This is a genomic window from Amycolatopsis rifamycinica, from assembly GCF_000695625.1.
Classification (GTDB): domain Bacteria; phylum Actinomycetota; class Actinomycetes; order Mycobacteriales; family Pseudonocardiaceae; genus Amycolatopsis; species Amycolatopsis rifamycinica.
On sequence record NZ_JMQI01000035.1, the window covers coordinates 1 to 113,475 of the forward strand.

At 72.3% G+C, this 113,475-nt stretch carries 105 protein-coding genes, 2 rRNA genes and 2 pseudogenes (1 of these 109 only partly in view); 61 read left to right on the forward strand and 48 right to left on the reverse strand.

The window, feature by feature from the left end; genetic code table 11:
• Positions 1-354: ribosomal RNA gene (locus DV20_RS17385) — 23S ribosomal RNA — on the forward strand; the annotation flags it as partial.
• Between the two features lie 56 nt (positions 355-410).
• Positions 411-527: ribosomal RNA gene (gene rrf, locus DV20_RS17390) — 5S ribosomal RNA — on the forward strand.
• A 438-nt stretch (positions 528-965) separates the two neighbouring features.
• Here the strand turns inward: rrf and DV20_RS17395 are convergent.
• From DV20_RS17395 to DV20_RS17420, 6 genes are all read right to left on the reverse strand, one after another.
• Positions 966-2,177 carry a L,D-transpeptidase gene (locus tag DV20_RS17395; protein ID WP_200876450.1) on the reverse strand — a complete coding sequence of 404 codons (1,212 nt, stop codon included), beginning with the start codon at positions 2,175-2,177 and terminating at the stop codon, positions 966-968.
• A gap of 103 nt (positions 2,178-2,280) precedes the next feature.
• Entirely contained in the window at positions 2,281-3,150 is an 870-nt protein-coding gene (locus tag DV20_RS17400; protein ID WP_043781493.1) for a patatin-like phospholipase family protein, read from the reverse strand.
• Positions 3,151-3,167: 17 nt separating this feature from the next.
• Positions 3,168-3,815 (reverse strand): DedA family protein, encoded by a 648-nt coding sequence (locus tag DV20_RS17405; protein WP_043781494.1) that lies wholly within the window; start codon positions 3,813-3,815, stop codon positions 3,168-3,170.
• A gap of 44 nt (positions 3,816-3,859) precedes the next feature.
• Entirely contained in the window at positions 3,860-4,861 is a 1,002-nt protein-coding gene (gene lipA / locus DV20_RS17410) for a lipoyl synthase (RefSeq protein WP_043781495.1), read from the reverse strand.
• A gap of 25 nt (positions 4,862-4,886) precedes the next feature.
• Positions 4,887-5,837: an oxidoreductase gene (locus DV20_RS17415; protein WP_043781496.1), complete on the reverse strand. Its 951-nt coding sequence runs from the start codon at positions 5,835-5,837 to the stop codon at positions 4,887-4,889.
• An 18-nt stretch (positions 5,838-5,855) separates the two neighbouring features.
• Positions 5,856-6,377: a hypothetical protein gene (locus tag DV20_RS17420; RefSeq protein ID WP_043781497.1), complete on the reverse strand. Its 522-nt coding sequence runs from the start codon at positions 6,375-6,377 to the stop codon at positions 5,856-5,858.
• A 131-nt stretch (positions 6,378-6,508) separates the two neighbouring features.
• Here DV20_RS17420 and DV20_RS17425 point away from each other — a divergent pair, with 131 nt between their 5' ends.
• Together DV20_RS17425 and DV20_RS17430 are read left to right on the forward strand one after the other, a co-directional pair.
• Positions 6,509-7,120, forward strand: a complete 612-nt coding sequence (locus DV20_RS17425) for a TetR/AcrR family transcriptional regulator (RefSeq protein WP_043781499.1) — start codon at positions 6,509-6,511, stop codon at positions 7,118-7,120.
• A gap of 4 nt (positions 7,121-7,124) precedes the next feature.
• Positions 7,125-8,060: an LLM class F420-dependent oxidoreductase gene (locus DV20_RS17430; RefSeq protein ID WP_043781500.1), complete on the forward strand. Its 936-nt coding sequence runs from the start codon at positions 7,125-7,127 to the stop codon at positions 8,058-8,060.
• A gap of 95 nt (positions 8,061-8,155) precedes the next feature.
• On the opposite strand, the gene lipB is transcribed toward DV20_RS17430, so the two are convergent.
• The 5 genes from lipB to lpdA all read right to left on the reverse strand — a co-directional run bounded on the left by lipB (position 8,156) and on the right by lpdA (position 13,724).
• On the reverse strand, positions 8,156-8,899 hold the full coding sequence (gene lipB, locus DV20_RS17435) for a lipoyl(octanoyl) transferase LipB (protein WP_043781501.1): 744 nt from the start codon (positions 8,897-8,899) through the stop codon (positions 8,156-8,158).
• The gene (locus DV20_RS17440; protein WP_043781503.1) at positions 8,896-9,519 is read right to left on the reverse strand and encodes a phosphatase PAP2 family protein; all 624 of its coding nucleotides are present in this window, start codon (positions 9,517-9,519) and stop codon (positions 8,896-8,898) included. Before DV20_RS17440 ends, lipB begins: the two co-directional genes overlap by 4 nt.
• A complete protein-coding gene (locus tag DV20_RS17445) occupies positions 9,516-10,391 on the reverse strand; it encodes a TIGR01777 family oxidoreductase (protein WP_043781504.1) in 876 nt (291 codons plus the stop codon). The genes DV20_RS17440 and DV20_RS17445 overlap by 4 nt, the downstream gene beginning before the upstream one ends.
• A gap of 98 nt (positions 10,392-10,489) precedes the next feature.
• Complete coding sequence (gene sucB / locus DV20_RS17450; protein WP_043781505.1) at positions 10,490-12,295, reverse strand: 2-oxoglutarate dehydrogenase, E2 component, dihydrolipoamide succinyltransferase; 1,806 nt, start codon at positions 12,293-12,295, stop codon at positions 10,490-10,492.
• Between the two features lie 55 nt (positions 12,296-12,350).
• Positions 12,351-13,724: a dihydrolipoyl dehydrogenase gene (gene lpdA, locus DV20_RS17455; RefSeq protein WP_043781507.1), complete on the reverse strand. Its 1,374-nt coding sequence runs from the start codon at positions 13,722-13,724 to the stop codon at positions 12,351-12,353.
• 182 nt (positions 13,725-13,906) lie between these two features.
• Here lpdA and DV20_RS17460 point away from each other — a divergent pair, with 182 nt between their 5' ends.
• Positions 13,907-14,251, forward strand: a complete 345-nt coding sequence (locus tag DV20_RS17460) for a hypothetical protein (protein ID WP_043781508.1) — start codon at positions 13,907-13,909, stop codon at positions 14,249-14,251.
• A 2-nt stretch (positions 14,252-14,253) separates the two neighbouring features.
• On the opposite strand, the pseudogene DV20_RS17465 reads toward DV20_RS17460, so the two are convergent.
• From DV20_RS17465 to DV20_RS17485, 5 genes and pseudogenes are all read right to left on the reverse strand, one after another.
• Positions 14,254-14,705: pseudogene (locus DV20_RS17465) on the reverse strand (GNAT family N-acetyltransferase).
• A gap of 10 nt (positions 14,706-14,715) precedes the next feature.
• Positions 14,716-15,696: an SMI1/KNR4 family protein gene (locus DV20_RS17470; RefSeq protein ID WP_043781510.1), complete on the reverse strand. Its 981-nt coding sequence runs from the start codon at positions 15,694-15,696 to the stop codon at positions 14,716-14,718.
• Positions 15,697-15,706: 10 nt separating this feature from the next.
• Complete coding sequence (locus tag DV20_RS17475) at positions 15,707-16,681, reverse strand: TAXI family TRAP transporter solute-binding subunit (protein ID WP_043781511.1); 975 nt, start codon at positions 16,679-16,681, stop codon at positions 15,707-15,709.
• Entirely contained in the window at positions 16,678-18,642 is a 1,965-nt protein-coding gene (locus DV20_RS17480) for a TRAP transporter permease (protein ID WP_043781513.1), read from the reverse strand. The genes DV20_RS17475 and DV20_RS17480 overlap by 4 nt, the downstream gene beginning before the upstream one ends.
• Before the next feature lie 102 nt (positions 18,643-18,744).
• A complete protein-coding gene (locus DV20_RS17485; RefSeq protein WP_043781514.1) occupies positions 18,745-20,244 on the reverse strand; it encodes a leucyl aminopeptidase in 1,500 nt (499 codons plus the stop codon).
• Positions 20,245-20,353: 109 nt separating this feature from the next.
• Between DV20_RS17485 and DV20_RS17490 the strand changes: the two genes are divergently transcribed.
• Both DV20_RS17490 and DV20_RS17495 read left to right on the forward strand, forming a co-directional pair.
• Positions 20,354-21,199, forward strand: coding sequence for a hypothetical protein (locus DV20_RS17490; RefSeq protein ID WP_043781516.1), 846 nt, complete (start codon positions 20,354-20,356; stop codon positions 21,197-21,199).
• Positions 21,192-21,854 carry a DUF402 domain-containing protein gene (locus DV20_RS17495; RefSeq protein WP_200876451.1) on the forward strand — a complete coding sequence of 221 codons (663 nt, stop codon included), beginning with the start codon at positions 21,192-21,194 and terminating at the stop codon, positions 21,852-21,854. Before DV20_RS17490 ends, DV20_RS17495 begins: the two co-directional genes overlap by 8 nt.
• On the opposite strand, the gene DV20_RS17500 is transcribed toward DV20_RS17495, so the two are convergent.
• Positions 21,811-22,110, reverse strand: coding sequence for a hypothetical protein (locus tag DV20_RS17500; protein WP_043781520.1), 300 nt, complete (start codon positions 22,108-22,110; stop codon positions 21,811-21,813). The two genes, DV20_RS17495 and DV20_RS17500, sit on opposite strands and share 44 nt — an antisense overlap.
• A 96-nt stretch (positions 22,111-22,206) precedes the next feature.
• Here DV20_RS17500 and DV20_RS17505 point away from each other — a divergent pair, with 96 nt between their 5' ends.
• A complete protein-coding gene (locus tag DV20_RS17505; RefSeq protein WP_043781521.1) occupies positions 22,207-23,310 on the forward strand; it encodes a branched-chain amino acid aminotransferase in 1,104 nt (367 codons plus the stop codon).
• A 49-nt stretch (positions 23,311-23,359) separates the two neighbouring features.
• Here DV20_RS17505 and cobT read toward each other — a convergent pair whose 3' ends face one another.
• Positions 23,360-24,436 carry a nicotinate-nucleotide--dimethylbenzimidazole phosphoribosyltransferase gene (gene cobT, locus DV20_RS17510; protein WP_043781522.1) on the reverse strand — a complete coding sequence of 359 codons (1,077 nt, stop codon included), beginning with the start codon at positions 24,434-24,436 and terminating at the stop codon, positions 23,360-23,362.
• A gap of 321 nt (positions 24,437-24,757) precedes the next feature.
• Here cobT and DV20_RS17515 point away from each other — a divergent pair, with 321 nt between their 5' ends.
• A complete protein-coding gene (locus DV20_RS17515) occupies positions 24,758-25,435 on the forward strand; it encodes an IspD/TarI family cytidylyltransferase (protein WP_043781525.1) in 678 nt (225 codons plus the stop codon).
• Here DV20_RS17515 and DV20_RS17520 read toward each other — a convergent pair.
• Positions 25,432-25,881: a hypothetical protein gene (locus tag DV20_RS17520; RefSeq protein ID WP_043781526.1), complete on the reverse strand. Its 450-nt coding sequence runs from the start codon at positions 25,879-25,881 to the stop codon at positions 25,432-25,434. The two genes, DV20_RS17515 and DV20_RS17520, sit on opposite strands and share 4 nt — an antisense overlap.
• Before the next feature lie 139 nt (positions 25,882-26,020).
• Here DV20_RS17520 and DV20_RS17525 point away from each other — a divergent pair, with 139 nt between their 5' ends.
• From DV20_RS17525 to DV20_RS17535, 3 genes are read left to right on the forward strand one after another with little or no spacing between them, the layout of a single operon-like run.
• Positions 26,021-26,770 carry a GntR family transcriptional regulator gene (locus DV20_RS17525; protein WP_043781527.1) on the forward strand — a complete coding sequence of 250 codons (750 nt, stop codon included), beginning with the start codon at positions 26,021-26,023 and terminating at the stop codon, positions 26,768-26,770.
• Positions 26,767-27,609, forward strand: a complete 843-nt coding sequence (locus DV20_RS17530) for a phosphoribosylaminoimidazolesuccinocarboxamide synthase (protein WP_043781528.1) — start codon at positions 26,767-26,769, stop codon at positions 27,607-27,609. The genes DV20_RS17525 and DV20_RS17530 overlap by 4 nt, the downstream gene beginning before the upstream one ends.
• Positions 27,602-27,814: a hypothetical protein gene (locus tag DV20_RS17535; RefSeq protein WP_043781530.1), complete on the forward strand. Its 213-nt coding sequence runs from the start codon at positions 27,602-27,604 to the stop codon at positions 27,812-27,814. The genes DV20_RS17530 and DV20_RS17535 overlap by 8 nt, the downstream gene beginning before the upstream one ends.
• Before the next feature lie 17 nt (positions 27,815-27,831).
• Here the strand turns inward: DV20_RS17535 and DV20_RS17540 are convergent, their stop codons facing one another.
• Complete coding sequence (locus DV20_RS17540) at positions 27,832-28,821, reverse strand: aldo/keto reductase family protein (RefSeq protein WP_043781531.1); 990 nt, start codon at positions 28,819-28,821, stop codon at positions 27,832-27,834.
• Between the two features lie 134 nt (positions 28,822-28,955).
• Complete coding sequence (locus DV20_RS17545; RefSeq protein ID WP_043781533.1) at positions 28,956-29,603, reverse strand: DUF3043 domain-containing protein; 648 nt, start codon at positions 29,601-29,603, stop codon at positions 28,956-28,958.
• Between the two features lie 147 nt (positions 29,604-29,750).
• On the opposite strand from DV20_RS17545, the gene DV20_RS17550 reads away from it, so the two are divergent.
• Positions 29,751-30,128: a HesB/IscA family protein gene (locus tag DV20_RS17550; protein WP_043781535.1), complete on the forward strand. Its 378-nt coding sequence runs from the start codon at positions 29,751-29,753 to the stop codon at positions 30,126-30,128.
• Positions 30,129-30,194: 66 nt separating this feature from the next.
• On the opposite strand, the gene DV20_RS45885 is transcribed toward DV20_RS17550, so the two are convergent.
• Positions 30,195-30,365: a hypothetical protein gene (locus tag DV20_RS45885; protein ID WP_167344382.1), complete on the reverse strand. Its 171-nt coding sequence runs from the start codon at positions 30,363-30,365 to the stop codon at positions 30,195-30,197.
• Positions 30,366-30,513: 148 nt separating this feature from the next.
• Between DV20_RS45885 and DV20_RS17555 the strand changes: the two genes are divergently transcribed.
• A complete protein-coding gene (locus DV20_RS17555; RefSeq protein ID WP_084093528.1) occupies positions 30,514-31,506 on the forward strand; it encodes a carbohydrate kinase family protein in 993 nt (330 codons plus the stop codon).
• Between the two features lie 54 nt (positions 31,507-31,560).
• On the opposite strand, the gene asnB is transcribed toward DV20_RS17555, so the two are convergent.
• The gene (asnB, locus tag DV20_RS17560; protein ID WP_043781538.1) at positions 31,561-33,495 is read right to left on the reverse strand and encodes an asparagine synthase (glutamine-hydrolyzing); all 1,935 of its coding nucleotides are present in this window, start codon (positions 33,493-33,495) and stop codon (positions 31,561-31,563) included.
• A 185-nt stretch (positions 33,496-33,680) separates the two neighbouring features.
• Here asnB and ctaC point away from each other — a divergent pair, with 185 nt between their 5' ends.
• Positions 33,681-34,625 (forward strand): aa3-type cytochrome oxidase subunit II, encoded by a 945-nt coding sequence (ctaC, locus tag DV20_RS17565; protein ID WP_043781539.1) that lies wholly within the window; start codon positions 33,681-33,683, stop codon positions 34,623-34,625.
• A 32-nt stretch (positions 34,626-34,657) separates the two neighbouring features.
• Positions 34,658-35,077, forward strand: coding sequence for a cytochrome c oxidase subunit 4 (locus DV20_RS17570; RefSeq protein WP_043781541.1), 420 nt, complete (start codon positions 34,658-34,660; stop codon positions 35,075-35,077).
• A gap of 55 nt (positions 35,078-35,132) precedes the next feature.
• On the opposite strand, the gene DV20_RS17575 is transcribed toward DV20_RS17570, so the two are convergent.
• Positions 35,133-36,092, reverse strand: a complete 960-nt coding sequence (locus DV20_RS17575) for a GlxA family transcriptional regulator (protein ID WP_043781542.1) — start codon at positions 36,090-36,092, stop codon at positions 35,133-35,135.
• 83 nt (positions 36,093-36,175) lie between these two features.
• Between DV20_RS17575 and DV20_RS17580 the strand changes: the two genes are divergently transcribed.
• Positions 36,176-37,090, forward strand: coding sequence for a DMT family transporter (locus DV20_RS17580; RefSeq protein ID WP_043781662.1), 915 nt, complete (start codon positions 36,176-36,178; stop codon positions 37,088-37,090).
• On the opposite strand, the gene trpD is transcribed toward DV20_RS17580, so the two are convergent.
• The 3 genes from trpD to DV20_RS17595 form a co-directional block, all read right to left on the reverse strand.
• Positions 37,083-38,117: an anthranilate phosphoribosyltransferase gene (gene trpD, locus DV20_RS17585; RefSeq protein ID WP_043781546.1), complete on the reverse strand. Its 1,035-nt coding sequence runs from the start codon at positions 38,115-38,117 to the stop codon at positions 37,083-37,085. The genes DV20_RS17580 and trpD overlap by 8 nt on opposite strands.
• A gap of 5 nt (positions 38,118-38,122) precedes the next feature.
• Positions 38,123-38,533, reverse strand: a complete 411-nt coding sequence (locus tag DV20_RS17590) for a response regulator (RefSeq protein WP_043781548.1) — start codon at positions 38,531-38,533, stop codon at positions 38,123-38,125.
• Between the two features lie 64 nt (positions 38,534-38,597).
• Positions 38,598-39,011, reverse strand: a complete 414-nt coding sequence (locus tag DV20_RS17595; RefSeq protein ID WP_043781549.1) for a hypothetical protein — start codon at positions 39,009-39,011, stop codon at positions 38,598-38,600.
• A gap of 95 nt (positions 39,012-39,106) precedes the next feature.
• Between DV20_RS17595 and ctaE the strand changes: the two genes are divergently transcribed.
• The 4 genes from ctaE to qcrB all read left to right on the forward strand — a co-directional run bounded on the left by ctaE (position 39,107) and on the right by qcrB (position 43,455).
• Positions 39,107-39,733, forward strand: a complete 627-nt coding sequence (gene ctaE / locus DV20_RS17600; RefSeq protein WP_043781552.1) for an aa3-type cytochrome oxidase subunit III — start codon at positions 39,107-39,109, stop codon at positions 39,731-39,733.
• 61 nt (positions 39,734-39,794) lie between these two features.
• Positions 39,795-40,613, forward strand: a complete 819-nt coding sequence (qcrC, locus tag DV20_RS17605; RefSeq protein ID WP_043781554.1) for a cytochrome bc1 complex diheme cytochrome c subunit — start codon at positions 39,795-39,797, stop codon at positions 40,611-40,613.
• A complete protein-coding gene (gene qcrA, locus DV20_RS17610) occupies positions 40,610-41,776 on the forward strand; it encodes a cytochrome bc1 complex Rieske iron-sulfur subunit (protein WP_043781555.1) in 1,167 nt (388 codons plus the stop codon). The genes qcrC and qcrA overlap by 4 nt, the downstream gene beginning before the upstream one ends.
• Positions 41,773-43,455 carry a cytochrome bc1 complex cytochrome b subunit gene (qcrB, locus tag DV20_RS17615; protein ID WP_043781557.1) on the forward strand — a complete coding sequence of 561 codons (1,683 nt, stop codon included), beginning with the start codon at positions 41,773-41,775 and terminating at the stop codon, positions 43,453-43,455. Before qcrA ends, qcrB begins: the two co-directional genes overlap by 4 nt.
• Positions 43,456-43,633: 178 nt before the next feature.
• Here qcrB and DV20_RS17620 read toward each other — a convergent pair whose 3' ends face one another.
• Together DV20_RS17620 and DV20_RS17625 are read right to left on the reverse strand one after the other, a co-directional pair.
• Positions 43,634-43,915, reverse strand: a complete 282-nt coding sequence (locus tag DV20_RS17620) for an Lrp/AsnC family transcriptional regulator (RefSeq protein ID WP_043781558.1) — start codon at positions 43,913-43,915, stop codon at positions 43,634-43,636.
• Positions 43,916-44,372: 457 nt separating this feature from the next.
• On the reverse strand, positions 44,373-46,076 hold the full coding sequence (locus DV20_RS17625) for a DEDD exonuclease domain-containing protein (RefSeq protein ID WP_043781560.1): 1,704 nt from the start codon (positions 46,074-46,076) through the stop codon (positions 44,373-44,375).
• A 97-nt stretch (positions 46,077-46,173) separates the two neighbouring features.
• Here DV20_RS17625 and DV20_RS17630 point away from each other — a divergent pair, with 97 nt between their 5' ends.
• From DV20_RS17630 to DV20_RS17645, 4 genes are all read left to right on the forward strand, one after another.
• On the forward strand, positions 46,174-47,571 hold the full coding sequence (locus tag DV20_RS17630; protein ID WP_043781563.1) for an NYN domain-containing protein: 1,398 nt from the start codon (positions 46,174-46,176) through the stop codon (positions 47,569-47,571).
• Positions 47,572-47,638: 67 nt separating this feature from the next.
• Positions 47,639-47,896: a hypothetical protein gene (locus DV20_RS17635; protein WP_043781565.1), complete on the forward strand. Its 258-nt coding sequence runs from the start codon at positions 47,639-47,641 to the stop codon at positions 47,894-47,896.
• Between the two features lie 444 nt (positions 47,897-48,340).
• Positions 48,341-49,396, forward strand: coding sequence for a C40 family peptidase (locus tag DV20_RS17640; protein WP_235190864.1), 1,056 nt, complete (start codon positions 48,341-48,343; stop codon positions 49,394-49,396).
• 81 nt (positions 49,397-49,477) lie between these two features.
• Positions 49,478-50,635: a glycosyltransferase family 4 protein gene (locus DV20_RS17645; RefSeq protein WP_200876452.1), complete on the forward strand. Its 1,158-nt coding sequence runs from the start codon at positions 49,478-49,480 to the stop codon at positions 50,633-50,635.
• A gap of 13 nt (positions 50,636-50,648) precedes the next feature.
• Here DV20_RS17645 and DV20_RS17650 read toward each other — a convergent pair whose 3' ends face one another.
• Positions 50,649-51,263, reverse strand: a complete 615-nt coding sequence (locus DV20_RS17650; protein WP_043781567.1) for a nucleoside/nucleotide kinase family protein — start codon at positions 51,261-51,263, stop codon at positions 50,649-50,651.
• Between the two features lie 63 nt (positions 51,264-51,326).
• Here DV20_RS17650 and DV20_RS17655 point away from each other — a divergent pair, with 63 nt between their 5' ends.
• The 11 genes from DV20_RS17655 to DV20_RS17700 all read left to right on the forward strand — a co-directional run bounded on the left by DV20_RS17655 (position 51,327) and on the right by DV20_RS17700 (position 64,632).
• Entirely contained in the window at positions 51,327-51,740 is a 414-nt protein-coding gene (locus DV20_RS17655; protein WP_200876453.1) for an SRPBCC family protein, read from the forward strand.
• A gap of 22 nt (positions 51,741-51,762) precedes the next feature.
• Positions 51,763-52,974: a cytochrome P450 family protein gene (locus tag DV20_RS17660; protein WP_043781572.1), complete on the forward strand. Its 1,212-nt coding sequence runs from the start codon at positions 51,763-51,765 to the stop codon at positions 52,972-52,974.
• A gap of 71 nt (positions 52,975-53,045) precedes the next feature.
• Positions 53,046-54,326 (forward strand): adenosylmethionine--8-amino-7-oxononanoate transaminase, encoded by a 1,281-nt coding sequence (locus tag DV20_RS17665; protein ID WP_043781573.1) that lies wholly within the window; start codon positions 53,046-53,048, stop codon positions 54,324-54,326.
• Positions 54,327-54,534: 208 nt separating this feature from the next.
• Positions 54,535-56,769 (forward strand): bifunctional SulP family inorganic anion transporter/carbonic anhydrase, encoded by a 2,235-nt coding sequence (locus DV20_RS17670; RefSeq protein ID WP_043781576.1) that lies wholly within the window; start codon positions 54,535-54,537, stop codon positions 56,767-56,769.
• Between the two features lie 223 nt (positions 56,770-56,992).
• A complete protein-coding gene (locus tag DV20_RS17675) occupies positions 56,993-59,167 on the forward strand; it encodes a SulP family inorganic anion transporter (protein WP_043781578.1) in 2,175 nt (724 codons plus the stop codon).
• 107 nt (positions 59,168-59,274) lie between these two features.
• Complete coding sequence (locus DV20_RS17680; RefSeq protein ID WP_043781579.1) at positions 59,275-60,714, forward strand: alpha/beta hydrolase; 1,440 nt, start codon at positions 59,275-59,277, stop codon at positions 60,712-60,714.
• Between the two features lie 49 nt (positions 60,715-60,763).
• Entirely contained in the window at positions 60,764-61,483 is a 720-nt protein-coding gene (bioD, locus tag DV20_RS17685; RefSeq protein WP_200876457.1) for a dethiobiotin synthase, read from the forward strand.
• A gap of 162 nt (positions 61,484-61,645) precedes the next feature.
• Positions 61,646-62,635: a biotin synthase BioB gene (bioB, locus tag DV20_RS17690; RefSeq protein ID WP_043781581.1), complete on the forward strand. Its 990-nt coding sequence runs from the start codon at positions 61,646-61,648 to the stop codon at positions 62,633-62,635.
• Positions 62,622-62,828 (forward strand): biotin synthase auxiliary protein BsaP, encoded by a 207-nt coding sequence (bsaP, locus tag DV20_RS44055; protein WP_084093532.1) that lies wholly within the window; start codon positions 62,622-62,624, stop codon positions 62,826-62,828. Before bioB ends, bsaP begins: the two co-directional genes overlap by 14 nt.
• Before the next feature lie 123 nt (positions 62,829-62,951).
• Complete coding sequence (locus tag DV20_RS17695) at positions 62,952-63,548, forward strand: DUF2567 domain-containing protein (protein ID WP_043781584.1); 597 nt, start codon at positions 62,952-62,954, stop codon at positions 63,546-63,548.
• Positions 63,549-63,597: 49 nt separating this feature from the next.
• Positions 63,598-64,632 carry a M48 family metallopeptidase gene (locus DV20_RS17700; protein WP_043781587.1) on the forward strand — a complete coding sequence of 345 codons (1,035 nt, stop codon included), beginning with the start codon at positions 63,598-63,600 and terminating at the stop codon, positions 64,630-64,632.
• A gap of 48 nt (positions 64,633-64,680) precedes the next feature.
• Here DV20_RS17700 and DV20_RS17705 read toward each other — a convergent pair whose 3' ends face one another.
• Complete coding sequence (locus tag DV20_RS17705) at positions 64,681-65,049, reverse strand: VOC family protein (RefSeq protein ID WP_043781588.1); 369 nt, start codon at positions 65,047-65,049, stop codon at positions 64,681-64,683.
• 62 nt (positions 65,050-65,111) lie between these two features.
• Here DV20_RS17705 and DV20_RS17710 point away from each other — a divergent pair, with 62 nt between their 5' ends.
• On the forward strand, positions 65,112-65,552 hold the full coding sequence (locus DV20_RS17710; protein ID WP_043781590.1) for a MarR family winged helix-turn-helix transcriptional regulator: 441 nt from the start codon (positions 65,112-65,114) through the stop codon (positions 65,550-65,552).
• Between the two features lie 6 nt (positions 65,553-65,558).
• Here the strand turns inward: DV20_RS17710 and DV20_RS17715 are convergent, their stop codons facing one another.
• The gene (locus DV20_RS17715; protein ID WP_043781593.1) at positions 65,559-66,275 is read right to left on the reverse strand and encodes an LON peptidase substrate-binding domain-containing protein; all 717 of its coding nucleotides are present in this window, start codon (positions 66,273-66,275) and stop codon (positions 65,559-65,561) included.
• Between the two features lie 40 nt (positions 66,276-66,315).
• Complete coding sequence (locus DV20_RS17720) at positions 66,316-66,948, reverse strand: NUDIX hydrolase (protein ID WP_043781595.1); 633 nt, start codon at positions 66,946-66,948, stop codon at positions 66,316-66,318.
• 112 nt (positions 66,949-67,060) lie between these two features.
• On the opposite strand from DV20_RS17720, the gene nadA reads away from it, so the two are divergent.
• The 4 genes from nadA (at position 67,061) to DV20_RS17740 (ending at position 71,829) form a co-directional block, all read left to right on the forward strand.
• Entirely contained in the window at positions 67,061-68,071 is a 1,011-nt protein-coding gene (gene nadA / locus DV20_RS17725) for a quinolinate synthase NadA (protein ID WP_043781598.1), read from the forward strand.
• Entirely contained in the window at positions 68,068-69,711 is a 1,644-nt protein-coding gene (locus DV20_RS17730) for an L-aspartate oxidase (protein ID WP_200876454.1), read from the forward strand. Before nadA ends, DV20_RS17730 begins: the two co-directional genes overlap by 4 nt.
• Entirely contained in the window at positions 69,708-70,601 is an 894-nt protein-coding gene (nadC, locus tag DV20_RS17735; RefSeq protein ID WP_043781602.1) for a carboxylating nicotinate-nucleotide diphosphorylase, read from the forward strand. The genes DV20_RS17730 and nadC overlap by 4 nt, the downstream gene beginning before the upstream one ends.
• A gap of 88 nt (positions 70,602-70,689) precedes the next feature.
• A complete protein-coding gene (locus DV20_RS17740; RefSeq protein ID WP_043781605.1) occupies positions 70,690-71,829 on the forward strand; it encodes a S8 family serine peptidase in 1,140 nt (379 codons plus the stop codon).
• A 207-nt stretch (positions 71,830-72,036) separates the two neighbouring features.
• Here the strand turns inward: DV20_RS17740 and DV20_RS17745 are convergent, their stop codons facing one another.
• The 6 genes from DV20_RS17745 to DV20_RS17770 form a co-directional block, all read right to left on the reverse strand.
• Positions 72,037-72,390, reverse strand: a complete 354-nt coding sequence (locus DV20_RS17745; RefSeq protein WP_043781607.1) for a hypothetical protein — start codon at positions 72,388-72,390, stop codon at positions 72,037-72,039.
• Positions 72,387-73,658, reverse strand: coding sequence for an alpha/beta hydrolase (locus tag DV20_RS17750; protein ID WP_043781609.1), 1,272 nt, complete (start codon positions 73,656-73,658; stop codon positions 72,387-72,389). Before DV20_RS17750 ends, DV20_RS17745 begins: the two co-directional genes overlap by 4 nt.
• A 57-nt stretch (positions 73,659-73,715) precedes the next feature.
• Positions 73,716-75,029, reverse strand: coding sequence for a WXG100 family type VII secretion target (locus DV20_RS17755; protein ID WP_043781612.1), 1,314 nt, complete (start codon positions 75,027-75,029; stop codon positions 73,716-73,718).
• Positions 75,026-75,412 (reverse strand): hypothetical protein, encoded by a 387-nt coding sequence (locus DV20_RS17760; RefSeq protein ID WP_043781615.1) that lies wholly within the window; start codon positions 75,410-75,412, stop codon positions 75,026-75,028. Before DV20_RS17760 ends, DV20_RS17755 begins: the two co-directional genes overlap by 4 nt.
• A 103-nt stretch (positions 75,413-75,515) precedes the next feature.
• Entirely contained in the window at positions 75,516-75,818 is a 303-nt protein-coding gene (locus DV20_RS17765) for a hypothetical protein (protein ID WP_003057455.1), read from the reverse strand.
• Positions 75,819-75,836: 18 nt separating this feature from the next.
• On the reverse strand, positions 75,837-76,181 hold the full coding sequence (locus DV20_RS17770; RefSeq protein WP_152603733.1) for a WXG100 family type VII secretion target: 345 nt from the start codon (positions 76,179-76,181) through the stop codon (positions 75,837-75,839).
• Between the two features lie 230 nt (positions 76,182-76,411).
• On the opposite strand from DV20_RS17770, the gene DV20_RS17775 reads away from it, so the two are divergent.
• Positions 76,412-77,818, forward strand: coding sequence for a class I adenylate-forming enzyme family protein (locus DV20_RS17775; protein WP_084093534.1), 1,407 nt, complete (start codon positions 76,412-76,414; stop codon positions 77,816-77,818).
• Here DV20_RS17775 and DV20_RS46610 read toward each other — a convergent pair whose 3' ends face one another.
• From DV20_RS46610 to DV20_RS17805, 6 genes are all read right to left on the reverse strand, one after another.
• A complete protein-coding gene (locus DV20_RS46610) occupies positions 77,819-78,028 on the reverse strand; it encodes a YdeI/OmpD-associated family protein (protein ID WP_084093535.1) in 210 nt (69 codons plus the stop codon).
• Between the two features lie 115 nt (positions 78,029-78,143).
• Positions 78,144-78,848 carry a S1 family peptidase gene (locus DV20_RS17785; protein ID WP_043781622.1) on the reverse strand — a complete coding sequence of 235 codons (705 nt, stop codon included), beginning with the start codon at positions 78,846-78,848 and terminating at the stop codon, positions 78,144-78,146.
• Positions 78,849-78,986: 138 nt separating this feature from the next.
• The gene (locus DV20_RS17790; RefSeq protein WP_043781624.1) at positions 78,987-80,918 is read right to left on the reverse strand and encodes an FG-GAP-like repeat-containing protein; all 1,932 of its coding nucleotides are present in this window, start codon (positions 80,916-80,918) and stop codon (positions 78,987-78,989) included.
• A 27-nt stretch (positions 80,919-80,945) separates the two neighbouring features.
• The gene (locus tag DV20_RS17795; protein WP_051736031.1) at positions 80,946-82,493 is read right to left on the reverse strand and encodes a tachylectin-related carbohydrate-binding protein; all 1,548 of its coding nucleotides are present in this window, start codon (positions 82,491-82,493) and stop codon (positions 80,946-80,948) included.
• A 61-nt stretch (positions 82,494-82,554) separates the two neighbouring features.
• Positions 82,555-84,564 carry an FG-GAP-like repeat-containing protein gene (locus tag DV20_RS43130; protein ID WP_063607814.1) on the reverse strand — a complete coding sequence of 670 codons (2,010 nt, stop codon included), beginning with the start codon at positions 84,562-84,564 and terminating at the stop codon, positions 82,555-82,557.
• 552 nt (positions 84,565-85,116) lie between these two features.
• Positions 85,117-85,554, reverse strand: a complete 438-nt coding sequence (locus DV20_RS17805; RefSeq protein ID WP_051736033.1) for a hypothetical protein — start codon at positions 85,552-85,554, stop codon at positions 85,117-85,119.
• A gap of 480 nt (positions 85,555-86,034) precedes the next feature.
• Between DV20_RS17805 and DV20_RS17810 the strand changes: the two genes are divergently transcribed.
• The 9 genes from DV20_RS17810 (at position 86,035) to DV20_RS17850 (ending at position 97,531) form a co-directional block, all read left to right on the forward strand.
• Complete coding sequence (locus DV20_RS17810) at positions 86,035-89,958, forward strand: polymorphic toxin-type HINT domain-containing protein (protein WP_051736034.1); 3,924 nt, start codon at positions 86,035-86,037, stop codon at positions 89,956-89,958.
• Positions 89,955-90,257, forward strand: a complete 303-nt coding sequence (locus DV20_RS17815; protein ID WP_152603734.1) for a hypothetical protein — start codon at positions 89,955-89,957, stop codon at positions 90,255-90,257. The genes DV20_RS17810 and DV20_RS17815 overlap by 4 nt, the downstream gene beginning before the upstream one ends.
• Positions 90,258-90,460: 203 nt before the next feature.
• Entirely contained in the window at positions 90,461-94,147 is a 3,687-nt protein-coding gene (locus DV20_RS17820; protein WP_160169737.1) for an ALF repeat-containing protein, read from the forward strand.
• On the forward strand, positions 94,148-94,507 hold the full coding sequence (locus DV20_RS17825; protein WP_043781628.1) for a DUF6086 family protein: 360 nt from the start codon (positions 94,148-94,150) through the stop codon (positions 94,505-94,507).
• Between the two features lie 205 nt (positions 94,508-94,712).
• On the forward strand, positions 94,713-95,108 hold the full coding sequence (locus DV20_RS17830; RefSeq protein ID WP_043781632.1) for a hypothetical protein: 396 nt from the start codon (positions 94,713-94,715) through the stop codon (positions 95,106-95,108).
• Positions 95,108-95,677, forward strand: coding sequence for a hypothetical protein (locus tag DV20_RS17835; RefSeq protein WP_043781635.1), 570 nt, complete (start codon positions 95,108-95,110; stop codon positions 95,675-95,677). The genes DV20_RS17830 and DV20_RS17835 overlap by 1 nt, the downstream gene beginning before the upstream one ends.
• A gap of 110 nt (positions 95,678-95,787) precedes the next feature.
• Entirely contained in the window at positions 95,788-96,117 is a 330-nt protein-coding gene (locus DV20_RS17840; RefSeq protein ID WP_043781637.1) for an ALF repeat-containing protein, read from the forward strand.
• Positions 96,118-96,215: 98 nt separating this feature from the next.
• Positions 96,216-96,842: a septum formation family protein gene (locus DV20_RS17845; RefSeq protein WP_235190865.1), complete on the forward strand. Its 627-nt coding sequence runs from the start codon at positions 96,216-96,218 to the stop codon at positions 96,840-96,842.
• Positions 96,839-97,531, forward strand: a complete 693-nt coding sequence (locus DV20_RS17850; RefSeq protein WP_051736037.1) for a hypothetical protein — start codon at positions 96,839-96,841, stop codon at positions 97,529-97,531. The genes DV20_RS17845 and DV20_RS17850 overlap by 4 nt, the downstream gene beginning before the upstream one ends.
• On the opposite strand, the pseudogene DV20_RS44065 reads toward DV20_RS17850, so the two are convergent.
• Both DV20_RS44065 and DV20_RS17855 read right to left on the reverse strand, forming a co-directional pair.
• Positions 97,528-98,371: pseudogene (locus tag DV20_RS44065) on the reverse strand (IS481 family transposase). The gene DV20_RS17850 and the pseudogene DV20_RS44065 sit on opposite strands and share 4 nt — an antisense overlap.
• 120 nt (positions 98,372-98,491) lie before the next feature.
• On the reverse strand, positions 98,492-102,418 hold the full coding sequence (locus tag DV20_RS17855; RefSeq protein WP_043781640.1) for a type VII secretion protein EccC: 3,927 nt from the start codon (positions 102,416-102,418) through the stop codon (positions 98,492-98,494).
• 142 nt (positions 102,419-102,560) lie between these two features.
• On the opposite strand from DV20_RS17855, the gene DV20_RS17860 reads away from it, so the two are divergent.
• The 7 genes from DV20_RS17860 (at position 102,561) to DV20_RS17890 (ending at position 109,358) form a co-directional block, all read left to right on the forward strand.
• Complete coding sequence (locus tag DV20_RS17860) at positions 102,561-103,331, forward strand: WXG100 family type VII secretion target (RefSeq protein WP_043781643.1); 771 nt, start codon at positions 102,561-102,563, stop codon at positions 103,329-103,331.
• A gap of 47 nt (positions 103,332-103,378) precedes the next feature.
• Entirely contained in the window at positions 103,379-104,407 is a 1,029-nt protein-coding gene (locus tag DV20_RS17865; RefSeq protein ID WP_043781644.1) for a WXG100 family type VII secretion target, read from the forward strand.
• Between the two features lie 3 nt (positions 104,408-104,410).
• The gene (locus DV20_RS17870) at positions 104,411-105,772 is read left to right on the forward strand and encodes a WXG100 family type VII secretion target (protein ID WP_043781645.1); all 1,362 of its coding nucleotides are present in this window, start codon (positions 104,411-104,413) and stop codon (positions 105,770-105,772) included.
• The gene (locus DV20_RS17875) at positions 105,772-106,242 is read left to right on the forward strand and encodes a DEAD/DEAH box helicase family protein (RefSeq protein ID WP_200876455.1); all 471 of its coding nucleotides are present in this window, start codon (positions 105,772-105,774) and stop codon (positions 106,240-106,242) included. Before DV20_RS17870 ends, DV20_RS17875 begins: the two co-directional genes overlap by 1 nt.
• Entirely contained in the window at positions 106,239-106,559 is a 321-nt protein-coding gene (locus DV20_RS17880; protein WP_043781649.1) for a YbaB/EbfC family nucleoid-associated protein, read from the forward strand. Before DV20_RS17875 ends, DV20_RS17880 begins: the two co-directional genes overlap by 4 nt.
• A 37-nt stretch (positions 106,560-106,596) precedes the next feature.
• Entirely contained in the window at positions 106,597-107,967 is a 1,371-nt protein-coding gene (gene eccD, locus DV20_RS17885) for a type VII secretion integral membrane protein EccD (protein WP_043781650.1), read from the forward strand.
• A 119-nt stretch (positions 107,968-108,086) separates the two neighbouring features.
• Complete coding sequence (locus DV20_RS17890; RefSeq protein ID WP_043781651.1) at positions 108,087-109,358, forward strand: glycoside hydrolase; 1,272 nt, start codon at positions 108,087-108,089, stop codon at positions 109,356-109,358.
• A 181-nt stretch (positions 109,359-109,539) separates the two neighbouring features.
• On the opposite strand, the gene DV20_RS17895 is transcribed toward DV20_RS17890, so the two are convergent.
• Positions 109,540-110,583: a type VII secretion protein EccE gene (locus DV20_RS17895; protein WP_043781653.1), complete on the reverse strand. Its 1,044-nt coding sequence runs from the start codon at positions 110,581-110,583 to the stop codon at positions 109,540-109,542.
• Between the two features lie 141 nt (positions 110,584-110,724).
• Here DV20_RS17895 and eccB point away from each other — a divergent pair, with 141 nt between their 5' ends.
• The 3 genes in view from eccB to DV20_RS17910 are tightly spaced (at most 11 nt apart) and all read left to right on the forward strand, a layout consistent with a single transcriptional unit that may run on beyond the window.
• Positions 110,725-112,146, forward strand: a complete 1,422-nt coding sequence (gene eccB, locus DV20_RS17900; protein WP_043781654.1) for a type VII secretion protein EccB — start codon at positions 110,725-110,727, stop codon at positions 112,144-112,146.
• 11 nt (positions 112,147-112,157) lie between these two features.
• Complete coding sequence (locus DV20_RS17905; protein WP_235190866.1) at positions 112,158-112,853, forward strand: response regulator transcription factor; 696 nt, start codon at positions 112,158-112,160, stop codon at positions 112,851-112,853.
• Positions 112,850-113,475, forward strand: partial view of a response regulator gene (locus DV20_RS17910; protein WP_043781657.1) — the 5' portion only. Its footprint extends 4 nt past the window's final position; only the first 626 of its 630 coding nucleotides appear in the window; it begins with the start codon at positions 112,850-112,852; its stop codon lies off the right edge, out of view. Before DV20_RS17905 ends, DV20_RS17910 begins: the two co-directional genes overlap by 4 nt.

Consider the following 113,475-nt stretch of genomic DNA (forward strand, 5'->3'; position numbering starts at 1 on the left):
GGCTGTTCGCCCATTAAAGCGGCACGCGAGCTGGGTTTAGAACGTCGTGAGACAGTTCGGTCCCTATCCGCCGCGCGCGTAGGATACTTGAGGAAGGCTGTCCCTAGTACGAGAGGACCGGGACGGACGAACCTCTGGTGTGCCAGTTGTTCTGCCAAGGGCATGGCTGGTTGGCCACGTTCGGAAGGGATAACCGCTGAAGGCATCTAAGCGGGAAGCCTGTTCCAAGATGAGGTATCCCACCCCTTTGTGGGTTAAGGCCCCCAACAGACCATTGGGTTGATAGGCCAGAAATGGAAGCACAGTAATGTGTTGTCGAGTTGACTGGTACTAATAGGCCGAGGACTTGCCTACAAAGATGTTACGCATCCACTCTACGGTTCTGAAACACCACGCGTGTTTCACAGTGTTTCGGTGGTTATAGCGTCAGGGAAACGCCCGGTCCCATTCCGAACCCGGAAGCTAAGCCTGACAGCGCCGATGGTACTGCAACCGAAGGGTTGTGGGAGAGTAGGACACCGCCGAACTTACTTTGAGAAAAGGGCCTGGGCCCGGTAGAGACCAACAGTCTCCCGGCCCAGGCCCTTTCTCCATTCCCGGCCCCGGCCGTGTCGACCCCCCAATCACACGTGTCGACCTCCTGATCACGCCGGCCGACCGTTCCGGCGTGTTGTGTCGTCCGTCTGGGTACGCGTGTCGTCCATCGGGACACGCGTGTCGTCCGTTCCGGTACGGGTCGCCGGCGACCCGGCCTGGAACTCACGTGATCAGAAGGTCAACTCCCGTGACTGGAGAGTCGACTCCCGTGATTGAAGGGACGACACGCGTGCCTGGGTGGACGACACGCGTACTTAGGCGGACGACACGGGGTGGGGGCGGGTGAGGCATGAAGGGGGGGTCAGGAGCGGAGCTCCTGACCCCCCCTTGCCTGGTAGGCCGGTAGGTGAGTGGCGGGAAGGTGACGGTTACTTGATGGCCGAGCCGGCTTGCCAGTCGGGCCAGGACTTGGACCAGTCGCCGTACAGGTCCCAGACCGGGAGCTGGGGGCCGCCCGAGTTGGTCACCTCCACGACGTCGCCCAGGCCCATGTTCTGGAAGAACCACTGGGCGTTCGCGTCGTTCAGGTTGATGCACCCGTGCGACACGTTCGAACTGCCCTGCTGGCCCACGCTGTTCGGGTTCTCGTGGACGAACTCGCCGTCGTTGGAAATGCGTTCCGACCACTTTTCGTTCGAGCGGTACGCCTTCGGATCCGGCGGGCAGACGCCGTAGGTGCAGGAATCCATCGTGTAATTGGCCTGCTTGTCCGAAATCACGTGCGCGCCCAGGTGGGTCGGCGTGGCGTCCTTGCCCATCGAAATCGGCATCGACTTCACCATCTGGCCGTTGTGGAAGATCTGCATCTGCTCGGTGTTCCCGTCCGCCTTCGCGATCCAGGAATCGTGGACCTTGTACGTTTCCGTGCGGTCCTCCGCGCCGAACACGCCGCCGCCGAAGTCGACGCCGTAGATCTTCGCCGTCACCTTCAGCGTTGTGCCGGCCTTCCAGTACTCCTTCGGCCGGTAGTGGACGTTCGAGTCGTCGATCCAGTACCAGCCGCCCTCCTGCTTCGGGGTCGACTCGACCGTCAGGGCCTTCTCGACCGCCGCCTTGTTCTTGACGGCGACTTTGCCGAAGCTGAACACGATCGGCTGGCCGACGCCGACGCCCGTGCTCGCCACCGCGGATGGCGCCGGGATCAAATTGGCGTTCGCCTGCTTCTTCGGCGACAGCGTCGTGATCTGGTTGGCCTGCTCGACCGGCTTCCCGTTGCTGCCCTGCGCGTGCGCGACGATCTTGTACGTCGCGCCGTAGCCGAGCGGCTCGGTGGACGTCCAGCTCGACCCGTCCGCCGCCAGCTTGCCGGCGACCGTCTTCCCCTTGGCCGGGTTGGTCACCGTGACGTCGAGGAGTTTCCCGTTGGCCGCCTTGACGACGATCGGCATCGCCGGGTTCACCGCCGTGCCGCCGGCGGGCTCGAACGTGACCGCGACCGGCGTGTCGGACGGCGCGGCCGAGCCCGACGCCGGGTCCCCGCCGGCGGGCGAACCACCGTCGTCACCGGACGAACAGGCGGAAAGCAGCAGTGCTCCGGCGAGGATTCCGGCCACCGAAAGTAAAATCTTCTTGGGGAGCATATTGTCTCTTTTTGGGAATTGGGATCGGCGGGCATTCGTCATCAAAACTACGCGATAGCGATGACGTTCTTGCCGTCGGATCGGTGCATCCGCGTGACGTGGATCACGTAATGACGAGGCCGGGTGCGCCGTAAAGTCCCGGCCCGTTCACCGAGATCGAGCCGAGGAACTCGCGCGCCGCCGAATACGCCTCGTCCGCCAGTGCTTCCGTGTGCCCGAAATCCAGCGGGTTCACCCGGACCGGCGCGGGCCCCGGCAGGTACAGCACCGGCACCCGCGCCGCCGCCACCGGCGCCTCCAGCACGGCCTGGTTCCGCATGCTGATCATCGCGGTGAACATCATCACCTCGGCGAACGTCCGCGGCGCGCCCGGCAGCTTCCCGGGGAACGCGCAGTCGAGCACCACCAGGGACTCCGCCCCCATCGCGAGGGCCTGCCGCATCGGCACGTTCGCGACGAGCCCGCCGTCGTACAGCAGCCGCCCGTCGTGCTCCACCGGCGGGAAGATCCCCGGGATCGCGCAGCTCGCCAGCAGTGGCTCGAGCAGGCGCCCGGACCGGATCAGCAACGGCTCGGCCGTGTCGACCTGGGTGGTGACGACGCCCAGCGGCAGCGGCAGGTCCTCGAAGCGCGTCGAAGCGCCGAGGTGGTCGGCGATGATCCCGGCCAGGCCGGTGTTGGGGAACAGGTGCGTCTTGCTCTGCGTCAGCGTCCGGACGCGGCTGAGCACGCCACCGGGGAACGCCTCGGCCCGCGTCATGTGCGCCCAGATGTCGTGCAGCCCGGCGAGCGCGTCGGTGCCGGAGCGGGCCAGGACGGCGGCGTTGAGCGAACCGACCGACGTGCCGGTCACGATGTCCGGCGTCAGCCCGGCCTCGGTCAGGGCGCGCAGCATGCCGACCTGCATGGCGCCGAGGCTGCCGCCCCCGCCGAGGACGAAGCCGATCGGCCGGGGGAGATCCGCGAGACTCATGCCGCCGAATGTAGTACTCAGGGCACGCGTTCGGGCTCTCGCTCGGGCGTGGCCGCCGCCTTGCGCTTCTTCAGCCGCAGCAGGAAGAACACGGCCACCGCGGCGAGCACGGCGACCACGATCAGGCCGCCGGTGTTCAGGACGCCTTCGATGCGCTTGGCGGCTTCGCCCAGCGCCGCGCCGATGCTGATGTGGGCCAGCGACCAGCAGAACGCGCCCGCCGCGGCGGCCGGCAGGAACTTGCGGAACGGCAGTCCGGAAGTTCCGGCCGCGGCCGGCGTCAGGGTCCGGATCACCGGCAGGAACCGGGCGAAGAACACCGCCCAGGCGCCCCGGCGCTCGAGGACGCCGGTGGCCTTGTCCCAGGCCTCCAGGCCGTACTTGCGGATCAGCTTGGTCTCACGCAGGCGGGGCCCGAAACGGCGGCCGATGACGTAGCCGAGCGCGTCGCCGGCCGTCGCGCAGAGGGTGACGACCAGCCACAGGACCAGGAACCGCGGGACGGTGTTCGCCGTCGTCGCGGCGACGAGCAGCCCGGATTCGCCGGGCGCCACGAAGCCCAGCCCGATCGTGCACTCGGCGAACACCAGGCCGCCGGTCGCGGCGACGAGCCCCGGTTCCGGGAGTCCTTGCAACCAGCTGAGGAGGTCCGAAACCAGGGCCATGCCGCCACTTTACCGATCCTTTAAGGATGGTGGGGTGACGTGGGTCACCGAGCCAGGAGCGACGCGGCTTCCTGCGCGGCGGGGCCTTCGGCCGCCAGGTGCTGCAGGTTCTCGGGCAGTACCTCGCCCCGGTGGGCCTTGGTCTGGGCGTAGAGCCGCCCCGCGCGGTACGAGGAGCGCACCAGCGGCCCGGCCATGACGCCGGCGAAGCCCATCGCCTCGGCCGCCTTCGAGTGCTCGACGAACTCCTCCGGCTTCACCCACCGGTCCACCGGGTGGTGCCGGGCAGAGGGACGCAGGTACTGCGTAATCGTCAAGATCTCACAGCCCGCATCGACCAGATCCCGCATCGCCGGAGCCACCTCGTCCGGCGTTTCACCCATGCCGAGGATCAGGTTCGACTTGGTCACCAAACCGGCCTCACGCGCCTTCGTGATGACCTCCAGCGAACGCGCATACCGGAACCCGGGACGGATCCGCTTGAAAATCCGCGGCACCGTCTCCACGTTGTGCGCCAGCACCTCCGGCCGCGACCCGAACACCTCCGCCAGCTGGTCCGGATCCGCGTTGAAGTCCGGGATCAGCAACTCCACACCTGTACCGGGATTCAAGTCGTGGATCTGCCGGACGGTCTCCGCGTAGAGCCAGGCACCGCCATCGGGCAGGTCATCCCGGGCCACACCGGTGACCGTCGAATACCGCAATCCCATGGCCTGTACCGACTCCGCGACCTTCCGCGGCTCGGTACGGTCCAGCTCGGCCGGCTTCCCGGTATCGATCTGGCAGAAGTCACAACGCCGGGTGCATTGGTCGCCGCCGATGAGGAATGTGGCTTCGCGGTCTTCCCAGCACTCGTAGATGTTCGGACAACCGGCCTCTTCGCACACCGTGTGCAAACCCTCGCGGCGAACCAGACCCTTGAGCTCGGTGAACTCCGGACCCATCCGCACCCGCGTCTTGATCCACGACGGCTTCTTCTCGATCGGCGTCTCACTGTTGCGAACCTCGAGACGCAGCAGCTTCCGGCCTTCAGGCGCAGCACTCACGCCCTCAACCGTACGCCCGTCCGGGTTAAGCGGGATCCGGGGTGACGCCGGTCAGCTTCGCGGTGACATCCCACAACGCCGCCCCCAGCGGCTCGCTGCGCGCGGCCGCCAGGGGGTGCGTCTTGACCGGGTTGCCGCGCAGGCCGCCGAGGCCGCCCGGGACGATGTAATCGCCGCCTTCGACGCCGTCCGTCGTGGCCGCGTACAGCTGCGGCAGCGCGCCCTGGCGGACGTTCTGCGCGAACAGGATCTCGCCGATCTTGTGGCCGCCGGCGATGACCGACCGGACCACCGGGTTGGTGTACGACCGCGCCATGCCGCTGCCGAGGCCGGTCGCGGTGTAGCCGGGGTGGGCGGCGACGCTGACGACGTCGTCGCCGGCCGCGCGCAGCCGCCGGTCGAGTTCGATGGCGAACACCTGGTTCGCCAGCTTCGACTGCCCGTACGCGGTCGCCGGGTTGTAGCGGCGGTGCTCGGCGTTGGGGTCTTCGACGTCGATCCGGGCGCCGACGGCGGCCAGGCTCGACAGCGCGACGACGCGGGCGTGCCGTCCGCCGCGCAGGGCGGGCAGCAGCAGCCAGGTCAGCGCCGCGTGCCCGAGGTGGTTGGTGCCGAACTGCAGCTCGAAGCCGTCGGCGGTGCGGCCGCGGGCGGTGGCCATCACGCCCGCGTTGTTGACCAGCACGTCGAGGGTGTCGCCGGTGCGTTCCCGCACCGTCGCGGCGGCCGCGCGCACCGACGCGAGTTCGCTCAGGTCCAGTGGGACGAGCTCGGGTTCGGCGCCCGCGGCGGCCGCTTTCACGAGATCGAGTGCCTTCGCGCCGCGTTCGGCGGAGCGGCAGGCGAGGAGCACGCGGGCCCCCTTGCCCGCGAGCACCTCGGCGGTGCGCAGCCCCAGACCGGAGTTCGCCCCGGTGACCAGGACGGTCCGGCCACTCTGGTCGGCGATGTCGGCTTCGGTCCAGCGCTGGGTCATGCGCTTACTTAACTCCGTTTACGCGCTGGGCGCGAGCAACCGGCGAAGGTGTCCGAACACCGGACGGCGACGCGCGGACTCATCGCGGTTCGCGCGCAGCAGCGCCTCGAAGGCGCGGCCCACCTTGACGATCTCGCCGGCGGGCTCGCGCGGGTCGGCCAGCCCGGCCGTGACGGCGAGCATCCGCAGCTCACCCTCGTGCATCCGGCGCAGCGACGCGTGCCGCTCGTAGGCGCCGTCGAGGACCGCGCGCAGGTCGGCGTGCTCGTCGACGGCGGCGCGCCAGGCGCGGGTGACGGCGTCGACGTGGTCGCCGAGGCCGTCGGCGTCGTCCGGGTCGGCGACCTCGGAGCGCAGGCGGCCGCTCAGCGTGCGCGTCCACTGGTACTGCAGGGCGGTGAGGACGTTCTCCTCGGTGCCGAAGTACTCCTCGGCGCCGGGTACCTCCTCGAGCGGCAGCGGCTCGCCCGGGTTCCGGGCGGCCAGGCGGACAGTGGCTTCGAGAATTTCCTGACGTCGGTAGAAGTCGGTCCAGCTCATCGTGTGGCTCCCCTTCCGTGGCCCGGGTCATACCGCGGGTCTGCGGCATACTCCCGGTACGGACCTGACGCGCCGAACATACCATGAGTATGGAGAGCTGTTTCCGGCGTAAAGTTGTGAAGGTGGCGACAATGAGGTCCAGACGACTCGACTACTCCGAGTCGACGCGGTCCGCGCTGGTCGACAGCGCGGTCGAACTGATCACCAAACGCGGTTACGCGGGGACCTCGCTCGACGAGGTCGCCAAACGCGCCCGGGTGACCAAAGGCGCCCTGTACCACCACTTCAGCGGCAAGCAGGCGTTGTTCGAAGCCGCGTTCGACCAGGTCGAGAGCCTCGTCTACGACCGGCTGGACAAGATCATGACCGGCGAGGGCACCCCGTGGGAGCGCGCGCTCGCCGGGCTCAACGCGTTCCTCCGCGCCTGCCTCGACCCCGCCTACCAGCGGATCGCCATCCACGAGGCGCCGGTCGTGATGGGCTGGGAGCGCTGGCGCGAGGCCGAGGAGCGGTGCAGCTTCGGGCTGGTGCGGTCCGGCCTGCAGTCGCTGATCGACGCGGGCGAGGTCGAGCCGGTGCCGGTCGACGTCACCGCGCGGCTGCTGTTCGGCGCCCTGTCGAGCGCGGCGACCGAAATCGCCAGTTCGCCCGATCCGAAGAAGGTCAGCGCCGAGATCGAAGATGTGATCGTCCGCATGCTGGTCCGGCTGAGGCGCACGGAGCCCGACGTCTCTATAGGCTGACGTCGTGGACTTGAGGATCTTCACCGAGCCCCAGCAAGGGGCCAGCTACGACGACCTGCTGCGCGTCGCCAAGGCGACCGAAGCCGCCGGGTACGACGCCTTCTTCCGCAGCGACCACTACCTGAAGATGGGCTCGGCCGACGGCCTGCCCGGCCCGACCGACGCGTGGATCACCCTCGCCGGCCTGGCCAGGGAGACCAGCCGGATCCGGCTGGGCACGCTCGTCACCGCGGCGACGTTCCGCCACCCGGGACCGCTGGCCATCTCGGTGGCGCAGGTCGACCGGATGTCCGGCGGCCGCGTCGAGTTCGGTCTCGGCGCCGGCTGGTACGACGCCGAGCACGAGGCGTACGGCCTGACGCTGCCGCCGCTGAAGGAGCGCTTCGACCGCTACGCCGAGCAGCTCGAGATCGTCACCGGCCTGTGGAAGACGCCGGCGGGCTCGACGTACTCGTTCGACGGCCAGTACTACAAGCTGACCGACTCGCCGGCGCTGCCGAAGCCGGCGCAGTCCCCGGCCCCGCCGGTGATCATCGGCGGCGGCGGCAAGAAGCGCACGCCGGCGCTGGCCGCGCGGTTCGCCGACGAGTTCAACCTGCCGTTCACCGACGCCGAGACGGCGGCGGCCCAGTTCGCCCGCGTCGAGGCCGCGGCGGCGGAGATCGGCCGCGACCCGAAGGAGATCCTGCGCTCGGTGGCGCTGGTGATCGCGGTCGGGCGGTCCGATGCGGAGGTCGCCCAGCGGGCTTCGGTCATCGGGCGCGACGTCGACGACCTGCGGGCCAACGGCCTGGCCGGGACGCCGGCGGAGGTCGTGGACCGAATCGGACAGTGGCGGGAGAAGACCGGGGTCACGCGGGTCTACCTGCAGCTGCTGGACCTGGCGGATCTGGACCAGCTCGACCTGATCGCCGCCGAAGTGGCGCCGCAGCTGGACTGAGCAGCCCCCGGTTTCCACGCTGGCGGAGGGGACCGACAGTTCCGGACCGCGAAAGCAGGGCCGGCCTCCTGTTGTCCACAGGAGGCCGGCCGCTTTCAGTTCTGCAGGGCGAACGTCACGCCCGCTGCCTCGGGGGCCTTCGGGCGGGGGAGCCAGCGGTCCTCGCTCACCGGGAGCTCACCTTCGAGGGCCGCCAAGACGGCGTCGCGGGCCAAGGGGAGTACCGCCTCCACCGTCACGTCCCGCTGGAGCTCGTACGACAGTGACGTCACGCCCGCGTCGCGGATGCCGCAGGGGACGATGTTGTCGAACGCCGTCAGGTCCGCGTTGCAGTTGAGCTCGAAGCCGTGCATCGTCACGCCGCGCTGGACGCGGATGCCGATGGCCGCGATCTTGCGCTCGATGCCGCGGTCGTCGGCCGGGATCCAGACGCCGCTGCGGCCCTCGACCCGGCCGCTGGCCACGCCGAGCTGGTCGCACACGTGGATCAGCGCCTCCTCCAGGCGCCGCACGTAGTGGACCACGTCGATCGGGTCGGCGAGCTTCACGATCGGGTAGCCGACCAGCTGGCCCGGGCCGTGCCAGGTGATCTTGCCGCCGCGGTCGACGTCGATCACCGGGGTGCCGTCCGCGGGGCGGTCGGCCGGCTCGGTGCGCTTGCCCGCCGTGTACACCGACGGGTGCTGCAGCAGGAGCATCGTGTCCGGCGCGGTGCCGTCCGCCCGGGCCGTCAAGGAGCTCCGCTGGAGCTCCCAGGCTTCGGTGTAGTCGATCGTGCCGAGCTCGCGAACGTCGACGGGCTCGGTGCTGGCGCGGCAGGAAGTGCGGGAAGAACTCACCCGTCGAGGCTACGCCCGTCACCCGGGGGAAGCAGCCGCAAGGCGCACGCCGAGAGCAGCCCGACACCGGCCACCGCCAGCACTGCGCCGATCGTGTCCGTCACCCAGTGCACGCCGAGCACGACGCGGCAGGCCGCCGACAGCACCACCGCCACCGCGACGGCCGCCGCCACGCGCCGGAGGATCCGCGGCCACAGCCACGCGCACAGCAGGAGCAGGACGAAGCCGGTGCTCGCCACCGACACCACGTGCCCGCTCGGGTAGCTCAGGTCCGGGTAGTCGCGCGGGCGTTCGCGCAGGAAGACCGGCTTGGCCGTCAGGCTGGTCAGCCGGCACAGCACCAGCACGACGGCGAGCCGCACGCACAACCCCGTGTGCTGCCGGTGCCGCAGCGCCAGTGCGAGCAGCGCCACGCCGAGCACGTACGGGAGCACCGGGCCGAGGATGTCGCTGCCGATCGCCGCCACCCGCCCGAGCGGCTGCGTGTAGACGCCGTGGAGCGCGTTCGCCACCTGGGCGTCGAGGGCCAGCGGGTGGCGGGCGACGCCGAGCCCGAGCGCGACGAAGGCCGCCACCAGCGCGAAACCGACGACGAGCCAGCGTTTCAGCGGGACGGTCATGCCGCGGCGAGCGCGCTGTCCACGGTGCGGTGGCGGAACTCGTACCCGGACCGCTCCAGCACCGCCGGGACGGCCCGCTGCCCGAACAGCGCCATCTCCGCACCGGCCTGGCCGAGCACGGCCTTGAGCGCGATCCCGGGCACCCACCACGGCGCGGGCCGGTGCAGCGCACGGCCGACGGCGCGGGTGAACTCGGCGTTCGTCACCGGCGCCGGCCCGGTCAGGTTCACCGGCCCGGACACGTCGTCGTGCGTGAGGACGTGGACGATCGCGCCGACTTCGTCCTCCAGCGCGATCCACGGCATGTACTGGCGGCCGTCGCCGAGCCGCCCGCCCAGGCACAGGGCGAACAGCGGGCGCAGCGTGCCGTACAGCCCGCCCTTCGCCGACAGGACCAGCCCCGTCCGGATCCGCACGACCCGCGCGTCCCCGGCACCCGCCGTCGCCGCTTCCCACGCTTCGCAGAGCTCGGCGAGGAAACCCCGGCCGCGCGGCGCGGTCTCGTCCACAGTGGACTCGCGCGTGTGGCCGTAGTACCCGACGGCGGACGCGTTGACCAGCACGCCGACGCCGTGTTCGGCGACGGCTTCGGCGAGTACCTCGGTCGGTTCGACCCGGCTGTCGGTGAGCTGCTGCTTGCGCATCGCGCTCCACCGCCCGGGGAACAGCGGCTGCCCACCGAGGTTCACGACGGCGTCGACACCCTCGAAGGCGCCGCTCGCGATGGTGCCCGACGGCGGGTCCCAGCGGAATTCGCCGCCTTCGCGCGCCTCACGCCGCACCAGGCGGCGGACCTCGTGGCCTCCGCGCCGCAGGCGGTCGCCCAACGCCGACCCGATCAAGCCGCTCGCTCCGGCGATGAGTACTCGCATGCTTCGATCGTTGCGCATCCGCTGCGGGTCCGCACGTCCGGCCCGGATGCGGCGAAGGCCGCCACGGGGATCCCGTGGCGGCCTTCGCCGGAGGTGACTCAGAGACCGAGTTCGCTCTCGAAGTTGCCCTCTTCCAGGCGCTGCTTGATCGTCGTCAGGAAGCGGCCCGCGTCGGCCCCGTCCACCAGGCGGTGGTCGTAGGTCAGCGGCAGGTACGCCATCGACCGGATGGCGATCGTGTCGTTGCCGTCGGCGTCCGCGATGACCACCGGGCGCTTGACGACCGCGCCGGTGCCGAGGATGCCCGACTGCGGCTGCACGATGATCGGCGTGTCGAACAGCGCGCCGACGCTGCCGATGTTCGTGATCGAGAACGTGCCGCCCGACAGCTCGTCCGGCTTGATCTGGCCCGCCCGCGCGCGGCCCGCCAGGTCGGCGATCCGGTGCGCGAGACCGGCCAGGCTCAGCTCGCCCGCGTCGTGGATCACGACCGAGAGCAGCCCGCGCTCGGTGTCCACCGCGATGCCCAGGTGCACGGCGCCGTGGTAGGTGATCTCCTTCGTGTCCTCGTTGTAGGACGCGTTGACGTTCGGGTGCTGCTTGAGCGCCTCGACCGTGGCCTTCGCGAAGAACGGCAGGAACGTCAGGTTGACGCCCTCGCGCTCCTTGAAGCCCGCCTTCGCCCGCTGGCGCAGCTTGGCGATCTTCGTGACGTCGACCTCCTGGACCTGCGTGAGCTGCGCGGCGATCTGCAGCGACTCGCGGGTCTTGGTGGCCGTGATCTGGCGGATCCGGCTGGCCTTCTGCACCGTGCCGCGCAGCGCGGCGAGCTCCGGCGACACCGCGGCCGCGGGACGCGCGGCCGGCGCCGACGGGGCAGCGGCGGCGGCCGGGGCGGCGGCGGCCGGCGGGGCAGCCTGCTGCTTCTGCTTCTCCTCGGCCGCGGCCAGGACGTCCTGCTTGCGGATCCGGCCGCCGACACCGCTGCCGGTCAGCGTCGAAAGGTCGATGCCGTGCTCCGACGCCAGCTTGCGGACCAGCGGCGTGACGTACGGGCCGTCCGCCGAACCCTCCTTCGCTGCGGCGGCCGGGGCCGACTGCGTGGCGGCCGAGGCCGGGGCGGCCTGCGGCTTCGGTTCCGGCTTGGGCTCGGGCTTGGCCTCCTGGACCGGCTCGGGCTTCGGCTCCGGCTCCGGCTTGGATTCCGGCTTGGGTTCCGGCTTCGGCTCGGGCTTCGGCTCGGGCTTGGCCTCCGGCTCCGGCTCGGACTCGGCCTTCGGCGCCGCACCGGCGTCCCCGATCACGGCCAGGACGCCGCCGACCTCGACGGTCTCGTCCTCGCCCGCGCGGATCTCCAGCACCGTGCCGGCCACCGGCGACGGCACCTCGGTGTCGACCTTGTCGGTGGAGATCTCGAGCAGCGGCTCGTCGACCTCGACCGAGTCGCCGACCGCCTTCAGCCAGCGGGTGACGGTGCCCTCGGTGACGCTTTCGCCCAGCTCGGGCAGCTTCACCTCGGTGCCTTCGCCGCCGGACGCCGGCGCGGTGTCCGGCTTGCTCGGCGCGCTGTCGGCGGCCTGCGGCTCGGGCTCGGACGACTGCTCCGGCTCCGGCTCGGACTTCTGCTCCTCCTGCGCGGGGGCGGAGGACTCGGGGACGCCGCCGGACCCGTCGTCGATGACGGCGAGCTCGCCGCCGACCTCGACGGTCTCGTCCTCCTGGGCGCTGATCTTCACGACCGTGCCCGCCACCGGGGAAGGGACCTCGGTGTCGACCTTGTCGGTCGAGATCTCGAGCAACGGCTCGTCGACCTCGACGGTGTCGCCCTCCTGCTTAAGCCACCGGGTGACGGTGCCTTCGGTGACGCTCTCCCCGAGCTCCGGCAATGTGACGGAGTAGGCCATCGTTCGCTGACTCCTCTTCCAAGTTCTGCGTGGTCTGGGTTCTGCTGGTGGGACGTCAGCTGTGCACGTGCAGCGGCTTCCCCGCGAGGGCGAGGAACGCTTCACCGAGGGCCTCGGTCTGGGTGGGGTGCGCGTGGATCAGCGGGGCGACGTCCTCGGGGAACGCCTCCCAGCTGTAGATCAGCTGCGCTTCGCCGATCAGCTCGCCGACGCGGTCGCCGACCATGTGGACACCGACGACCGGGCCGTCCGGGGCCTTGACCAGCTTGACCCCGCCGGAGGTCTTGAGGATCTGGCTCTTGCCGTTGCCGCCCAGGTCGTAGGTGAACGTCGTGACGTCCGAGCCGTACTTGTCCTTGGCCTGCGACTCGGTCAGCCCGACCGACGCGACCTCCGGGTGCGAGTAGGTGACCCGCGGGATGCCGCTCTCGTCGATCACGCGCGGGCTGAGCCCGGCGATCTCCTCGGCGACGAAGATGCCCTGCTGGAAGCCGCGGTGCGCGAGCTGCAGGCCGGGGACGATGTCGCCGACGGCGTAGACGTTCGGCAGGTTGGTGCGCAGCCGCTCGTCGGTGAGGACGAAGCCGCGCTCGATCTTGACGCCGGCCTCCTCGTAGCCGTGGCCGGCCGAGTTCGGCCCGCGGCCGACGGCGACCAGCAGCAGGTCGGCCTCGATGGTCTCGCCGGATTCCAGCGAGACGCTCACGCCGTTGTCGTCCTGCTTCGCGCCGGTGAACTTCACGCCGGTCTTGAAGGCGATCTTGCGGCGGCGGAACGCGCGCTCGAGCTGCTTGGACGCGAACTCGTCCTCGTTCGGGACCAGCCGCGGCAGGGCTTCGACGATGGTGACGTCGACGCCGAAGGAGGCCCAGACGCTGGCGAACTCGACGCCGATGACGCCGCCGCCGAGGACCACGACCTTCTTGGGGACGTAGTCGAGGGTGAGGGCCTGCTCGCTGGCGATGATGCGGCCGCCGAGCTCCAGGCCGGGCAGCGTGCGCGAGTAGGAGCCGGTGGCGAGGATGACGTTCTTGCCGGTGTAGCGGGTGCCGTCCACCTCGACGGTCGTGCCGCCGACGAACGTGCCCGCGCCCTCGACGAGGTTCACCTTGTGCGCCTTGGCCAGGCCCTGCAGGCCCTTGTACAGGCGGGCGATGATCCCGTCCTTGTACTTGTTGACCCCGGCGATGTCGATGCCCTCGAAGACGGCCTTGACGCCGACCGCCTCGGCGTCACGGGTCTCGTCGGCGACCTCGGCGGCGTGCAGCAGGGCCTTGGTCGGGATGCAGCCCCGGTGGAGGCACGTCCCGCCCAGCTTGTCCTTCTCGATCAGCGTGACGGAAAGGCCCAGCTCGGCCGCGCGGAACGCCGCGGCGTAGCCGCCCGATCCGCCTCCCAGGATCACGAGGTCGGCGGAGGTGTCGGTCACTTCATTAACTCCTCGGCAAGCAGTGGGGTGATGCTCTGTCGACGCGCGCGCCCGGTATAACCGCGCGCGCGACATCCGCCATCTTGTCACTACGCCGGACGGGGCTGCGACCTAGCCGGGTGTGCGACGCCGACCACACGCGGACATCGGGATAATGAGTGGGGTAGGTCTCGGGAGGAGAGGTGGTCGAGGTGGGGCTCTTCGACTCGCTGCGCAGGCGGGCCAAGGGGGGACAGCGGGCCGGCACGCTGCGGAAAGCCAGTTCCGAGGACACCCATCACCTCGACGAGTGGGCGGCCACGCGGCGGGGTGTCGAGGCTTTCGTCGAGCCGAAGACCAACGTCACGGACACCACTGTGGTGTTGATCGCCCACGACGGCGAATGGACCCGGCGCCGCATCGGCAGCCTGGAGGCCGCGCAGCAGTTCGGCCACCGCCGGTCGATCCCGGTGTACGAGGTCGCCCGCGTCGGCTACCCGAAGCGGATGCGCGAGTACACCGAGCGGAAGAAGCGCGGGCAGGTCTAGGCCTAGAGCTCGATCCGGCCCACCACCTCGCCGTGGTGGGCCTGGCCGGTGGGGCGGAAGCCCAGCTTGAGGTAGAAGTCCTCCGGGCCGTCGTCGGCCGGGAGCCACAGCACCGTCGCGGCCTTTCGCCCCGCCGCCGGGCCTCGTCGAGGACGGTCTCGACGGCGAACCGGCCGTAGCCGAGGCCCTGGACGCAGGCGCCGACGTTGAGCCGCCAGATCCCGCAGCGGAAGAAGTCGAGAACGGCGTCCGGGTCGAAGCGGCCCATGACGAAGGCGACGGGCTCGCCGTCGCCCATGATCAAGCGCGGCCAGGCGATCTCCGGCTGGGCGTAGGCCTCGGCGAGCGAGACGGCGACGGGAGCGACGAACTTCTTCTGGTGCGGCTGGACGGCCAGCTGGCACGCGGCGGCGACGTTCTCGGGGGTGATCTTCTCCACGGTGAGGGTGGTCACCCGGTCCAAGCTAGCCTGCCTGGGCCAGCAGCGCGGCGTGCCGGACCAGCGCCGCCCGGAAGGACGCATGGACCGTCGTGCCCAGGACCGGGTCGACCTCGACCACGTGTCCCGCCGAAAGCAGCAGCACCGCCGGCTCCGACAGGACCACCACGCCGCCCTTGGCGCGCAGGTCCGCCGTGCCGAGCAGGCGCGGGAAGACGACGTCCGCGGGCAGGCCGTCGCAGGTGCGCAGGAACTCGCGGTGGTCGGCTGGCAGCTCGACGCCCAGCCGCAGCTCCGCCGAGCGGATCGCCGGCTCCGACGCCGGCGGCGGGAGCGAGCCCGCCGTGCCGGTCGCGGTGTCGTGACCGCGCAGGCGCACGATCTCCGCGATCAGCTCCGGCCAGGTCCCCAGCTCCGGCGGGTACCGCTCGTGCAGCGCCGCGATCAGCGCGCCCGCGCACGCCGGCGCCCAGTCGCGCAGGCCGAGCGGGTCCGCGCCCGCCACCAGCGCCGGGGCCAGCGCGCGGGTGGCCGCCGGGGTGGCGACGTCCGGGCGCGGCCCGGCCAGCGTGGCCCAGAGTCCGAGGTCGCCGTCGGCCAGCGCGGTCCGGACGCGATCGGGGCGGGCCGGCGCCACGTGCTTGACCACCTCGGCGACCGGCCCCGGCGGGAGCACGCCGTCGAGGTCGGAGACCGGCCGCCGCAACGACGCCGTGTGGGCGCGCTCCTCCGCGTCGAGGTCGAGCGGGGGCAGGCCCTCGGCCCAGCCCGGCCGCCCGCCGCGCGCCTCGAACAGCATCGCCCACGCCCTGGCCCGCACCGGGTCGGCGGCCAGCGCGGTCACCGGCCGTTCGGTCCGGGCCAGCCACTGCGTGACCAGCCGGTCGGCTTCGTCGAGTGCACCGGAGACCGCGAGCAGCAAGGCCGCGTACCCCACCTGGTCGTCGACGCGCGCCTCCGGTGCCGTCAGGACGTCGCGGACCGCCGCTTCGAGGTAGTCCTGCACCTCACCGACCCTAGCCCAGGGCTTGCCTGGCGCCCGGGTGCAGCGGCACCGGGTCGGTCTGCGTCGCCAGCTGCCGCGAGATCTCCTTCGCCGCCGGATGCACCTTCGCCAGCTCCGCCTGCTTGTCGAAGATCAGCTTCGTGATCGCGCACGCGTTGCCCGCCGGGAAGTCTTCGCGCACCAGCAGCAGGTTGGGCACCACGACCGTCGGCACGTCCGCGGGCTGCCCGTAGGCCGCGGCCGGGATCACGGCCTGGTCGTAGACCGGGTTGACCTGCTTCAGCTTCGGCAGCAACGGCGTGATGTCGAGGAACTTCACCTGGCCCTTCATGGCCGTGGTGATGTCGGTGATCTGCGCGGTCGGCAGCCCGCCGGACCAGACGAGCCCGTCCAGGGTGCCCGCCTTCATGCCGTCCGCCGTCTTGGCCAGGTCGAGCCGCTGCGCCTGGACGTCGGTGTCGGGCTTGAGGCCCGCCGCCTGCAGGAGGCGGTTCGCGATGACCTCGGTGCCGGACTTCGGCGAGCCCGTCGAGATCCGCTTGCCCTTCATGTCCGCGACGCTGTCGATCCCGGCGTCCGTGCGCACCAGCACCTGCGTCGAGTTCGGGTAGATCCGGGACAGGGCCTGGATCTTCTGCGGCTTGCCGTCGAACGAGCCCTTGCCGTCGACCGCGTCCGCCGCGGTGTCGGCCAGCGAGAACGCGACGTCGTAGTTGCCCGCCACGAGCTGCTGGATGTTCTGCACCGACGCCCCGGTTTCCGAGGCCGTCGCCCGCAGCTTCGTGCTGTTGCTGATCAGCTGGGCCAGCCCGCCGCCCAGCACGTAGTACACGCCGCCGCTGTTGCCGGTGGCGATGGTGATGCGGCCTTCGCCCGCTTCGCAGGACTGCGTCCCGCCGGGGGCGGCCTGGTCGGTCTGCTGCTTGCCGCCGCAGCCGGTGACGGCCAGAGCGAGCACCGCGAAGGCGGCGACTGCGCGTTTCATGCTGTCCTCCTCTTGATCACGGCGTGGGTGAGCAGCGCGGCGGCACCGCAGGCGGCGCCGATCGCGATCGGGACCGGCTCGAGGTAGAGCAGGCACAGGGCGGCGGGGACGAACAGCAGCCGCACCGGCGTGCTGACCGGTCCGAAGAGCCAGCCGCCGGTGACCACGGCCAGCGCGGCGACGGCGAGCGCGGACACCGCCGTCACCCACAGCACGGTGAGCACGTCGGACTCCAGCAGCAGCGCGGCGCCGTTGTCGGTCAGCACGAAGGCGATCGGCACCAGGAACGCCGGGAGCGTGTACTTCCAGCACTGCCACATGGTGCCGAGCACCGAGCCGCCGGTGATGGCCGCCGACGCGACCGCGGCGAGCGCCGTCGGCGGGGTGACCTCGGACAGCACGGCGTAGTAGAAGATGAACATCGCCCGCTCGGCGTCGGCGACGCCGAGCGTCTCCAGCGCGGGACCGATCACGACCCAGGCGATGATGAAACTCGCGGTGACCGGCACGGCCAGGCCCAGCACGCCGACCGCGATCGCCGAGAGCAGCACGGTCAGGACGAGGATCAGCGTGCCGTTGTCGGTGAGCGCGCCGGCCAGTTCCACCAGCGCGTCGGCGAGTTCGAGGCCCAGCCCGGTCTTGGTGATGGTCGAGGTGATCACCCCGGCCGCCGCGCACACCGCGATCACCGGCAGCGCGCCGCGCACGCCCGCCGACAGCGCGTCGACCATGTCCTTCGCCCAGCCCTTGAGGTCGTGGCGCCGGGCGATCAGCGCGAAGAGCGCGGCCACGCCGGTGGCGTAGACGACCGCGGCGAACGGGGGGATGTCCAGGGCGAGGAACACGACGATGATCGCCAGCGACAGGAAGTGATAACCTCCGCGCCGCAACAACTTCCCCGGATCGTCGTGCGGCACGTCGACGGCTTCGGCCCGGAAGCGCCGGGCGTCGGCCTCCATCGCGAAGACGATGCCGAGGTAGTACAGCAGCGTCGGGACGGTCGCCCAGATCAGCACCTTCAGGTACGACGTCTGCAGGTACTCGGCGATGATGAACGCCGCGGCACCCAGCGTCGGCGGCGAGAGGATCGCCCCGATGCCGGACGCGGCGAGCAGTCCGCCTGCGTTTTCCTTCGGGTAGCGGGCTTTCCGCAGGATCGGCCAGGTGATCGAGCCGAGGCTGACCGCGGTCGCGGTGCCCGAACCCGACACCGTGCCGAGCAGGAAGCCCGAGAGCACGGTGGTGCGGCCGGGTGCGGTCCGCGACTTCCGGAACGCGGCGAAGGAGATGTCCACGAAGAACTGGCCGGCGCCCGAGGCGTTGAGCACCGCGCCGTAGAGGGTGAACAGCACGATGTAGCTCGCCGCGACGTCCAGCGGAGTGCCGTAGAACCCGCTGGCGTCGTTGAAGAGTGCGTTGACGATCTGGCTGAAGTCGATGCCCGCGTGGGCGATGCCCCAGTTCTGCGGGAGGAAACCCCCGTAGTAGGCGTAGGCCAGGAAGAGCAGGCAGACGATCGGCAGCACCAGCCCGGTGGTGCGGCGGGTGGCTTCGAGGACCAGCACCAGCAGCAGCGCGCCGGCCACGATGTCGAGCGGCGACAGGATGCCCTGGCGGTTCAGGAACTCGTCGTAGCCGACGAGCACCGGGTAGAGGCCGGCGGCGAGGGCGGCCACCGCCAGCGCCCAGTCGGTCCAGCCCGGATCGTCGCGGCCGCGCAGCCGCGGGCGGTAGCAGAGGAACACCAGCGGCAGCGTCACGCCGAGGAACAGCACGAGGAAGAACTGGTTGCCCTTGGCGAAGGGGAAGAACACCTGCTTGAGCACCAGGATCGCGACCGCGAGGGCGACGAAGTAGACGACGCGGTCGGGAACGCGGGACAGGGTGCGCGCCGGGCGTTCCTCGTCGTGCTCGGCGGCGATCTCGGCGGGGGAGTCGCGTTCCACCGGCTCGGTCGTCACCCGGCAACGGTACGGTGTCGCGGATCACATCGAAAGGGATCTTCCGGCGGAAAACGCCGGAGGGGCCCCCGCCGTGGCGGGAGCCCCTCCGGGGGAACGCGGTCAGCCGTTGGCGGCGATGTCCGCCAGCACCGCGGCGATCGAGCGGACCGGGACGCCGGTGCCGCCCTTGCCGGTGTAGCCCCACGGCGAACCCGTGTTGAACGACGGGCCCGCGATGTCGATGTGGACCCAGTCGAGGCCGTCGGCGACGAACTCGCGCAGGAAGATCCCGGCGGCGAGCATGCCGCCCCAGCGGTGGCCGGTCACGTTGGCCAGGTCGGCCAGCCGCGAGTCGAGGTCGGCGCGCAGTTCCTCCGGCAGCGGCATGGCCCAGCCGTTCTCGCCGGTCGCCTGCATGATCGCGGCAACGCGGTCGCGGAAGTCCTCCGAGCCCATCACGCCGGCGGTGCGGTTGCCGAGCGCGACGACCTGGGCGCCGGTCAGCGTCGAGGTCTCGATGAGGTAGTCCGGGTTCTCCTCGGCCGCGCGCACCATGGCGTCGACCAGGACCAGCCGGCCCTCGGCGTCGGTGTTGAGGACCTCGACGGTCTTGCCGCCGTACATGGTCAGCACGTCACCCGGGCGGTAGGACGTCCCGGACGGGAGGTTCTCCGCCAGCGGGATGTGCGCGACGACCTCGAGCGGGTACTTCAGCTTCGCGGCCAGGACGACCGACGCGAGCACGCCGGCCGCGCCGGACATGTCCGAGGTCATCTGGTCCATGTTCGCGGCGGGCTTGAGCGAGATGCCGCCCGAGTCGAACGTGATGCCCTTGCCCACCAGGGCGACCTTCTTGGCGGCCTTGGCCGGCTTGTACCCGACGCGCACCAGCCGCGGCGGGCGGGACGAGCCGCCGCCGACGCCGAGGATGCCGCCGAAGCCCTTGCGCTTGAGGGCCTTCTCGTCGAGGACCTCGAACTCGAGGCCGTTGTCCTCGGCCAGCTTCTTCGCGCGGTCGGCGAAGGAGGCCGGGTAGAGGTCGTTCGGCGGGGTGTTGATCAGGTCGCGGGCGACGATGACGGCCTCGGCGATGGCGCCGGCCGCCTTCAGCGTCGCCTTGTGCTCGCGGGCGGTGCCGCCGGCCGGGCTCGCGAAGTCGGCCTTCGCCAGCGGGGCGTCGCCCTTCTCCGAGCGGTAGGCGGTGAAGACGTAGGAGCCGAGGATCGTGCCCTCGACGGCGGCCTGCAGGTCGAGCTCGGACAGCGTGACGAAGGCGCGGTCCGTGCCGGCCAGCGCGCGGCCGGCGGCGCCCGCGGCGCGGCGGACCTGCTCCGGGGTGACGTCGACGGCCGCCTTGCCCAGGCCGACGGCGAGCACGACGCCGGCGGGGAGCTTGCCCAGCGTCGGGACCTTGACGACCTCTTCGGCCTTGCCGCTCGCGCCGAGCGTGGCCAGCAGGCCGGCGAGCCGGCCGTCGAAGGCGGCGTCCACGGCGGCGGCGCCGGCGGCGAGCACGGGACCGTCCGCACCCTGCAGAGTGCCGATGACGACGACGTCGGCGCGCGTTTTGGCCAGTGCCTCCCCGGTGTTGTCGGACAGGGCGAGCTTAGGCACGGTCACTTCTGGCTCCTCGCGCGTTCTCGGGGCACCGGGCACCGGCCCGGTCGGGATCGTGAGCCATGCTAATGACGACCCGGACCACGGGTGAACACCGGGAGAGGGAGGCCGCGTGCGGCTGGGCGGTGGGCTGCTGGTCGTGCTGGCGGCCGGGGCGGCGGGCGCGGGCTGGTGGCTGCTCGCCGGGCTGGTGCTCGCGGCGATCGCGGCCGGCGTGACGGCACGGGTGCCGGAACCGGGGGACTCCCTGGTCGAGCGGGTCGTGGCAGCGGTCGCGCGGCTGTCGGAGGTGACGGTCTACGCGATCGCGTTCGGCGCCTACGTCTTCCCGGAACACCGGGCGGCGGCGGCCGCGGCGTTCGTCGTGGTGGTGACCGGCGCGGGGTTCGCCGGGCTGAAGATCCCGGCGTTCGCCGTGCGTGTCGCCGGTGGCCTGCTGCTGGTCGCGGGGCTCGTGCTGGTCGCGGTGTGCCTGGCCGTGCCGCCGGTGGGAACGGCGGACGGCCTGCGGCCCCCGGACTTCGCGGGCGTGCTCTTCGTGGCCGTGCTGGCGCTGCCGTTCCTGCGCCCCGCGGGACGCGACAAGGCGGGGCCGCGCGTCCTGCTGCTCGGCGTGGTCGCCCTGCTGGCCGGCTTCGCCGCGCTCTACCAGCTCGGCGCGGTGCGGCTGGGACTTTCGCTCACTTCGCTGCGCGACCTGCTCTCCGCCGCCGACGCGGACGCGCTGCAACCGGTGCTCACGGTCGTCGCCGCGGTCGCCACCGTGGTGCCCGCGCTCGCCGCCGGGACCGAGGTCCGGGCGCGGGCCGGCGTGCCGGGGCTCGCCGGGCTCGCCGCCGCCGCGGCGGCCGCGTACCTGCTGCCGGCGCTGCCCGTGCTTCTGGTCGCGGGGCTGGCGACCGTGTTCGAGCTGCTACTGGGCGTACGCGCCCGCAGGTACAGTGGAACCCGTGAGTGATCGACGCTGGCGGCCGGGGGAGACCGTGGTCGAGCGGTTCCACCGCCCCGACGGCTCGATCGGCCAGATCCACCCGCTGCGCGTCCTCGAAGACGACGGCCGCGTCCTGCTCGCCTGGCTGCCGGCGGGCACGCCGATCGTCGGCAGCAGGCTCGCCGACGGCCGCCTGATGCGGGACGCCCCGCTCGAGCAGCGGTTCCGCATCCCCCGGGTGCCGGTCGCGGACTCCTGGCACGGCGCGTCGACGCTGCGCCGGATCCCCGAGGACGAGTGGTCGTCGGTCTGGTGGTTCTTCGACCTCGAAGGCCGGTTCAAGAACTGGTACGTCAACCTCGAGATCCCGCTGGGCCGCACGCCGGGCGCGGTCGACCGGATCGACGGCGTGCTCGACGTCGTCGTCGAGCGCGACGGCAGCTGGCGCTGGGACGACGAGGACGAAGCCGAGGCCGCGCTGGAAGTCGGCCGGCTCACGCTCGATCAGTTCGACCGGCTGCGCGCCGAAGGCGAGCGGATCGGCGCGCTGGCCGAACGCGGTGCCTACCCGTTCGACGGAACCGGCACCGACTTCCGCCCGGACGCCGGCTGGCCGGCGCCGGAGCTGCCGGCGGAGCTCAGCCCGCGGTCAGGAGGAGGATCAGCGCCAGCACGGCGTTGACGACCGCGAGGATGACCACCGACTTCGTCGGGAGCACCTTCGGGAACGCCTTGCCGTGGATCTTCCGCCACCACACGACGCCGAAGACGCCGCCGACCAGGCCGAGGAAGCCGCCGAACCCGCTGTCCAGCACGGCCCAGCCGACCATGCCGAGCAGGCCGACGCCGAAGGTCAGCAGCACCGCGGCGACGAAGGTCTTGATGTCGGCGCCGGTGGTCTTGGGCCGGGGGACCGGCTCAGTGGAGTGGTAGGTCACGGCGTCATCCTAGAGCGGTCACGCCGCGGGCGCGGAGAACCGGGAACAGATGGACATCCGACTAACGCGCGTCCGAGCAAGCGGTATCGTCTAGCCATGACGACCACGACACAGTTCGCCCATGCCCCGCACCCGAGTCCTGCGAGCGCGGACCGTGTCGCGGAGGTACTCGCCGCCCCCGGGTTCGGGGTGTACTTCACCGATCACATGGTCACCGTCAAGTGGTCGAAGGCCGAAGGCTGGCACGAGGCCCAGGTCGGCCCCTACGCCCCGTTCACCCTCGACCCGGCGACGTCGGTGCTGCACTACGGCCAGGCCATCTTCGAGGGGCTCAAGGCCTACCGCCAGCCGGACGGCTCGATCGCGTCGTTCCGCCCGGACGCCAACGCCGCCCGGTTCCGCCAGTCGGCCGAGCGGCTCGCCATGCCGCAGCTGCCGGAGGAGGTCTTCGTCGAGTCGCTGCGGGAGCTCATCGCCGTCGACGGCCGGTGGGTGCCCACCCGCCAGGGTGATTCCCTGTACCTGCGGCCGTTCATGATCTCGACGTCCACCGGCCTCGGCGTCAACAGCCCGGCCGCGGACTACGTGTACACGGTCATCGCCTCGCCGGCCGGGTCGTACTTCTCCGGTGGCGTGAAGCCGGTCAGCGTCTGGCTGTCCACCGAGTACGTCCGGGCCGCGCCCGGCGGCACCGGCGCGGCCAAGTGCGCCGGCAACTACGCGGCGTCGTTCGTGGCGCAGGCGCAGGCCGTCGAGAAGGGCTGCGACCAGGTCGTGTGGCTCGACGCGGTGGAGCGGCGCTGGGTCGAGGAGATGGGCGGGATGAACCTGTTCTTCGTCTTCGGCTCCGGCGAGAACGCCCGGGTGGTGACCCCGGAGCTGACCGGGTCGCTGCTGCCCGGCGTCACCCGCAAGTCGTTGCTGCAGCTGGCTTCGCGGCTCGGGTACAAGATCGAGGAGCGCCGGATCTCCACCGACGAGTGGGAGAAGGCGGCGGCCTCGGGTGAGCTGACCGAGACGTTCGCCTGCGGCACCGCGGCGGTCATCACCCCGGTCGGCCACGTGAAGCACGCCGGCGGCGAGTTCACGATCGCCGACGGGCAGCCCGGCACCCTCACCATGAAGCTGCGCGAAGAGCTGACCGGCATCCAGGAGGGCACCCGCCCCGACCCGGACCACTGGATGGTCAAGCTCGGCTGAGCGGTTTTCCGAAGCGGCCCCCGGTGCGCCGGGGGCCGCTTTCGTCCGGTCAGGAGGCGGGGGCGGGGGTGAGCGGGCCGGAGACGCCGGCCTGCTCGTGGGTGGCCGTCTCGGCGAGGACGCGCGCGGCCATCATCAGCAGCGGCAGGGCCGTGACGGCGCCGGTGCCTTCGCCGAGCCGGACGTCCAGTTCCAGCAGCGGGCCCAGGTCCAGGTGCTCCAGGGCGAGGGCGTGGGCAGGCTCGGCCGTCCGCTGGCCCGCGACCCACCAGCGGCGGGCGCCCGGAGCGAGGTCCTCCGCGACGAGTGCGGCCGCGCAGGCGACCAGGCCGTCCAGGACCACCGGCGTCCGCCGGACCGCGGCCTGGGCGAGGAACCCGGCCATCGCGGCGATGTCCGCGCCGGCGGTGGTGCGCAGCAGGTCGACCGGGTCGGCCAGGGCCGCGCGGGCCCGGCGCAGGGCGTCGCGCACGGCGGCGGCCTTGCGCATCCACGCGGCGTCGTCGATGCCGGAGCCGCGGCCGACGACGGCCACCGGCTCGCTCCCGGTCAGCGCCGCCACCAGCACCGAAGCCGGCGTGCTGTTGCCGATCCCGAGGTCGCCGGGGATGAGCAGGTCGGCGCCGCCGTCGACCTCGGCGTCGGCGATCGCGATCCCGGCGCGGATCGCGGCCTTGGCCTCGTCGGCGGTCAAGGCGTCTTCGACGTCGATGGAGCCGGAGCCGCGGCGGACCTTGAACTCGCCGATCGCGCGGGTCGCCGGAGCTTCGGTGTCGACGGCCAGGTCGACCACGCGCACGCTCGCCCCCGCGGCGGCGGCCAGGACGTTGATCGCGGCGCCGCCGGTCAGCATGGTGCCCAGCAGCTGCGCGGTGACCTCGGCGGGATAGGCGGAGACGCCCTTGGCGGCGATGCCGTGATCCCCGGCGAAGACGACGACCCGCGGCCGCGTGAACGGCCGCGGCGGCGACTGCCCCTGGCAGGCGGCGATCCAGACGCCCAGCTCCTCGAGCCGCCCCAGCGACCCGGCCGGCTTGACGAGCTTGTCGTGCAACGCGATCGCGGCGGACCGGGCGTGCTCGTCGGGCGGGGCGATCTCGGGGAACTCGATGTTTTCCGGCTCCACACCAGGCCCTTTCTGTGGCACGGCAACGCTGTGGCCAACCTACCGGGAGGGCCGGTGGCCGGTCGCGCGGCGGGGTGGGGGCGGGCGACCGGCGGCGTCCGCGGGCTCCGGGCCCGGCCGCGCTTCCGGCACCCCGGCTGGGCCTACGTCCCGCTCGACCCGACGTTCCCGCGGGACCGGCGCGCCCGCCAGGTCACGGCGGCTCCGCCCGGGTCGCCCGGGTCGTCCGGGCCGGGGAGGACGGGAAGACACCGCACCGCTGCCCGGGCCGGATCCGGACGCACTGCACGTGCTTCCGGCGGCCCAGTAGTCTCGCGGCTCGTGGAGACGACGGCGGCCGCGGTGGTGCTGGCCAGTGGCGCGGGAACCCGCGTCGGCGCGAAGCTGAACAAGGTCTACCTGCCCCTGGCCGGGCGGCGGGTGGTGGCGTGGTCGCTGGACGCCTTCCGCGCGGTGCCCGGCATCGGCGTGCTGGTGCTCGTCATCCGGCCGCAGGACCGGGAACTCGCCGACGAGGTGGCCGGCGACGGCGTCGAGATCGTGCCCGGCGGCGACACCCGGCAGGCCTCCGAACTGAACGCGCTGCGCCACCTCGCGCCGCGAATCAGAGGCGGCCGGGTCGACGCCGTGCTGCTGCACGACGCGGCCCGGCCGCTGGTCCACCCCGAACTGGTCGGTGCGGTGTTGGCCCGGACACGCGAGGACGGGGGGGCTGTGCCGGGCCTGGCCGCGGACGACGTCGTCGAGGTGGATGCCGGGCACCTGGTCGCCCAGGTGCCCGGCGCGATCCGCGTCCAGACGCCTCAGGGCTTCCGGGCCGGACCGCTGCTCGAGGCCTACGAGAAGGCCGAGCGCGAAGGCTTCGTGGGTACGGACACTTCCTCGTGCATGGAGCGGTTCTCCTCCCTGCCGATCCGGTGGGTCCCGGGGGCTCCCGAGAACCTCAAGATCACCTATCCCCACGACCTCGTCGTCGCGGAGCGGTTGCTCGCCCGCTAGGCGCACGCGGGCGGGCCGCCGCCGTCATCCCCTTCCCGGGTCATTCCGGTCGGCCGGATGGTCACGTCGTGGCGCAGTTCCGGCGGGATCCGGCAGTCCGGCTGTGGCCGGAGCGCCTGCAGCGGGGCGCCCGGGGTGCCGGGCTCCGCCAGGGTGAGCACCGCCCGCAGCGTCCAGACCGGGGTGGCGTGGTACTGCCAGGTGACGACCCGCGGGCTGAACACGTCCGTGCCCGGGAAGGTCGGCACGCGGTAGGCGCTGGCCCGGTGCTCGTCGCGGAGGATGAGGACGTCCGCGCAGGTGGGCCAGCGGTATACCGCCGCGTAGATCTCCGGCGCCTCTCGGCCGCCGAACAGGTGCAGCACCCATTTGCGGCGCCGGAGTTCCTCGAGGAGTTCCTCGAGGCCCTGGCCGCTGGATCCGGAGTGCGGTGTGGGCGGGGACACACTTTCGAGGGTAACTTGCGCACTAGTGCACCGTCCAGTGCGTGTACTAGTACACCTGGGTGGTTCTGAACAGGCCTTTGTGGGACACCCCCCGGCGTGCTAGAACACTTGTGCGTGTTGTCCGGCGTGAGGAGCCGCTTTGCCCACCCTCGATCGCCCTGAGCCGCCGTACCTGCAGATCGCCGGCCGGATTCGTGACGACATCCTGTCCGGCCGGCTGCAGGAGGGCGACGCGGTGCCGTCCGCCCGCGAGATAGCGCGCACCTGGACCGTCGCCATGGCGACGGCGACCAAGGTGCTGGCCACGCTGCGCTCGCAGGGCCTCGTGCGGCCCGTGCGCGGCGTCGGCACGGTCGTCGACCGCGGCGGTCTGCACCGCACGGCCCGCGACCGCGCCGCGGCCTCGGCGCGGACGGGCCGGATCTACCCGCCGGGCCACTACGCGGTGATCCGCTCGGCCGGCCTGGAGCCGGCGTCCGAGCGCGCCGCCGCCGCCCTCGGCCTGGACGAGGGCGCCCCGGTGATCCGGCGGCGGCGTACCACCTACGGCCCCGACTCGCGGCCGCTGTCGACGTCGACGTCGTGGTTCGACGGCGCGCTGTCGGCGAAGGCCCCGGCCTTGCTGGTCGCGGAGCGGATCCCGGAGGGCACCGCGGCCCACGCGGCCGCCCGGCTCGGCACGAAGATCGCGACGACGCAGGAACGGCACGCGGCGGGCCGCGCGGACGAGGAGGAGGCGGCCGAGCTGGGGCTGCCCGCCGGTTCGCCGGTGCTGCTGGGCCGGAGCACCTTCCTGGCGGCCGACGGGACGGTCGTCGAGTACGGTGAGTCCGCCGCCCTGCCCGACCACTGGGTTTTCCACGAGTACACGACTGAGGACGGCGAATGAAGCACATCCACCAGGGCAAGGTCCGCGACCTGTACGAACTCGACGGCGGGGACATCCTGCTCGTCGCGTCCGACCGCGTCTCGGTCTACGACGTGGCGCTGCCGACGCCGATCCCGGACAAGGGCAAGCTGCTCAACCAGCTGTCGGCCTGGTGGTTCGAGCGGATGGCCGACGTCGTCCCGAACCACGTCGTGTCGACCACCGACGTGCCGGCGGAGTTCGCCGGGCGCGCGATGCGCTGCAAGCCGCTGAAGATGGTCAAGGTCGAGTGCATCGCGCGCGGCTACCTGGCCGGCCTGGGCCTGCGCGAGTACCAGCGGGACGGGAAAATCTCCGGCGTCGCGCTGCCGCCGGGCCTGGTCGAGGGCGACAAGCTGCCGGAGCCGATCTTCACGCCGACGACGAAGGAGTCCGACACCGGGCACGACGAGTTCATGACCTTCGACGAGGTCCTGAACGAAATCGGCGAGGACACCGCGAAGCGGCTCCGCGAGCTGACGCTGGAGATCTACACGAAGGGCGCCGAACACGCGGCGAAGCAGGGCGTGATCATCGCGGACACGAAGCTCGAGTTCGGCTTCGACGCCGACGGCACGCTGACCCTGGGCGACGAGGTCCTGACGTCGGACTCGTCGCGCTTCTGGCCGGCCGACGAGTGGGAGCCGGGCCGGCCGCAGCACGCGTTCGACAAGCAGTTCGTGCGCGACTGGTCGCGTTCGACGGGCTGGGACCAGACCCCGCCCGGGCCGGAGATCCCCGCGGACATCGTCGAGCAGACGCGGCAGCGCTACACCGAGGTCTACGAGCGGATCACCGGGAAGACCTGGGTCCGTGGGTGAGTACGACCCGTACCGCCTGATCGACGACGTCGAGAGCCTGCTGGTCTCGCGCGGTCTCACGCCTTCGCGCGTCCCCGGACGCGGCGGCGACCGGCTGGCGGGGGCGAGCCGGCTCCTGCGCGGGTTCGGCCTGGAGCCCCGGATGGCCCCCGAGGACGCGTTCGACCTCGGGGTGCCGTTCCAGGGCCGGATCAACCAGGACTAGGGCCTTTTCGTCAGGGACTAGGGGCTCTTCGTCAGGCCGGCGTCACGCTCGACGACGTCGCCGAGGACGTCGTCGATGGCCTTGAGGAGGTCGGCGTCGAGCTTCTTGCCGGCGGCCTTGACGTTCTCGTGCACCTGCTCGGGCCGCGAGGCGCCGATGATCGCGGAGGCGACGTTCGGGTTCTGCAGCACCCACGCGACGGCCAGCTGGGCGAGGCTGAGACCGGCCTGCTCGGCCAGCGGTTCGAGGTCGGCGACGCGCTTGAGCACGTTCTCGTCGAGGAAGCGGGCGACCATGTCGGCGCCGCCCTTTTCGTCGGTGGCCCGCGAGCCTTCGGGGTAGGCCTGTCCGGGCTTGTACTTGCCGGTGAGCACGCCCTGCGCGATCGGCGACCAGACGATCTGGCTCAGGCCTTCGCGCTCGGAGGTCGGGATGACCTGCTCCTCGATGACGCGCCAGAGCATGTTGTACTGCGGCTGGTTCGACACGAGGGGGATGTGCAGCTCACGGGCGAGGGCGGCGCCGCGGGAGATCTGCTCGGCGGTCCACTCCGAGACGCCGACGTAGAGCACCTTGCCCTGGCGGACGAGGTCGGCGAAGGCCACCATCGTCTCTTCGAGCGGGGTGTGCCGGTCGAAGCGGTGCGCCTGGTAGAGGTCGACGTAGTCGGTGCCGAGCCGCTTCAGGCTGGCGTGCGCCGACTCCATGATGTGCTTGCGGGACAGGCCCTTGTCGTTGGGACCCTTGGGACCCGTGGGCCAGAAGACCTTGGTGAAGATCTCGAGGCTTTCCCGCCGCTGCCCCTTGAGGCCGCGCCCGAGCACGGACTCGGCGGCGGTGTTGGCGTAGGCGTCGGCGGTGTCGAAGGTGGTGATGCCGACGTCGAGGGCGGCCTGGATGCAGGCGCGGGCCTGGTCTTCCTCGACCTGGGAACCGTGGGTGAGCCAGTTCCCGTACGAGATCTCACTGACGTTGAGGCCACTGCGGCCGAGACGACGAAACTCCATGGCGCGAGCTTAGGCGGTAATCGTTTACTTTGCTAACGACCTGGCGTGACTTCGGCCTCGCGGGGCGGTGGCTCGGGGCGTGGACGGCAAGAAGCCGGGTCGAGCGTCGCTCGACCCGGCTTCTCGAAACCAGCTCAGTCGGGGATCGGGTCGCCCGGCTTCAGCCGGGGCTTCGGCATCCGCAGGCGCCGGATCTGGGAGGCGCGGACGAACGCGTACCAGCCGATCGACCGGCCGTTCACCGGTTCCTTCGGGAACTTCTCCCGGACCAGCTTCGCGATCTTCCGGCCGTTGACGAAGCCCTCGATCGCCATCACCAGCAGCATCGCCGTGCACAGCAGCGTGATGTACGACTGCACCTGGGGCAGCGGCACCAGCAGCGCCAGGAACACCACGATCGCCAGCGGCATGAACAGGCCGAGCAGGTTGCGCCGGCTGTCGACGAGGTCGCGGACGTACCGCTTGACCGGCCCGCGGTCGCGGGGGAGCAGGGCCTTGTCGTCGCCGCGCATCATCGCGTCGCGGCGGGCCTTGGCCGCCGCGCGGCGGTCTTCCTTGCTCTGGGGGTTCGCCTTGCGCAGCTCTTTGTTGCGCTTCATCGCCTCACGCATCGTCGTGGGCGGTGGTGCCACCGGGCCACGGCGCTTCGCCTCCGCCTCGCGGCGCTTCGGCGTAGCCTTGCCCTTACCGGGCGTGTACGCCTTGCCGGCGACGTCGACGGCTTCGGCCGTCTCCGGCTCTTCGGCGGCGGTGTCTGTGGTGCTTCGGCGCAGGAACCTCACCTCACCAGGGTATTGCAGGCGTCACGCCGCCGGTAACCAGGTCGATCCATGTGCGACCATGGTGGGGGAACAGATCGGACGCTCCGGGTGTTGAACACGTCAGCACGAGGAGTATCCGTAGCGAGTTCGACTTTATGAGGGAGTGCCATGACGACCGCTGAGCACGCCGGCGCGACGCAGGCCGAGACCGCCGAGGAGACCCACGGCGTCACGTTGACCGCCGCCGCGGCCGCCAAGGCGAAGGCCCTGCTCGAGCAGGAGGGCCGCGACGACATGCACCTGCGCATCGCCGTCCAGCCCGGTGGCTGCGCGGGCCTGCGCTACCAGCTGTTCTTCGACGAGCGCACGCTCGACGGCGACCTGTTCCGCGACTTCGACGGCATGAAGGTCGCCGTCGACCGGATGAGCGCGCCGTACGTGTCGGAAGCCGTCATCGACTTCGTGGACACGATCGAGAAGCAGGGCTTCACGATCGACAACCCGAACGCCACCGGCTCCTGCGCCTGCGGCGATTCGTTCCACTGAGACACCGCACACGAGAAGGCCCCGTCTCCCCGGAGGGAGGCGGGGCCTTCTCGCGTGCTGCGGATCTCAGACGTAGGCGTCGAGCTCGGCCACCTGGGCGTGGCACGCTTCGTCGACCTGCCACGGCTCGGCCGTGACGGGGGACAGCGGGAGGCGTTCGGCCTGGAGCGTCGCCGGGATGAAGGCGCAGTCGGCGATCAGCTCGGACAGGGTCTCGGGTTCGGTGACAGCGTTCACGATTCGTAACGCTATTGATCCGCTCTCGACTGGAGAAGGAGTACCAGCCGGTAGTGTCGGCTGGGCACGCGCGAACTACCCGGATGGGTCATGACCCGGGGGTAACTTCGCGCCTTTTGCCGTGAGGCCGAGCACAAAGGAGCAGCCGGTGGCAGAAAAGGCCAGGATCGCGGTGTCCGGCAGTATCGCGACCGACCACCTCATGCACTTCCCGGGCAGGTTCGCCGAGCAGCTGGTCGCCGAGCAGCTGCACCGCGTCTCGCTGAGCTTCCTCGCCGACGACCTCGTGGTCCGGCGCGGCGGCATCGGCGCGAACATCGCCTTCGGTCTCGGGGTGCTCGGCGTCCAGCCGGTCCTCGTGGGCGCCGTCGGCGCCGACTTCGCCGACTACCGCTCCTGGCTGGAGCGGCACGGCGTGGACACCTCGGGCGTGCACGTGTCCGAGGTCGCGCACACCGCGCGGTTCGTCTGCACCACCGACGAAGACCTCTGCCAGATCGCGACGTTCTACGCCGGCGCGATGGCCGAGTCCCGCAACATCGAGCTGCAGCCGATCGCCGAGCGCGCCGGCGCGCTCAGCCTGGTGCTGATCAGCCCGGACGACCCCGAGGGCATGATCCGCCACGCCGCGGAGTGCCGGCAGCGCGGGTACGCCTTCGCCGTCGACCCGTCGCAGCAGCTGGCCCGGATGAGCGGTGAGCAGGCGCGCGAGTTCGTCGCCGGCGCGAAGTACCTGTTCAGCAACGACTACGAGTGGGAGCTGCTGCTCCAGAAGACCGGCTGGACCGAGGCCGACGTCCTCGACCAGGTCGGCCTGCGGATCACGACGCTGGGGGAGAAGGGCGTCGAGATCGTCGGCAAGGACGGCGTCGCCCTGCAGATCGGCGCGGTCCCGGAGCGCGTGAAGGCCGACCCGACGGGCGTCGGCGACGGCTTCCGCGCGGGCTTCCTGGCCGCCCTCGACGGCGGTCTCGGCGTCGAGCGCGCCGCCCAGCTCGGCTCCCTGATCGCGGTGCTGGTCCTGGAGACGGTCGGCACGCAGGAGTGGACGTTCGACCGCGCGGAGGCGCTGGCCCGCATCGGCGAGGCCTTCGGCCCGGACGCGGCCGAGGAGATCTCGGCGGTCCTGCCCGCGGCCTGAGCCCGGCGCGAAAAGGCCCCGCACCGAGCCGGTGCGGGGCCTTTCACGCGAGCGTCAGAGCTTGACCGGGTACACCGGCTCCGGGATCTCCGGCTTGATCCGGTGCTCGACGAAGATGCCGTGCCACAGCATGAACACGATCAGCGCCCACAGCTGGCGGCTGCGGTCCAGCTGGCCCGCCTTGTGCTCCTCGAGCAGCGCCAGGATCGCCTTCTTGTCCAGCAGCTCTTCGGTCTTCGAGTCCGAGATGATCCCGCGCGCCCAGTCGTACATCTCGTGGCGCAGCCACAGCCGGATCGGGACCGGGAAGCCGAGCTTGCGGCGGTTGAGCACGTGCGCCGGGATGATCTTGGCCAGCGCCTGGCGCAGCGCGTACTTCGTCGTCCCGTGGGCGAGCTTCTGGTCCAGCGGGATCGACGCCGCGACCTTGAACACCTCGGCGTCGAGGAACGGCACCCGCAGTTCCAGCGAGTTCGCCATGGTCACCTTGTCGGCCTTGACCAGGATGTCGCCGCGCAGCCAGGTGTAGAGGTCCACGTGCTGCATGCGGGCCACCGGGTCCCAGCCGCGCGAGACGTCGTACCAAGGCGCCGTGACGTCCTTGAACCCGACGCCTTCCTGGTAGGTGCGAAGGACGTTGCGCAGCTGGTCGTCGCGGAAGTTGCGGGCGTTGCCGTAGTAGCGGTCCTCCAGCGGCAGCGCGCCGCGGCGCAGCAGGTCCTTGCCGCGGGTGCCCTCGGGGATCTTCGTCGAGACCTTGCCGATCAGCTTCCGCATGCCGCCGGGGATCTTCTCGAACGGCGCCAGCGAAATCGGCTCGTTGTAGATCGTGTAGCCGCCGAACAGCTCGTCCGCGCCCTCGCCGGACAGCACCGCCTTGACGTGCTTGCGGGCCTCGCGGGCGATGAACCACAGCGGCACCAGCGCCGGGTCGGCCACCGGGTCGTCGAGGTACCAGACGATGAGCGGCAGCGCCTCCATCATCTCGTCCGCCGACACCGTCCGGACCACGTGCTTGACGCCGATCGCGGCGGCCGACTCGGCGGCGACGTCGACCTCGGAGTAGCCCTCGCGCTCGAAGCCGGTGGTGAACGCGATCAGGTTCGGGTTGTGCTCCTTGGCCAGCGTCGCGGTGGCCGTGGAGTCGATGCCGCCCGAGAGGAACGCGCCGACCGTGACGTCCGGGTCGGAGATCATGTGCTTGCCGACCGAGTCGCGCATCACATCGGCGATGCGCTGGTACAGCTCTTCGGCCTCCGCGGGCCCGTTGACCGGCTTGGCGCTGAACCGCGGGTGGAAGTAGCGGGTGAACTTCACCTCACCGCCGGGCACCACCTCGAACGACGTCCCGGACTCGACGCGGCGGATCGCCGTGTGCAGCGACTCGGGCTCGGGCACGTACTGCAGCACCAGGTAGTGCTGCAGGGCCTTGCGGTCCAGCTCCTGCGCGACGCCGAGGACGTCCGACAGCTCCAGCAGGCTCTTCTTCTCGCTGGAGAAGGCCACGCCCCCGGGGCCGGCCGAGTAGAACAGCGGCTTGATGCCGAACGGGTCGCGGGCGCCGAACACGCGCTTTTCCTGGGAGTCCCAGATCATGAAGGCGAACATGCCGCGCAGGCGCTTGACCCAGTCCGCGCCGAGGTAGTGGAAGCCGGCGACGATGGCCTCGCCGTCACCCTCGGTCTCGAACTTCGCGCCGTGCTGCTCGGCGAGCTCCGCCCGCAGCTCCAGGTAGTTGTAGATCTCTCCGTTGAAGTTCATGGTGTAGCGGCCCGGCGCCTCGGGCGGGCCCCAGACCAGCGGCTGGTGCGCGTGCTCGACGTCGATGAAGGCGAGCCGGTTGAAGCCGTAGACGACCTCGGCGTCGGCCCAGGTGTCCTGCTCGTCGGGGCCACGGTGGCGCTGGCAGCGCATGGCCGCGCCGACGGCGTCACGCGCGTTCGCCGCGCCGGTCTCGGTCGCGCAGATCAGTCCAAGCAGGCCGCACACGGGTACTCACACACCTTCTGGGTCTTCACCGGGCTGGGGGAAGGCCTCAGTATGCCGGGGCCGCCGTGGCGAGTACCACGCGCGTCGACGGTTACCCCTTAGTCAGCGGACCGCGCCAACTCGGCTAGAGTCCGGCTGTCACAAAGATCGGTCGTAGGAGGCTCTGGGTGAAAGGGCGAGGCGCAGTGGGACAACCCGAGCGCACCCTGGGGAAGCGGACCGTGCGCGTAGCCGCGCTGGCCGTGCTGGTCGCGCTGACCGCGACGGGCTGCTCCGGCGACGAGATCCTGCGGTTCGGCTGGCCGGTCGGCGTCACGCAGCAGGCCACCGACATGCGGAACCTGTGGACCTGGACGGTGGTCGCGGCGCTGGTCGTCGGCGTCATCGTGTGGGGCCTGATCTTCTGGACCGCGACGTTCCACCGCAAGAAGAAGACGGTCGACGGCGAGCCGGAGGAGCTGCCCCGGCAGTTCCAGTACAACATCCCGCTCGAGCTCTTCACGGTCGTCGTCCCGACGATCATGGTCTGCGTCCTGTTCTTCTTCACCGCGACGACGGAGTCGAAGGTCCTCGACAAGGTGCCCAACCCGGACGTCAAGGTCCAGGTCGTGGCCTTCCAGTGGAACTGGGAGTTCAAGTACGAGGACGCCAACGCGGCGAAGCCCGACGGCAGCGGCCAGGTCAGCACGGTCGGCTCGTCCGGCGAGATCCCGCTGCTGGTGCTCCCGGTCGGCAAGACCATCCAGTACGACCTGGTCTCCACCGACGTCATCCACTCCTTCTGGGTACCGGAGTTCCACTTCAAGCGGGACGTCATGCCGAACCCGGAGAAGAACAACCAGGACAGCTCCTTCCAGAACAAGATCGACCGCGAAGGCTCCTTCGTCGGCCGGTGCGCGGAGCTGTGCGGCACCTACCACGCGGTGATGAACTTCGAGGTCCGGGCGCTGTCGCCGGACAAGTACGACCAGTACATCGAGCTGCGCAAGCAGGTGAACCCGGCCACCGGCCAGACGTTCACCGCGGCCGAAGCGCTGGCGAAGATGAACTGCGGCGAGCTGTGCACCCCGCACGCGGTCACCACCCAGCCGTTCAACACCGACCGCACCGCGCGGACCGCGTCCAACTGACGCCGCCGAGACAACAGGAGTAGGACAGACCCATGAAGGTCGAAGCCCGCATCTTCTTCATCGTGGCGATCTTCGCCGTGTTCATGGCGGCCGTGTACTGGGTGTGGACCGCGCTGGCCGCGACCCACGGCGCCGAGCCGGTGGGCATCGTCGCGCTGTTCCTCACCGGTGGTCTCGCGTTCCTGGCCGGCAGCTACATGCAGTTCGTCGCCCGCCGCATCGAGCCGCGCCCGGAAGACCGCGAAGACGCCGAGATCAGCGACGGCGCGGGCGAGCTGGGCTTCTTCAGCCCGGGCAGCTACTGGCCGATCGGCATGGCGGCCACCGCGGCGCTCGCGGCCGTGGCCCTGGCGTTCTTCCACATCTGGCTGCTGGTCATCGCGCTGGTCGCGCTGCTCATCACCATCGGCGGGCTGGTGTTCGAGTACCACACGGGCCCGTCGCACGACTGACCCTCGTTTCCGGAACCGGCCGTCACGCTCACCGCGTGGCGGCCGGTTTTCGTTCTCAACCGCGGAACGCCGTCCGGTAGGACGACGGGCTCGTCCCCCGCAGGCGGCTGAACTGGTGCCGCAGCGCCGCCGCGGAGGCGTATCCGCAGGCCACCGCGATGTCCTCGACCGAGAGGCGACCCTCCTCCAGCAGCGCCTGCGCCCGGTCCAGCCGCCGCTCGGTCAGCCAGCGGTGCGGCGTGGTGCCCGTCGCCGCCGAGAAGCGGCGCAGGAACGTCCGCTCGCCGAGGCCGCTGCGGCGGGCCAGCTCCGCCACCGTGAACGGCTGGTCCAGCCGCCGCTCCACCCATTCCAGGGCCTCGGCGACCACGGCGTCGTCGCCCGCGGCGGTCGCCGGGACCGGTGCCTGGACGAACTGCGCCTGGCCGCCCGCGCGGTGCGGGGCCGCGACCATCCGCCGGGCCAGCGTCGTGGCCGCCGCGACGCCGCGCAGCCGGCGGACCAGGTGCAGGCACAGGTCGACCGCCGCCACCGTGCCCGCGCTGGTCAGGATGCCGCCGTCGTCGGCGTAGAGCGCCTGCGGGTCCACCTGGGCCGCCGGGAAGCGGGCGCGGAACTCCGCCTCGTACACCCAGTGGACCGTGCAGCGGCGGCCGTCGAGCAGCCCGGCGTAGCCCAGGGAGAACACGCCCGCGCAGAACCCGGCCACCCACGCGCCGCGGGCGGCCGCGTCGCGCAGGACGTCCAGCACCGGTTCCGGCGGCGGCGCGGTCCGTGGCGCGCACGTCGGCACGATCAGCAGGTCCGCCGACGCCGCGAAGTCCATGTCCCGCAGGCGGGACAGCCCGAACCCGGACCAGCTCTCGACCTCGGCTCCACCCGGCGAGCAGACGGCGAAGTCCCAGCCCTCGATGCCGTCGGCCGTGCGGTCGGTGCCGAACACCTCGCACGCGACCCCCAGCTCGAACGGCGAAACGCGGTCGGCGAGCACGACGGCGACGCGGTTGACGTCCATGGCGGCCAGTGTGTCACAAGTTTTGCGGCCATTGTCATCTCTGACACTGGTTGGGCGACGCGAACCGGACGAACCTGGTCGCCATGACGAACTCGGAAACCCGCCCGCTGCTCCAGTGGTCCGCGGCGATGGCGATGTCCGGCACGATCGGTGCGGTCGTCCTCGAGAGCGGCGCGGCCGCGCCGGCGGTGGCCTTCGCCCGCTGCTTCGTCGGGGGTGCGCTGCTGGTGCTCTGGTGCCTCTCCCGCGGCTGGCTGCGGGCCTGGCGGCCGTCCCGCCGCGACCTCGGCCTCGCCGTGCTGGGCGGGCTGTTCCTGGTCGGCAACTGGGTGCTGCTGTTCGCGTCGTACGCGCTGTCGTCCATCTCGGTCAGCACGGTCGTCTACCACACCCAGCCGCTGGTCCTGGTCGGCCTGGCGGCGGCCTTCCTCGGCGAGAAGGTCGCCAAGAGCCACCTGGCCCGAGCCGGGATCGCGTTCGGCGGCGTGGCGCTGATCTCGCTGTCCGCCCACGGCGAGGACGGCAAGCCCGTGCAGCTGGCCGGCATCGGCCTCGCGCTCGGCGCGGCCGTGCTGTACGCGGGAGCGTCCTTCGTCGCGAAGCAGCTGAAGCACATTCGCCCGCACCTCCTGGCCGCCGTGCAGACGACGGTGGGTGCGCTCGTGCTGGCCCCGCTGCTGCTGGTGACGCCGCTGCCCACGACGACCTCGGGGCTGCTCTGGCTGGTCCTGCTCGGCACCGTCCACACGGCACTGATGTACGTGCTGATGTACGCGAGCATCGGCAAGCTGCCGACCACGACGGTGGCGCTGCTGTCGTACCTGTACCCGGTGGTGGCCGTGCTGGTCGACATCGCCTTCTACGGGCACCGGCCGAGCTGGCCGGAGGCGCTGGGCATGCTCGCGGTCCTGGCGGCCGCGCTGGCCCCCCGACGCGGCAAGCCCGCCGCGCAGGACAAGCCGGCCGACCGGCCGCCGGCGGGCGAGCGGGTCAGCTGAAGGCGATCCAGCGGTCCAGCAGCGCGGCGGCGGCACCCGAGTCGATGGCCTCGGCCGCCCGCGTCAGACCGGCCCGCAGATCGTCCTCCAGGGACTCCGAGAAGCCGGTGAAGGCGGTCAACGCGGCCGCCGCGTTGATCAGGACGGCGTCGCGGACCGGGCCCGGCTTGCCGCCCACCAGGTCGCGGACCACCGCCGCGTTCGCCGCCGCGTCGCCGCCGCGCAGGTCGTCCGCCGTCGCGCGGGCGATGCCCAGGGACGCCGGGTCGAAGCCGCGCTCGGTGACCGTGCCGTCGGAGACGACCCACACGGTCGACGTCGTCGTCGTGGTGATCTCGTCGAGGCCGTCGTCGCCGCGGACCACCAGGGCCCGGGTGCCGCGCCGGGCGAACGTCTCCGCCAGCACCCGCGTCTTGTCGGCGTACGCGCAGCCGATCAGCGCGGCGCCCGGCTGGGCCGGGTTGGTCAGCGGGCCGAGCAGGTTGAACGTCGTCGGGATGCCGAGCTCGCTGCGCACCGGGCCGGCGTGCCGCAGCGCCGGGTGGAACGCCGAGGCCAGGAAGAACCCGATGCCGACCTCGGCGAGGCTGCGCTGCACGTCCTCCGGCGGCAGGCTGATCCGGACGCCGAGCGCCTCGAGGACGTCGGCCGCGCCGGACTTCGACGACGCGCTGCGGTTGCCGTGCTTGGCCACCGGCGCGCCGGCCGCCGCCGTGACGATCGTCGCCATCGTCGAGATGTTCACGGAGTTGGAGCCGTCGCCACCCGTGCCGACGATGTCGACCGCCGGGCGGTCCAGCTCGACCCGCCGGGCGTGCGCCAGCATCGTGGCCGCCATGCCGGCGATCTCCTCGGGCGTCTCGCCCTTGGCGCGCAGCGCCACCGCGAACCCGGCGATCCGGGCCGGGCTCGCGGCCCCGCTCATGATCTGGTCCATCGCCCACGCCGTGTCCTCCGCGGAGAGGTCGACGCCCGCGACGAGCTGCTTGAGCAGGGGTGGCCAGGTGCGGGGGACCGGAGTGGTCACCGGGCTCAGCCGTTCACGACGGGGACCCGTCGCGCGCGCAGCACGTCGGCGACGGTCTCCGCGGCGGTCAGCGGGTCCAGCGGGTGCACCAGCACGGCGTCCGCCTGCGACCAAGTGGCCAGCCACCGGTCGTCCCTGCGCCGCACCGCGACCACGATCGGGGGACAGTCGGCGATTTCACTCTTGAGCTGGCGGCAGAGGCCGATGCCGCCGGTCGGCTGCGCCTCGCCGTCGAGGATCGCGAGGTCGACGTTCCCCGCGTCGACCTCGGACAGCACGTCGGCGATGCCGGCCGCCTCGACGTAGTCCACGCGCGCCAGGTCCGCGGCGGGCCGCCTGCCGACCGCGTTCACGATCGCCTCGCGCACCTCCGGCTTGTGGCTGAACACCAGGACCCGCATCGACCGCTCGCCCATTGAGCACGCCTCCGTCTGTATCGCCGCACTACTCGCGCCCCGATCGTATCGGCCGAGACCGACATCACGCGGTCGGCTCCGGCTGGAGCGCGTCCCAGCCCAGCGCGTCGCCGCCCAATCGTTGCGCGAGACCCGCCATCCGGGACCGTTCCTGGGCGCAGTGCAGCGCGTCGAGCACCTGGACGCGGACCGCGTGCACCCGCGCCAGCTCGCCTTCCGCGGACTGTTCCCGCAGCTCGTAGCCGTCCTGGGCGAGGATCGACGCCGCCTCGGCGAGCCGGTCCGGCGGCAGGAGCAGGTGGTGCCGCAGGACGGCCGGTGCCGCGGCGACCCATGCGGGTGAACCGGCGAGCACGGCGGAGTCCGCGACGACCGGGTCGAAGGCCTCGGCGACGATCTCCAGTCCCGGCGTGTCAGGCGTCAGACCGGGCGTTTCCCGCTTCTTGACCAGGTCAAGCAGGCGGTCGAGTAAACCCATGAGTAGCTCTCACCTTCCCGGGCATCCGGTGTGATCGGTTACGCAGACGGCTCGCCGTGGACCCACCCGGCGGAGCGGCGGTGCGAGAGGACATAATGCGACGCGTGACAACGGCAGCTCCCACCATCAGTCAGCGGGTCCACTCGCTGAACCGGCCGAACATGGTCAGTGTCGGCACCATCGTGTGGCTTTCCAGCGAGCTGATGTTCTTCGCCGGACTGTTCGCGATGTTCTTCACCGTCAAGGCGCAGAACCCGGTCGGGGAGACCTGGCCGCCGCGCCTGCACGGGGAGGACTTCCACCTCAACGTGGCGTACGCGATCCCGTTCACGGTGATCCTCGTGCTGTCCTCGCTGACCTGCCAGTTCGGGGTGTTCGCCGCGGAGCGCGGTGACGTCTACGGGCTGCGCCGCTGGTACATCATCACGTTGATCATGGGCGCGATCTTCGTCGGCGGCCAGGCCAACGAGTACCACAACCTGGTGGAAGAGGGGATGACGATCCCGTCCGGCCCGTTCGGCACGGTCTTCTACCTCGCCACGGGGTTCCACGGCCTGCACGTCATCGGCGGGCTCGTCGCCTTCGTGTACCTGCTCATCCGCACGAAACTGAGCAAGTTCACGCCCGCCCAGGCCACGTCGGCGATCGTCGTGTCCTACTACTGGCACTTCGTCGACATCGTGTGGGTCGGCCTCTTCGGTGTGATCTACCTCCTTCCGTAGGTCCACTCAGCCGCCACCACCTTCACCATCGGCCTGAACTGACAGCAAGGGTTGCCGCAAGATGACCACCAGCACCAAGTCCTCGGAGCGCCGCTACCGCGCGCGGTCGAAGCTGCGGAGGCGGTTCGCCGGCCTGCTCGCGCTCGGCATCGCGCTGGTGGGCGCCGGCGCCCTGTACGCCGTGTTCGCCCCGGAGCCGCAGACCGCGCAGGCCCAGGGCACGCCGGCGCAGCTGCGCCTCGGCGAGCAGGTCTACAACAACACCTGCATCGCCTGCCACGGCGCGAACCTCGAGGGCGTGCAGGACCGCGGGCCGAGCCTGATCGGCATCGGCGACGCCGCGGTGTACTTCCAGACTTCTTCGGGCCGGATGCCCGCCGCGCGCCAGGAGGCGCAGATCGAGCGGAAGCCGCCGAAGCTGACCGAGGCCGAGATCGACGCGGTCGGCGCCTACATCCAGGCGCACGGCGGCGGCGTCCAGCGCCCCGCCGAGAAGGGCGAGGCCCTGCGCGGCGACGACCCGGCCCGCGGTGGCGAGCTGTTCCGCCTCAACTGCGCGTCGTGCCACAACTTCACCGGCCGCGGCGGTGCGCTGTCGGCGGGCAAGTACGCGCCGAACCTGGACCCGGCCAGCGAAGAGCAGATCTACACGGCCATGCTCACCGGCCCGCAGAACATGCCGAAGTTCTCCGACCGGCAGCTGTCGCCGAAGGAGAAGAAGGACATCGTCGCCTACGTGAAGTCGGTGTCGGACGGCAACAATGACCCGGGTGGTAACGGCCTCGGCGGGGTCGGCCCCGCTTCGGAGGGCGTCATCGCCTTTATCGTCGGGATCGCCGCGCTGATCGGCGTGACGTTGTGGATTGGATCGAAGGCATGAGTGCCGAGGGGCCGAAGCCGCCGACGGAGGCGGAACTGGCTGAGATGGACCGGGACCAGCTGGTCAAGCTGGGCGGGCAGCTCGACGGCGTCGAGCTCGTCGAGTACCCGACTCCGTGGCCCGTGGAGGGCACCCGCGCGGAGAAGCGGGCCGAGCGCCTGGTCGCGTTCTGGTTCGGCCTGTCCGCGCTGGCCGGGATCGGGTTCGTCGTCTCGCTGATCTGGTGGCCGTGGCAGTACGAGGCGCCGGACAACGAGAGCGGCCACTTCTGGTACAGCCTCTACACCCCGATGCTGGGCCTCACGCTCGGCCTGGCCATCCTCGGCCTGGGCATCGGCGTGATCCTGTACACGAAGAAGTTCGTGCCCGCCGAGGTCGCGGTGCAGCAGCGCAGCGACGCCGGCGGCGAGGGCTCGCCCGAGGTCGACCGCCAGACGATCCTGGCGCACCTGGCCGACGCCGGGAGCCGCAGCACCATCGCCCGCCGCTCGCTGATCAAGCGCTCGGCGATCGCCGGTGCGGGTGCGCTCGGCCTCGCGGCCGCGGCGCTGCCGATCGCGTCCTTCATCAAGAACCCGTGGAAGGACAGCGAGTCCCGCGACTCGCTGTGGCACACCGGCTGGCAGCCCCTCTACCCGGGCGAGAAGGTCTACATGCGCCGGGCCACCGGCAAGCCGGTCGAGGTCGAGCACGGCAAGGAAACCGAGATCTCCCTGGTCAAGGCCGAGGACCTCGACGCGGGCGCGATGGAAACGGTGTTCCCGTTCCACGAGTCCGAGCGGAACGACGCCGAAGCGCTGGCCAAGGCGCTGACCCGGGTCGACAACCCGGTCATGCTGATCCGCCTGCGCCCGACCGACGCCGCCAAGGTGGTCAAGCGGGCCGGCCAGGAGGACTTCAACTTCGGCGACTACTACGCGTACACGAAGATCTGCAGCCACGTCGGCTGCCCGACCTCCCTGTACGAGCAGCGGACCAACCGCATCCTGTGCCCGTGCCACCAGTCGCAGTTCGACGCCCTCCACTACGCCAAGCCGATCTTCGGCCCGGCGACCCGTCCGCTGGCCCAGCTACCGATCACGGTGGACGAAGAGGGATACTTGATCGCGCGAGGCGACTTCATCGAGGCCATCGGTCCGGCCTTTTGGGAGCGTAAGTCATGAGTTCACTCACCACGCCGACCAAGGGCTCGAGCGCTGTCGAGCGGCACCTGGGCGAGGCCGCGAACAACGCCGACCAGCGGTACCACCTGGCCAAGGGCCTGCGGCACCAGATGAACAAGGTGTTCCCGACCCACTGGTCGTTCCTGCTGGGCGAGATCGCGCTCTACAGCTTCATCATCCTGCTGCTCACCGGTGTGTACTTGACGCTGTTCTTCGACCCCTCCATGCAGGAGGTCGTCTACCAGGGCAGCTTCGAGAACATGAAGGGCCTGGAGATGTCCCAGGCGTTCCGCACGACGCTGGACATCTCGTTCGACGTCCGCGGCGGCCTGTTCATGCGCCAGCTGCACCACTGGGCCGCGCTGATCTTCGTCGCCTCCATGGCCGTCCACATGCTGCGCATCTTCTTCACCGGCGCGTTCCGGCGGCCGCGTGAGGCGAACTGGGTGATCGGCGGCCTGCTGCTGATCCTGGGCTGCTTCGAGGGCTTCTTCGGCTACTCGCTGCCGGACGACCTGCTCTCCGGTACCGGTATCCGCGCGACGCTGTCGGGCATCGTGCTCTCGGTGCCGGTGGCCGGCACCTGGATCCACTGGGCGCTGTTCGGCGGGGAGTTCCCCGGCGACCAGATCATCCCGCGGCTGTACACGCTGCACATCCTGCTGCTCCCGGGCATCATGCTGGCCCTGGTCGGGGCGCACCTGGCGCTGGTCTGGTACCAGAAGCACACGCAGTTCCCGGGCGTGCGCCGCAAGGAGACCAACGTCGTCGGCGTCCGGATCATGCCGTACTTCGCGCTCAAGGGCGGGGCGTTCTTCACCCTGGTCGTGGGCGTGCTGGCGCTGATGTCGGGCCTGTTCCAGATCAACCCGGTGTGGAACTTCGGCCCGTACAACCCGGCGCAGGTGTCGGCGGGCTCGCAGCCCGACTGGTACATGGCCTGGGCCGACGGCATGCTCCGGATCTGGCCGGCGTGGGAGGTCTACCTCGGGAACTACACGATCCCGGCGGTGTTCTTCCCCGGCGCGGTCGGGATGCCGATCCTGTTCGGCCTGCTGCTGGGCTACCCGTTCATCGAGCGGAAGCTGTCCAAGGACACCGCGCACCACAACCTGCTCCAGCGGCCCCGGGACACCCCGGTCCGCACGGCGCTGGGCGCGATGGCGCTGGGCTTCTTCATGGTCATCGAGCTGTCGGGCTTCAACGACATCATCGCCGACCAGTTCGACATCTCCCTGAACGCGACGACGTGGGCGGGCCGCATCGGCGTCCTGATCGTGCCGCCGCTGGCCTACTACTTCACCTACCGCATCTGCCTGGGCCTGCAGCGGGCCGACCGCGAGGTGCTGGAGCACGGTGTCGAGACGGGCATCATCAAGCGGCTGCCGCACGGTGAGTTCATCGAGATCCACCAGCCGCTGGGCGGCGTCGACAGCCACGGCCACGCGATCCCGCTCGAGTACCAGGGCGCCTCGGTGCCGAAGAAGATGAACAAGCTGGGTTCGGCCGGTCACGCCGTGCCGGGCACGCTCTGGTCCCCGGACCCGGCCGAGGAGACCGCGGCCCTGCAGCGGGCCAACGGCAACGGGCACTCCGGTGCCGAGAACGGCCAGCACGGGCAGCACGGCGAGTTCGACTCCGCCGAGACGGCCTCGGCCGCGAAGCAGACGGACCACTAGCTCCACTCACGACCGAAGGCCACCTCCCGCGGGAGGTGGCCTTCGTCGTTTCTGCGGCTTGCTTGCTGTCGCGGAGCCAGGCTCTGACGGGTGCCAAGCGGCCAATGTGGCCTTCGTGCGCTCAACGCGCCCAAGGCGGTCTTCGGTGCGTTGGACGTAACCAAGGCCACATTGGGCGCTAGTCCTCGACGCCGATCGAGAAGGCCGATTCGGTGTCGGTGCGGCTGTAGGACCGGAACGCGATGTGCGTGACGGTGTTCAGCACGCCCGGCACCTTCCCGATCCGGCCGGGGATCAGGTCGGCCAGGTCCTCGTGCGTGGACACCTGCACCGTGGCGATGAGGTCGACGTCCCCGGCGCACGAGTAGACCTCGCCGACGCCCTCGATGTCGGCGATCGCCTGCGCCGCGTCCGGGATCGCGTCCGCCTCTGCCTGGATCAACACGATCGCGGTGATCACCTGGGTCCTCCAAGACTCGTCTGCGGGTGTCGCCCGCGATCCTAGTGAGCCCCACGCCGCGATGTGGGGCGAGCGCAGGTCACCACTCGCCTCCCTCAGCGGGCGGCCCGCGTACGCCGACGGTCGGATCGTTGCCCCGCGGGGTCGGTCTCGGGCCGGCACGCGAGGTACGCGAGCCGACTGTCGGGGCGAGCCGGCGCTGTGGGACGCGAAGCCGGCGCTGTGGGGGCGTGAGGCCACCCTCTGGGCGTGTGAGGGCCGCAGAGGGTGGGTGGGGCGGGTGCAGCCCGCGACTGCCGCCGGTTCGGCCCCCGGGGGCGGGCGGAGGGGTGGGGGCAGTGGAGATGTTCGGGGGAGTGGGCTTCGGCGACCAGGTTCAGCCAGCCTCGCCACCCCGCGACCGCCGCCGGCTCGGCCCCGGCTCGGCCCCGGAGGCGGGCAGAGGGGTGGGCGGAGGTCAGTGGAGGTGTTCGAGGGAGTGAGCCTCGGCGACCAGGTCCAGCCAGCCTCGCCAGCCCGCGACCGCCGCCGGCTCGGCCCAGGGGCGGGTGGTGCGGACCAGGCGGACTCCTGGGCGGGCCAGCCAGCGCAGCAGCACCCCGACCTCCTCCGGTGGCGCTCCGTGCAGCGGGCCCGGCTCCGGCAGCACCGTCTCCGCCGACGCCACCAGGGCCTCCACCACCGGCATCGGCGGCACGCCGCGGCGGGCGACGCCGGCCGAGGCCAGGCGGCCGTAGCGGATCACCGACAGCTCCCAGCCGCCTTCGCCGTCCGGGGCGGCCGCGATCAGCTCGCCGATCGCCGCCAGTGACGCCTGGCGGTGGGCGCGGCCCAGGGCCCGGATCAGGCCCGCCAGCTCGTCGCGGTGCCGGGCCGCCTGCTCGTAGTGCCGGCCCGCCGCCAGGCGCTCCACGTGCGCGGCCGCCGTGTGCAGGGGGCGGCCGTCCCGGCCCGCGATCAGCCCCGACACCGACTCGACCGCCGGGCTGTACTCCTCCACGCTCTGCCGTCCCGCGCACGGTGCTCCGCAGCGCCCCAGCTCCGCCAGCACGCACGGGGTCCCGTTCGCCGAGCGCGGCGAGATCCGCTGCGTGCACGTCCGCAGCCCGGACGCTCCGGCCAGGGTGTCCGCCGTCGTCCGCGCGTCCGCCTGGTTGCGGAACGGGCCCAGCACCCCCGGTCGCGGCAGGCGGACCACCGACAGCCGCGGGAACGCCTCCTCCGTCAGGCCGATCCACCAGCCCTGGTGCCGGTTCTTCGACCGCCGGTTGTACGCGGGCCGGTGCGCCGCGATCAGCCGGAGCTCCCGGACCTCTGCCTCCAGCGCGTGCGCGCACACCACGTGGTCGACGTCCTCGGCCAGCGCGACCATCTCGCGGATCCGGCTGCGGTTCTCCGATCCCGTGAAGTACGTCCGCACCCGCCGCCGCAGGTCCTTCGCCGTGCCGACGTACAGGACCTCGTCCTTCGGCCCCTTGAACAGGTAGACGCCCGGTGCCGACGGCAGGTCCGCCGCCAGGTGCCGTTTCGCCCGCTGGGCGACGGTCACCTCGGGCAGGTACCCCATCAGCTCCTCGAGCGAGTGGACGCCCAGGTTGCCGACCCGCTCCAGCAGGCCGTGCAGGACGTCGACCGTGGCCCGGGCGTCGTCCAGCGCGCGGTGCGTCGGCCGGGTCCGCGCCCCGAACAGCAGCGCCAGCGCCGTCAGGTTGTACCGCCCGACCTCGTCCCGCGGCACCACCCGCCGGGCCAGCCGGACCGTGCACACCACCGTCAGCTTCGGCCACACGTAACCGTGCCCTTCGCACGCCGCCCGCATGTGCGAGGTGTCGAAGCCGGAGTTGTGCGCCACCAGCACCGCACCCCCGACGAACTCCAGGAACGCCGGCAGCACCTCCTCGATCGGCGGGGCGTCGTAGACCATGGCCTGGGTGATCCCGGTCAGTGAGACGATCTGCGGCGGGATCGGTGCGCCCGGGTTCACCAGCGTGGCGAACTCGCCCAGCACCTCGCCCCCGCGCACCTTCACCGCGCCGATCTCGGTGATCCCGGACGGCCCCGGCGGGGCCCCGGTCGTTTCGAGGTCGAAGACGACGAAAGTGGTGTCCCGCAAGGGAGTTCCGAGCTCGTCGAACGCGAGCTGAGCCTGGACCGAACGCATGGGCGCGACTGTAGGCGTGACCACCGACAGTTTCGGCGCGCCGCCGGTCCGTGTGGTGCGCGGGGCGGGATGCGGGAGCGGGGCCTACCCTGGACCAATGCACCCGCAGCCGCTCGTGCCGGAGCCGCCGGGGGACCCCGTCGGTCCCTCGGGTGTCGCGTCGCGCCCCGAGCCGGCCGAGGAGGCCGCTGACCAGGCCGGACATCCCGAACCGGCCACCTGGCCCGCGCTGCCCGAACCGGTGCGCGACCGCATCGCCGAGCTCGCCGCGGCCGCCGTCGCCAAGCTGCCCGCCACCGACGTGCCCCGGCAGCTGCGGCCGGTCGCCAAGTTCGCCCCGGCCAAGCGCGCCAAGCTCGGCGGCGCCGCCCTGCTCGCGGCCCTGGCCGACTCGTCCCAGTTCCGGACCGCCGTCATCGAGTGGCTGCGCGAGCACCGCACCGACGCCCTCGACCCCAACGCCCTCGACTCCGTCGCGGCCGCGGCCGCCGCGGTCCTGCTCGGCGAGTCCGGGGCCACCGGGCGGGTCCGGCTGGTCGCCCGGAACGCCGAGGAAAACGCCCTGCGCGCCGAACGCGACGCCGCGCTCGCCCGCAGCCAGCGGCTCGAAGCCGAACTCGCCCAGGTCCGCGCCGAACTCGCCGAGGCGAAAGAAGCCGCCGAAAACGCCCGCGGTGAGCGCGAGGGCGAAGTCGAGAAGCTGCTGAAACGCCTTCGCGAACAAGGCGTCCAGCTGCGTCAGGCCAGGGACGCGGCCGAGGCGGCGTCCGCCGAGGCCGAACGCGGCTCCGCCGCCCGCAACGACGAGATCGCCGCCCTGACCGCCCAGCTCGAGCGCGAACGCCAGCGCGTCGCCGGCGAACGCGCCCGTGCCGAACGCGCGGTCGCCGACGCCGAGATCGCCCGCCAGTCCGCGCGGGAGGCCCGGCAGGCCGACGAGGTGCGGCTCGCGCTGCTCATCGACACCATCGACGGCGCCGTCACCGGTCTGCGCCGCGAGCTCGCCCTCGGCGCGCGTGGCGCCCGCCCGGCGGACATGGTCCGCGGCGCCAGTTCCGGCACCGGCCAGGGCGGCAAGATCGCCGACGTGTCCACCCTGGACCGCTACCTGGCGCTGCCCAACGTGCACCTGATCGTCGACGGCTACAACGTCACCAAAACCGGCTACCCGGAGCTCGCCCTCGCCGACCAGCGCGACCGGCTGATCCACCAGCTGTCGGCGCTGGCCGCGCGCACGTCCGCCGAGGTCACCGTCGTCTTCGACGGTGCCGGCGTGCTCTCCGTCCCGGCCTCGGTGCCGCGCGGGGTGCGGGTGCTGTTCTCCGACCGCGGGGTGCTGGCCGACGACGTCATCCGCAACCTCGTCGCGGCCGAGCCCGCGGGGCGGCCGATGGTCGTCGCGACGTCGGACCGCGCCGTCGCGGACTCGGTGCGCGGCCGCGGCGCCCACCCGGCGCCGTCATCGGTGCTGGTCAGCCGCCTTTCGCGGGTCTGACGCCGGAAATTGTCGGTGGTGGCGCCTACCGTCCTCCTCAGTCAGTCACCGACGTGAGGAGGACCACATGACCGGCACCCCCGAGCTGTCCCCCGTGGACGTCTCGCACATCTCCGTTTCGGACATCGAGAACCTGGTGGTCGACTGCGACCGCTGCGTGGTGCGCGGCATCTCGTGCCACGACTGCGTGGTGAGCGTGCTGCTCGGCGCGCCACCCGCCGTGGTGTGGGACGCCGACGAGCGGCGCGCGGTGGACGCGCTGGCCGAAGCCGGGATGGTGCCGCGGCTGCGGCTCGTCGAAGAACCGATCCGGCGCACGGCGTGACTTTTCGACCGTTTCGTGGCGGCGCGCCGAATGGTCGATTGAATCGGTGAACGGTCGGTAGTCGAAAAGCCCTCCGGAGAAACCCCAGCGTGTAACCGCCATCACACCTTTCCTCCCGCCCTGGTCCGATGGTGTTCAGGAGCGTCACGCAGAGTTTTTGGCGGAGAGGTGGTGGACGCGGTCGCGGTCTTTTCGTAACCTGTCCGAGATCTCGTGGCCCCCGGCCGTCGATGAGGCGGCGACGCGGGATCGCCGCCGGACGCAGCTTTGTCGGGAAGCTGGGAACCGGAACCACCACCACGTGCTTCACCTGTTGCGGCTCTTGCATGTCAAAAGCGCACGGTTCGAGCGAGTGGCGGCGGGACAGCGGTGAAGAGGAATCCCCGACCTCTTCGTGCCCCGGTCCCCGTCGGCGGCCGAGACGCAAAGGAGACCCGCGCGACCGTGCAGTCGCATTCCCTCAGGCGCGTGGTTTCAGGTGCCCTCGCGGCGGCCTCGGTGATCACTCTCGTCACCGTGGCCCAACCGATGGCCACCGCCGCCCCCGTCCCCGTGCTCCAGACCCCACCCACCGGCTCCGACGCCCTCGCCAAGTACCGCGACCTCGCGGCCCAGGCCGAGAAGCTCAACGAAGACCTGCTGTCGGCCAAGGACGACCTGAAGAAGAAGCAGGGCGAGCTCGACAAGGCCAACGCCGACGTCACCGCGGCCAAGCAGCAGGCCGTCCAGGCGTCCGAGAGCCAGAAGAAGTACCAGACCGAGGTCGACAAGTTCGCCGGTGCGTCGTTCACCAGCGGTGTGCAGCTGAACAAGCTGTCGGCGCTGCTGGCGGGCACGTCCACCCAGGACTTCCTCGACCGCTCCGCGGCGCTCGAGGTGCTCGCGACCGGCAAGAACGCCGCGATGGGCAACCTCACCGGCGCCGTCCGCCAGGCCACCGACGCGGCCGCCAAGGCCAGCGACGCCGCGAAGCGCGCGCAGGACGCGCGGGACGCCGCGGCCAAGCTGACCCAGGACATCGAGGCCAAGCAGAAGACGCTGCAGGACCAGATCGACCAGCTCGAGGCGGCCAACAAGAACCTCAGCACGTCGGACAAGGCGGCCCAGAAGGACCGTGGCGGGGCCGCGCCCACCAACATCAAGGCCCCGACCGCGGCCGCCCAGGCGGCGGTCAACGCCGCGCTGAGCAAGCTCGGCAGCCCGTACGTGTACGGCGCCACCGGCCCGAGCAACTTCGACTGTTCGGGACTGACGTCGTGGGCGTACCGGCAGGCCGGGCTGACCATCCCGCGGACCAGCCGCGAGCAGTCGACCTTCGGCACCGCGGTGCCGCGGGACCAGCTCCAGCCGGGCGACCTCGTGTTCTTCTACTCGCCGGTTTCGCACGTCGGCATGTACATCGGCGACGGCAAGATGGTGCACGCGCCCGACACCGGTGACGTCGTGAAGATCTCGCCGCTGCAGAGCCAGTACTCGGGAGCGCGCCGCCCGACGGCGTGACCCACGGGCAGTGAACCCCCGGAGGGGCGGTACCGCACACGCGGTGCCGCCCCTCCGTCGTGGCTGGCTAGCCTTTGGGGCGTGCTCAAGACCCTGCTCGTGACCAACGACTTCCCACCCCGGCCCGGGGGGATCCAGAACTACCTGAACTCCCTCGCCACCCGGCTGCCGGCGGACGACCTGGTCGTCTACGCGCCTTCGTGGGAGTCGCGGACCGGGTCGCACGAGGAGTTCGACGCCGAGGCGCCGTTCGAGGTCGTCCGGCACCCGACGTCGCTGATGCTGCCGACGCCGGACGTGCTCCGCCGGGCGAAGCAGATCATGCGCGCGCGGGACTGCGAAGCCGTCTGGTTCGGGGCGGCGGCGCCGCTCGCGTTGCTGGGACACCCGCTGCGGCGGGCCGGGGCGCGCCGCGTCGTCGCGTCGACGCACGGGCACGAGGTCGGCTGGTCGATGCTCCCGGCCTCGCGGCAGGCGCTGCGGCGCATCGGCGACACCACCGACGTCGTCACCTACGTCAGCCGGTACACCCGAAGCCGGTTCGCCGCGGCTTTCGGGGCCATGGCCGGGCTGGAGCTGCTGCCGTCCGGGGTCGACACCGGGGTGTACCGGCCCGATCCGGCCGGGCGCGCGGAGATCCGCGCCCGGCACGGCCTCGGCGACCGGCCGACCGTCGTCTGCGTGTCGCGGCTGGTCCCGCGCAAGGGCCAGGACCAGCTGATCCGTGCCCTGCCGTCGATCCGCGAGCGCGTCCCGGACGCGGCGCTGCTGATCGTGGGCGGCGGCCCGTACCGCAAGAAGCTCTCCGAACTGGTCACCGGGCTGGGCCTGGAGCGCGACGTCGTGCTCACCGGGTCGGTGCCGTGGGCCGAGCTGCCGGCGCACTACGCCGCGGGCGACGTCTTCGCGATGCCCGCGCGCACGCGCGGCAAGGGCCTCGACGTCGAAGGGCTCGGCATCGTCTACCTGGAAGCCTCGGCGACCGGGCTGCCGGTCGTCGCCGGCAACTCCGGCGGGGCGCCCGAGACGGTGCTGGACGAGGTCACCGGGCACGTCGTCGAGGGCCGGGACGTCGGCCAGCTGAGCGAGACCCTGGCCAGCCTGCTGGCCGACCCGGTGCGCGCGCGCCGGATGGGCGAGGCCGGGCGGGCGTGGGTGACGGCGAACTGGCGCTGGGACGTCATGGCGGACCGGCTGTCCGGCCTGCTGGACGGCGATCCGGTGGCCGTCGTCCGCTGAGGCAGGTCGTCCGCTAAGGCAGGTACAGCGCCGGGTGCCGGGGATCGTCGACGCGCACGACGACGTCGGCGAGCGAACCGGGGTCCACCTCCTCCTCGTAGCGCTCGTAGGCCGGCACCGCCCAGGCGTCCGGCACGCGGCGGCGCAGGGCGGCGGGGGAGAGCCACAGGTGCACGGCCAGGTCGAAGGCCAGCCCGGCGCCGAGGAGCAGCTCGCCGTCGAGGAGCACGACCGCGCCTTCGGGCAGCGGCACCCGCTCGGCGCGGGTCGCGCGGTCGCGTTCGGCGTCCCACAGCGACGGCAGGACTTCGCCGGAACCCTTCAGCGGCTCCAGGACTTCGCGGCGGAGGGCGCCGAGGTCGAGCCAATCGGTGTAGCGGGCGTCGGGGTTCGTGCGGCCGTGCTCGAAGCGCAGCGACGCGGGGCGCAGGAAGTCGCGGGCCGACACGCGCAGGGTCGCGCGGCCGCGCAGGCGCAGCGGATCGACCAGGGCGTCGGCGAGTTGCGCGGTCTCGGTCGCGCCCGCCGCGCCGTCGACGGCCACCGCGAGCCGCGGCCCGCCGAGCGCGTCGATGCGGTCGGTGAGTTCGCCGGCGAGGACGGCGGGGGAGATCGGGCGGTAGCGCACGGGTTCCCATCCTCCACCCAGGCCGCCCGCCGGTTTTGTCGTACCCGGTGCGAGGATGAGGACATGACTTCTTCAGTGGGGAAGACGGCCGATGTGGGGTGGAACATCGGCGTTTCGCGCACCTTGCCGTACCCCGCCGGGGCGGTGTGGGACTTCCTGGTCAGCCGGGACGGCGTCGCGATCTGGCTCGGCCCCGGTGTCGAGCTGCCCCGGGAAGCGGGCGCGGAGTACGAAACCGAGAACGGCACGGTCGGCGAGATCCGCAGCTTCGTCGACGGCGACCGGGTGCGGCTCACCTGGCGGCCGAGCGACTGGGACCACGACTCCACCGTGCAGGTGCGGCTGAGCGGCTCGGGGGCGAAGACGACGCTGAGGTTCCACCAAGAAAGGCTTGCGGGCGCGGAAGAACGCGAGGAACAGCGGGCATACTGGCAGGACGTGACCGAGCGCGTCGTGGCGGCACTCGCCGAACGCTGACGCGGTGAGTTTGGGGGCTGACGTGACCAGCGACGAAATCCTCGAGGTGGCGGACGACTTCGCCCAGGACGCGCACCTGTTCGCGGAAATGCTGCGCGGGAGCGGCTCCGTGCGCCGGGTACGGCTGCCACCGCGGGGCCTGCCGTGCTACCTGGTCACCGGGTTCGCGGAGGCGCGGGCGCTGCTGGCCGATCCGCGGCTGCTGAAGAACAGCGTGGGCATCCGCGAACTGTTCGAGGCGAAGCTGCCGCCGGAGGCCCGGATGACCGCCTTCGGGGCGGACCTCAGCCAGCACATGCTCAACTCCGACCCGCCGGACCACACGCGGCTGCGAAAACTGGTGAACAAGGCGTTCACCGCGCGCACGGTGGCCCGGCTGCGGCCGCGGGTCGAGGAGATCACCGCGCAGCTGCTCGATGCGCTGGCCGGGAGGGAGCGGGTCGACCTGGTGGCGTCGTTCGCCGCGCCGCTGCCGATCACGGTGATCTGCGAGCTGCTCGGGGTGCGCGAAGAAGACCGCACGGAGTTTTCCGGCTGGTCCAAGACGCTGCTGAGCGCGGCGGCGCGCCCGGAGGAGATGCAGGCCGCGGCGGGGAGCATGTTCGCCTACCTGACCGGCCTGATCGCCCAGAAGCGCGCCGAGCCGGCCGAGGACCTGCTGTCGGACCTGGTGCACGCGAGCGACGACGGCGATTCGCTGTCCGAGCCCGAACTCGTGTCGATGGCGTTCCTGCTGCTGGTGGCGGGCCACGAGACGACGGTCAACCTGATCGCCAACGGCGTGCTGGCCCTGCTGCGCGAGCCGGAGCAGCTGGCCCGCCTGCGCGCGGAGCCGGAGCTGCTGCCGGGCGCGGTGGAGGAGTTCCTGCGCTTCGACGGCCCGATCCACCTGGCGACGCTGCGGTTCACGGCCGAGCCGGTGGAAGTGGGCGGCACGACGATCCCGGAGGGCGAGTTCGTCCTGGTTTCCCTGCTGGGCGCGAACCGCGACGCGGAGCGGTACCCGGAGCCGGACAAGCTGGACATCACGCGCGCGGCCGGCGGGCACCTGGCGTTCGGGCACGGGATCCACTACTGCGTGGGCGCGCCCCTGGCCCGGCTCGAGGCGGAGATCGCACTGGGCGGGTTGCTGGAACGGTTCCCGGACATCGCGTTGGACGCCAAGCCCGACGAGCTGGTGTACCGGCCGAGCTCGCTGGTCCACGGCTTGGAGACGCTGCCGGTCCGGTTGTGAGGCCGATGCGACGTCGGAGGCGACCCCCACGCCCTCGGTAAAGGGTCCCGAAAGTGTCGTAGGGTCGGCGGATGGACTCCGCCGACCTGCTCGCCCTCGACGCCCGGCACGTCTGGCACCCCTACGCCCCCATGCCGGCCAAGGTGCCTTCGCTGCTGGTCACCGAAGCCAGTGGCGTCCGGCTGACGCTCGCCGACGGGCGGGAGCTCGTCGATGGCATGTCCTCGTGGTGGTCGGCCATTCACGGCTACCGGCACCCCGTGCTCGACGCCGCCCTCGCCGAGCAGGCCGGGCGGATGAGCCACGTCATGTTCGGGGGCCTCACCCACGAACCCGCCATCACCCTCGCCAAGACCCTCGTCGACCTCAGTCCCGAGGAGCTCGAACACGTCTTCCTCTGCGACTCCGGCTCCGTCTCGGTCGAAGTCGCCGCGAAGATGTGCCTGCAGTACCAGCGTTCTCGCGGGCGGACCGGCAAACAGAAGCTGCTCACCTGGCGGGGTGGCTACCACGGGGACACCTTCACCCCGATGAGCGTCTGCGACCCCGACGGCGGCATGCACTCGCTGTGGCGCGGTGTCCTGCCCGAACAGGTCTTCGTGCCCGCGCCGCCGTCCGGTTTCGACACCCCGCCCGATCCGTCCTATGTGGACATATTGGCCGCTGGGATCGAGCGGCACCGGGACGAACTCGCCGCCGTGATCGTCGAACCCGTCGTGCAGGGGGCCGGGGGGATGCGGTTCCACCACCCCGCCTACCTGCGGGCCCTGCGGGAGCTCACCGCGGCGCACGACGTGCTCCTCGTCTTCGACGAGATCGCCACCGGCTTCGGCCGCACCGGTGCGCTGTTCGCCGCCGAGCACGCGGGGGTCACGCCGGATGTCCTGTGCGTCGGCAAGGCGCTCACCGGGGGCTACCTCAGCATGGCCGCCGCCCTGTGCACGCCGGAGGTCGCCGCCGGGATCGCGCGCGGCGAACTGCCCGTTCTCGCGCACGGTCCCACCTTCATGGGCAACCCGCTCGCCTCCGCCGTCGCCAACGCCTCGCTCGGCCTGCTCGCCGGCGGCCGGTGGCGCGACGACGTCACCCGGATCGAGAAGGCCCTGCTCGACGGGCTGGCCCCGGCGCGCGATCTGCCCGCGGTCACCGATGTGCGGGTGCTGGGCGGGATCGGCGTGCTGCAGCTCGACCACCCCGTCGACATGGCCGTCGCCACCGAGGTCGTCACCGCGCACGGCGCCTGGCTGCGGCCGTTCCGCGACCTCGTGTACGCCATGCCGCCCTACGTTTCGACTGACGACGACCTCGCCGTGGTCACCCGGGCGATGCTCGCGGCCGCCGAAAAGGCCTGAATTCAGCACATCGGGTGTGACCACCGGCACACCGAGACCCGAAGATGCCTCATCGTCGCGCTGTGTGGCCGGGCAAGATCCAAACCACGCGAACGGCGGAGGTGGTAAGTGTGACGACCCGGCGTCCGCCGGTCCATGCTGTACCCGGGCGAACGCGAGAAATGCTTGCGTAGCGGACTTTTCGCGCGGTTTCGGCGATCCTGCCCCCATGATCGAGATCGTTCGTGGCGAACACGACACCGGACCCCCGAAGCCCGCCGTCCCGCACCTGGAGAACCTCAAGCACGATTTCCTGGCGTCGATCGTCGTCTTCCTCGTCGCCGTCCCCCTGTCCCTCGGCGTGGCCTTCGCCGCCGGGGCGCCGCTGCTCTCCGGCCTGATCTCCGCCGTCGTCGGCGGGCTGGTCGCGAGTCTCTTCGGCGGATCGCCGCTGCAGGTCAGCGGCCCGTCCGCCGCCCTCACCATGGTGGTGGCCGACACGATCGCCACCCACGGCTGGCGCGCCACCTGCGCGATCACCGTCGCCGCGGGCCTGCTCCAGATCCTCTTCGGCCTCACCAGGGCCGCCCGCGCCGCGCTCGCCGTGTCACCGGCGATCGTGCACGGCCTGCTCGCCGGCATCGGCGTCACGCTCGTGCTGGGCCAGCTGCACGTCGTCCTCGGCGGCTCGGCACAGGGTTCCGCACCGGCCAACGTCCTGGCGCTGCCCGGGCAGGTCGCCGCGCACCACGACCAAGCCGTGCTGGTCGGCATCGTCACCCTCGGCGTCCTGCTGGCCTGGCCGCGGCTGCCGAAAGCCGTCCGCCGGGTGCCCGCGCCCCTGGCCGCCGTCACGCTGGCCACCGGCCTGTCCGTCCTGACCGGCATGAACCTGCCGCGCGTCGACCTCCCGGCCGGGCTGCCCGCCCTGCACATCGTGCCGCAGCTGCCCGGCGGCGGCTGGGGCAGCTTCGCCACCGCCGCGGTCACCATCGCGCTCATCGCCGGCCTGGAGAGCCTGCTGTCCGCCGTCTCGGTGGACAAGCGCCGCGGCGGCCCGCGCAGCGACCTCGACCGCGAACTCGTCGGGCAGGGCGCGGCGAACGTCGCCGCCGGCGCGCTCGGCGGGTTCCCGGTCACCGGCGTCATCGTGCGCAGCATGACCAACTACGAAGCCGGCGCGCGCACCCGGGCGTCGGCGATGCTGCACTGCGCCTGGATCCTCGCCGCCTGCCTGCTGCTCACCGGCGTGCTGCGGCTGATCCCGCTGGCGGCGCTGGCCGCGCTGCTGGTGTACGTCGGGACGAAGCTGGTCAACCTCCCGGCGCTCAAGGAGGTCCGGCGCCACGGCGACCTGCCGGTGTACGCCGTCACCCTGGCCGGCGCCGTGGCCGTCAACCTGCTCACCGGTGTCGCGGCGGGGGTCCTGTTCGCGCTCGCGCTGATGCTGCGGCGCATGATCTTTTCCGGGATCCACGTCGAGCGGGACGGCGACCGCCACCGCGTCGTCATCGAAGGCGCGCTGACGTTCCTGTCCGTGCCGCGGCTGACCCGCGTGCTCGCCGAAGTGCCACCGCACGCCGAGGTCACCCTCGAACTGCACGTCGACTTCCTCGACCACGCCGCGTTCGACTGCCTGCGCGGCTGGCAGCAGGCGCACGCGGGGTGCGTCACGGTCGACGAGATCGGGCACCCGTGGTTCGCCCGCGGCCGCTCGGGGAAGCCGACCGTGCGCCGCAGCGTCGCCGCGCGCGTCGTGCCGCGGTGGCTCGCGCCGTGGTCGCAGTGGCAGGCCGAGCACGTCGTGCTGCCCGCCCAGCGCACCGCCAGCTCGCTGTTGTGCCGCGGTGCTTCGGAGTTCCAGCGCCGCACCGCGCCCCTGCTGCGCGAGACGTGGGACGGGCTGGCGCACGGCCAGCAGCCGCACACGCTGTTCATCACCTGCGGCGACGCGCGGATCGTGCCGAACCTGATCACCACCAGCGGACCGGGCGACCTGTTCACCGTGCGGAACATCGGCAACCTCGTGCCCCCGGCCGGCGGCACCGACTCCTCGGTCGGCGCGGCGATCGAGTACGCCGTCGGCGTGCTCGAGGTCGCCGAGATCGTGGTGTGCGGGCATTCCGGCTGCGGCGCGATGAAGGCGCTGCTCGGCCAGGCGCCGGACGGGCTCGACCAGCTCGGCAGCTGGCTGCGCCACGGCGAAGCGACGCTCCGGCGCCGCAGCCGCGAGGCACCCCTGCTGCTCGGCGGCGAGCGGCCCGCCGCGGAGGCCGACCAGCTCGCGCTGCAGAACGTCGTGCAGCAGCTGGAGATCCTGCGCGGTTACCCGGTGGTGGCGGCGGCCCTGGAGCGGGGTGCGCTGCGGCTGACCGGGATGTACTTCGACGTCGGCGCCGCGCAAGTGTCCCTTTTGGACGAAGGCGCGCGCCGGTTCGTCCCCGCGGGGGCGCTGGAACACTGAATCGCGAAGGCCGCTTCCGGGCACCCGTGCTCCGGAGGCGGCCTTCGCCGTACCCGCGGCGAAAACCGTTGTATGGCCCCGAATTTATCTGTCGCGTGACAGAAATTGGCGAGTTACCAGGGTGTTAACGCAATGTCCGATTTGTGACAAAAGGGTGAAATATCGCCAGTTGTTCACTCGAATGGGTGGAACATAGCGGACATTTCACTCGATTTCCGGTTGCATGGCGATCATGAGACCCCTCGCCGTGCTCCGCCACGACCTGCCGGCCTCACTGGTCGTCTTCCTCGTAGCCGTTCCCCTGTCCCTGGGCATCGCCCTCGCTTCGGGCGCCCCGGTCGCCGCCGGGCTGGTGGCCGCCGTCGTCGGCGGCATCGTCGCCGGCGCGCTCGGCGGCTCCGCGCTGCAAGTGAGCGGGCCCGCCGCCGGCCTGACCGTGGTCATGGCCGAAACCATCCAGACGTTCGGGTGGGCCGTCACCTGCGCGATCACCGTCGCCGCCGGCGCGTGCCAGATCCTGCTGGGGCTGAGCCGCATCGCGCGCGCGGCGCTGGCCATCTCGCCGGCGATCGTGCACGGCATGCTGGCCGGTATCGGCGTCACGATCGTGCTCGGCCAGCTGCACGTCATCCTCGGCGGCAAAGCCCAGAGCTCGGCCGTGGAGAACGTCGCCGAGCTGCCCGCCCAGATCGTCGCCCACCACGACGCCGCGACCATCGTCGGCCTGATCACCATCGCCATCCTGCTCGTCTGGCCGAAGCTGCCGTCCGCCGTCCGCAAGGTGCCGGGGCCGCTCGCCGCGATCGCGGTGGCCACGGTGGTGTCGGTCGCTTTCGGGATGACGCTCCCGCGCGTCGACCTGCCCGGCGACCTGCTGAACATCCACCTCGTCCCGCAGCTGCCGGACGGCTGGGGCGGGTTCGCCCTCGCCGTGGTGACGATCGCGCTGATCGCCAGCGTGGAGAGCCTGCTCTCGGCGGTCGCGGTCGACCGGATGCACACCGGGCCGCGCGCCAACCTCGACCGTGAGCTGGTCGGCCAGGGCACCGCCAACATGATCTCCGGCGCGCTGGGCGGGTTGCCCGTCACCGGCGTCATCGTCCGCAGCTCCACCAACGTCGCCTCCGGCGCGAAGACCCGCGTCTCGGCGGTGCTGCACGGCGTCTGGGTGCTGCTGTTCGTCGTCCTGCTCGCCGGGCTGATCGAAAGCATCCCGCTGGCCGCGCTGGCCGGGCTGCTGGTGCACGTCGGCGCGAAGCTGGTCAACCCCGGGCACATGAAGACCGTGCTCGCGCACGGCGACCTGCCGGTGTACCTGCTCACCCTCGGCGGGGTCGTCGTCTTCGACCTGCTCACCGGCGTGCTGGCCGGCATCGGGCTGGCGGTGGTGCTGATGCTGCGCCGCACGGTCTGGTCGGGCATCCACATCGAAAGGGAAAGCACCGGGCGCGAGGGCGACAACTGGCGCGTCGTCGTCGAAGGCGTCCTGACGTTCCTGTCGGTGCCGCGGCTGTCGAAGGTGCTCGGGAGCATCCCGGGCGGGGTGACCGTGCGGCTGGAGCTGGTCGTCGACTACCTCGACCACGCCGCGTTCGAAAGCCTGCACACCTGGCAGCAGGCGCACGAGCGCGCCGGCGGCACGGTGGAGGTCGACGAGGTCGGCCACCCGTGGTTCGGCGAAGGCAAGGCGGGCCGCCCGACGCGGTCCCGGCTCGCCGCGAGCCGGGCGGTGCCGCGCTGGCTGGCCCCGTGGTCGGAGTGGCAGGCGGCGGAAGGGGTCGACATCCCGGCCCAGCAGACCCGCCGCGGGGCCACGGAGTTCCACCGCCGGGCCGCGCCGCTGCTCAAGGACACGCTTTCCGGGCTCGCGGACGGCCAGCGGCCGCGCACGCTGTTCATCACGTGCGGCGATTCTCGCATCGTGCCCAATCTCATCACCACGAGCGGCCCCGGAGACCTCTTCACCATCCGCAACATCGGGAACCTCGTCCCGCCCGGGCAAGCCGACCCGTCGATGAACGCGTCGATCGAGTTCGCGGTCGGCGTGCTCGGGGTGTCGGAGATCGTCGTCTGCGGGCATTCCTCCTGTGGCGCAATGAAAGCCGTCACCGACGGTGCGCCGAACGGGCCGCTGGGCGACTGGCTGCGGCACGTCGGGCCGAGCACGCGGCGGTCCGGCGCGCTCACCGTCGACGGCGTCCGGCCCGCTCGCGACGCCGACCGGCTGGCCCTGCACAACGTTCTGCAACAGCTCGCGCACCTGCGGGAGTATCCGCTGGTCGCGGCGGCCGAGACGGCCGGGAAACTCCAGCTGACCGGCATGTACTTCGACGTCGGGGCGGCGAGCGTGCACCTACTCGACGGGGAGGCGCGCACGTTCGTCGCCGCCGGGCAGTAGCCCGAACGGCGGTTCCCGGGTCCGGCCCGGCATGCGAGTCTCCGGCGTTCACGCGGCACACGGGATGCGGCCCGCGCGCCGTCGCGCCGAAGGGGGATGGCCAGTCCATGTCGCATTCCAGACGTTTCCGGGTGCTCGCCGTGGCCGTGCTGGCCGCGGCCACCGCGTTTCCCGCCGTGCCGGCCGTCGCCTCGACGGCCGGCACGGCACTCACGTGGCAGCCCTGCGCCGGCGTGCCCGAGCCGGACCAGGGGCTGCAGTGCACGACGATGAGCGCGCCGCTGGACTACGCCCGGCCGTCGGGGGAGAAGGTCACCCTCGCGTTCTCCCGGCTGCCGTCCGCCGATCCGGCCAAGCGCCGCGGCGTGCTCGTCCTGAACCCGGGATCGCAGGGCGACTCCCAGCTCGCCCTGCCGCTGCAGCTGCTGGCCCTGGGCCTGCCACAGGCCGTGCGGGACACCTACGACCTGATCGCCTTCGACCCGCGCGGGGCGGGCAACAGCACCCGGGTGACGTGCGACCTGCCCGTGACGTTCATGATCCCGCCCGCCTACGCCGTGACGGACGCGGGCGTCGACACCCAGGCCGCGGTGGCCCGCCAGAACGCCGAGGGCTGCGCGGCCGCGCCGTCGGCCCCGCTGCTGCCGCACATCACCGTCCGGAACGTCGCGCGTGACCTCGACGGGATCCGGGCGGCCCTCGGCGAACGGCGGATCTCCTTCCTCGGCTACTCGTTCGGGGCCTTCCTCGGCGCGACCTACGCGACGATGTACCCGCACCGCACCGATCGGGTGGTGCTGGACAGCTCGACCGGGCCGGGCGGCCTCGACTACACCTGGTCGCGCCGGTTCGCTTCGGGCTTCGAGAAGCACTTCCCCGACTTCGCCGCCTGGGCCGCCGCCCAGGACGCGACCTACGGCCTCGGCAGCACGCCGGAAGCGGTGAAGGCCAAGTACTTCGCGCTCGCCGCGAAGCTCGACCAGACGCCGGTCGAGACCGTCGACGGCGCCACCTTCCGCTGGATCAACGAGGCCCTCACCCAGTCGGACGCGACCTTCCCGCTGCTCGCCCAGGTCTGGCAGCAGGCCGGCAACGGCACCATCGCGCGGCCGCCGCTGCCGCCCGGGTTCGACTTCTCCGGGCTGCTGGCGATCGTCTGCAACATGGACGGCTGGCCGAAAGACGTCGAGGTCTACCGGCACGCGGTGGCCGAGGACCGGGCCCGCTACCCGATGCTGGGCGCGGCCGCGGCGAACGTCTGGGCCTGCGCGTTCTGGCCGGCGCAGAAGACCGAGCCGCAGGTGCGCATCACCGACCGCGGCCCGTCGAACATCCTCATGGTGCAGAACCTGCGCGACAACGGCACCGACTACCCGGGCGGCGTCGAAATGCGCGCGGCGCTGGGGCACCGGGCCGAGCTGCTGACGGTCGACCAGGGCGGGCACCGCGCCTACCTGTTCGGCACCAACGCCTGCGCGAACGCCGCGGTGGCCCGCTACCTCGCCGAGGGGGTGCGCCCGGCCGGGGACGCGTTCTGCCCGGCCTGACCCGGTCGTCGCCCGTCAGCCGGGGTCACTATCTTGATTGGTCGTGACGATGCTGGTGATGACGGGGACCGGGACCGGGGTCGGCAAGACGATCACCACGGCGGCGATCGCGGCCCTGGCGGTGGCCGGCGGGCAGCGGGCGGCGGTGCTGAAACCGGCCCAGACCGGTGTCCGCCCCGATGAGCCCGGTGACCTGCAGGACGTCGTCCGGCTCGCCGGGCCCGAGGTGACGACGCGCGAGCTGCGCCGGTACCCGGACCCGTTGTCGCCGGAGGCCGCGGCCCGCCGCAGCGGCCTCCCGGCGCTCGACCCCGGCGAGATCGCCCAGGCCGCGTCGGACCTGGACACCGGGCACGACCTCACCCTGATCGAAGGCGCGGGCGGGCTGCTGGTGCGCTTCAACGGCACCGGCGCCAGCCTCGCCGACGTCGCCTGGTCGCTCGGGTCGCTCGTCATCATCGTGGCCGAAGCCGGCCTCGGGACGCTCAACGCCACCGCGCTCACCGCCGAGGTCGCCACCAGGCGCGGGCTCACCGTCGCCGGGGTGATCATCGGCGCGTGGCCCGCCGAACCGGACCTCGCGGCGCTGTCCAACCTCGAAGACCTGCCGGTCGCGGCCGGGGCCCCGCTGCTCGGCGTGCTCCCCGCGGACATCGGCCAGTCCTCCCGCGAGGACTTCCTGGCCGCGGCCCGGGCGGGGCTCTCGCCGTGGTTCGGCGGCGAATTCGACCCGGAACTCTTCGCGGGATGGGCGTCGGCCGGGAAGTGACCTGCGTCGCTGTCCCCTCGACGCGGCTTCGTGCACGATGAGGGACGCTTGCCGCACCACCTCGACCAAGGAGCCGCCGTGACCGCAGTCCCCGACACAGACGTCAGTGACAGCCGGGCCTCCGCCCCGGGGCGGGGGCTCCGCCCGGAGCCCCCGGAAGACGTGCTCGCCCTCGCGCGCGAACAGGTCCTCGAAACCGGCGCCGGCCTCGAGGAGCAGCAGGTCCTCGACGTGCTGCGGCTGCCCGACGAGCGGCTGCCCGACCTGCTCGCCCTCGCCCACGAGGTGCGGATGCGCTGGTGCGGCCCCGAGGTCGAGGTCGAGGGCATCATCAGCCTCAAGACCGGCGGCTGCCCCGAGGACTGCCACTTCTGCTCCCAGTCCGGCCGCTTCCCGACACCGGTGCGCTCGGCGTGGCTCGACATCCCGAACCTGGTCAAGGCCGCCCGGCAGACCGCCGAAACCGGCGCGACGGAGTTCTGCATCGTCGCCGCCGTCCGCGGTCCGGACAAGCGGCTGCTCTCGCAGGTCCGCGAGGGCGTCAAGGCCATCCGCGAGGACGGCAACGACATCCAGATCGCCTGCTCGCTGGGCATGCTGACGCAGGAGCAGGTCGACGAGCTCGTCGACATGGGCGTCCACCGCTACAACCACAACCTCGAGACCGCGCGCTCGCACTTCCCGTCGGTGGTCACGACGCACACGTGGGAGGAGCGCTGGGACACCCTGCGCATGGTCGCCGACGCGGGCATGGAGGTCTGCTGCGGCGGCATCATCGGCATGGGGGAGACGGTCGAGCAGCGCGCGGAGTTCGCCGTGCAGCTGGCCGAGCTGAACCCGCACGAGGTGCCGATGAACTTCCTGATCCCGCAGCCCGGCACGCCGTACGAGCACTACGAGATCGTCGAGGGCAAGGACGCGCTGCGGACGGTCGCGGCGTTCCGGCTCGCGATGCCGCGCACGATGCTGCGCTTCGCCGGCGGCCGCGAGCTGACCCTGGGCGACCTCGGCGCGGAGCAGGGCATGCTCGGCGGGATCAACGCGATCATCGTCGGCAACTACCTGACCAACCTGGGCCGCCCGGCTTCGGCGGACCTGGAGATGCTGGACGAGCTCAAGATGCCCATCAAGGCCCTCAGTGACAGCCTCTGACGCACCCGCCTTTTGCGTCCACTGTGGACAAGCGGCGCCGGGTGGTGCGGACCACCCGGCGTGCCACAACCCCCGGACGGCGCTGGAGCCGCCGCGGTACTGCACGTTCTGCGCGCGCCGGCTGGTGGTCCAGGTCAGCCCGCTCGGCTGGACCGCCCGCTGCAGCCGGCACGGCGACACGGCGAGCGGCTGAGGGGTCGACGAACCGGATCGTTCGTCGCGGCTCTGCCGGGGCGCCGGGGACACGGGCGCCGGTTGCCGCCCGGCCCGCGTCGACCGGTTACGCTCGGTGGCACAGTCGCAGGAGGGAGTCCGGGTGAGTGAGTCGTCGGGGCCCGCGCACCGGCCGTCGGCCGTGGCCGGTCCGTGGTCGGTGCCCGTGCTGTTCCGCGAACGGCGGCCGCGCGTCGTCGTGAAGGCCGACCTGCTGCCCGCCGTCAGCGTGGTCGGCGTCCTCACCGTGCTGAGCTTCCCGCTCGCCTTCGTGTGGTCGCGGCTCGCGCCCGCGGAGCGGGTGCGCATCGTCGCCGCCGACGGCACCCAGGGCGCCCTGGAGCTGGAGAGCTGGCACCGTTTCGACGACCTGGCCGTCTTCGGGTTCCTCGCGCTGGGGCTGGGGGTCGTCGCCGGCGTCGTCGTCTGGCTGCTGCGCGAACGGCGCGGGCCGGTGGTGTTCCTCGCCGCGGTGCTCGGCGTCGCGCTCGCCGCCGCGCTCGCCAAGCTGCTCGGCCCGAGCTTCGCGAACGCCCACTACGCCATCGCCACCCCGCCCGCGGTGGGCGAGGTGATCGAGCTGGCGCCGCGCCTGGAGTCGTGGTGGGTGCTGCTGACCGGTCCGCTCGGCGTGTCGATCGCCTACAGCCTGCTGGCGACCTGGAACGGGCGCGACGACTTGGGCCGCCGTCTCGGCTGACCGGTTTGCCCCTAAGGTGGTGTCCGTCACCTACAGGGGGGATCCAGCAGTGACCGAGGACATCGAGGTTTCGCGGCACAACGCCGTCCGTTTTCCCGGCATCAGCCCGCGCGCGTACGAGCACCCGGTGGACCGCGGCGCGCTCGCCACGCTGCGCGCGGTGCCCGGCTTCGCCCAGGTCGTCAAGGCCGTTTCGGGCTTCTACAACGAGCGCGGCGAGCGGCTGATGGCGCTGGCGTCGTCCATCCGCGTCGGGCCGAAGCAGTACCCGGAGCTCGATCGGCTCCGCCACGAATGCGCCGAGACGCTGGACCTGCCCGCGGTGCCGAACCTGTTCGTCTTCCAGAACGCGCAGATCCAGGCGCAGGCGGTCGGCATGGACGAGCCGTTCGTCGCGATCAGCACCGGGCTCGTCGAGCTGATGAACGTCGACTCCCTGCGGTTCGTGATCGGGCACGAGATGGGGCACGTGCTGTCCGGGCACGCGGTCTACCGCACGATCATGGTGCGCCTGATCCGCCTGCAGCTGGCGATGTCGTGGACGCCGGTCAGCGCGCTCGGCATCCGGGCGATCATCGCGGCGCTGCGCGAGTGGTTCCGCAAGGCGGAGCTCTCGTGCGACCGGGCGGGGCTGCTGTGCAGCCAGGACCCGACGGCGGCGCTGCGCGCCCAGATCCAGGTGGCGGGCGGCATCGACCCGGCCCGCATCGACGTCCCGTCGTTCCTGCAGCAGGCGGCCGAGTACGAGTCCGTCGAGGACATCCGCGACAGCTTCCTCAAGCTCAAGTCGGTCGAGACGGAGTCGCACCCGTTCGCGGTGGTCCGCGCGGCCCAGCTGCAGAAGTGGGCGGCCTCGGCGGAGTACCGCGCGATCCTGGCCGGCGATTACGCGCGCCGGGACGCCGATACGCCGGCGTCGGACTGGAAGGAAGACCTGAAGTCGGCGGCCCAGTCGTACAAGGACTCGTGGAACTCGTCGACGGACCCGCTGACGAAGGTGTTCAGCGACGTCGGCGAGGCGGTGTCGGGCGCGGCCGGGAAGGTCTGGAACAAGTTCGGCACCGGGAACGGTTCGGGGAGCTGAACCTCTCCGGGGTCTTCCCGCCGCGGAAGACCCCGGCCGGTCCGCCGGTCAAGCGCGGTCGTGGAGCGTGACGTGGTAGCCGTCGGGGTCGGCGAAGGTGAACGTCCGGCCGAACGGGCCGTCGATCGGCGCGGCGACGATGGGGTGCCCGTCGGCGGCGAGAGCGTCGTGGATGGCCTGGACGTCGGTGGCGTGGAGCCAGATCGCGGCACCGATGCCGGGCCGGGCCACGGAGGCGAGATCCGTGCCGGGGACGACCTCGCGGAGGGCGAACGCGATCGGCTTCGTCTCGAAGACGACGGCGTGCGGAGGCCCGGCCGGCGAGCGGACGAGGCCGAGGTACCGCTCGTAGAACGCCTGGGAAGCGGCGAGATCCCGCGCTTGGAACGAGATGAAGTCGGGGCCGGTGGCGGGCATGGGGTGCTCCTTCGGTTCGTGTCAGCTTTCTGACACGGCCCACGGTATGTCAGGATACTGACATGAGTCAAGACGCTGTCGATCTGCGGACGTCGCTGGGCTACCTGCTGAAGGAGGCGTCGAGCGCGCTGAGGGTGGCGATGGAGGAGGTGCTGCGGCCGCTCGGGATGAGCGTGACGCACTACAGCTGCCTCGAGCTGCTCGCGCAGCGGCCCGGCTTGTCGAATTCCGAGCTCGCCCGGGGCGCGTTCGTGACCCGGCAGTCGATGAACGTGCTGCTCCAGGCGCTGGAGCGGGACGGGTACGTGACCCGGCCCGCGGAGGCGCCGGTGGGAAAGGCGCTGCCGACGCGGCTCACGCCCCTCGGGGAGCGGAGTCTGGCGGAGGCGAGCGCCGCCGTGCGGTCGGTCGAGGTGCGGATGCTGCGCGGGATGAGCGAGGCGGAACAGCGCGAGGCCTTCCGGCTGCTGCGGGGGATGATCCGTTCGCTGCGCGACGCCTAGCCGGGGTCAGTTCAGGCTGGCCGGCCGGCTCAGGTCGGTAAGCTCGCCCGGGGGCAGGGGCACCGCGCCCAGCGTGTTCAGGAACCCCGCCTCCCGGGTCAGCAGCCGGCAGGCGATGCGCAGCCGCCGCAGGGGGTGGCGCTCCTCCAGGAGCCGCTGGCGGTCGTCCAGGGGCAGCAGGCAGTCCGACGCCAGGATGTAGGCCAGCTCGGCCAGCGTCGTCTCCGGGGGCGGGGCGGTCCAGTCGTCACTGCGCCACGCCGTTTCGCAGTACCGCTGGTGCGCCGCGCGGGCGACCGTCGCCAGGCGCTCGGCCATGCCGCCCGACGGGGCCACCGGGTCGTCGTCGACCCACTCCACCGAGGCGATCAGGTACGGGGCCGAAACGCAGTCGAGTTCGCGCAGGCGGAAGCGGCGCCGGGCCTGCGTCACGACGTCGAACCGGCCGTCCGGCAGGCGTTTCGCCTCGCGCAGCACCGTGCTGCAGCCGATCTCGTACAACTGGTCCAGACCACGCACCTCGCGGGTCAGTGACGACCGCAGGGCGACCACGCCGAACTCGCGGCCCGGCACCGTGCCGCCCACCAGGTCCGCCATCAGCTGCCGGTACCGCGGTTCGAAGATGTGCAGCGGGAGCTTGGTGCCGGGCAGCAGCACGGTCTGCAGCGGGAACAACGGCAGGATCGTCGTCGTCGCGTCGCTTTCCGGTTCCGGCTCGGTCACGCGTCCACCGTAAGGGCTGAACGGCTCGGCCGCAGGATGGTCACCGGTTGGGTGGTTTGAACACCGCGAAGGGGTCCGTGATCTGCATGCCCTTGCCGGCGAAGGAGAACAGTGCCGCCGGACGCCCGCCCGAGCGGCCCGGGGCGGCCGTGTGCCCGGTCGGCACCAGCAGCCCGCGGCGGGACAGCACCCGCTGCAGGTTGGTCGCCGAGACGCGGTAGCCCAGCGCCGCCGAATACAGGCCCCGGAGCGCCGAAATCGTGAACTCGTCCGGCGCGAGCGCGAACCCGAGGTTGGTGTAGGACAGCTTCGACCGCAGCCGGTCGCGGGCGCGCAGCACGATGGCCTCGTGGTCGAACGCCGTGCGCGGCAGCTTCGCCACGTCGTGCCATTCGGTGTCCTCGGGCACTTCGGGGTCGACGTCGGACGGGACCAGGCCGAGGAACGCCGTCGCCACCACGCGCGGCCCCGGCACGCGGTCCGGGGCGCTGAACACCGCGAGCTGCTCCACGTGCTTGAGCTGCCGGACGTCGACCTTCTCGGCGAGCTGGCGCCGGATCGACGTCTCGACGTCCTCGTCGGGCCGCAGCCGCCCGCCCGGCAGCGACCAGCGGCCGAGGTGCGGATCGAGCGCGCGCCGCCACAGCAGCACCCGCAGTGTGTCCGAGCGCACTTGCAGGACCGCGCCCAGAACCTCGTGGACCAGGGGGGCCTGGGTGTTAAGATGGCTTCGCACGGTTTTCGATTATAAGGCGAAAACCGGAGACCGGTCCAGGAGGGCCAGCATGACTTCGACGCTCGAACAGGACCTCACCCCCTACGGCGGGGTCGAGGCGAACGCGGCGTGGGCCGAGGAGGTGCGGCGCCTGGCGAAGCAGCGCGACGCGGTCCTGCTCGCGCACAACTACCAGCTCCCGGAGATCCAGGACATCGCCGACCACACCGGCGACTCCCTCGCGCTCAGCCGCATCGCGGCGAGCAGCGACGCGTCCACCATCATCTTCTGCGGTGTGCACTTCATGGCCGAGACCGCGAAGATCCTCTCGCCGGAGAAGACCGTCCTGATCCCGGACGCGCGGGCCGGCTGCTCGCTGGCCGACTCCATCACCGGCGCCGAACTGCGCGCCTGGAAGGCCGAGCACCCGGGCGCGGTGGTCGTCTCCTACGTCAACACCACCGCCGAGGTGAAGGCGGAGACCGACATCTGCTGCACGTCGTCGAACGCCGTGGACGTCGTCGCCTCCATCCCCGCCGACCGGGAAGTTCTCTTCCTGCCCGACCAGTTCCTCGGCGCGCACGTCAAGCGCGTCACCGGCCGGGAGAACATGCACGTCTGGGCGGGGGAGTGCCACGTCCACGCGGGCATCAACGGCGCCGAGCTGGCCGAGCGCGCGGCCGCGGCCCCCGACGCCGACCTGTTCATCCACCCCGAGTGCGGCTGCGCGACCTCGGCGCTCTACCTGGCCGGCGAGGGCGCCGTGGCGCCGGAGCGGGTCAAGATCCTCTCCACCGGCGACATGGTCCACGAGGCCCGGGACACCAAGGCCAAGACCGTGCTGGTGGCCACCGAGATCGGCATGATCCACCAGCTCCGCAAGGCCGCGCCGGGCATCGACTTCCGCGCGGTGAACGACCGCGCGTCCTGCCGGTACATGAAGATGATCACGCCCGCCGCCCTGCTGCGCTGCGTGCGTGACGGCCTCGACGAGGTCCACGTCGACGTCGAAACGGCCGCCCGCGCGCGGGCCTCGGTGCAGCGGATGATCGAGATCGGGCAGCCCGGCGGCGGCGAATGACGCCGCCGGTTAATGACCCACGGGCGAAAACCCCGGTGTGGGAGGCGCGCGCCGACCTGGTCGTGATCGGCAGCGGCGTCGCGGGGCTGACCGCGGCGCTGCGCGCGCAGGCGCTCGGGCTGCACGTCCTGGTGGTCACCAAGGCCGCCGTCGCCGACGGCAACACGCGCTGGGCGCAGGGCGGCGTCGCCGTGGTCCTGGAAAACGAGCACGACCTCGACGACTCGGTCGCCAAGCACGCCGACGACACGTTCACCGCGGGCGCCGGCCTCTGCGACGAGCCGGCGGTGCGCTCGATCCTCGACGGCGGGCCGGCCGCGGTCGCCCGGCTGCGGGCGGACGGCGCGAAGTTCGACGCCGCGGCCTCCGGGCTGCTCGCGCGGACCCGCGAAGGCGGGCACAGCGCGTTCCGCGTGATCCACGCGGGCGGCGACGCGACCGGTGCCGAGGTCGAGCGCGCCCTGGTCGCGCAGGCCGGGCACGCCGGGATCCCGGTGCTGGAGCACCACATCGCCGTCGACGCGCTGCGCACGCCCGGTGGCCGGGTCGCCGGCGTCACCGTGCTGGACCGCCACGGCGTGCCCGGGATCGTCCGCGCTTCGGCCGTGCTGGTGGCCAGCGGCGGGATCGGGCAGCTCTACCAGGCGACGTCGAACCCGGAGATCGCCACCGGCGACGGGCTCGCGCTGGCCCTGCGGGCCGGCGCGACCGTGGCGGACATCGAGTTCGTGCAGTTCCACCCCACCGTGCTCTACACCCCGGGGGCGCGCGGCCGGTGCCCCCTGGTCACCGAAGCGGTGCGCGGCGAAGGCGCGACGCTGGTCGACGGCGCCGGCCTGCCGGTGATGCGGGGCGTGCACCCGCTCGGCGACCTGGCGCCGCGGGACGTCGTCTCGGCGGCGATCACGCGGCGGATGGCGGCCGCGCCGGGCGGGATCGACGACCACGTCTTCCTCGACGCGACTTCGATCGCGGGGTTCGCGCAGCGGTTCCCGACGGTGTTCGCGGCGTGCGCGGCGCTGGGTCTCGACCCCGCCGTGGACCCGATCCCGGTCACCCCGGCGGCGCACTTCTCGTGCGGCGGCGTGGTGACCACTGTGGACGGACGCTCGTCGGTGCCCGGCCTGTACGCGGCCGGCGAGGTCGCGCGGACCGGGCTGCACGGCGCGAACCGGCTGGCCTCCAACAGCCTGCTCGAAGGCCTGGTCGTCGGGCAGCGGGTCGCCGAGGCCGTCGCGGCGGACCTCGCGGCCGGGCTGCTGGCCGATCCCGCGCGCGGGCGCCTGCCGTCGTGGACCACCGCGCCGGCGGCGGACCGGGACTCCCTGCAGCGCGTGATGAGCCGGTACGCGGCCATCGGCCGGGACGCCGACGGGCTGGCGGCGGCCGGTTCGGTGCTGGATCTGTCCCTTGCGGACACTCCGTTGTGGACGCACGCGGCGGTCGAGGACGCCGCGCTGACCGTGGTGGCGCAGGCGTTGCTCGCCGCGGCCGTCCGGCGCACCGAGTCGCGCGGCTGTCACGTGCGGTCCGACTTCCCGGGGCGCGACGAGGGCTGGCGGCGCAGCCAGCACATCCGGCTCAGCCCGTCCGGCCAGCCCGTGCTGGCCGACCCGATCCCCCTGGAAGGCGTGGCATGACGTTCCCGATCTCCGAAGCCGTCCGCCGGCTGATCGCCGCGGCCGGGCTGGACGTCGACGACGTCGAGCGCGTGGTCGCCACGGCGCTCGGCGAGGACCTGCGGTACGGGCCGGACGCGACGACGGCGGCGACGGTGCCGGCCGACGCGACCGCGGTCGCCGAGCTGACCCCGCGCGTCGACGGCGTCGTCGCCGGGCTGCCGGTGGCGCTCGCGGTGTTCGACATGGTCCTGGGCGACGGGTACGAGGTGCTGGCCCGGCGCGAAGACGGCGACCGGCTGGTCGCGGGGGAGCCCGCGCTGGTACTGGCCGGCCCGGTGCGCGGGCTGCTCACCGCCGAGCGCACGGCGCTGAACCTGCTGTGCCACCTCTCCGGCGTCGCCACCGCGACCGCCGCCTGGGTGTCCGAAGTGGACAGTACCGGGTGCGCGATCCGGGACTCCCGCAAGACGCTGCCGGGGCTGCGGCTGCTGCAGAAGTACGCCGTCCGCTGCGGCGGCGGGGTCAACCACCGGCTGGGCCTCGGCGACGCGGTGCTGATCAAGGACAACCACGTCGTCGCCGCGGGTTCGGTGACGGCGGCGCTGGCCGCGGCCCGTGCGCACGCGCCGGAACTGGCCTGCGAGGTCGAGGTCGACACGCTGGCGCAGCTGGACGAAGCGCTGGCGGCCGGGGCGGACGAGGTGCTGCTGGACAACTTCACGCCGGAGGAGTGCCGCCGGGCGGTGGCGCGCCGCGACGAAGTCTCGCCGAAGACGCGGCTGGAATCCTCTGGCGGGCTGACCCTCGACCGTGGTAAGGCCTACGCACTGTCCGGTGTGGACTATCTGTCGGTCGGCGGGCTGACCCATTCCTCACCGGCGCTGGATCTCGGCATGGACCTTCGCTGAGGGGTCGTTCGGGGCTAGACTGACGGTGGCGGATTCGTTGTCCGCCACCGTCTTTCGGCTTTCGGGGGTTCGGGTGCGGTTACCGGCGGTGCTCGCGGTGGCGGGCCTCGTGGCGGCGTCGGGCGTCTTCGGCGTGCCGGCCGCTTCGGCGCAGGGGTGCGCGAACCCGTCCGGCACCTACGCCGGCGAAGTGCCGTGGGGCCAGCGGCTGATCGACCCGGCGCGGCTGTGGCCGCTGACGCGCGGCGAGGGCCAGCTGGTGGCCGTGGTCGGCACCGGTGTCGACGGGCAGAACACGCAGTTCGCGCCCGGCCAGCTCGACGGCGGCGCCGGCACCGAGCGCACGGACTGCGACGGCCGCGGCACGATCGCGGCCGGGATCGTCGGCGCGCGGCCGGACCCGTCGACGACGTTCGCCGGCGTCGCGCCCGCCGTGCGGCTGCTGCCGATCCGCTACACGCCCGGCGGCGACGGCGGTGACCCCGGCGAGCTGGCCGAGGCGATCGACCGGGCCGTGGACCGGCGGGCGGGCGTCATCCTGGTGGCCGTGCCCGCGGTGGCCGACAGCCCGGCCCTCTCGGGGGCGGTGGCGCGGGCGCGGGCCGCGGGAGCAGTGGTCGTCTCGGCGGCTTCGGCGACCCAGCAGGGCGCGCGGACGTACCCGACGGCGACGTCCGGGGTCCTGGCCGTCGGGTCGGTGAACGCCGCGGGCGAACCGGTGCAGACGGAAGCGGGGGACCACGTCGGCATCGCGGCCCCGGGCGCGGACCTGGTGAGCACCTCGGCGGGGGCGGCAGGCGCGGTGGCGCACCGCTGGCCGGTGACCGACCCGGGCCTCGCGGCGGCGTACGTCGCCGGCGTCGCGGCACTGGTGCGGGCGTACCACCCGTCGCTGTCCGGCGACCAGGTCGTCACGCGCCTGACGCTGACGGCCCACCGCCCGCCGTCCGGCGGTCACGACCCGCGGCTGGGCTGGGGAGTCCTGGACGCCTACGCGGCGGTGTCGTCGACGCTGCCCGCCGACGTCCCCGGCCCCGGCGCGCTTCCCCCGGCTGCTTCCGCACCGGTGGTGGTCCCGGCCGCGGCCCCGGCACCTCGGCCTTCAGACGTCACGGCGGGCACCATCGCCCTGGCCGGCGTCGCCCTGGCCGCCGCCGCCGGCATTTCCGTGGCGGCCGTCCGCCGCGCCCGCCGCCGCGGCTGGCGCCCCACCCGCTTCACCCCGTAACCCGGCCTCCACCACACGTGATGCCCCGCCAATCACGCATGATGCCCCGCCAATCACACGTGATGCCCGCCCACTCACGCGAGAATCCCCTCCGGCACATGAAGTCCGGCCTCGATCACGCGAGTTCGTGTGATGGGGGAGGCAACACGTGTGATCAGGCGGGCATCTCGTGTGATCAGGCGGGCATCATGCGTGATTGGGCGGGCATCAGGCGGGGACGGGGCGGGTCGAGCCGATGATCGTCACCGCGCCGGCGACGTGGATCGTGAAGTCCGCGCCGTCGCGGGTGAAGCGGGTGATGTGCTCGCGGGGGGTGCTGCGGTCGTGGGACTGCCAGCCGTCGCGGTGCAGCGTCGGGAGGAGGGCCGCCAGGCTTTCCTCCGGTGCGGCCGGGTGTTCGACGCGGACGCCGTACTGCCAGCACAGCAGGTGGCCGGGGCGGGTCGGGTCGCAGTCCAGCTCGCCGTCCAGCGTCCGGTCCGCCGGGGCGGCGAAGGCCGCCGCGACGTCGTCGATCACCGTGGTCAGCTCGGCCGCCAGGCGGGTCAGTTCCGTCTTCACGGCGCCACACTCCCACCGGCGGTCAGGACGCGGTAGATGTTCGTCCACGAATCGGACCCGGGCTTCAGCACGTCGTTGTGCGACGACACGCCCCACAGCGGCGAGCCGTCGGCGTCGTCGCCGGTGCCCAGCTCGGTGACGCCGGGGAAGACGTCCGGGTCCGCGCCGTGGCCGATGCCCGTCCACTCCAGGCCCCACGCGTTGCCCTGCGCCAGGACGATCGGGTCGAGCGGGGCCGTCATCGAGAACCGCTGGACGCCCGCCTGGCTCGCCGGCAGGTCGGACGGCGACCACACGCCGTGGCCCATGCCGGCCGACTCGACGTGCAGGACGCGGTCGACGTCGAGGCCGTGCGTCTCGGCGAGCCCGACCGTCGCCCCGCCGTAGCTGTGCCCGATCGCGGTCAGCGTGACGCCGGAGCCCGCGTGGCTCGCGATCTCGCCGCGCAGGTCGTCGGCGAAGTGCTTGAGGTCCGGCGCCATCGCCCGCGCGTACCCGGCGTCCGGCCCCTGCGCCACCGGGCCCTGCGGGAACACCCCGTCGGCCCAGACGACGACCGCCGTGCGCCCGGCCGGGTCCGCGGCCACCAGGCTGCGCCCCAGACCGGCGTAGGCGTCGAAGTTGGACATCTGCGTGTTGACGCCGGGCACGAACAGCCCGACGTTGCGCGTTCCCGGCTCGATGTGCCCGACGAGCTCGGCGATCCGGCCGTTGCCGCCGGCGTCGAACCGGAGGATCTGCCGGTCGTTCGCGAGGATGTCCTCGTACAGCTTGATCCGCGCCCGCGAGCGCGCGATCTCTTCGGCGTCGGTCAACGCGGCCAGCCGCGCGCGCTCGGCGGTCAGCGCGTCGGCGACCTTGACGCGGTTGCCCGCGATCGCGCGCGCCCATGCCCCGGTGTCGGCCGCGCCGCCGACGCCCGCGGGATTTCCCGCGCGAGGCAGGGGATCTTCCGGCAGCAGCGCCCGGTACATCGCCGCCACCTGCGCGTCCGCCCGCCGGTACCCCGCGGCCGACGCGGTAAGTCCACTTTGGATCGTCCGCAGCCGGCTCACGTGCGAGCCGAGCTTCCCGCCCAGCTCTGTCATGGTCTTCTCGAACGTCTTGGCCGCGGCGGCGGACTCGCTCACCCGGCCGAACGCGGCGGCGGGCAGCTTCTCGCCCGCCACCGCCGATTGCGCCGACGCGAGCGCCTCGGCGCGGGAGCCGGACTCGCCGGCCACCGCGTCGAGGCGGGCCGGGGCCACGCGATATCCGGCAGCCGTCACGGCCCGCCTCCCGTTCCGCAGCAAGGGTCGTGAAGGGACGAGGCCCTCACGACGGGGTCAGTACGCTTCCGGGTCTTCGCCGATGACCGGCGGCGCGACCGGCGCCGACTGGCCCCAGACGTTCTCCGTCTCCACCAGCCACGCCGGGATCCGCCGCCCGGATCCCATGTCCCCGCCACCGCCCATGCCCATCGGCATCATGGGCATCATCGGCATCGCGCCCTTGGCGGCCGCCGCGCCCGCGGCCCCGGCCGCACCGCCGGCGAGCCCGCTCAGCGCGTTGCCCGCACCGCCGTCGCCGGCCAGCCCGGAGTGCGCCGCCGGGGCCTCGCCGGGACCGGTGAGCCCGCCGCCGACCGGGACCCCGGCGCCGCCCCCGCCGAACGAAGGGGCGTCACCGCCGCCGATCGGGATGCCGCCGCCGGTGCCGCCTTCGACGCCGGCGCCGCCCCCGCCGAGCTTCGTGCCGGGCGGCTCTTCCTTCTTGTCCTTCGGGTCCTTGCCGGTCGCCCACGACGGCACCTTCGGCATGATCGAGCCGAACCGGCCGAACGCGGCGGCCGAAGCCGCGGCGAGCCCGGCGGTGAACATGTCGCCGAACAGCGGGTTCGACGTCGGCACGGTCGTCCCCGGCTGCGTCGTCGTGCCGCCGCCACCGGGCAGCGGGTGCCCGTCGGTGGGGGTGACGACGACGCCGGGACCGGTCATGCCGTTGCCGACGAGCCCGGGCGAACCGGCGCTGCCCGCGCCGCCACCGGCCGGCGGCGGCGTGGCCGGCGTAGGGACGGCGTTCGGCGAAGCCGGGATCGACTCCTCGGCGGCGGTGTACTCCCCGGCGAGCTCGGTCATCACGACGATCGCCCGGCCGTGCGCGGAGCCGGCGGCGTTCGCGGCGGCCTGCTGCGCTTCGACGTTCGCGATGGCCTGCTGACGCTGCTGGGCCGCGGCCTGCACGAGGGCGGGCGATGCGTCCGGCGGCAGCAGCGGCGGGTTCACCGCGAGCGCGACGTCGGCGGGGGCGACGTCCGGCACCGCGACCGGCGGCGGCATCTCCTTCTTGGCCTTCACCAGCGCGTCAGCGGCGTCGCCGAGCATCACGTTCATCGCCTCCGCGGTCTGCGCCACCTTCGAGATGCCGTTCGCGAGGTCGATGATCATCCGCTGGTACTGGTCGGCCGCGCCACCGGTCCACTGATCCTTGAACTCGGTCAGCTCCGAGTTGAGGTTGCCGGCCTGCTCGTGCAGGTGCAGCGCGGCGGACTTCCACTTGTCGGCGGCGTGCCGCGCGCTGTTGGGGTCGCCGGCCTGCAGCATCGCGTACAGCTGCTGGTGGCTGTACGCGGCGAAGTTCGTGTGCGCGGTGTTCGTCATCCCTTGCGGCTCCCGTCCGTGTTCCCGCCGCCCAGCAGACCCAGCACCGGGTCGAGCAGCCCGGTGACCGCGCCCGAGGCGTGCAGGTCCCCGGCCACCGACTGGTCGGCGTGCTGATAACCGTCGGCGACCGTGGTGGTGACGTCCTGGGCGAACCCGATCGCGCTGCGGACCTGGTCGAGCAGGCCCTGCATCTCCGCGACCGCGGCGCGGTGGGCGTCGGCCAGCGACCCGGCTTCGCCGAACTCGCCGAACAGCAGCGGCTCTTCGCCCAGGGTGAGCAGGAAGTCGTTCGGTTTGGCCATCGCGTGGATCTGGGTCTCCAGCTCCCGCACGAAGTCCTTCAGCGATTCCAGGTGGACGTAGTACGACTGGTCGTGCATCGGGTCCCGGCTCTCTTGTCGCACGGACGCGGAAGGGGAAAGCCGATCGGCCGGTGCGAGCGGGGGGTTTCCCGCACCGGCCGACCGACGTCTGGGGCGCGGGTCAGCCCGCGAACAGTCCCTGGTTGCGGTTCTCCAGCGACTGCTGGAGGTCGTGCGCCTCGCCGACCTTCCCGCCGAACTGCGCGATGATCGCGACGATGTCCGCGGTCGCCTGGCGCAGGCGCGTCTCGGCCTGGCGGGCGGCGTCACCGGCGGAGCTGCCGGAGGCGTACCAGGTCGCGGTGATCGGCTGCAGGTTCTGGTGCAGCTGCTCCAGCTGCGAGGTGAGCGCCTTGGCCTTGGCGGCCAGGGATGCCGAGCTGTGCTGCAACGCGGCGAAGTTGATTTCGACGACGTCGGCCATGGTGGGCGTCCTCTCGGGTCAGGGGTTGAGGCGGGGGAGCACGCCCGAGCCCTCGAGGGTGTTGCCGACCCCCTGGAAGCTCTGGTGGACGTCGGCGTCGCCGCGGCCGTAGTTCGCGTGGCTGGTGTGCACGAGCTGCGACATCGTGTCGAGCTCCTTCACCGCCGCGGACATCTTCTCCTGCAGCCGGCGCTGGAGGTCCCAGAACGCCACGGCCTGGTCACCCTTGTAGTTGCGCAGCGCCTCGGTCAGCTCGGACTCCAAGCTGGCCATCGTGGACTTGGCGTTCGTCGCGGTTTCCTCGAAACCCTGGACGGCACGCGTCATGGCAGCGGAATCTGCCTGGAATCCCGGACTGGACATCGACGGGCCACCTCCTTCCTGAAGCGAATTCCCCTGGCGCGGTGGTCCGCGCGTGTGAAAGTCACGCTAGAAAAGAGGCCAGTGTGGTCAAACGGCACAACTGCCGGTCGCGGTGACGGCACTATTACCCACGCCATCGCCGCGCCCGCTTCCGCGGGAGCGGGCCGGTTCTGCCGAAATTCTGAGATCCGCCGGGTAGACCGGGACGCCCCGGCGAAAGGCGAGTCGCGATGGTCCACCCGCAGGCACTGCTGGACGAGCTGGAGCGCGCTCCGGAGATCCCCGCGTTCGAACACGGCTCGCGGGTCACCACCCGCGGCGAACTGCGGGAGCTGATCGGCCGGTTCGCCGCGGGCCTGCGGGCGGCCGGCCTCGGCCCGGGCGACGGCGTCGGGCTGGCCACCGCCGTCACGCCGGAGGGGTTCGCCGCCCAGGTGGCGGTGCACGTGCTCGGCGCCCGCGCGGTCGCGGTGCGGCCCGGGCTGCCGGAGGCGCAGTTGCGGCACATCCTCGGCGACGTCGCGGCGCTGGTCACCGACGAGCCGGGGCCGGCCGCGGTCCCGGTGCTGCCGGTGGACCGGCTGCGCTCGGCGCCGTACACCGAACCGGTGCCGCAGGGGCGGCTCGACGACATCGCGACGGTCGTGTTCACCAGCGGGAGCACGGGCGTCCCGAAGGGAGTGGCCTACAGCTACCGCGCCCTCACCGAAGGCCGTGTGTGGCGGCCGCCGGTGCCGGGCTCGGCGCACGAGCGGCTGGGCGCGGGCTTCGGGCGGTACCTGCTGTTCGGCTCGCTGGCCAGCGCGGTGATGGTCGAGCAGCTGGGGGTGTGCCTGTTCGCGGGCGGCACGGCGGTGATCCCGCAAGGGCCGCCGGACTTCCCGGGGGTGCTGCCGCGGCTGGGCATCACCGCGGCGCTGACCACCGTGCCGCGGCTGCACCAGATACTCGACGTGCTGCGGGAAACGGACGTCGACCTGGGCTCGCTGCGGCGGCTGATCGTCGCCGGTTCGCCGGTGCCGCCGCACAAGCTCGCCGAGGCGGCCGGGCGGATCGGGCCCGCGATGCACCACGCGTACGGCCAGACCGAGACGGGGATGCTGACGATCTGCCGCGCCGACGAGGGCCCGGGCTCGGTCGGGAAGGCGTGCGACACGGTGGAGATCTCGGTGCGCGACGGCGAGGTGTGGGTCCGCACGCCGTCGGCGTTCGCGGGCTACTGGCGCGATCCGGCCGCGTCCACCGAGGTGTTGCGCGACGGCTGGGTGCGGACGCAGGATCTGGGTTTCGTCGACGCCGAGGGCTACCTGCACCTGTCCGGCCGGGCCCGCGACGTGGTGATCGTGAACGCGATCATCCACTACACCGGCCCGATCGAGCGGGCGATCGCGGCGCACCCGGACGTCGACCAGGCCTACGTGGTGGCGGTGCCGGACGAGCGCACCGGCGAGGCGGCGCACGCGTTCCTGGTCCCGGCGCCGGGCCGCGAGCCGGACCTCGGCGAGGTGCGCAAGGCGGTGGCGGCCGAGCTGGGGGAGGCGGCGGTGCCGGCGCGGTTCAGCTTCGTGCCGTCGGTTCCGGTGGCGCCGTCGGGGAAACCGGACAAGGCGGCGCTGCGGGCGTCTATTGTGGACTAGTCAGGTCCCGGCGCGCAGGTCGGTGAGCACCTTGGCGATGCGGCGTTGCCGGGTCTCCGCGGTCTTCGCCTGGCCGATCGGCAGCACGAACCGTTGCTTCGCGCTGTAGGAGAGGCTTTCGAACCGGGCGCGCGCGGTGTCGTCGACGGCCAGCGCGGCCGCCAGGTCGGCGGGGATCTCGAGTTCGCGGGGTGCGGTGTCGAGGGCGATCTCGACCTCGACGTCGTCGCCGGCGGCGACCCCGGCCGGCCCCCGGTCGGAACTTCATGCGGCGAGTATGCCGCGTGCCGGCCGCCGGGGCAGCCGGCACGCGGCCGGTGGCTCGTCAGACGCCGGTGGTGGTGCGGATCCAGCTGCGGCTGGAGGCGATGCTCGCGTAGTTCTGCGTGCCCTGCGGGTTCGAACCGGAGTTGTTGCCCGTGGAGCACACCCCGACCTGGGCGCCGTTGTAGAGCTGCGGGCCGCCCGAGTCGCCGTGCCAGGCCGAGCCGTTGATGCCCTGGCTGGCGATCGCCGTGCCGCCGTACGCGTCGGAGCTCAGGCCCGTCACGCGCACGTTGGCCGTCTTGAGGGTGCTCGACGGCGGGCTGCTGCCCTGCGTGCGGCCCCAACCGTAGATCTGGTTGGTCGAGCCGGTCGGCGGGTTGCCGGTGCCGAGCTTCATGTACGTCGTGTTCACCGACGTCGACAGGTGCAGCAGGGCGATGTCGCCGTTCGGGGACGCCTTCTGCTGGTCGACGCTGACGTCGGTGCCCTGCTGCAGCGTCACGCTGCCGACCTTGACGTGCATGCCGGGCGAGTTGAGGCAGTGCCGGGCGGTGAGCACCCACTGCGGGGCGATGATCGTCCCCGAGCACTCGAACCCGCCGTACGTCGTCACGTTGTTCCAGTAGATCTGGGCGCCCCACGGCGCGGAGGAAACCGTGCTCCCGCCGATGATGTCCTGCTGGGCGTCCGCCACCCCCGCTGAGACCAGACTCAGCGCCGCGGCGGCCGCCCCGACCGCGGCTACAGCCCTCGACATTCGCATGAAAATGCCCTTCGGCCCAGGTGATCCGGATATCCGTCCCGAACGGGACGACCGGTTCAACGTAAGAGCCGTGAAGGATTTTCGGAACCTACCGAAGTCGGTAACCCGCCCCCGGCGAACCAGGGGCGGGGCAGCCGCTCAGAGGATCGTCGTCGCGCGGGGCACGGGCACCTCGCTGTTGAACGCGAAGTTGCCGTGCCAGGCCGAGCTCGTGGCGAACTTCGTGCCGGTCGACAAGGAGACGTAGACGTCGCCGGCGGCTCCGCGGGTGAAGGTGGCGATGTCGTCCTTGCCGTCGCCGTCGAAGTCGCCGACTCCGGGGATCTCGTCGCCGTAGGCGAAGTAGTCGTGCCACAGCACGCCGCTGCCGGTGAACCTGCTGCCGTCGGAGAGGGCGACGTAGACGTCGGCCCCGGTGCCGCGGGCGAAGACGGCGATGTCGTCCTTGCCGTCGCCGTTGAAGTCGCCGACCGCGGGAATCTCGGCGTTGTAGGCGAAGTCGTCGTGCCACTTCACTTCGTTGCCGACGAACTTGGTGCCGTCGGAGAGGGCGACGTAGACGTCGCCGGTGGTGCCGCGGGTGAAGGTGGCGATGTCGTCCTTGCCGTCGCCGTTGAAGTCCCCGATGGTGGGGGTTTCGTCGTTCGGGGCGAAGTAGTCGTGCCACTTCAGCTCGTTGCCGACGAACTTCGTGCCGTCGGAGAGGGCGACGTAGACGTCGGCGGCGGCTCCGCGGGTGAAGGTGGCGATGTCGTCCTTGCCGTCGCCGTTGAAGTCCCCGACGGCGGGGATCTCGTTGTTCGGGGCGAAGTAGTCGTGCCAGAGCACGCCGTTGCCGGTGAACTTGCCGCCGTCGGAAAGGGCGACGTAGACGTCCGCGCCGGTTCCCCGGGCGAAGGTGGCCACGTCGGCTTTGCCGTCGCCGTCGAAGTCACCGGAGAGCGGGATCTCCGAGCCGATCGAAAACCGGTCGTGCCACAGCACGCTCGTGCCGTCGAACTTCGTCCCGTCGGAGCCGGCCACGAAGACGTCGCCGGCGGTGCCGCGGGTGAAGGTGGCGATGTCGTCCTTGCCGTCGCCGGTGAAGTCGCTGACCGAACGGGCGGTCGTCGTGGCGGCGACGGGCGCGCTCGGGTCGCCCGAACTGCCCCGGAACGGGCGGGCGACGACCCGGTAGTACCAGGTCTGCTTCGAGGGCACCGACGTGTGGACGTACGAGGTCGCCGTGGTCTGGCCGAGCAGGTGCGCCGCGTCGGTGGGCACCTGCGGGTCGGTGCCGCCGTAGACGGTGTAGGTGGCCTGGTCCGCCAAGCGCAGCGGCGACCACGAGACGGTGACGCTGTGGTTGCCGCCCTTGGCGGTGGGCGCGAGCACCTGCCCGCGGATCCAGGAGATGAGGTCGTCGACGCGCTGGGCCGTGGTGCCCTGCCGCGTTTCGGTCTCGCCGACGCAGCCGTGCTGCCACGACGCTCCGGCCACCGCGAAGAGCTCGGTGACGCCGCCGGCCTCGCGGACGACCGGCCCGCCGGCGTCGCCCTTGCACGCGTCCGCGCCGTTCGCGCCGGTCAGCGACAGCGTGCCGGCCGCACCCGCCGCGCTGGTGAAGACGGCGGAGTGCGGCTGGTCCGGCACCCATTCGGCCGACGTCCGGCCGTAGCCGACCAGCCGCAGCGGCTCCCCGGCCACCAGCGACGACGCGGGCAGCGCCACCGCCGGCACGTCGGTGACCGAGGTGTTCAGGCGGGCCAGCGCGAGGCCGCGGTCCGCGCGGACGACGACGTTCGTCACCTGCGCGGTGCGGCCCGGGCGGCCCACCAGCGCCGTCGTGGCCTTGGCGGGCGCGCCGCCCTGCGGGTTTTCGGGGAAGCAGCTCGCCGCGGTGAGCACGAAGACCGGCGAAACCAGCGCGCCGCTGCAGGCCCGGCCGTCGGCGGTCAGCTTGGCGGCGAAGGGGTAGGCGTCGGTGCCGGCCCCGTTCGAGACGGCGGACGCCGGGGCAGCGCTCACCGCGGCCGCGGTGAGCAGGGCGGCCGAAACCACCGTCAACCTCGATGTGGTGCGCGAACGCATCGGTTCTCTCCTCGGTGCGGGACGGGGTCAGCCGCTCAGGCGGCAGGAATCCGGGGCGGCGGTCACGTGGATCTCGGTGTTCCAGCCCGAGCCGATCGTGACGCCCATGTGGTCCGGGCCGGACGGGGCCCACGTGTCGACGTTGTCGGTGTAGCGGTACCAGCGCAGCACCGGGCCGGTCCGGCCGTCGAACGGGCTGGTGCCGGTGCTGCCGCGGCCGTAGAGGATGTCGCCGCCCGGCGAGAAGATCTCGCTGAACATCTGCCAGCCGACGCCGACGGCCTTGTCCCGCTGGGTCCACGCCGAAGCGGCGAAGTCGTACTTGAAGCGGAACAGCTCGCCGCCCGGCTTGCGCGCGTAGAGCACGCCGTCGCCGGCCGCGGTGATGGAGTCGAAGCGGGACCAGCCGGTGTCGAGGACGGTGCCGGCGCCGTTGACCCACCAGCCCGTGGTGTCGTCCCAGAGGTAGTACTTCAGCTGCCCCTGGTCGTCGATCATGAAGATGCGGTTGTTCTCGTCGACGGCGATGCGGTTCTTGTACTCGGCCGTGAGGTAGCGCCCCCAGCCGCTGCCGACCTGGCCGCCGCCGCTCCAGCCGCTCGTGGTCGAGTACACCCAGCGCTTCAGGCTGCCGTTCGGGTACGGGTCGCCCGCGCCGCTGTTGCGGTGGATGTCCCAGATGACGCCACCCTTGCCGGCCAGCACGCGGCCGGTCCAGCCCGAACCGATCGCGTCCCTCGGCTGCGCCCAGACGACGGCGCCGTCGACCGGGCGGAGGTGGACGTAGCGCCAGAGGCTGCCGTCGGCGCGGGCGGTCCAGATCGCGGCTCCGGACGGGCACGACACCGGCGTCGGCACGGTCTGCTGCCGGATCCACTCGCCGAGGTCGTCGACGCGGGTTTCGGTGCCGCCGGAGCGGGTTTCGGTGACGTCGAGGCAGCCGTGCTGCCAGGACGTGCTGGAGAGGGCCACGAGCTGGGCGGTGCCGCCGGACAGGCGGAACGCGGGGCCGCCGGCGTCGCCCTTGCACGCGTCGGTGCCGTCGGCCGAGGAGACCGAGACGGTGGAGCCGCTGACGCCGGAGACGGTGAACGGCGCGACGCGCGGCCGCGCGGGTACCCACTCGGTCGCGGTCCGGCCGAAGCCGGCCACCTGCAGGGTTTCCCCGGCCTGCGGCGCGCTGCCGAGGGCGATCGACGAGACGCCGGTGGCCGGCTTCTCCAGCTTCGCCAGCACGACGTCGCGGTCGGTGCGGCGCACGACCTTCGTCAGCGTCGTGGTGAAGCCGGCGCCGGTGCTCAGGTCGACGTCGCCGACCGCGACGGTCGCCGCTTCGCTCGGGGCGCCGGAGCCGGTCGCCGTCAGGCAGGACGCCGAGGTGAGGATCCAGGACGGGTCGACCAGGGCGCCGGAGCAGGCCTTGGCCGGCGTGGCGATCCGGGCGAGGAACGGGTGGGTGCCGGTGGGCACCACCGTGCCGCCGGACAGGGCCTCGGCGGGGGTCACGGTCAGCAGACCGCCGGCGAGCAGGGTGACGGACAGGGCGGTGAGCCTCGTTCGGCCGCGTGGGTGCATCGGTTCCCCCTCGGTGGACCGGTGGCGGCGCCCCGGCGGGACGCCGCCACCGGTGGAACGGTCAGAACAGGGTCGACTGGGCGGCGTTGAACGTGCCGTTGCTGCTCCACTTGACGCCTTCGCCGTCGAACCCGCCGGCGGCGTTGGCGTGCCAGCGGAACACGTTCGTGTCCGAGCCGCCGTAGCCGTAGGTGGCGAACAGGTCCGTGCGGCCGTCGCCGTCGTAGTCGCCGGCGGTCCACTGCGACTGGGCGAGGTTCCAGTTGCCCGCCCCGCTCGTCCACTGCGTGACCGGCGCGTCGACGCCGGTGGCGGTGGCGTGCCAGGTGCGGAACGTCAGGTTCGCGCCGCCGAGGTCGATCGCGGCACCGAGGTCGGTGCGCCCGTCGCCGTCGAAGTCGCCGGAGACGAACTTCGCCTTCCCGGACGGGATGCCGCCGTTCCACTTGACGTTCTGCGCGGTGAAGCCGCCGGAAGCGTTGGCGTACCAGAGGAACAGGTTCGCGGTGTTGTCGCGGTAGTCGTAGAACGCGGCCAGGTCGGCCCGGCCGTCGCCGTTGAAGTCGCCGGCCCGCCAGGTGGACTGGCCGAGGTTCCAGTTGCCCGCTCCGGTGCGCCACTGCGTGACCGGGGCGTCGAACCCGGTCGCCGTCGCGTGCCAGGTCAGCACGCTGAGGTCGGCGCTGCCGTTGTCGGAGGCGGCGGCGATGTCCGTGCGGCCGTCGCCGTCGAAGTCACCGGTGGTGAACCGGGCGTTCAGCGGCCGGAAGGCGCCGCTCCACTTGATGCCCTGGCTGTCGAACCCGCCGGAAGCGTTGGCGTACCAGAGGAACAGGTTCGAGCCGCCGTCGAGGTAGTCGTAGAAGGCACCGAAGTCGGTGCGGCCGTCGCCGTTGAAGTCGCCGGTCACCCAGCGGGCCTTCGCGGCCTCCCAGCCGTCGGCGCTCCACTTCAGCTGCGGCGCGCCCACACCGGAGGCGGTCGTCGGCCAGACGTACACGCCGGTGCGGGCGTTGGTGAGGTCGTAGCTCGCGCCCGCGTCGTCCTTGCCGTCGCCGGTGAAGTCGGTGCCCGCCGAGACCGGTGTGGTGGCCGAGACCACGTCGGTCGGCGGGCTCGTCCACCCGTCGGTCGTCGGCACGACGATGCGGTAGTAGCGGGTCTGCTTGGCGGGCAGGCCGGTGTGCGTGTACGACGTCTCGCCGAAGCTGCCCAGCAGGTGGGCGCTGTCGATCGGCACGTCCGGGGTGGCCGACGCGTACACGTGGTAGCCGGTGCGGCCGGTCACCGGGTGCCAGGTCAGGGTGATCGCGTGGCCCACGGCCTTGGCCGTCGGCGCGAGCGTCTGCTGGCGGATCCAGCCGGCGATGTCGTCGATGCGCGCGGCGGTGGTGCCCTGCCGGGTGGTGGTCTCCCCGAAGCAGCCGTGCTGCCACGACGAACTGGTCACCGCGACGACGTCGGTGCGGCCGCCGGCGTCGCGGAAGATCGGCGCGCCGGCGTCGCCCTTGCAGGCGTCGGTGCCGTTCGTGCCGGCGAGCGACAGGGTGGTGGCCGTCGACGACGGCGCCTTGAAGGTGCCGACGTGCAGCGTGTCGGGCACCCATTCGCTTTCGGTGCGGCCGTACCCGGCCAGGCTGAGCGTCTCGTCCCCGCTCGGGTAGTTGACCGGGATGGTGCTGAGCGGCAGCGGAGCGATGTCGGTGACCGGCGTGGCGAGCCGGGCGAGCGCGACGTCCCGGTCGCCGCGGACGACGACGTTCGTGACCGCCACGACGTGCCCGCCGGTGCCGCTGAGGCTGGTCCGCCCGAGGGTGGCGGTGGTCGCCTTGGCGGGCACTCCGCCCTGCGGGTTCTCGGGGAAGCAGCTCGCGGCGGTGAGGACGAGGTCGGGCTCGACGAGCGCGCCGCCGCAGGCCCGCCCGTCGGAGGTGAGTTTCGCGGCGTACGGATAGGCGCCCGCGGCGGCGGCGGTGCCACCGGACACGGCTTCGGCGGGCACGGCGGCCAGCACTCCGGCGGCCAGCAGGGCCGCGGTCACTGCCACGGCTCTGGTGGGACGGATGGACATGCGGAGTCTCCCCTTCGTTCTGCGGTACCCGTCAGGGCGCGGCGATCAGCGACCGCCTCGCCGGGCCGGCCCGGCCTCCCGGAGTGCGATGCCTTCGGTCGATGTGCTCGCGTGGAGGCGATTTCGCCCGCGCGTGACAGGCCGGTGAGCGTTGTCCCGCTCATCGGAAAGGTGCGTTCGGTGGACTGGGCGCGGACGTTCCCGCGCGGCCGCCGTGGTGGTGGTGGAGTGCAGGCCAGGCCCTGCGTGGATGTCCGGAGACACGGGCGCACGCTCAGCCGCCCGGTGGTCCCGCCTGCGGGGAACCGTGGCTGATTCCGTAGGTTTGCTCCGGGCTTGCTTGCGATTCCTGCGCGAGCGCGTGCGTCGCGACGGTCTGGCGTCTTCGACGAGCCCGTGCCGGACATGGCGCCGTCCGGGAATGGGTGTGACGTTTCCCACGAGAATGTTCGATTCCCGTGGGAAAGCACGTCACGGAAAACGGCGCGGCGTGAGCCGGAAATGGGTGAATTGCCCGGGCGGATGCCGCAACGGCATACTCCGAACGTCCGATCAGGCCGACGCGCGCAGCTCCAGAAGCGTCGAAGGATCCGTTCCGGCGCCTTCCCCGATGCCCGTCCACCCGGTCTTGCTGATCGGGACGGTGCTGGTCTGGCCGTTGATCTCGACCGTCGCCTGGACCGCGTGCTGGTTGTCGCCCAGCAGCTGGTAGGCGTTGGGCACCTCCAGCCGGAGGTAGCCGGTCGGGCCGCTGACCTTGAAGCAGTAGTGGCCGGGGTCCCGGTCGTGGTCGGCCGAGTTGTAGGCGTGCAGTTCGAGCAGGCCCGGCTGGCTGCCGCACGCCACGAGCACGATGTGCCCGTCGCCGCTGATCAGCTTGATGGCGCGGTCCTGGAGGATCTGCGCCGCGCCCGGGTAGGAGTAGTCCTCGACGATCGGCGGCGGCGAGTCGGTGGCGGTCGCCGCGCCGGCCGAGGCGCTGAAAGCCATGCCGAGAGCGGCCGCTCCGGCACCGGCCGTCGCCGCTGCGATGAAACGCGCGCGTGTACGCAAGATTCCCCCTGCGGTCGGAAAAACAGCACGAACGCACGGCGGCGAACTCCTCGCCGTGCGACAGGACGTGAAGAAGTTGCGGCCGACCCCGAGCGGACGCGAATCGGACTCTAATCACAGCCCTGGCGCCAAGTCAACAAATGTCCGGCAAGCCGGCGTCGTCGTCGATGGTCATGTGGATCACCCGAATGCGGCTTCCGGGCGGTTCCCTTCTTCTGCTACTTTTCGACCGCTTTGGGGGGAGGATCCAGGGCGGGGCAAGGGCGAAAGCCCTCTCTTATTTTCGTGCGCACGGGAACCGGTGTGGTTTCCCGCCCGTGCGCGTCCCCCTGTGGCGACCGGATACGTCGTGCGCACGGGAGGGCTGACGAGGTGCGGATCAGGAGAGCGATCGCAGGGAGGGCGCGTGCCTCCGCCGTGGTCACCTTGGTGGCCGCGGTGGCTTCGGGCGCGGTGGCGGTGCCCGCGCGGGCGGCGGAACCGGCCGGCGTGGCCGAACGCGCGCAGGTCGTCGCCTTGTGGCAGGCCGGGGGACCGGCGACGAAGGACGCGGCGGCCGCGGCGCTGGTGGGCTCGGACGACGAGGTCCACACGTTCTTGACCACGGGCAGGGCCGTCGCGGCCGAGCACGACGACCGGATCAAGGTCAGCCAGCTGCTGACCGTGGCCGGCCCCGGGGTGCGCCGGGCCGCGCAGGCGGCGTTGAGCGGTTCCGCGACCGACGTGCACAGCTTCCTCGTGACGGGCTGGCAGCAGCCGTGGCGCGACGACAACCGCGCGCAGGTGTCGCGGTACATCACGACCGGCGGCCACTGGGTGCAGGTGGCCGGCCAGGCCGCGCTGAGCGGGACCGAAGCCGACGTCCAGAAGTTCCTCGACTCCGGACGGCAGCAGGCCCAGAACGACGACGACCGGATCAAGGTCAGCCAGCTGGCGACGACCGGCGGGCCCGAGGTCAAAAAGGCCGCGCAGCGGGCGTTGAGCGGCACGGTCGAGGACATCCAGGCGTTCCTCGAGACCGGCTACGCCCTCGCGGCCGAACGTGATCAGGAAACCGCCACCGTCGCGCACCTGGCCGACCTGGCGCGGGACGCGGGCGCGCAGGCGGCGGCGCAGACCAAGCAGGCGCAGGACGCGGCCGACCGGGCGATCGCGGCGGCGCAACGGGCCAAGGAAGCCGCGCAGCGGGCGGCCGCCGAAACGCAGGCGGCGCGGGATTCGTCGGTGCAAGCGGCGGGCGCGGCGGCGCGGGCCGCCAATGCGGCCCGTGGCGCGGCCGACGCGGCCAAGACCGCGATCGGTGCCGCGGCCGAGGCGAACCGGGCGTCGCGAGTGGCGGCGAACGCGGCGGCGCAGGCCGCGACGGCGGCTTCGCTGGCGGAGCAGGCGTGTTCGCGGGCGTACTCGGCGGCGTCGGCCGCGGCGGCGGACGGGGCGCACGCCGCCGAAGCGCGGCAGGCCGCGGTGGACGCGCGGAACGTGGCGGCCGGGGCACGCGCGGCGGCGGACGCGGCGAACGCGGCGGGCCAGGCGGCGGATGCGTCGGGCCGGGCCGCGGGTGCGGCCCGGAGCGCGAGCTCGAACGCGGACGCGGCGGCTTCGGCGGCGAGCGAGGCGGCGGGATACGCGCGCTCGGCGGGCGCGAACGCCGGCCAGGCCGAGCAGGCGGCGGCCACGGCCCGCGCCGCGGCGGCCCGCGCGAACCGGGCGGCGAACGCGGCCGAGTCGCTGGCCGGCCAGGCCGCGACGGCGGCTCGCCAGGCCCGCGACGCGGCGAACAACTCGGCAGCCCACGCGGACGCGGCCGCGCTGGCGGCCGACCAGGCGGCCGCCGCGGCGGACCAGGCGAAGAAGGACGCGGAAGCGGCGGGGAGGTACGCGGCCTCGGCCAAGTTGTCGGCGGACACGGCGACGACGGCGGCGAACCAGGCGGCCGCGCTGGAGAAGACGTCCCGCGACGCGGACGCGGCGCGCTTGGCCGCCCAGAAGGACCAGGCGATCGCGGACGCCGAAGCGGCGAAGGAGGCCGAAGACACCCGCAAGGCGTCGGGCGAGTGGAAGGCCGGCGAGGCGGCGAAGCGGGCGGCGGAAACGCAGCGCCTGCTGGACGAGGCGGCGAACCCCGCCACGGCCCCGGAAACGGTGGTCCTGGACATCCGCAAGGCGGCGGTCCAGCTGCTGGACACCGGCGGCCCGTGGACCCGGGCCGCGGCGGCTTCGGTCCTGGCGAAGGACGAGGCGGGGATGCGCGAATTCGTGCGCAGCGGACTCGCCACCGCGACCCAGCAGGACAACCGCGCCAGCGTCGTCGCGCTCGCGGACGAGACGACCAACACCCGGTTCAAGCAGGCGGCGCTGACGGCGTTCGCCGGACCGGCCACGGCGGTCACCGACTTCCTGAGCACCCGGGCCTATCCGGGGAAGGCGGACGACGACCGCGTCGCCGCGCAGCTCATCCTCAACACCGGCGGCCCGGCCACCAAGGAGGCCGCCAACCGGGCGCTCAGCGGCACCGCCGACGATGTCGCGGAGTTCCTGCGCACCGGTCAGTACGTCGCGGCCGAGCACGACGACCGGATCGCGGTGACGCAGGCGCTGACGAACGGCGGCCCCGAGGTCAAGGCCGCGGCCGAAACCGCATTGGCCGGTCCCGTGTCGTACCTGAGGAACTTCCTCGACACCGAGCGGTACAAAGCGGAACAACGCGACATCGACACGACCACGCACGCCGCCGACGTGCACCGCTACGTGACCGAGGCGGCCAGTATCGCCGCACGGGCTCAGGCCGACGCGGCCTTGGCGGCCGCGGCGGCCGCGCGGGCGCACAACGCGGCGCAGGAAGCCGCCGCGGCCGCGGCCGAGGCGGACCGGCAAGCGGGCCTGGCCAAGACCTACGCCGACCAGGCCAACGAGTCGGCGAACCAGGCCCAGCAGTCCGCCGAACAGGCGGCGCAGTCGGCCCGGCAGGCGCGGAACGCGGCGCAGAGTGCCCAGCAGGCGGCCAGGAACGCCGCCAACTCGGCCGTTCAAGCCCGGGCGTCGGCCACCCGGGCGAGCACGGCCGCGAGTTCGGCGCAGGAATACGCCGAGCGTGCCCGCACCGTCGCGGTTCAAGCGGGCAAGGACGCCGCGGACGCCGCCCAGGCCGCCACGGAGGCCGCGAAGTTCGCCGCGGACCGGCAGAACGAAGAGGAGCAGCGCCGGCAGGCGAGCGGACCGCAGCAGTCGGGGCCGCTCAGCGCCGAAGACGAGGCGGCGTTGCGTGCCGCGGGCGGGCAGGACCTGGTCGACCAGTACAAGCGGGCGATGGGGGGCGCCGAGCAGAACCTGATCGACTGGATCATCGAAAACGGCGGTCAGATCCTCGTCGACCTCTTCATCGGCGGGATCAAGTCGTGCGTCAAGGACCCGAACCTCGTCAACTGCCTGATGGGCGCGATCGACATCGCCTCGCTCGGGCTGGCCGTGCTCAAGGCCTACGACGTCGGCAAGGCGCTCTGGCGGGTCATCTCGACCATCGGCAAGTACTTCGAAGAGACCGCGAGTTTCAAGAAGATCCTCGACCGCGGCCGGTCGGTGATCGCGGAGGCCAAGGTCAACTGCTTCCCGGCCGGGACGCTGGTGGCCACCGCGGACGGTGACCGGCCGATCGAGCGGATCCGGCCGAGCGACCTGGTCTGGGCGAAGGACACCGCCGGCGGCGGGACCCGGCTGCGGAAGGTGGTCCGGACCTTCGAGCACGACGCGCGGGCGCTCGTCATCGTCCACTTCGGGGCGACCAGTGTGCAGGTGACCCGGGAACACCCCTTCTGGGTACCGGAGCGGGGCTGGGTGCACGCCGACGAGCTCCGCGTCCACGACCGGGTGCAAAGCCTGGACGGCGGCGCGCCGGAGGTCACCGCCACGGAGCCCGCGAACGCCCCGGTCACGGTCTACAACTTCAAAGTCGAGGGTGACCACGACTACTTCGTCACGAGTGCGCACCTGCTGGTGCACAACAACTGCCTCGACGACCTCGGCGAGAGCTGGGTGCCGAAGTCGGTCGCCGAGGTGTGCCACACGAACACCTGCACGCAGACCGCGCGGGAGATCCAGCAGAAGATCGGCGGCGACGTGTACCGGATCACCGACCGCTACAACGCGCCGTCGGTCGGCGAGATCCGTGACCTCGACCACCCCGAGGTCTGGTACGAGTCCGGGTGGGCCTATCACGACGTCCTCGTCAAGGACGGCCGGGTGTACGACGCCACGACCGGTCGGTACGGGCTTTCGCTCGAGGAATACCGGAACAATTTCAAGTACGGTGAGTACCTCGACTTCACACCGGTACCGGGAGGATGAAAGCGTTGGACACGGCCGGCCGGATCGCCGATGTGATGCGGCGGCCGGGAGCCTACGAAATCCGGACCCTGGAGCAGGCGATCGCCTTCTTCGGCGGTTTCGACGCCGCCACCGGATTCGATTTACTGCGGGGTTTCCGGGAATGGTTGTCCCGCCACGGCGGCGACGGCCCGAATCTCACCTGGGCGTACCAGGTGAGCCGGGTCGTCGCCGGCCAGGTGAGCCCGGACGCCGGCGAAGAGGCGCGGATCGCCGAGTTCTTCCGTCTGGTCCGGATGTTCCTCGCGGCCGCTGAGTGACGGATGCCGGCCGGGGAACCGCCGCACGGTGATTTCCCGGCCCCATTCTCCCGTCAGAACCTTGCTGATCGCGTCCGCGGGTCGCTAGTCTTTTTCGGGGGCGGGAGGGGTCGCGATTCTTGCCGGGAATCAATCCGGGCTGCCTTTCGCGCCGACCGGTGAAGCCCTTCGGCGGTTGATTCCCGGAAAGGATGCGACGACCGATGAGACGCAGATGGTCATGGCCCGGCGGGGCCCGGGACGCGGTGGGGCTGCTCGCCGCCGTGGCACTCACAGTGGGCTTGGCGCCCGCCGCTTCCGCCGACGATCCGCCCGCGCCCACCGAACGGCAGCAGCTGGTCGCGTTGCTGCGCACCGGGGGCCCGGTCGTTTCGCGAGCGGCGGAAGCGGCCCTGTGCGGTACCGATGACGACGTGCACGCGTTCGTCACCTCGGGGCTCGCGCAGATGCAGCAGGTCGAGGACCGCGTGGCGGTCCAGAAGATGCTCACCGCCGGTGGCCCGGCGACCCGGTACGCCGCCAACAGCGCGCTCAGCGGCAGCATCGCCGACGTCCGGACGTTCCTCACCGCCGGCTGGCGGCAGCCGTGGCGGGACGACGTCCGCATCCAGGTCAGCAGGCTGCTCTCGGCGGCGACCGGACCGCGGGTGAAGGCCGCGGCGAACACCGCGTTGAACGGCACCACCGACGACCAGCTGGCTTTCCTCGGCACCGGCTGGCAGCAGGCCCAGGACGCCGACGACCGGATCGCCGTGCAGGTGCTGCTCACCAACGGCGGCCCGGCGGTCAAGAAGGCGGCGAACCAGGCGCTCTCGGCGACCATCGAGAGCGTTCGCGAGTTTCTCCGTACCGGCTACCAGGTGGCGACGCAGCGGGACGCGGAAACGCTGTCGGTGAGCGCGCTCGCCGATCTGGCCAAGAGCGCGCAGGCCCGTTCGGCCGTGCAGACGCAAGCCGCGAAGGACGCGTCCGACCAAGCGGTGGCCGCCGCCGCGGCGGCCAGGGCCGCGGCCCAGAAGGCGGCCGAGGAGACCCAGCAGGCGCAGAACTCGGCCGCGCAGGCCGCGAGTGCCGCCGGCCGTGCGGCGGACGCCGCGAACCGGGCCGCCCAGGCCGCTCAGAAGGCGATCAACGCGGCCGCCGCGGCCGCGAGCGCCGCGCGCGAGGCCTCGCACGCGGCCGGCCAGGCGGCGTGGGCCGCTTCGATGGCGGGCCAGGCGGCCGCGCGAGCCCGCAACGCCGCCGCGGCGGCCGCGACCGACCGCGGGCAGGCCGACGCCGCCCGCGACGCCGCCCAAAAGGCGCGTGACGCGGCCATCGGGGCGCGGACCGCCGCGGACGCCGTCGCCCAGGCCGTCGAGGCGGTCCGGCAGGTCTCCGTGGCGGCATCGGCCGCCGCGGCGGCCGCCGGGGATGCCGCGGCCGCCGCCCAGGCGTCTCGGGACGCGGGTGGCTGGGCCCAGAAGGCGGGCGCCAGCTCCGCGGAGGCCGCGGCCGCGGCCAACCGGGCGCAGCGCAACGCCGACGAAGCCAAGCGCGCCGCCGGCGTGGCGACCGCGCTCGCCAATGACGCCGCGGCCGCCGCCGGCCAGGCCAGGCAGGCCGCGACGGACGCCGCCGCGCACGCCGACGCCGCCGCGGCGGCCGCCGACGAAGCCGCGCAGCACGCCGGCGAGGCCGCCGGCGCGGCGGACCGGGCCCAGGCCGCGGCCAACGAGGCGAAGAACGAAGCGGACAGTGCCCAGGCGGCGGCCGACCAGGCGAAGAGCACGGCCGAGCTGGCCCGCCGAGCGGACGCCGAGCGCCTCGCGGAGCAGCAGTCCCAGGCGACGCGCGACGCGCAGGACGCCAAGCAAGCCGAAGCGGACCAGGTGAGCACCCCGCGGTGGACGGCAGGCACCGCCGAACAGGTCGACGCGGCCACCCAGCGGCTGCTGGCCGAGGCGGCCGATCCGGCCACCGCGCCCGCCACAGCGGTCGCCGACGGCCGCCGAGGTGCGGCCGTGCTGTGGCACAACGGCGGGCCGAAGGTGCGGCACGCCGCCTCCGAGGCGCTCGGCGGCTCCGACGCGCAGGTCCTCGCCTTCGCCCGCGCCGGGCTGGCCGTCGCCCTCGAACAGGACGATCGGCTGAGCGTCGACATCATCGCCGGCACGACCACGATCCCCGCCCAGCGCGACGCCGCCCGCACGGCCAACGCCGGGTCCTACGACCAGGTCAAGGAATTCCTGCGGACCCGGGCTTATCCGCACAAGGACGACGACGACCGCGTCGCCGTCCAGCGGATCCTCAACACGGGCGGGCCGATCACCCGCGACGCGGCGAACCGCGCCTTGTCCGGCACCGTCGACGACGTCCGCGCGTTCCTGGCCACCGGCCGCTACCTCGCGGCCCAGGACGACGACCGGGTCGCCGTCCAGAAGATCCTCGACGCCGGTGGTCCGGAGGTCCGCGCGGAGGCCAACGCGGCGCTGTCCGGGCCTTGGTCGTACGTGAAGAAGTTCCTGGCCACCGGTCAGTTCTCGGCCGCGTTGCGGGACGCGGACGCCGCCGAGCACGTTGCCCAGATCAACGGCTACGTCGCCGACGCGGCACAGTCGGCCGCACTGGCCAAGCAGAACGCGGCCCTGGCCGCCCAGTACGCGGCGACCGCCCGCGGAGCCGCGGACGAGGCACGGCAATGGGCCGACGCGGCCAAGGCGTCCGCGGATCAGGCCGCGCAGTTCGCCGCCCAGGCCAAGGCGTCCGCCGACGAGGCGAGCAAGTCGGCGGCGGCCGCGGCGCTGTCGGCCAAGCAAGCTCGTGACGCGGCCGCGGCGGCCCAGGGCAGCGCACAGGCGGCCAAGAACTCGGCCGCGCACGCCGCCCAGTCGGCCGCGCTGGCGTCTCAGTACGCGGCGCAGGCCCGTGCGTCGGCGGCGCAGGCGCTGGCCGACGCGATCGCCGCCGGCAAGTCCGCGGCCGAGGCCGCGGAGGCCGCCGCGGCCGCGCAGAACGCGGCGGTGGAGAAGCAGCGGGAAGAAGCGACCCGCCAGGCCGTGACCGACATGCGCGACGAGGTGCAGAAACTGCGTGACCAGGCCGCGGCCGGGGCGCAGGACCGGCCGGAGCTGGCCGCGCTGCGGGACGCGGCGGACCAGCTGCTGGCGATGATCGACGCGATGGCCCGGGGCACCCTCGACTTCGTGCGCGACCACGCCGGGGAGCTGCTGGCGCTGATCGCGCACCTGCTGGAGATCGGCGGCGGGATCGGGCTGGCGCTGGCCGGCGCGAGCGCGGTCGCCGGTGGGGCGGCCACCTGCGGCGAGGAGATCGCCGGGGCCACCGCGGCGGGAGCACTGCTCGGGCTGCCGGAAGGCGGTGTCGGGGCCATCCCCGGCGGCGCCATCGGCTTCCTCGGCGGCGTGATCGCCTGCGTGTTCACCGGCGGTCCGGAAATCGCCGGCGGCATCGCCGGGATCATCGGCGGCCTCAAGATGGCGATGGACGGCATCGAGGGCGCGGCCGACGACATCGGCAAGCTGATCCAGAACAAAGGGCCGCTCGAAGGAAACAAGAACGTCGACGTCTTCGACCCGAAGGTACCCAACAACGGCCGGAAGATCACCGACATCGACCACGTCGAAGGCGGCGTGCTGTGGGAGGAGAAGAGCGCCACCTGGGCCGGGAACGTCGACGACTGGGTGGACAAGCAGGTGACCGGCAAGCTCAACTCGTACCTGGAGGCTCGGGCGATCAGCCCGGAACTGTCCGCGTACCGTAACGCCCCGATCGGCTTGCGGATGACCGTTCCCGGGGTGGAGGTGCAGCTGCGCGAGTCGATCGAAGCCGCGGTGAGCCAATTCCGCACCGCCCACCCGGGCGTCACCGTCTACCTGGAGTTCTTCTGAATGAGCTACATCTTCGACGTGGACGGCGAGGTCGTCTGGAGTCCCGCGCTCCGGATCGGGAAGCTGTTCACGACCATGGTGGACGTGCTGGCCGGAGACGTCGACACCGGGTCCCAGGCCACCGGGCTCACCGCGATGGCGAGTGACTACTACTACGTGAACCCCCCGGTGTTCGCGCAGTTCGTCCGCGCGCTGCTCGGCAGTTCGGTGCTCGCGAACCGGGTGTACGCGGAACTCGCCCGCGGGTTCCTGGTGATCAGCCTGGTCGTCCTGGACCGCTGCGGCATCGACCTGGCTCCGGAGCGGGCGGCCCACCCGGAGCTGTTCGAGGCCCGGGACGCCCTGGCGTCGTCGATGTGACCGGGAGCCGGTCCCGCTGCACCGGGCGGGGCCGGCTTCCCGTCAGCGCTCCACCGGTTTCGTCCACGCCACCTGGACCAGCCCGGTCCCGTGCCGCCGCGAAAGCGGAAAAGGTCGCGAAGTCCTGGGCGGATCCGGTCTAGGCTTCCCCGTGCCGGGGCGGAGGGGAAGACGTTTCGCCCCGCGGGCTCCTGGTGCACAACACGTGCACGCCGTTGCCGAACAAGCTGCCGGGCGACCTCCGAGGGAGCTGGCGGACGCCGCCCGCGTCAACGTCAAGCCGGTCCGGGCCGAGCTGGACGCGGTCCTCGCCCGCGCGGACCTGGAAGGTCAGATCAAGTGGGCGATCCTGGAGGACGGTAGCCTCGTCGTGATGCCGCACACGGTCCAAGGAGTGGAGATCTCGCACGCCGTCCTCAGCGGCGGGCAGTCGGTGCGCGCGGCCGGTGAGGCGACCATCGCCGGCTCGGCCGAGACCGGGTACTTCGGCCTCGAGATCTCCAGCCGCAGTGGCCACTTCGTCGGCGACAACCAGGAACTCTGGGAGCCGATCCGGCGGCTGGGCATGGAAGCGTTCGGGCAGCTGGGGATCCACTTCTGATGATCGTGGACGTCGCGGACCTGAACCCGCTGCCGTTGCGGGAACGCTTCGCCTGGTGGCAGGCCGGCGGCCGGTTGCCGGAGGGCGCCGGGGAAAGCGCGTGGCTGGGCGTGGTGCAGGCGCTGACCATGCCACTGGTGCGGGAGCTCCGGTACCCGGAAGACGCCGTGGAGGACCTGTCCGCGGCCGAAGCCGACCGGTTCCTCCGCGCGGCCGACGAACTGCTCGCCTTCCTCGAGGAACGGGAGCTGATGAGCGGGCACGAAGTGCTGACCCGGCGTCTCGGGCTGGCCTTCGCGCTCGCCGCGTCGGGTCTTCCGCTGCCGGAGTCCCCGCTCGCCGCCGACCGGGTCGTCCGGCAGGTCGCCGGCGTGGTCACCCCGGACCGGCTGGCGGAGGCGGAGCGGCTCGGTCCGCGCCGGCCGGAGCTGGAGCGGGCCGAGGTGCTGCGGCTGCGGCACCTCAAGCAGCTCATCCGGCTCGCGCTCGACCTGCGAGAGCACCTCACCGACCGGGAGCTCGCGGCCACCGTGTCGGGCTGGCGGCCGGTCCTTTCCGTATTGCCCTGAGCGGCGAACGTTGCGAGAAGAGGGCGGGAACACCATGAGACGCGGCTGGGCATGGCCGGGCGGGAGCCCGGGCCGCGGAGCCTCCGCCGTCCACCGACCGGCAGCGCCTCGTGGCGTTGCTGCGGACCGGCGGGCCGATCGTGTCCCGGGCCGCCGAAGCCGCGCTGTGCGGCAGTGACGACGACGTCCGGGCGTTCGTGGCCACGGGGCCGGCGCGGATGCGGGAGGTCGAGGACCGGGTCGCGGCGCAGAAGGTGCTGACCGCCGCCGGCCCGGCCACCCAGCACAGGTCAGCAGGCTGCTCACGGCGGCGACCGGCCCGCGGGTTCGTGGTGGTCTGCCTGGTGCTCCTCGAGCGGGCGGGCGTGGTGATGGAGCCGTCGGACGAAGCCCAGCGTGACCTGTTCGAGGCGCGGGACGCGCTCGCCGCGTCGATGTGACCGGGAGCCGGTCCCGTGCCGCCGCGAAAGCGGAAAAGGTCGCGAAGTCCTGGGTGGATCCGGTCTAGGCTTCCCCGTGCCGGGGCGGAGGGGAAGACATGTCAGCACCACAGCACGATCCTGAGCTCTTCGACGAGCTGATGCGGACCGAGCTGCGCAGCCAGCCGATCAGCCGGTACGCCGTCGCGACGCTCGTGTCGGGGCTGCTCGGCGGGCTGCTCGCGCCGGTGTTCGGCGCCATCGCGATCTCGCGGATCAGGAAGCAGCGGCAGCGGGGGCTGGTGCTCGTGGTCTGCGGGCTGGTGGCCTTCACTGCCTGGATGGGCGTGCTCGCGTACGAAATCGGCACCGGGACGGCGTGGTGGCAGCAGCGGCACACCGCCCAGGAACGGCTGCCCGACGGTGTCGCGCACGGCCTCGACCTCGCCGCCGGTGACTGCTTCTGGGCCCCGGCGGTCTCGGGCGAGACCGACGTGTTCCGGCGGCCGTGCACGGCCGGGCACACCGGTGAGGCGTTCGCGGTGCTGCCGCTGGGCGAGGGCCCGATGCCCGACATCCTCGACGTCTACCGGACGGCCCTGGCCCGCTGCGAAGCCGGCGGGCGCCCGGTTCCCGGCGTCCGGGTCCAGGTCGTGACGCCGACGTCGGCGAGCTGGGACCAGGGCAAGCACCGGGCGGTCTGCTACTACCACTTCGCCGCGGAGACGACCGGGCCGGTGCGATGAGCCGCTCGGCCCCGGTCGTGGCACTGTCCGGTGTGGACGGTCCGCTGCTCGGCCTCCTGCGGGCCGGCGGCCGGGCCGTGGGTGCGCGGGAGGTGCTCGAGTGCCGGCACGGCCGGGCGCCGGTGAATCGACCCTTGGACGACCGGCTGGTGCCCGGAGTGATCGGCGCCGGACCGGTCCTGCTCGCCGTGGCGGATCTGTCCGGGGCGGTGCTGGACACCGGACTCGGGTACGCCTTGGTCGCGGGCACCCCCCGGTTCCTCCGTGGCGCCCTGCCGGACGGGGCCGACGAAGCCCGGGTGCGGTTCGCCCGGGTGGCCCGGCGGCTGACCCGTCCCGGGCTGCTCGCCGTGGCCGGGCGGTTCCCGCCGGGTGCGCACGCGTGGCGGTCCCCGGCCGAGGTGGCGCCCGGTTCGGGGGTCGCCGAGCAGCTCGCCGTCATGGCGTCGCTGGTCCGGGGGGACCTGCCCGGCTCGGAGTTCGCCAGGCGCTGGTACGCGGCTCGCCGTCGGGCGGACGAGCACGGCGAGCGGGTGCGGGGCACCATGGGGTGGGTCCTCGGCGAGGTGTTCTTCCTGCTGGAGGACTACCCGATCGATCCCGCCCAGCGCGAGCCGGGCGACGTCACCGACGTGGAGCTTCTCGTGCGCGTGCGGGGCCTGCTGGAGTTACTTCCCCGGGACGGCTAGGTGTGGTGTCCGGGAAGGTTGGTCAGCCGGGTGATGGGTGGTTTGTCGCCGGTTGAGCTGTGGGGTCGGTGGTGATTGTAGAAGTGCAGCCAGCCCGGTAGTGCGGCCCGGCGCAGGGTTTCCGACGGGTAGAAGCGGGCGTAGGCCCAGCCGTCGGCCAGGGTGCGGTGGAAGCGTTCGATTTGCCGTTGGTCTGCGGCCGGTAGGGCCGGGTCCGTTTCGGGGTGATGCCCAGCTCTGTGCATGCCTCGCGCCAGGCCGACGAGCGATAACAGGCACCGTTGTCCGAGAGCACGCGTTCGACCGTGACGCCGTGGCCGGCGAACCAGGCGACCGCCCGGTGGAGGACGCCGACGGCGGTGCCGGCTTTCTCGTCGGGGCAGATTTCGGCGTAGGCGATGCGGGAGTGGTCGTCGATGACGGTGTGCACGAAGGCGGTGCCGGTGCGGGCGTGTCGGTCGGTGCTCCAGGTTCCGGTGCGCCGGGAGGTGGCTGATCTGTTCTTTTGCCTTCGGTCGATGCGGGAGAGGCGGTTGACCCGGCAGCGGGTCAATACTGCGTGCACGGTCGAGGCGGGGATGCCGAGCCGGCCGCCGATCTGTACCGGGCCCAGCCGCTTGCGCCACCGCAATCGCACGATCTGCCGCACCATCGGGGCCGGCGTGCGTTCGGGCTGTGATGCGGGCGGCTGCTGCGGTCGGTCATCCCGGCTGCGCCTTCGGCGCGGTAGCGGTCGGCCCACTTGCGGGCCGTTTTGGCGGTGACCATGAACATGGTCGCCGCTTCGGTGTAGGTCCAGCCTTGCTCGCGTGGGGTCAGGGTGGCGTTAGGGTGGGACACGAAGGCCTCCGGTCGGTGATGTGGTTCCTAGACAGCTCCACTTCACAACCGGAGGCTTCACCTGTCAGTACGACAGGTCGTCACCGCCCCAACCCGAGACAACGTCCCCGGACATCACAGCTAGGACTCCACCGGTTTCGTCCACGCCACCTGGACCAGCCCGGTCCCGTGCCGCCGCGAAACGAGCGTTCCCCGGCCCGGCGGCTGCGGTGACGGCTTGACGTCCGCCAGCAGCGCCCCTTCGTCCTTCGTCCCGGACATGATCAGCCCCGGTGAGCCCAGCTCCCGCAGCCGCTGCAGCACCGGCTCGAACAACGCGCGCCCCGCGCCGCCGGAGCCGCGGACGATCACCAGGTGCAGGCCGATGTCCCGAGCCTGGGGCAGGAACTCCAGCAACGGCTGCAGCGGGTTCCGCCCCACCGTCGCCACCAGCTCGTAGTCGTCCACCAGCACGAACAGCTCCGGGCCGCGCCACCAGGAGCGGTTCCGCAGCTGCTCCGGCGTCACCGACGGTCCCGGCAGGCGGTTGCGCATCGCCTGGGCGCACTCCGCGATCAGGTCCGTCAGCTTGCCCTCCGCGCCCGCGTAGCCCAGCAGGTGCGGCTCGGCCACCGCGCCCAGGAGGCCCCGGCGGTAGTCCGCGACGATGATCGCCGCCTCCTCCGGGGTGTACGCCGAGGTGATGCCCTGGGCCAGCGCACGCAGCAGGGAACTCTTGCCCGACTCCACGTCGCCGAAGGCCACGAAGTGCGGGTCCGCCGCGAAGTCCAGGTACACCGGGCGCAACGTCGATTCCGCGATGCCCAGGGTGACCTGCCGGGTGGGCGCCGCGGGCAGCGTGTCGAGGGGGACTTCCGGCGGCAGCAGCCGGACCTGCGGGGCACGCGGTCCCCGCCACGCTTCGGAGATCCGCCGCACCAGGTCGACGCCGCCCGCGCCGGCCGTCTCCGGGCGCTGGTCGGCGTCGATGCGGGGCAGCGCCGCCAGGAAGTGCAGCTTCTCCGCGGTGATGCCGCGGCCCGGGCGGTCGGCGGGGACGTTGGCCGCCACCTTGCGGTCGATGGAGGAGTCCATCGGGTCGCCCAGGCGCAGCTCGAACCGCGTCCCGATCGCGTCGCGCAGCTGGGCGCGGACGCCGATCCACTGGTTGAGCGAGACGATCACGTGGATGCCGAAGCCGAGCCCGCGCGCGGCCAGCCCGGTGATCTGCTCCTCCAGCTGCTCGTACTCCTGGCGGATCGTGGTCCAGTTGTCCACGAACAGGAACACGTCGCCGAACTCGCGCTCGTCCGTGCTCTCGGTGAACTCCGCCCGGCGGGCGCGGAACGCCGCCATCGACTCGATGCCCTGGGCGGCGAAGAACTCCTCGCGCTGCTCCAGCAACGTCGTCAGCTCGGCGACGACCCGGCGGCAGCGCTGGGCGTCCCGGCGGGTGGCGTACCCCGACACGTGCGGCAGCCCGGCGATCGGCGCCAGCGCGCCACCGCCCATGTCGAGCACGAAGAACTGGACCTCGGCCGGCGTGTGCGTCAGCGCGAGCATGCCCGCGATGTCCTTCATCAGCGTCGACTTGCCGCTCTGCGGCGCGCCGACGATCAGCGCGTGCCCGCCCGCGCCCGAGAAGTCGGCCCACAGCAGGTCGCGGCGCTGCTCGAACGGCTTGTCCACCAGCGCCACCGGGATCGTCAGCTTCCCGTTGCCGCCCCAGCCGAGCGGGCACAGGCCGCGCGCGGCGTCCTCGCCGAGCGGGGGCAGCAGCTGGTCCAGCGTCGGCGGTTCGGCCAGCGGCGGCAGCCAGATCTGGTGCGCCGCCGGGCCCCGGCCCTCCAGGCGCGACAGCATCGCGCCGATGATCGTCTCGCCGGTGCCCTCGGTTTCCGGCGCGGCGGCCACCTCGGTCGTCACCGGGATTTCCACCGGCGCCAGGGAAAACGGCAGCACCCCGAGTTCCTGCCCGTCCTCGCGCACGACCGTGCTCCGCGGCGGCAGTTCCCCGGAGACGTAGGCCGCCTTGAGCCGGACCAGCGTTTCGGTGTCGGACTTCAGGTAGGCCGAACCCGGCACCGGCGGCAGGTGGTAGGCGTCCGCGACGCCCAGCACGGCCCGGCTTTCCGCGGCGGAGAACGTCCGCAGCCCGATCCGGTACGACAGGTGCGAGTCGAGCCCGCGCAGCCGGCCCTCCTCCAGCCGCTGCGAGGCCAGCAGCAGGTGGATACCCAGCGAGCGGCCGAGCCTGCCGATCGCGACGAACAGGTCGATGAACTCCGGGCGCGAGGACAGCAGCTCGCTGAACTCGTCGATGATCACCAGCAGCGACGGCAGCGGGTCCAGGGGCGCGCCGTCCGAGCGCGCCTTCTCGTAGTCGCGCACCGACGCGTAGTTCCCGGCCGCGTGCAGCAGTTCCTGCCGCCGCAGCAGCTCGCCGTTGAGCGCGTCGGCCATGCGGTCGACCAGCGCGAGGTCGTCGGACAGGTTGGTGATGACGGCGCACGTGTGCGGCAGCCCGGTCATCCCGGCGAAGGTCGCGCCGCCCTTGAAGTCGATGAGCGCCAGGTTGAGCGTCTCCGAGCTGTGCGTCACGGCCAGCGCCGTCACCAGCGTCCGCAGCAGCTCGCTCTTGCCGGACCCGGTCGCGCCGATGACCAGGCCGTGCGGGCCCATCCCGCCTTCGGCCGACTCCTTGAGGTCCAGCTCGACCGGACGGCCTTCCGGGTTGACGCCCAGCGGGATCCGCAGCCGGTCGCGGGCCGGCCGCGGCGCCCAGGTCACGGTGGGGTCGGTGTCGCGCGGGTCGCCGATGCCGAGCAGCCCGGCCAGCCCGAACGTCGTGGACATCGGTTTGTCGCCGACGACCGCGGCGGGCGTGTGCAACGGCGTCAGCATCCTGGCCAGCGCTTCCGCGGCGCCGCGGTCGAGGACGTCCGGGCGGCCGAGGAACCCGAGCCGCTGCTCGCCGCCCTCGCCGACGACCATGCCGAGGGACTCCGGCGCGGTGTGCAGGCTCAGCAGCTTCTCGGTCGACGACGCCCGCGGGTGGTCCTGCCCGACCTCGAGCACCGTGACGCCGAGCCGGCCGTCCTGGCCGATCAGCCGCGGCTCGCCGTGGGCGTTGCCGCCGTCGACGACGACCACGAGGTGGGGCAGGTCGAGCTCGGCGGCCGCGCGGCGGCTGAACGCGGGACGTTCGCCGAGGTCGGCGCCCAGCAGCTCGGCCAGGGCGGCCGCGGTGTCGGCGGCCAGCCGCCGCGAGCCGACGGCGTCGGCCGCGCCCGCCGCCGTCGCGTGCGGCAGCCACTTCGCCCATTCCCAGTCGTGCTGCCGGTCCGGCGACACGCAGACCGCGATCCGCAGGTCCGCGGGGGAGTGGAAGGTGACGAGCTGGCACAGCAGGGCCCGCACCAGGCCGAGCACGTCCGGCCGCCGCCCGGCCACGGTGACCGCGGCGAACGACCGCAGCGACAGCGCGACCGGCAGCCCGTCCACCGTCGAGTAGGTGCGGATGAAGTACTTGAGGCTGGTGGAGGACACCGGGTCCAGGTCTTCCAGTGGCACGGTCTGCGGCGCCTTCAACGGCGTCGCGAGCCGCTGCGGGCCGGTGCCCGCGCGCACCTGCCCGAACTGCGGCTCACCGCGCCGCCGGTCCCACAGCTTCCCGGTCTCGACGTAGGCCCAGAGGTCGGCCGGGTCGGGCTGGACGGCGATCATGGCCGCGCGCTGGCCGTCGGCGATGTCGCGGACCTGGGTGCGCAGCCCGGACAGGTACCGCTGGTAGTCGCGGCGCTCGTCGTTGATCTGCGCCTTCTTCGCCATGCCGCCGCGCCCGAGCGACATCACCACCATGCCGCCCATGGCGCAGAGGAACAGGGCGCCGAAGATCCACGTCATCACGCCGCCGTCGCGTCCGATGTAGACGAACGACATCGCGCCCATGCCGAGCATCATCGGCAGGAACATCATCAGCTGGACCATGCCGCCGGACGAGCTCTTCGGGAGCATCGGCGGCGACTGCAGCACGATCTCGGACGGGCGCTCGGGCGAGAGGCTCATGCGGCAATGCTCCAGCGGATCGGGGCGGCTCTGACCGGTATTTTGGCCACTCGCCGCGCGCGCACGGTGGGTACTTTTGCCGTCCGCCCGCTTCCGGGGCCGAACCTACGCTCGGGCCAGCAAGCCACCCGGAAGGAGACCCATGGCCGGCGAGTACCGGGCTGAGCCCGAGGCGATGCGCTCCGCCGTGGGCAACGTCGGGGGCATCATCGCCCACGGCATCAACGCCGTGGCCGACCTCGAACGGCTCGTCGTCCAGCCGATGTCGTTCGCGACGTTCGGCAGCTCGGTGGCCGCCGCCAACGCGGCCCTGCACTCCGGCCAGATCACCGCCGTGCGCACCCTGCTGCAGCTGCTGCAGCAGATCAACGGGCTCGTCAAGGCCAGCGCCGACGCCTACCAGGCCGCCGACCAGGACGTCGCCTCCGGCTACGGCGGCGGGCACGCCTCCGGCGGCAGCGCGTCCTCGATCTGGGGCAGCTCGCACGCGTCGGAGCTGGCCACCCTGGCCATCAACGACAGCGCGGGCGCCCGCGGCGAGCCGTCGTCGGTCGGGAACGTGCTGCGCTACCTGGGGGACGCGCGGCTCGGCCGGCTCGGCGACCACCCGATCACCGACACGCGCTTCCACGGCGTCGCCGACTTCAACGACTGGCTCGCCGGGGACGCCGACAACCAGGCGCGGGTCGGGCTGATCGAGGTTTACGCGGGCACCGCGCGGACGTTCTCCGACGTGCCCGGCGGCGTGCACAGCGGGGACGTCGTGGTCGTGGAGCCGCTGCTGTTCTCCGACCGCCAGCCGGTCATCGGCGTCGCCGGCGACGGCGGCCGCCTGTACAACCACGGGCTGCTCGACGCCCGCACCGGCGGGCTGGCGAGGGTCAGCGTCTACCGGCCCGCCTCCGTCGTCTGATCGTCCGCCCCCCGAACTCCGCCGCCCCAAGGACTCTGTGAGGACAGATGCTGACTTTCCCGAACTCCAGCGCGATGGACGCGACCGCGTCCTCGGGCGGGCCGATCACCATCCTGCCGCAGATCGTCACCGGCCGGCCGGAGCAGATCGCGAAGCACGTGACGGACCTGGTCCGCAAGGCCGAGCAGTTCCTGTCCATGTACAACGAGCTGACCAAGGCCGCCGACCAGCTGGGCAGGATCTGGTCGGGGGCGGCGAGCGAGTCGGCGCTGAAGAAGATCAGCGACTCGCTGAACCAGCTGACGAAGATCATCGACGTCGTCCAGAAGGGCGCCGAGCTGCTCGGCGTCTCCGGCACGCTGATCAAGACCGCGCAGGAGGCCTACCGCGCGGTCGTGTCCGCGGTGAACCCCACGGTCGCCGCGCTGATGTCGAACTGGTGGACCTACGGCGCCGCGGTCGCTTTGTCGACCGCGACGAGCGCGTCGCTGCGGGCGTTCATCACCGCGATCGGCGCGCTGCTCAAGGCGCTCGGCGCGGTGGACCTGGCCCAGCAGGTCACCACGCTCGCGCAGGTCATCGGCGAGATCGAGAAGCTCTTCCACCACGGCTCCGGCAGCTCGGGCGCGACGGCGCCGTCGATCGGGAGCACCCCGGTCACGGCCCCGCAGACCCCGCCGCCGGTGGCGAGCCCGTCGGGGCAGCAGGCGGTGGCGGGCGGGAGCGGCGGGGGGATCCCGCAGCAGCCTTCGTTCACCGACTACACCCCGCCCGCGCTCGCCACCGGCGGCGGTTCCAGCGGCGCGGCCACGCCCGCGAACAGCTGGATCCCCGTCGACCACCCGGTGACGCCGCCCTCGATCCCCACGCCCGCCCCGGCCTCGGTGCCCGCTCCGGCCCCGCTGCCGGCCCCGGCGGCCGGGCACGCCGACGAGGTCGTCATCCACACCAACCTGACCACCGGTGAGTCCACTGTGGAGGCTCCGAGCGGCCAGGACTTCGACCTCGACATCGATCTGGACTACAACGGCAAGCACTTCAGCCAGCACGTCGGCTACGACGCGGCCGGGAACTAGCCGGTGGCGGGCTCGGGGGTGGTCGACGCGTCGGGGGTGGTCGGCTCCGTGCTGTCCGGGTACCGGCGCGTGCTGGTCGAGTGCCGACGGCGCGTCACCGGCGATCCCGGGGCGCTGAGCGCCGCCTCGCAGCGCGTCGCGAGCCGGGCGGCGGTCGTCTCGGGCAAGGCGCGGGAGATCGACGAGTCCGCCAAGACCCTGCACGCGGACTGGGACGGCGACGCCTACACGGCGTTCGCGACGGCCGCGGGCGAGCTCGGCAAGGAGGTCGCCGAAGCCGCCGCGAAGCTCGGCGACCAGGCGAACCGGCTCGGCACCGCGGCCCGGCTGGTGCAGTTCGCGGGGGCCGCGGTGGACTCGGTGCTCGCGCAGTTCGACTCCTACGCCGCCCAGCTGACCGCCCAGGCCCGCGCGGTGAACTCCGCCTCGGTCGGCGCGTTCGTCCAGGCCGCGCGGCAGCTCGGGGAGCAGAGCGTCGCGGCCGCCCGCCAGGTCGTCGACGAGTTCTCCGACGCGCTCGCCGAGCTGTTCCCGCCCGAAGGCGTCGGACGGCTCGAGCACGAGCTCGGCAAGTGGGCGCGCGGGCCGCTGCACTGGCTCAACGGCGAGCCCCTCGACGGCCGGAAGCGGCCGCGGACCGTGCCGTCGTGGTTCGGCAACTCCGGCTGGAAGAAGCTCACCTGGGACGGCCTCGAAGGCACCCGCGCGCCGAAGAAGGCGGACACGCCGTTCGGGCAGCCGGAAGCTTCGGGTGTCAAGGACAGGCTCGCCCGCAACACCGAGATCACCTACTACAAGTTCCAGCACGAGCAGGACGGCTTTTCCCCCGGCTACGACGGGAAGGTCACGTCGAAGGGCTGGGACGCCTCCGCGGCCGGGCACGCGGAACTCGCGGCGCTGCACGGCGAGGCCGAAGCCAAGAAGGCGTGGGGCGTCGCCGAAGCCCACGCGAAGGGCACGGTGTTCGCCGGCGGCGAGGTGAGCGCGTCCGGCACGATCGGCGCGCACGGGGTCGGCGGGCACGCGAACGCGTTCGTGGGCGGGAAGGTCGAGGGCGAGGTCGCCGCGGACGTCGCCGGCATCGGCGTCGGCGCGAACGGCACGCTGCAGTACGGGCTCGGCGCGCAGCTCGACGCCCAGGCCGTGTACGACGCCGGGCACCTCAAGGTGAACTTCAAGGCGGGCGCGGCGCTGGGCCTGGGCCTCGGGGTCGGCGCGAAGATCGACATCGACCTGCCGAAGCTGGGCCACACGGTCGGCGAGTACGGCGGCGCGGCCGTCGACGCCGTCAGCCACGCGGCTTCGGACGCGGCCGACGCCGTCGGCTCCGCTTGGGACGACGCCGTCGCGTACGTGGGGCTGTGATGACGCTTCCCCTCGACCTCGTCATCCCGGACGGCTGGACCGCCGTCGACCCGGGCGACTCGGGCGCGGTGTTCGTCGCCGTGCACCCGGTGCCGGGCGAGGAGTTCACGCCGAACATCACGGTGAGCGTGCAGCAGCGGCCGGACGACGCCACGATCGACGCCATCGCCGCCGAAGCCGTCGAGCGGCTTTCGCGGACGCTGGCCGGGCTCGACGTGCTGAGCCGCCGGGACGTCGGCGACCCGGCCGCGCCCGCCGTCATGCAGCTGCTGCGGCTGCGCACCGGCGAAGGCACCGAGCTCATCCAGACCCAGGTGCACCTGACGGTCCCCGGCGCCACGCCGGCGGACCGCCTGGTGCTCGAGCTCGCCTGCACGGCCGCGCCCGCGACCGCCCGGCGGCTCTCACCCGGTTTCCAGCGGTTCGTGGCCGGCGTCCACGTCCGCCAGCACGAAGGGAAAGCACAGTGACCGAGCCGTACGCGGTGCCCGACATGGACGAGCTCCTGTCCCAGGTGCGCAAGCAGACCGAAGAGGTCCAGCGGATCCAGCGCACGGTCGAGGCGATGGAGATCAAGGCGCACTCGCGGCAGAACGAGGTCACCGTGACCCTCCGCGGCGACGGCCGCTTCACGTCGATCGACATCGACCCGCGCGCGATCCGCGAGTACGACGCGCGCAACCTCTCGGAGATCGTCCTCGAGGCGGTGAACGCCGGGCTGCAGAAGCTCGCCGAGGCCTCGAGCGCGAAGTTCGCCCCGGTCATCGCGGCCGCGAAAGACGTGTGATGACGCCCGCCGACGTTCTCTTTCCCGCGGAGGCGGCATGAGCACCGCTCTCACCGGCACGACCCGGCGGGTCACGGTGGTCACGCCGCGGGCCCGCGTCGACGTCGCGCTGCCGCAGCAGTCGACGTTCGCGGAGCTGGTGCCGCAGCTCGTGCGGCTGGCCGGCGCGTCCGGGCAGGCGTCCGCCGAGCACCCGGGCTGGGTGCTCTCGAGGCTGGGCGGCGCGCCACTGGCCTTGGGACTCAGCGTCGCCGCGGCCCAGATCCGGGACGGCGAAGTGCTGCACCTGACCCCGCGGGAGCGCCCGCGGGGTCCGCTGCTGTTCGACGACGTCGTCGATTCGATCGCCAGCGTCGCCGATGCCGACGGCGGCTGGGGCCCGTCGGTCGCGCGGCGGTCCGGGCTGGTCGCGGCGGTCGTGCTGCTGCTGGCCGGCGGCCTGCTGGTGCAGGCGGCGGCGTCGGGCAGCGTCCTGGCCCCGATCGGCACCGGGCTCCTGGCCCTGGTCCTGCTGCTCGGTGGCGGCGCGCTGAGCCGCGCCTACGGCGACGCCGAGGCGGGCGCGGCGGGATCGCTGGCCGGCGTGGGAGTGGCGTTGCTGGCGGGGATGTCGGTGCTGCCCCCGCATCCGTTGTTCTCGTTGTCGGCGGGCCCGCTCGCGGCGGGTCTGGCGGCGGTGACGGTGTACGGCGTGCTGGCGGCGGTCTCCGTGGCGGATCGCCTGCCGTGGTTCGTGGCGATCACCGGCGCGGCGGGTTTGGGCGCGGTGACGTCCGGGGTCGTGCTGCTTTCGGGGGTTTCCCCGGTGTCGGCCGCGGCGGTGGTCGCGGTGCTGGGCACGGCCCTGGCGGCGGTGGCGCCGATGCTGGCGCTGCGGCTGGCCCGGCTGCCGCTGCCGCGGGTGCCGGACGACATGGCGGCGTTCCGCGCGGACGAGCAGCCGTCGCTGGGCACGGAGATGATCGGCCGGACGTCCCGCGCCCAGGCCGTGCTGACGGGCTTGCTGGTGGCGCTCGGCCTGGTGGTGCTGGCGGCTTCGGTCGTGCTTTCTTCGGGCGGTCCCTGGGAAGCGGGCCTGGCGGCCTTGCTGGGCGTGGCGTGGATCCTGCGGTCCCGCTCGTACGCGGGCCGCGCCCAGCGGCTGGTCCTGGCCGGGTTCGGCGTGCCGGCCCTGGTGTGCGCCGGGGTGTGGCTGGTGGCTTCGGGTCACCGCACGGCGGTGTTCGCGGCGGGCTGCGTGGTCGTCCTGGCGGCCGTCGTCTGCCTGGTGTACGCGACCCGGGTGGCGCGGAGACTGCGTTCGCCGTACTGGTCGCGGCTGCTGGACGTGACGGAGTTCCTGGTGCTGCTGTCGCTGGTGCCGATGGTCGGGATGATCGCGGGGGTGTACGAAGCCGTCCGCGGCTGAGGGTATTCCGGCGGTCGACTTATTCGACTGAAAGTTACCTTGACCTGGGAATACGGCACTGTTAAGACTGTTTTGGGAGCGCTCCCAGGCTGTTTGCCGGTCGAATCCAGGGAGATGCCATGACAGCACGTCGAGACCCGTCCGAGATCGCCGGTTCGCCGCTCCTGCGCCGGCGGACAGTGCTGGCGGCGGGTGCCGCCCTGCCGGTGCTGGCGGCGGCCGCGACCCCGGCCGCGGCGGCCACCGCGGTGGTCGTCGAGCCGTCGAACGTGCAGCAGACGATCCTGGGCTTCGGCGGGATGAACCACACCGTCTGGATCAGCGACCTCACCGCCGCCCAGCGCGAGACGGCCTTCGGCAACGGCACGAACCAGCTGGGGTTCACCGTGTTGCGCATCCCCGTCCACGAGGACCGCAACAACTGGAGCCGCGAGGTCGCCACGGCCAGGCGGGCGAGCGAGCTCGGGGCCAAGGTGATGGCCTCGCCGTGGAACCCGCCCGCCTCGATGACCGAGAGCTTCTCCGGCGGCAAGAGGCTCAAGTACGGCTCCTACGGCGCGTATGCGCAGCACCTGAACGACTTCACCGCGTTCATGAAGAACAACGGCGTGGACCTGTACGGGATCTCGGTCCAGAACGAGCCGGACTACGCGCACGACTGGACGGCGTGGACCGCCGCGGAGATCGTCCGGTTCCTGCGCGAGAACGCCGGCTCGCTGACCACCCGGGTCATCGCGCCCGAGTCGTTCCAGTACCGCAAGAGCATGTCCGATCCGATCCTGAACGATCCGGCCGCACTGGCCAATGTGGACATCATCGGCGCGCACCTCTACGGCACCTCGTTCGCGGACCTGCCCTACCCGCTCTTCCAGCAGAAGGGCGGCGGCAAGGAGCTGTGGATGACGGAGGTCTACTACCCCAACAGCACCGACTCGGCCGACCTGTGGCCGCAGGCGCTCGACGTGGGCGAGCACATCCACCGCGCGCTGGTGGACGGCCGGTTCCAGACCTACGTGTGGTGGTACATCCGCCGCAGTTACGGCCCGATGCGCGAAGACGGCCAGATCAGCAAGCGCGGAGCCTGCATGGCGCACTTCGCGAAGTGGGTGCGGCCCGGCTACTCGCGGATCACCGCGACCGCGAACCCGCAGGCGAACGTCTACATCTCGGCGTACAAGAGCGGATCCCGGATCGTCATCGTCGCCATCAACAAGAACACCGCGGCGGCCGACCTCTCGTTCACCGTCCGGGACACCGGTTCCGCGACCGCCCCGACCTGGCTGACGAACGCGAGCGCGAACCTCGCGCGCTACAACGACGTCACCCTGTCGAACGGAGCGTTCAACGCGCAGCTGCCCGCCCGCAGCATCCGGACGATCGTGGTGAACTGACCGGGCCGGTCAGCTGTCCAGCGCGAGCGGCAGGGTCCGGGGCCCCCGGACCCGTGCCGCCCGTGCAGCGGCACCACCGGCAGCAATGCCGACCGAAGCCTCGCGATCCGAGGTCGACGCCCACATCGCCGCGTGCACCGACCAGCGTGCCGAGCACGGCCGGCCATCGAGGAGTGCTGGTTCAGCTGTCCAACGCAAGCGGCAACGTCTTCCGCACCCCGGACCCGTGCCGCCCGTGCAGCGGCACCGCCGGAATCCCCGGCGCCGGAACCGGAGCACCCGGCCGGGCGCCCACGCGGATCGTCACTTCCGCCTTCTCCTTGCCGCCCGCCGTCCGCGTCAGCGTGTACGACGTCGCCGTGAAGGCCGCTCCCGGGACCGCCAGGTCCAGCACCCGCGGCGACCGCGGGGCGAAGCACGCCTGCGTGGAATCACCCCACACCCACGACTTCCAGCGGTCGGGCGGGCCCGCGGCCCGGCCCTGGACGCCCAGGGCCACCCGCAGCTCCTTCGCCAGCTCCCCGGCCTCCAGCACCGTGCTCTGGTAACCCGCCTCCGCCAGCACGCCCATCAGGCTCAGCGCCGCCGACGCCGTGCTCCGCAGCGCCCCGAGGTCACCGCCGCCGCGGGCCAGGGCCGCGATCGGGGCCAGGTCCGGCCGGTAGCGCACCGCCAGCCAGCGCACCCGCAGCACCTGGTCGCCGCGCGGGATGGCCCACGTCAGCAGCTGGGCCGAGGCCAGGGGGATGTCCGCGCGCCGGTACGCCGAGCGCAGCGCGTCGACCAGCGGTCCCGGTGCGCCCGGGCCGGGCGTCAGCCGCACCAGCGCGCTCCAGCCGCCGTCGATCTCCGCGACGCCGAAGCGGTTGCCCGCGCGGTCGACGTGCTGGCGCACCTTCACCGCCCCGGCCACGTGCAACAGCGGGTCCGGGCCGTCGCGGCGGGTGTCGTGGTGGCGCAACCGGAACGCCGTCCACGTCAGCGCCCAGCCCGCCGGGTGCCGTCCCGCGAAGCGCACCGACGTCAGCAGCACGACCAGCCCCGCGACCACGCTGACGCCGATCCGCGCCGGCTGCGTGACGCCGTCGGCCAGCCAGGCGAGCAGCACGGCGATCGCGGCGATCTCCCACAGCGCCGCCTGCAGCGGCCGGATCGGCAGCAGCCACGGCAGCGGCGTGGACGCGGGCCGGGACGGCGGCAGGTGGACGGCGGTATCGACGGACACGGGCTCCCCTTTCCCCGGCCTGCGACGCTACTGCCTCCCCGGATAGCGCGTGGGCGTAAAAATTACCCTCGCTGCCCCCTGGTGCGGTGCCTAGCATCGGGCACTCGGAGGGTCGACGCACACAGCCGGGGGCACAGCAGCGTGTGGACGCAGCGGGACCAGATCCAGGCGTACCAGTTCCTGCGCCGCAGGCTCGTTTCCGCCCTCGTCGCCGCCGACGCCAACCACCCCGTCTCGCCCAGCCGCCGGCTCGTGCTGGGCACCGTGCTCGGCGTGGTGGCCGCCCTGCTGGTCACCGCCGTGTTCGGCATCATCGGGCTGCTGAACCCCTCCGGCGGCAAGGACTGGCTGGCCGGCGGCAAGGTGATCGTCGAAGAAGGCACCGGCGCGCGGTTCGTGCTCGGCGCCGACGGCGTGCTGCACCCGGTGCTCAACTACGCCTCCGCGCGGCTGCTGGCCGGCGGCAACGGCGACGCGACGGTGACCGTGTCGCCGGAGAACCTCGGCAAGGCCGGCCGCGGCGCCCAGATCGGCATCCCCGGCGCGCCCGACTCGCTGCCGTCGCGGGACGCACTGGTGAACACCCCCTGGACGAGCTGCAGCCGGACCACCCAGGACGCGCCGGCGTCGGCCGAGCCGCGCACCGCCGTCCTGCTGGCCGCGCCCGCGTCCGGCGTCGAGCTGCCGCGGGACCAGGGCGTGATCGTGCGGCTGCCGCAGGGGGAGCGCTTCCTGCTCGCGGGCGGGCGCCGCTACAAGCTGAGCGATGCGGCCGCGACCGCCCTGCAGTTCGACAGCTACCCGACGATCGCGGTGTCCTCGCGGTGGATCGACACCGTCCCGGCCGGTCGCGACCTCACCGCGCTGCCGGTCGACGGCGCCGGCGACCCGGGACCCGCGGTGGGCGGCCGCGGCACCCGCGTCGGCGAAGTCCTCGCCGTCGTCGACGCGATGGCCGCGCCCGGCACCGCGACGTCGTACTACCTGGTCCGCTCCGGCGGGCTCGAGCCGGTCGGGCAGACCGAAGCGAGCCTGCTGGTGACGACGGAGGCCAACGCCGCCGCCTACTCCGGGCCACCCGCGCCGGTGGAGGTCCGCGCGGCCGACGTCGCCGCGGTCGCGAAGGTCGCCGCGCCGCGCGCCGGCGGGGCCGACCCGGCCGGCTACCCCGACCGCATCCCCGGCAAGGCGCCGATCACCGGGAACTCCGTGGCTCTGTGCGTTCAGGGCAGCCGGTTGCTCGTTTCGGCCGAATTCCCGCTTCCCGCCGGCGCCAAAGCCATCCAGGTCGCCACCCGGACCGAAGCACGGGTGGCGGACGAGGTGTTCGTGCCTCCCTCGGGGGGAGCCGTCGTCGTCGAGGCCGGTTCGGTCACCGCGTACCTGGTGACCGACACAGGCCGGAAGTACCCGGTGGTGAACGCGCAGGCCCTGGCCTCGCTCGGCTACGGAGGCGTCGCCGAACCGCCGGCCACAGGTAGTTTGCTGGCATTGGTGCCGACGGGCCCCGCGCTGGACCCGGCCACGGCCGGGCGGCCGGCTCCGTCGGGTGGAACGGGGTGAAAGTCGTGCACATGACAGAAGAGCGTCCGACCGAGGGTGAGCTGGACCAGGGGCGGGTCCGGGTCGCGGTCATCGAAGACCACCCGCTGTACCGCGTCTCCGTCGAACGCGTGCTGGCCGAAGCCGACTTCGTCGAGCTCGGCGCGGTCGTCGATTCGGTCGCCCGGTTCCACGTGCACCGGCAGCCGCCGGGCAGCGTGGTCCTGCTCGACCTGGGCCTGCCGGGCGTCGCGGGGGCGGCGGCCGTGCTGGAGGTGTGCGAGCTCGGGCACCACGTGCTCGTGGTCTCCGCGCAGGCGGAACCGGAGGTGGTGCTCGGCGCGATCGCGGCGGGCGCGCGCGGGTTCCTGTCGAAGGACGTCGACGCGGACGAGCTGCTGATCGCGATCAAGACGGTCGCGGGCGGCGGCGCGTACGTCTCGGCGGTGGTCGCCGGCATGATCATGAAGGACAACGCCGACCGGCCCGCCGTGTCGGCCGAAGCCGAGCTGTCGCCGCGCGAGGAACAGGTGCTGCGGCTGGTGGCGGCGGGGGAGCGGGACGTCGACATCGCGCTGATCCTCGGCATCGGCGTCCGGACGGTCCGCGGCTACCTCGACCGCATCCGCGACAAGACGGGCGAGCGGCGGCGGCCGGGGCTGGTCAAGGAGGCCATCCGCCGCGGCCTGATCGGCGAAGCGGGCCCCCGGCGCGGCGGCCGCAAATGAGCGGGCGCATCTCCGTCGGCGTGATCGAGGACCACCCGCTCTACCGGTACGCGCTGAGCCGCGTGCTGACCGAGGCCCCGGACATCGAGCTCGGCGCGGTCGCCGACTCGGTGGCCCGGTTCGCGGTCCAGGACCAGCCGGCGGGCAGCGTCGTCGTCCTCGACCTCAAGCTGCGCGGCGTCCAGGACGCGGCCGCGGTCCTGGAGGTCGGGCAGATGGGGCACAAGGTGCTCGTGGTGTCCGCGCACGCGGAACAGCCGGAGGTGCTCGGCGCGATGCAGGCCGGAGCGAAGGGCTTCCTGTCGAAGGACGTCGACGGCGACGAGCTGCTGCGCGCGATCCGCACGATCGCCGACGACAACGCGTACGTGTCACCGACGCTGGCCGGGATGATCATCCAGGACAGCGAAGAGCGGCACGCGGGCCCGAAGATCGTGCTGTCGGAGCGCGAGAAGCAGGTGCTGCGCCTGGTGGCGGCGGGGGAGCGGGACGTCGACGTGGCGGAGATCCTCAACATCAGCGTCCGCACGGTCCGCTCCTACCTGGACCGCATCCGCGACAAGACCGGCGAACGGCGACGCGCGGGCTTCGTGCGCGTCGCCATCCGCGAGGGCCTCCTCCG

What these genes read in the sequence shown, in the direction of transcription:
- DV20_RS17395 (WP_200876450.1), bottom strand. Translation starts at nt 2,177, where the DNA reads ATGCTCCCCAAGAAGATTTTACTTTCGGTGGCCGGAATCCTCGCCGGA.
- DV20_RS17400 (WP_043781493.1), bottom strand. Translation starts at nt 3,150, where the DNA reads ATGAGTCTCGCGGATCTCCCCCGGCCGATCGGCTTCGTCCTCGGCGGG.
- DV20_RS17405 (WP_043781494.1), bottom strand. Translation starts at nt 3,815, where the DNA reads ATGGCCCTGGTTTCGGACCTCCTCAGCTGGTTGCAAGGACTCCCGGAA.
- DV20_RS17415 (WP_043781496.1), bottom strand. Translation starts at nt 5,837, where the DNA reads ATGACCCAGCGCTGGACCGAAGCCGACATCGCCGACCAGAGTGGCCGG.
- DV20_RS17420 (WP_043781497.1), bottom strand. Translation starts at nt 6,377, where the DNA reads ATGAGCTGGACCGACTTCTACCGACGTCAGGAAATTCTCGAAGCCACT.
- DV20_RS17425 (WP_043781499.1), top strand. Translation starts at nt 6,509, where the DNA reads ATGAGGTCCAGACGACTCGACTACTCCGAGTCGACGCGGTCCGCGCTG.
- DV20_RS17440 (WP_043781503.1), bottom strand. Translation starts at nt 9,519, where the DNA reads ATGACCGTCCCGCTGAAACGCTGGCTCGTCGTCGGTTTCGCGCTGGTG.
- DV20_RS17445 (WP_043781504.1), bottom strand. Translation starts at nt 10,391, where the DNA reads ATGCGAGTACTCATCGCCGGAGCGAGCGGCTTGATCGGGTCGGCGTTG.
- sucB (WP_043781505.1), bottom strand. Translation starts at nt 12,295, where the DNA reads ATGGCCTACTCCGTCACATTGCCGGAGCTCGGGGAGAGCGTCACCGAA.
- DV20_RS17475 (WP_043781511.1), bottom strand. Translation starts at nt 16,681, where the DNA reads ATGAAACGCGCAGTCGCCGCCTTCGCGGTGCTCGCTCTGGCCGTCACC.
- DV20_RS17505 (WP_043781521.1), top strand. Translation starts at nt 22,207, where the DNA reads ATGACGACCACGACACAGTTCGCCCATGCCCCGCACCCGAGTCCTGCG.
- DV20_RS17530 (WP_043781528.1), top strand. Translation starts at nt 26,767, where the DNA reads ATGAAGCACATCCACCAGGGCAAGGTCCGCGACCTGTACGAACTCGAC.
- DV20_RS17540 (WP_043781531.1), bottom strand. Translation starts at nt 28,821, where the DNA reads ATGGAGTTTCGTCGTCTCGGCCGCAGTGGCCTCAACGTCAGTGAGATC.
- DV20_RS17550 (WP_043781535.1), top strand. Translation starts at nt 29,751, where the DNA reads ATGACGACCGCTGAGCACGCCGGCGCGACGCAGGCCGAGACCGCCGAG.
- DV20_RS17570 (WP_043781541.1), top strand. Translation starts at nt 34,658, where the DNA reads ATGAAGGTCGAAGCCCGCATCTTCTTCATCGTGGCGATCTTCGCCGTG.
- DV20_RS17575 (WP_043781542.1), bottom strand. Translation starts at nt 36,092, where the DNA reads ATGGACGTCAACCGCGTCGCCGTCGTGCTCGCCGACCGCGTTTCGCCG.
- DV20_RS17580 (WP_043781662.1), top strand. Translation starts at nt 36,176, where the DNA reads ATGACGAACTCGGAAACCCGCCCGCTGCTCCAGTGGTCCGCGGCGATG.
- DV20_RS17590 (WP_043781548.1), bottom strand. Translation starts at nt 38,533, where the DNA reads ATGGGCGAGCGGTCGATGCGGGTCCTGGTGTTCAGCCACAAGCCGGAG.
- DV20_RS17595 (WP_043781549.1), bottom strand. Translation starts at nt 39,011, where the DNA reads ATGGGTTTACTCGACCGCCTGCTTGACCTGGTCAAGAAGCGGGAAACG.
- ctaE (WP_043781552.1), top strand. Translation starts at nt 39,107, where the DNA reads ATGCGACGCGTGACAACGGCAGCTCCCACCATCAGTCAGCGGGTCCAC.
- qcrC (WP_043781554.1), top strand. Translation starts at nt 39,795, where the DNA reads ATGACCACCAGCACCAAGTCCTCGGAGCGCCGCTACCGCGCGCGGTCG.
- qcrA (WP_043781555.1), top strand. Translation starts at nt 40,610, where the DNA reads ATGAGTGCCGAGGGGCCGAAGCCGCCGACGGAGGCGGAACTGGCTGAG.
- qcrB (WP_043781557.1), top strand. Translation starts at nt 41,773, where the DNA reads ATGAGTTCACTCACCACGCCGACCAAGGGCTCGAGCGCTGTCGAGCGG.
- DV20_RS17625 (WP_043781560.1), bottom strand. Translation starts at nt 46,076, where the DNA reads ATGCGTTCGGTCCAGGCTCAGCTCGCGTTCGACGAGCTCGGAACTCCC.
- DV20_RS17630 (WP_043781563.1), top strand. Translation starts at nt 46,174, where the DNA reads ATGCACCCGCAGCCGCTCGTGCCGGAGCCGCCGGGGGACCCCGTCGGT.
- DV20_RS17635 (WP_043781565.1), top strand. Translation starts at nt 47,639, where the DNA reads ATGACCGGCACCCCCGAGCTGTCCCCCGTGGACGTCTCGCACATCTCC.
- DV20_RS17655 (WP_200876453.1), top strand. Translation starts at nt 51,327, where the DNA reads ATGACTTCTTCAGTGGGGAAGACGGCCGATGTGGGGTGGAACATCGGC.
- DV20_RS17665 (WP_043781573.1), top strand. Translation starts at nt 53,046, where the DNA reads ATGGACTCCGCCGACCTGCTCGCCCTCGACGCCCGGCACGTCTGGCAC.
- DV20_RS17670 (WP_043781576.1), top strand. Translation starts at nt 54,535, where the DNA reads ATGATCGAGATCGTTCGTGGCGAACACGACACCGGACCCCCGAAGCCC.
- DV20_RS17675 (WP_043781578.1), top strand. Translation starts at nt 56,993, where the DNA reads ATGGCGATCATGAGACCCCTCGCCGTGCTCCGCCACGACCTGCCGGCC.
- DV20_RS17680 (WP_043781579.1), top strand. Translation starts at nt 59,275, where the DNA reads ATGTCGCATTCCAGACGTTTCCGGGTGCTCGCCGTGGCCGTGCTGGCC.
- bioD (WP_200876457.1), top strand. Translation starts at nt 60,764, where the DNA reads ATGCTGGTGATGACGGGGACCGGGACCGGGGTCGGCAAGACGATCACC.
- DV20_RS17705 (WP_043781588.1), bottom strand. Translation starts at nt 65,049, where the DNA reads ATGCCCGCCACCGGCCCCGACTTCATCTCGTTCCAAGCGCGGGATCTC.
- DV20_RS17710 (WP_043781590.1), top strand. Translation starts at nt 65,112, where the DNA reads ATGAGTCAAGACGCTGTCGATCTGCGGACGTCGCTGGGCTACCTGCTG.
- nadA (WP_043781598.1), top strand. Translation starts at nt 67,061, where the DNA reads ATGACTTCGACGCTCGAACAGGACCTCACCCCCTACGGCGGGGTCGAG.
- DV20_RS17730 (WP_200876454.1), top strand. Translation starts at nt 68,068, where the DNA reads ATGACGCCGCCGGTTAATGACCCACGGGCGAAAACCCCGGTGTGGGAG.
- nadC (WP_043781602.1), top strand. Translation starts at nt 69,708, where the DNA reads ATGACGTTCCCGATCTCCGAAGCCGTCCGCCGGCTGATCGCCGCGGCC.
- DV20_RS17755 (WP_043781612.1), bottom strand. Translation starts at nt 75,029, where the DNA reads ATGACGAACACCGCGCACACGAACTTCGCCGCGTACAGCCACCAGCAG.
- DV20_RS17760 (WP_043781615.1), bottom strand. Translation starts at nt 75,412, where the DNA reads ATGCACGACCAGTCGTACTACGTCCACCTGGAATCGCTGAAGGACTTC.
- DV20_RS17765 (WP_003057455.1), bottom strand. Translation starts at nt 75,818, where the DNA reads ATGGCCGACGTCGTCGAAATCAACTTCGCCGCGTTGCAGCACAGCTCG.
- DV20_RS17770 (WP_152603733.1), bottom strand. Translation starts at nt 76,181, where the DNA reads ATGTCCAGTCCGGGATTCCAGGCAGATTCCGCTGCCATGACGCGTGCC.
- DV20_RS17775 (WP_084093534.1), top strand. Translation starts at nt 76,412, where the DNA reads ATGGTCCACCCGCAGGCACTGCTGGACGAGCTGGAGCGCGCTCCGGAG.
- DV20_RS17785 (WP_043781622.1), bottom strand. Translation starts at nt 78,848, where the DNA reads ATGCGAATGTCGAGGGCTGTAGCCGCGGTCGGGGCGGCCGCCGCGGCG.
- DV20_RS17790 (WP_043781624.1), bottom strand. Translation starts at nt 80,918, where the DNA reads ATGCGTTCGCGCACCACATCGAGGTTGACGGTGGTTTCGGCCGCCCTG.
- DV20_RS17795 (WP_051736031.1), bottom strand. Translation starts at nt 82,493, where the DNA reads ATGCACCCACGCGGCCGAACGAGGCTCACCGCCCTGTCCGTCACCCTG.
- DV20_RS43130 (WP_063607814.1), bottom strand. Translation starts at nt 84,564, where the DNA reads ATGTCCATCCGTCCCACCAGAGCCGTGGCAGTGACCGCGGCCCTGCTG.
- DV20_RS17805 (WP_051736033.1), bottom strand. Translation starts at nt 85,554, where the DNA reads ATGGCTTTCAGCGCCTCGGCCGGCGCGGCGACCGCCACCGACTCGCCG.
- DV20_RS17815 (WP_152603734.1), top strand. Translation starts at nt 89,955, where the DNA reads ATGAAAGCGTTGGACACGGCCGGCCGGATCGCCGATGTGATGCGGCGG.
- DV20_RS17820 (WP_160169737.1), top strand. Translation starts at nt 90,461, where the DNA reads ATGAGACGCAGATGGTCATGGCCCGGCGGGGCCCGGGACGCGGTGGGG.
- DV20_RS17825 (WP_043781628.1), top strand. Translation starts at nt 94,148, where the DNA reads ATGAGCTACATCTTCGACGTGGACGGCGAGGTCGTCTGGAGTCCCGCG.
- DV20_RS17835 (WP_043781635.1), top strand. Translation starts at nt 95,108, where the DNA reads ATGATCGTGGACGTCGCGGACCTGAACCCGCTGCCGTTGCGGGAACGC.
- DV20_RS17845 (WP_235190865.1), top strand. Translation starts at nt 96,216, where the DNA reads ATGTCAGCACCACAGCACGATCCTGAGCTCTTCGACGAGCTGATGCGG.
- DV20_RS17850 (WP_051736037.1), top strand. Translation starts at nt 96,839, where the DNA reads ATGAGCCGCTCGGCCCCGGTCGTGGCACTGTCCGGTGTGGACGGTCCG.
- DV20_RS17855 (WP_043781640.1), bottom strand. Translation starts at nt 102,418, where the DNA reads ATGAGCCTCTCGCCCGAGCGCCCGTCCGAGATCGTGCTGCAGTCGCCG.
- DV20_RS17860 (WP_043781643.1), top strand. Translation starts at nt 102,561, where the DNA reads ATGGCCGGCGAGTACCGGGCTGAGCCCGAGGCGATGCGCTCCGCCGTG.
- DV20_RS17865 (WP_043781644.1), top strand. Translation starts at nt 103,379, where the DNA reads ATGCTGACTTTCCCGAACTCCAGCGCGATGGACGCGACCGCGTCCTCG.
- DV20_RS17875 (WP_200876455.1), top strand. Translation starts at nt 105,772, where the DNA reads ATGACGCTTCCCCTCGACCTCGTCATCCCGGACGGCTGGACCGCCGTC.
- eccD (WP_043781650.1), top strand. Translation starts at nt 106,597, where the DNA reads ATGAGCACCGCTCTCACCGGCACGACCCGGCGGGTCACGGTGGTCACG.
- DV20_RS17890 (WP_043781651.1), top strand. Translation starts at nt 108,087, where the DNA reads ATGACAGCACGTCGAGACCCGTCCGAGATCGCCGGTTCGCCGCTCCTG.
- DV20_RS17905 (WP_235190866.1), top strand. Translation starts at nt 112,158, where the DNA reads ATGACAGAAGAGCGTCCGACCGAGGGTGAGCTGGACCAGGGGCGGGTC.